This is a genomic window from Geodermatophilus sabuli, from assembly GCF_900215145.1.
Classification (GTDB): Bacteria; Actinomycetota; Actinomycetes; order Mycobacteriales; family Geodermatophilaceae; genus Geodermatophilus; species Geodermatophilus sabuli.
The window spans coordinates 56512-167260 of the sequence record NZ_OBDO01000001.1 but is presented as its reverse complement, the minus strand read 5'-3'; the positions used below and the strand labels follow the sequence as shown (position 1 = coordinate 167260).

The following is a 110749-nucleotide window of genomic DNA, read 5'->3' as shown; positions in this document are numbered from 1 at the left end:
ACGAGCGTCGCCAGCCGCTGGGCGACGGCGAGCAGCCGCGGGTCGTGCGTGCCGACCATCGGGTAGCCGGGGCCGCGCACGAGGACGCCGAGGCAGCGGGCGTAGGCGGCATCGACCTCGTGTCGCCCCTGGTAGGCGACCGACGGCGGCTCGTCGTAGGCGCCCTTGACCAGCCGCACCCGCGACCCGGGCACCGCGAGCGCGGCGGCGTCGTCGAGCGTGCGGTGCAGCGCGGCCTGCAGGACGGCGCCGGTACCGGGGTGGTCGCGGCGCAGCGCGGCCAGGACGGTGAGGGTGGAGTCGATGGTGTGCGACTCCTCCATGTCCAGGGTCACCGTGGTGCCGATCGCGCTCGCCGCCTCGGCCACCGGGCGGACGAGCTCCAGGGCCAGGTCGGTGCCGCCGCCGGGCAGCGCCTGCCCGAACGCCGACAACTTCACCGACACCTCCGCCGCCGGGCCGAGGTCCAGCGGGGCCAGCCCGTCGAGCAGGGCGAGGTAGGCGTCGCGAGAGCGCACGGCCTCGGCGCGGTCGGTGACGCCCTCGCCGAGGTGGTCGAGCGTGACGGCGATGCCCTCGCCGGTCAGCCGGCGGACGACGGCCAGGGCGTCGTCCAGGGTCTCGCCGGCGACGAACCGGTCGACCACCCGGCAGGTCGCGGGCGTCCCCGTGACCAGCCGGCGCAGCTCGGGCCGCCGGGACGCGCCGAGCAGGAGCGCCTTCTGCGAGAGCACGGGCCACCTCTCCCCGTGCACGTCCGCGCACGCTGCCCGGTGCACGTGCGCGGACGGGCACGTCGACCCCGACGCTAGGCAGCCGCGGCCCGCGCCACCAGCGACGGGCGCGCGGGCCGCAGTCGTTGCGTCCTGCACCCGTCGTCCGCGCCGCTCCGCGCGCGTGACCTACCCTCTCTCCCAGTGGCTGCGGGAGGAGAGGCGTTGCCTCGAGAAGCGGGGGGCGCCGACGTCCTCACGGCACTGCGCACGGCCACGGCCGCCGAGCACGAGCAGGTGGAGTCCGTCCTCGCGCTGATGGACCCGCGGCTGCGCCGGGACCGGCTGGTCGCCGTGCTGACCCGGTTGCACGCCTTCTGGACCGCCGCCGAGGCCGGCCTGGACCGCTGGGCCGGCCGGGAACCGGCCGACGCCGCGACCGTCGGCTGGTCCCGTCGCCGGCGCGCGCACCTGTTCGCCGACGACCTGCAGGCACTCGGTGCGGTCCGCGACCACCTGCCCACGCCGCGGCTGTCGCCCGTCGAGGACACCGACCAGGCCCTGGGCCGGCTCTACGTCCTGGAGGGCTCCACGCTCGGCGGCACCTTCATCACCCGCCACCTGGCCACGCTGCCCGGCCTCGGCCCCGGCGCGCGGGTGGGCGCCTTCTCCCCGTACGGCACCGAGACCGGCGCCATGTGGCACGCCTACCGGCGGGTCACCCGCGAGCGGGTGGCGACGGGGGGCGACGCCGCCCGCCTGGTCGACGCCGCACGGGACACCTTCGGCGCGCTGGCGGTCTGGGTCGCCCCCCTCGGGGCCGCCTCGTGACCGACGGCCCGGGCCTGGAACTGCTGCCGCCCGGCGCGCCGGTCGACCTGACCAACTGCGAGCGCGAGCCCATCCACGTGCCGGGCAGCATCCAGCCGCGCGGCGTGCTGCTGGCGGTGAGCGAACCGGACCTCGTCGTCCAGCAGGTGTCGGAGAACCTCGCCGACCTGGTCGGCGTCGAGCCGGGTGACGCGCTCGGCCGCCGGCTGCCCGACGTCCTCGGTGTCGGCGCCGCCGAGGCGGTCGCCCGGTCGGCCAGCGCCTTCGGTGACCTGCGCGAGCGCAACCCCGTCGAGGTCACCCTGGACGTCGGCGGCAGCCCGGTGCCGGTCGACGCCCTCCTGCACCGGGCGGTGGCCGGGACGGGCACGGAGGGGACGCCGCCGGCATCCACGCTGGTCGTGGAGCTGGAGCCGGCCCGCGGGCCCCGGCCGTTCTCGTTCCCGAACACCTACCAGGCGGTGCGCGGGACCGTCGGCGAGCTCAACCGCGCCTCGTCCCTGCAGGAGCTCTACGACATCACCGCCCGCGCGGTCCGCCAGCTCACCGGCTTCGACCGCGTGATGGTCTACCGCTACGACGCCGACCACAACGGCGAGGTCGTCGCCGAGGCCGCAGCACCGGGGCTCAACTCGTTCCTCGGCCTGCACTACCCGGCATCGGACATCCCCGCGCAGGCGCGCGCCCTGTACGAGAAGAACTGGATCCGGCTGATCTCCGACGTGGACTACGTGCCGGCCCGGCTGCAGCCGCTGGCGCTCCCGTCGACCGGGCAGCCCCTGGACCTCACCTACTCCGCGCTGCGCAGCGTCTCCCCGATCCACGTCGAGTACCTGCAGAACATGGGCGTGCGCGCGTCGATGTCCATCTCGCTGCTGCGCGAGGACCGGCTGTGGGGCCTCATCGCCTGCCACCACTACACCGGTCCGCACGCTCCGCCCTACGCCACCCGCGCCGCCGCGGAGTTCCTCGGCTCGACGTTGTCCCTGCGCCTGGTCGACCGTGCGGAGGAGGACGAGGTGCACCGCGCCCTGCGGGTGCGCTCGACCCTCGCCTGGCTGACCGCGGCGGCCCTCGACGAGGACCGCCCGCTGGCCGAGACCCTGCTGGGCTCGCCCAGCCTGCTGGACCTGCTGCCCGCCGACGGGGTCGTGGTCGACCTGCACGGGCACACCGGCAGCCGCGGCGCCACCCTCCCCGCGGGCGCCGCGGACGCGATCGCCGCCTGGGCGGCCGCGCGCGGCGAGGACGTCGTCGCGACCGATTCCCTCCCGCTGACCGCACCGGACCTGCCGGCCGGGCCCGCCTGCGGAGTGCTCGTGCTGCCCCTGCCCGAGGGGCAGTACGTGCTCTGGCACCGGGCCGAGGCAGTGCGCACCGTCGACTGGGGCGGTGACCCGCACAACAAGGCGATCGCCGCCCGCGAGGGCGACGGCGTGCGGCTCAGCCCGCGCAAGAGCTTCGACCGCTGGCGGGAGACGGTGCGCGGCCGCTCCGAGCCGTGGACGGCGCAGCAGCTGGCCGAGGTCGCCGAGCTGCGCACCCACCTGCTGGAGGCCCTCTACGCCCGTTCACGCAGCATCGTGCGCGCCGCGGAGACCCTGCAGCGCAGCCTGCTCACCGAGCCGCCGCGCCGGGCCGACCGGGAGATCGCGGTGCGGTACGTGCCGGCCGCGCGCGAGGCGCAGGTGGGCGGCGACTGGTACGACGTGTTCGACCAGCCCGACGGCTCCACGGTGCTGGTCATCGGCGACGTGGTCGGTCACGACACCGCCGCGGCCGCCGCCATGGCGCAGTTGCGCGGGGTCCTGCGCGGCATCGCCTACGACAACGCCGAGGGGCCGGCCGCCGTCCTGCGCCGGCTCGACGGCGCGATCGACGGGCTGGGGCTGCGGGCGCTGGCGACCGTGCTCGTCGGCCGGTTGGTGCCCGATCCGGTCTCCGCAGGCGCCCGGCTGACCTGGGCCAGCGCCGGGCACCTGCCGCCACTGGTCGCCGGGCCCGACGGCGCGGTCCGGGCGCTGAGCGCCCCGCGGGCCGGGCTGCTGCTGGGCGTGGACCCGTCGGCGGTGCGGGTGGAGTCCGAGACGGTGCTCGAGGCGGGGTCGACCCTGCTGCTCTACACCGACGGGCTGGTCGAGCGGCGCGACCAGGCCTTCGACGACGGCGTCGAGCGGCTGGCCGGGGAGCTGGCCACGCTCGGCGAGCAGCCGGTCGAGGAGGTCTGCGACGCGGTCCTCGCCCGGCTGCTCGCCGACGGCGCGGACGACGACGTCGCGCTGGTCGCCGTCCGGCTCGGCGCTAGCCTTCGTCCGTCGGCGGGGCGGCGAACCGGGCGCTGAGCCCGTCGCCCTGGTCACCGCCCTCGGCCGGCAGCGGCGCCTCGTCCTCGGCCGCGCGCACCTCGGCGGCCGTCTCCTCCGGGGACGCCGACCCGGCGCGGGCGTCCCGTTCCAGGGCGGCCAGGAGGCGCTCCTCGTCCGGCGCCAGGTCGCCGGGACCCAGGTGACCGCCGGGTTCCCCGGCGTCGCTGCCCGACGCCATCGCGCTGTCGGGGGTCGGGTCGTCGGGGTCGGTCACGCTCATGCCGCGCCTCCTCTTGCCGGTCACGGGGATCAACGGGGGAAGTTCGGCTCGAGGCGCGGCACGATCTGCATCTCGGGCACGAAGGCCGCCGGGTGCAGGGTGACCAGGTAGCGCACCATCTCGGCCACGGCCGAGGGCGGCATCATCAGGTGCGACGGGATGCCCCACTGCTCCATCATCGGGGTGTCCATCGCGGCCGGGATCACGGCCTGCACGCGGCAGGGGAACGGCCGCTCGGTGCCGTCGTCGGCCCGCACGGCCTTCTCGCGCAGCTCCCGCTGGATGCACCTGGTGGCGTTGAGGAAGCCGGCCTTGGAGCCGTTGTAGGCGATCGCGCCGCTGCCGGAGGTGATGGCCGACAGGGACACGATGTGCACCACGTCGGCGGTGCGCCCCTCCGGCAGGTGCTGCACCCGCTTCATGAACTCGCTGGTCAGGAAGACCGGCCCCTCGCAGTTGACCGCCTGCACCCGCTGGTAGTCGGCGAGGTCGATGTCGGTGACGTAGCCGGGCCGGTCGATGCCGGCGACGTTGACCAGGACGTCGAAGGCGTCACCGTGGGCGTCGAACAGCTGGGCGACGACCTGGCGGCGGCTGGCGTCGTCGGTGACGTCGAGCGGGACGACCTCGGCCGAGCCGCCGGCGTCGGCCACCAGCTTCGAGGTCACCTCGCTGCCGGCCGCGTCGATGTCGGCGATCGCGACGTGCGCGCCGGCCTCCGCCAGGGCGGTGCACGTGGCCCTCCCGAGCCCACTCGCCCCTCCGGTGACCAGGGCGACCCGCCCCGCCAACGTCCCGCTGTCGACCATCCGTTCCTCCGTCCGCCGGACCTGCCTGTCGGCGACCACCCTCCCCGACAACGGCGGGCGGCGCAGGTCGGCGGCGGGTCAGGCGTGGGCGGCGCGGCCGGAGGTCGCGTCCACGCAGGCCAGGCCGGTGGTCAGCTGTGCGGTACGAGCCCCGCGGCCTCGATCAGCCGGGCCTGCTCGCGGCACCAGGGCGACCACGCCTCGTCGCCCTCGGCCTCCTGCCGGCGGCGGAACGCGGCCCAGTCCAGCAGCTCCCAGTCCCCGACCTCGGTCGGGTCGGGTGCGGGCGTGCCGGTGAACCGGCCCAGGTAGACCGGGCAGACCTCGTTCTCCACGACCCCACGGAACTCGGCCCGGTACCGGTAACCGGGCAGCGCCTCGCGCAGCTCGCCGACCCGCAGGCCGAGCTCGAAGTCGGCGCGGCGGGCGATGGCGGCCGCGTCGCCCTCCCCCGGACCGGGGTGGCCGCAGACGGTGTTGGTCCACATGCCGGGGAACGTCTGCTTGCTCGTCGCGCGGCGGGTGACCAACAGCCGCCCGGCGTCGTCGAAGAGATAGGCGGAGAAGGCGCGGTGCAGCGGCGTCTCCCCGTGGTGCACCAGCGGCTTGGGCATGGTGCCGATCGCCGTCCCGTCGTCGTCGACCAGGACGATGAGCTCCTCCGCGGTGACCGTCACCTCCCCATGGTCGCGGATACCCCGCGCCTGCGCACCCAGCGCCCACGACCGGCGCAGCGGCTCATCGCCCGCACGCTGCGGTACACCGGCGCGAGCCCGCCATGGCGCCGCGGCTCAGAGCTCCTTGACGTGCTCGAACGGCTCGCGGCACGACCGGCACCGGCGCAGCGCCTTGCACGCGGTCGCGCTGAACTCGCTCAGCTCCTCGGTGTCGGGCGAGCCGCACAGCGGGCAGGACGCCGTCCGCGGGGAGGGCCCGAGCCGCAGCGGCACCGGGCCGGGGTCACGGCGCGGCGCCGGCCCGGGCGGGGCGATGCCGGCCTCGGCCAGCTTGCGGCGGCCCTCGGGGGTGATCCAGTCGGTGCTCCACGCCGGCGTCAGCACGGTGCGGACGTCGACGTCGGGGAAACCGGCCTCGTGCAGGGCGCGCAGCAGGTCCGCCCGCATCGTGCCCATCGCCGGGCAGCCGGTGTAGGTGGGGGTGATCTCCACGACGACGATGCCCTCCTCCAGCCGGACGTCGCGCAGCACGCCGAGGTCGGAGAGCGTGAGCATCGGCAGCTCGGGGTCGGTGACGGTGTCGGCCACGGCACGCGGGTCGGTTGTGGTGGTCATCACACCCACCTTGTCGCCGCCGCGTGCCGGAGCGCCAGTCCTTGTCGCTCCGCCCGGTGACGCCGACGGGTGGCGCGGCGTGCACCGGCGGGGGCAGGGTCGCGGGATGGACGGCTTCCGGCGCGACGGCATGGTGTTCGACGTCCGGGACGGCGGCCCGCCCGACGGGGAGCCGGTGGTGCTGCTGCACGGCTTCCCGCAAGACGCCACCGCCTGGGCCGCGTCCGCCGCCGGCCTGCACGCGGCGGGGCTGCGCACGCTCGCCCCCGACCAGCGCGGCTACTCCCCCAGCGCCCGCCCCACCGGCCGGTCGGCCTACCGGGTCCGCGAGCTGACCGCCGACGTGCTGGCCCTGCTCGACGAGGCGGGGCTGGACAGCGCGCACGTGGTCGGCCACGACTGGGGCGGCATCGTCGGGTGGGCGCTGGCCGCCTGGCACCCGGAGCGGGTGCGCACGCTGACCGCGCTGTCGGTGCCGCACCCCGCGGCGATGGTCAGGGCGATGCTCACCAGCGACCAGGCGCTGCGGTCGTACTACGTGGGCCTGTTCCAGCTGCCGTTCCTGCCCGAGCGGCTGCTGCTGGTCGGCGGTGGCGAGCCGCTGCGCCGGATGTTCCTGCGCAGCGACCTGCCGCGCGACGTCTGCGAGCACTACGTGGCCCGCATGCAGGAGCCGGGCGCGCTGTCGGCGGCGTTGGCCTGGTACCGGGCGCTGCCGCTGAGCGCCCACGAGACCATCGGCACGGTGCGGGTGCCGACGCTGCACCTGTGGAGCACCGGGGACGCCTTCCTCGGCCGCGCCGCCACCGAGGCCACCCGCGACTTCGTGGACGCGCCCTACCGGCTGGAGGTGTTGGAGGGCGTGCCCCACTGGATCCCCGAGCTCGCACCCGAGCGGGTCGCCGAGCTGGTGACCGAGCACGTCCGGGCCCACGGCTGACGGAGTGGCTCCGCGGCGGTGACGCCGACGGATCCACTGCGTCGGACGGCGAGGATGGGCGGGTGGACTACGCACCGAGCCCCCGCACCACGCCCACCCGCAACCCCGCCCGGGTGTCCTACGACCGCACCACCGCGCACGCCGTTCTCGACGAGGCCGTCGTCTGCCACGTCGGCTTCGTCGTCGACGGCCGGCCGGTGGTCCTCCCGCAGCTGCACGCGCGCGTCGACGACACCCTCTACCTGCACGGTTCCACGGGGGCCCGGGCGCTGCTGGCGGCCCGGGACGACGGCCTGGACGTCTGTGTCACCGTGACTCTGGTGGACGGGCTCGTGCTGGCGCGCTCGGCGTTCCACCACTCGGTCAACTACCGGTCGGTCGTCGTCCACGGGACCGCGCACGTCGTCACCGACCCCGCCGAGAAGTCCGCCGCGCTCGACGCGCTGGTCGACGCCGTCGTCCCCGGCCGGGCGGCGGGCACCCGCGCGCCGGACCGCAGGGAGCTGGCCGCGACGACGGTGCTGCGGCTGCCGCTGACCGAGGTGTCGGTCAAGGTCCGCAGCGGCCCGCCGAGCGACGACGCCGCCGACCTCGATGGACCGCACTGGGCCGGCGTCCTGCCGCTGACCACGGTGCCCGGCGCGCCGGTCCCGGCCCCGGACCTGGCCCCCGGCATCGGCGTCCCCGACCACGTCACCGGGTGGGGTCGATCGGGCAGCTGAGCACGTTCATGCGCCGCGACGCGGGGTAGGTCACAGAGGTCGGACATCGCACCTGACACACAGGAGGACGACGTCGTGACCACTTCCGAGACCGGCAACGTCACCGGCACCAAGGACAAGGACTACGACCTCATCTGGTTCATCGAGGCAAGCCTGAGCAACGCCCTGCGGCTGGAGACCTACATCCAGGACGCGGAGCGCGCGGGGGACTCGGAGCTCGCCGAGTTCTTCCGGAAGGCGCAGACCGAGAGCCGCAAGGGCGGTGAGCTGGGCAAGGCCCTGTTGAAGTCCCGCCTCGGCTGAGCACGCGGCGGGACCGCCGGGGTGGACGCCCACCCCGGCGGCTCGGCGTCAGCACGTCTCGCCGGCGCCGACGTAGGGGAACGGGCTGGTGAGCAGCGCCCCCTCGGCGAACCGGGAGAGCCGGAAGTCCGACCTCGGGACGTCGGCGTCGGAGTTCGTGCTGTCGACGACGAGGTCCGCCACCAGCCGGCCGACGGCGGGCGAGATCGTGGACCCGTGGCCGCCCGGTCGAGGCAGGCGTCCGACGAGTCCCGGCTCCGCGCGGAGTCACCCCTCCGGGACGACTCGAGGGAGGGACCCGTGGGGCGGTTCGACGGGAAGGTCGCGTTCATCACCGGGGCGGCGCGCGGTCAGGGCCGCAGCCACGCGGTGCGGCTGGCCGGCGAGGGCGCGGACGTGATCGCCGTCGACCGGTGCGCGCCGATCGACACGGTGGCCTACGACCTGGCCTCGGCCGAGGACCTCGCCGAGACGGCGCGGCTGGTCGCCCAGCTGGGCCGGCAGGTGGTGACCGCGCAGGTCGACGTCCGGGACGCCGACGGCCTGCGGACGGCGGTGCGGAACGGGGTGGCCGAGCTCGGGCGACTCGACGTCGTGCTCGCCAACGCCGGCATCGGCCTGATGTCGCCGGACGCCGCCCCCACCGAGGCCTTCCGCGACCAGCTCGACGTCAACCTGGTCGGGGTGTGGAACACCGTGCAGGCGACTGCGCCGGTGCTCGTCGAGCAGGGTCGCGGCGGCGCCGTCGTCCTCACCAGCTCGGCGTTCGGGCTGACCCGGGCGCGGCGGCGACGGCTCCGGCGGCGGGGACGGCTACGTCGCGAGCAAGCACGGCGTCGTCGGGCTGATGCGGACGTGGGCGACCTGGCTGGCCCCCCACGGCATCCGGGTGAACTGCGTCAACCCCTCCGGGGTGGCGACGCCGATGGTGCTCAACCCCGCGGTCGAGGCGCTGTTCGGCGGAGGCGGCGACACCCCGGCCAAGCCGGCCGACGACGTCGCCAACCTGCTCGACGTCACCCTCGTCCAGCCGGAGGACGTCAGCGCCGCGGTCGCCTTCCTCGCCTCCGACGAGGCCCGCTACGTCACCGGGGTGGCGCTCCCGGTGGACGCCGGGATGCTCGTCCGCTGACGCCCCGGAGGGGCAGAAATGGCCATTTCCGCCTCACCTCCTGAGGCAGTTCCCACCTGCGGGCCACGTCGTCGCATGAACCACGGCTCCAGGGGGCACCCAGTGATCCCGACGGAGACAGCCCGGGAGGCCCCCGTGTCCGCAACCACCCGACGCCGCTGGCGCACCGCCGCCGCGGGCATCGCCATCACCGCAGCCTCGTTCACCACCGTCGCCTGCGGCAGCGACGTCGTCGACGACGACGTCCAGCAGAACGTGGAGGAGGGCGTCGACGACGTCGAGCGGGAGGTCGAGGACGCCACCGACGGCGAGGACAGCAACGGCTGAGCACACCGCCTCCCCCGCGTGACCGGGGACGCCGCGGGGTAGGGCGGGCGCGATGAGCACCGACGCGACCACCACCTCGGCGACCCGCGCCCAGCGCCTGGACCGGCTGCCGTTCACGCGCGAGCACGGCCGGCTCGTCGTCGGCTCCGGCCTCGGCTGGGCGCTGGACGCGATGGACGTCGGCCTCATCTCCTTCGTGATGGCCGCGCTCGCCGTCCAGTGGTCGCTGGACCCCACCGAGCTGTCCTGGATCGGCTCGATCGGCTTCGTCGGCATGGCGCTGGGTGCCACCCTCGGCGGGCTGCTCGCCGACCGGATCGGCCGCCGTCAGGTCTTCGCGCTCACCCTGCTGCTGTTCGGGCTGGCCACCGGGGCGGCCGCGCTGTCGTGGTCGGTCGGCGCGCTCCTGGTGTTCCGCTTCCTCATCGGCCTGGGCCTGGGCGCCGAGCTGCCGGTGGCCTCCACGCTGGTCAGCGAGTACGCGCCGGCGCGGGTCCGCGGCCGGGTGGTGGTGGCCCTGGAGGCGTTCTGGGCGGTCGGCTGGCTGCTCGCGGCGCTGATCGGCTACTTCGTCGTCCCCCGCAGCGACGCCGGCTGGCGGTGGGCGCTCGCGCTGGGCGCCGTCCCGGCGGTCTACGCCGTCGTCGTGCGCCGGGGGCTGCCGGAGTCGGTGCGCTTCCTGGAGCTACGGGGGCGGGTGGACGAGGCGGAGGCGGCGGTGCGCCGCTTCGAGTCCGCGGCCGGGGTGGCGCCGGTGCCGTCGACGACGCCCGCCCCGGCGACCCCGCCGGGCCCCGGGGCACTGTGGGCCCGCGGGACCCGCGGCCGGACGGCGGCGCTGTGGACGGTCTGGTTCGGCATCAACTTCGCCTACTACGGCGCCTTCATCTGGCTGCCCACGCTGCTGGTGGCCTCGGGGTTCTCGCTGGTCCGCTCCTTCGGCTTCACCCTGCTGATCACCCTGGCCCAGCTGCCCGGCTACGCCGCGGCCGCGGTGCTGATCGAGCGGTGGGGGCGCCGGCCGACCCTCGTGGTGTTCCTGCTCGGCTCGGCGGTGGGTGCCGGCCTGTTCGCGCTGGCCGACGGCGACACCGCGGTGCTGCTCACCGGCATGGTGCTGTCGTTCTTCAACCTGGGCGCCTGGGGCGCGGTGTACGCGGTGACGCCGGAGGTCTACCCGACCGCGCTGCGCGGCACCGGCGCCGGCGCCGCGGCCGGTTTCGGCCGGATCGCCTCGATCGCCGCGCCCCTGTGCGTGCCCCCGCTGCTCGACGCCGGTGGCAACGGCCTGGTGTTCGGCACGTTCGCGGCCTTCTTCGTGCTCGCCGCGCTGGGGTCGTGGGCGCTGCCGGAGCACCGCGGCCGGGCGCTGGAGGAGGTCGACGCCTCCGGCTGATGCAAAGGACTGTTTGCAAACTTTTCTTTGCAGATTAGCCTCGGGCATCGTGACCGAGGACCTGCCGTCGATCCCCGCCGTCGACGTCCGCGACCCGCGCACCCTCCGCGCGCTCGCCCACCCGCTGCGCGCGACCCTGCTCGGCCTGCTGCGCGCCGAGGGGCCGTCGACCGCCTCCAAGCTGGGCCAGCGCCTCGGGGAGAGCAGCGGCGCCACCAGCTACCACCTGCGCCAGCTGGCCTCGTTCGGCCTCGTCGAGGAGGTCCCCGGTGAGGGCACCGGCCGCGAGCGCTGGTGGCGGGCCCGGCACCGCAGCACCCGGTGGCACACCGAGGAGCTGGTCGACCAGCCCGGCGGCCGGGAGGTCGTCGACGAGCTCACCCACCGCTCGCTGAGCCAGCACCGCCGGCTGCTGGCCGCGCACGCCGAGCAGCGGGAGGAACTGGACGAGGTCGAGCGGGATGCCGCATCGCTCAACGACTGGGCCCTGCGCCTGTCCGCCGCCCGCGTCCGGGCGCTGGCCGACGAGCTGAACGCCGTCCTCGAGCGGTGGCGGGCCGAGGAGGAGGAACCCGACCAGCCGCTGGTGCACGTGCTCGTCGACCTGTTCCGGCTCCGCGAGTACCCGTCGTGAGCCGGGAGCCGTCGGTCCGGGGCGCCACCCGCCGCTACGTCGGCCTCACCGCGCTGCGCTGGTTGCCGATCGGACTGAGCACGCCGGTCACGGTGCTGCTGGCGTCCGCACGCGGCCTCTCCCCTGCCGACATCGGCGTGGTCGTGGCGGTCTACTCGGTGGTCACCCTGACACTGGAGCTGCCCACCGGCGGGCTGGCCGACGCCATCGGCCACCGACCGGTCCTGCTCCTCTCCGGGGTGTTCACCGTGGCCGGCCTGCTGACGACGGTGGTCGCCGACAGCGTGGCGCTGTTCGCCCTGGCCTGGGCGCTCACGGGGATGGGACGCGCACTGGACTCCGGGCCGCTGGAGGCCTGGTACGTCGACGCCGTCCGGACCGCCGACCCGGCGGCCGGCGTGACGCCGGGGCTGTCCCGGGCGGCCGCGGCCGACGGTGCCGGCCTGTGCCTGGGCGCCGTGCTCGGCGGCGCGCTGCCGCTGCTCGCCGAGCCGGGGAGCGGGGCGCTGACCGTGCCGCTGCTGGTCGCGGCGGCGCTGACCGCGTTCTCGCTGGCCGCCGTCGCGGTGCTCGTCGTCCCGGTGGGGGCGCCGCGGGTGGGCGGGACGGCGGCGCTGCGGGCCGCGCTGTGGGAGGTCCCGACGGTCGTCCGCGACACGTCCCGGCTGGTCGTCCGGGACCGGCTGCTCCGGCGACTTCTGGCCATCTCCGCGCTCACCGGCACCGTGCTGACCACCCTCGAACTGCTCGGCCCCCTGCACGTCGCCGACCTCGCCGGGGGCAGCACCGAGGGCTCGGCCGTCTTCGGCGTGGTCATGGCCGTCTCCTACGCCGCGGCCGGCGCGGGGGCGCTGCTGGCGCCGGCGGTCCGCCGGGCAGCCCGTGGCTCGGTGGCCGTGGCGAGCGTCGGGTTGGCCGCCGTCGGCGCCCTGGCCGTCGCCGCGGTGGCGGTGGCCGGGGAGGTCGTCCTGGTCGGGGTGGCGTTCGCGGTCTTCCACCTCGCGAATGCGGCCGGCTGGCCGCTGTGGAAGGACCTTCTGCACGGGCGGGTCGGCGCGGGGCAGCGGTCCACGACGCTGTCGGCCAGCTCGCTGGCGCTGATGATCGGCGGGCTCGGCGGCAGCCTGCTGGTCCCGCGACTGGCCGAGGCCGCCGGCGTGCCCGTCGGGTTCTGGGCGGCGGCGGGGGCGGCGCTGCTCATCGCGGTGGTGTCCGTGGGCCTGTGGACCCCGCGCGATCATGGCGCCGGAACCACCGGGAGGACGTCCCGAGTGGCCACGGCGCCATTGACGGGCGGGCCCGCTGCTCCCGGGTTCACGGGCCGTCCTGCGGGTAGCGGCCCTGCATGGCCAACCTGACCCGGGACCACCTCAAGGGCCTGACGGTCGCCGTCACCGGCGCCAGCGGCAACGTCGGCACGGCCCTGCTGCGGCGGCTCACCGCCCCGGGCAGCGGCGTGGCCGAGGTGCGCGGCCTGGCCCGTCGGCGGCCGCCGGACACCGCTCCCTACGACGGCGTCCGGTGGTTCCCGGCCGACCTCGGCGAGACCCGCAGCGAGCACGTCCTGACCCGGTTCCTCGAGGGCGCCGACGCGGTCGTGCACCTCGCCTGGGCGCTGCAGCCCGGCCGGCAACCGGACCGGCTGCACCGGGTGAACGTGGAGGGCACCCGGCGGGTGGCCCGGGCGGCCGCGGCCGCGGGGGTCGCCCACGTCGTGCACATGTCCTCACTCGGCGCCTACGCCGCCGGGTCCGGCGGGCAGAAGGTCACCGAGGACTGGCCGACCACCGGCATCCCGAGCTCCCAGTACAGCCGGGACAAGTCCGAGGCCGAGCGCGTGGTGCGCGAGGTCCTGGGCCGCCGCGCGGACACGACGCTGTCCGTCGTCCGGCCGACCCTGGTGCTGCAGCCGGAGGCCAGCAGCGAGATCGGGCGCTACTTCCTCGGTCCGCTGCTGTTCGGGGCCGCCCGACTGCTGCCGGGCGCGGTCGCGCGGCTGCTGCCCCTGCCGCTGCCGTCGGTGCACGTGTCCTTCGTCCACGCCGACGACGTCGCCGACGCCCTGGGCCGGGTGCTGGACCGCCGCGCCCCCGGCCCGTTCAACGTGGCCGCCGAGCCGGTCATGGACGCCGACGCCATCGCCCGCGCGCTCGGCTCCGTGCGGGTGCCGGTGCCGGCCGTCGTCCTGCGGACGGCGCTGTCGGCGGCGTTCCACGCCCGCGTGGTGCCCACCGAGCCCGGCTGGCTGGACCTCGGGACGCAGGCGCCCGCGCTGGACACCACCCGCGCCCGCAAGCTGCTGGACTGGGCACCGTTCCACAAGGGCGACGACGTGCTCACCCAGTTCGTGGCCGCGCTCGGCCGCGGCGAGGGGGCCCCGGGTCCGCTGCTGCGCCCGGCCGCGGGCCCGGAGCGGGACCCGGCCGGCGATCCCGCCAACGCCCCGGGCCCGCGCGCCAACTAGTCCCCCGGGGCGGACCGGTCGTCGCGGGCGGTCCAGGCGCCGATGGACCGGCCGGTCGCGGCGAAGACACCGGCCGCCCGCTCGGGGCGCAGGGCGACGAACAGACCCTCCGCCTCGGCCAGCACCGTGCCGGGGTCGTCCTCGGCGACGAGCCGGGCGGTCGCCGGCGTGCGCCTGCCGTCTGCCTCGCCGGCCTCCGCCGACACCCGCAGCGGGACGCCGAGCGGCACGGGGCGGCGGTAGCGCACCGTCAGCGTCGCGGTCAGCCCGCCGCGCCCGGCGGCGCGCACGGCCCGGGCCAGGACGTGGTCGAGCAGCGTGGCGACCACCCCGCCGTGCACCAGGCCCGGCGGACCCTCGTGCGCCTTGCCGACGGTGACCCGGCCGGTGGCCCGGCCGTCCGGGGTGTCGGTCGCCTCCAGCGGCGGCGCGACCGGGCTGCCCGGGCCGTAGACCGGGCTGTACCAGCGCTCCCCCAGCTCGGGGTCGTCGACGGAGGCCACCTCGTGCAGCTCCCGGCTCCGGGACCGCAGCCGGGCGGTGAGCTGCCGCGCGGCGTCGGTGACGGCGGTGAGCTCCTCGGCCGGCACCTCGGTGCGGACGGCGGCGTCGACCAGGTCCCGCAGCGCCCTCCCGAGCTCCCCCACCACCTCCCGCCGGGCCTCCCGGTCGGTCGTCGGCAGCTCAGCCACGGGGCATGCCGGCGGCGCGGAGCAGCCCGCCACCGATGATCACCCGCTGCACCTCGCTGGTGCCCTCGTACAGCCGGTACAGCCGGGCGTCGCGGTAGAAGCGCTCGACCGGGGTGGTGCGCAGGTAGCCCAGGCCGCCGTGCACCTGCACCGCCCGGTCGACGGCACGGCCGACCATCTCGGTGCAGAAGAGCTTGGCCGACGACGGCCCCGTCGAGGTGTCCTCACCGGTGTCGTAGCGGGCGGCGACGTCACGCACCATGGCCCGGCCGGCGAGCAGCTCCGCGTGCATGTCGGCGAGGTGGGCCTGCACCAGCTGGAACCGCCCGATCGGCGCCCCGCCCTGCCTGGCGGTGGCCGCGTAGGCCACCGACTCGTCCAGCACCCGCTGCGCCATACCGACGCAGAGGGCGGCGATGTGCAGCCGGCCGCGGGAGAGCACGGTCAGCGCCTTGGCGTAGCCGCGGCCCTCCTCGCCGACCAGCGCGCCGGCGGGCACCCGGACGTCGTCGAAGAAGACCTCGGCGGTCCACGCGCCGGACTGGCCCATCTTCTTGTCGTGCGGGCCGACGGTGACCCCCGGCGTCCGTGCGTCGACGACGAAGCTGGAGATCCCGCGCCCGCCCTTCTCGGCGGGGTCGGAGCGGGCGAAGACGACGAACAGGTCGGCCAGCGGGGCGTTGGTGATGTACCTCTTGCTCCCGTTGAGGACCCACTGGTCGCCGTCCCGCCGGGCGCTGGTGCGCAGGCCCGCGGGGTCGGAGCCGGCCTCGGCCTCGGTGAGGGCGAAGGAGCCGATCAGGTCCCCGGCGGCCAGCCCGGGCAGGTACGCCCGCTTCTGCTCGTCGCTGCCGAACCGCGCGATCACCTGCCCGGCGATGCCGTTGTTGGTCCCGAACAGCGACCGGAACGCCGGGGTCGTGTAGCCGAACTCGAAGGCCAGCTCCACGTCCTCGGCCATGGTGACGCCCAGGCCGCCGTGCTCCTCGGGCAGCGCGTACCCGAACAGGCCCATCTCGGTGATCCTCGCCCGGAGCTCGTCGGGGATGCGGTCCTCGTCCTCGATCCGCTCCTCGAGCGGCATCACGACGTCCCGCACCAGCTGCCGGACGGCGTCCCTGACCTGGCTGAAGTCCTCGGCGTCCACACCGCCATGCTCCCGCGCGCGGCTGCGGTTCGACTCGGCGGGTCATGCCCGACACGCCAGAGCGCAGCGCACTCGATCCACCACTCGCTGTTGTGGCTGTCGGCGGTCGGAACTACGGTCGACGGCAGCCGTTCGAACCCGTGACGGTCACTGCACCACCCCCACCGGAGTGCCCGTGGCGCACCTGCAAGTCGCCCTCGTCCCCGCCCCCGACCAGGTCGTCGTCCGGATCACCGGCGACGCGGACGCCACCACCGTCGGCCGGCTCACCGACGCCCTGCAGCAGGCCGCCGGTCTCGGCACGGGGAGGGTGGTGGTCGACGTCGCCGGCACCCGGTTCGGGGACTGCTCGGGGCTGCACGCCCTGACCGTGTTCACCGACGCGCTGGCCCCGGCCGGCCGGCAGTGCCGCGTGGTCGGCGCGCCCGCGGTCACCCGGCAGCTCGTGCGGTCGGCGGGCCTGGCCGACCGGCTGGAGCTCGACGGCCCGCTGGGCGGGGAGGACCGGGTGCGCACGGGGGCGCCCGGCCTGCCCGACCCGCTGCCGTCGGCCGAGTCGGCCGAGCCGGCCGCCGGCCGTCGTGCCGTCGTCCGCCGCCAGGTGCGGTCGGGTCGACGGTCGGAGGACCGGCCGGCCCGGCGGCGGGCTCGACAGGGCGCCGTGCGCCGCTGGCGCTGATCCCCCTGCACCGGCACGCCGGGGCCGGGCAGCTGCATGGCCCCGTAGCCGAGCCGGTGGACGGGGAGGTCCCCGCCGAGGGCGGAGGTGTCAGAGGGGGTGACCGTGGTCATGGATCCTCCCGGGGTCGGGAACGCGCGGCCGGGTGCCGTCGGCGCTCTCGCCCGCGCCAGCGAGGACGACCGGGGTTGCTCTCCCGGGATGTGACCGCCGAGACAGGAGGCCCGCATGGGCGAGATCGTGGTGCTCCGGCACGGGCAGACGGAGTGGAGCCTCAGCGGACAGCACACCGGGGTGACCGACCTCCCGCTGCTCCCCGAGGGTGAGGAGCAGGCCCGGCGGCTGGCCGACCAGCTCGGGCACCGGCCGTTCGCCGAGGTGTGGGTCAGCCCGCGGCAGCGGGCGCGGCGGACCGCGGAGCTGGTCGGACTCACCCCCACCGGCACCGACGAGGACCTCGTCGAGCTCGACTACGGCGCGTACGAGGGCCGGACGACGGCGGAGATCAGCGAGGAACTCGGCCGCGAGTGGTCGATCTGGGTGGACGGCGCGATCGCCGGCGACACCCCGGGCGAGACCCTCGACGACGTCGGCGTCCGGGTGGACCGGGTGCTGCAGCGGGCGCGGGCGGTGCTGGACGACGGCGACGTCGCGCTGGTCGCGCACGGCCACGTGCTGCGGGTGCTGGCTGCGCGCTGGCTCGGCCTGGAGCCGGCAGCCGGCCGCCTGTTCGCCCTGCCGGCGGGCTCCTACGGGGTCCTCGGGCACGAGCACCGCCGCCCGGTGCTCACGGGCTGGGGTCTGCACTGACCGTGCCGGGCACCCGGTGCTTCCCGACCCGCGCCGCCGCGTCCGTCATCCCCCCGCCGCGGAGGCGTCGTCCAGGGATGTGAACGCAGGTGCGGCGGCGCGCGGGCGCGCTCCGGGAGCAGGGTCCTTCGGACTGCCCGGAACACGTCGTCGGGCCCGCGCGCACCGATCCGGCCACGGGCACGCTGCGAGAGTGGTCAGCCGACGATCACCGCGGGGACACACCGGCGACCGGCCCGTCCGTGGCGGTCGGCCCGTCCTCTGCCGCGGGCGGCGGGACCGGGCGCCCGAACAGCCAGCCCTGGCCCAGGTCGGCCCCCAGGGCGGCCACCTCCTCGGCGACCTGGTCGGTCTCCACGCCCTCGGCGACGACCTGCGCACCCAGCCGGTGGGCCAGGTCGGCCACCGAGCGCACCATCGTCCGGGCACCGTCGTCGGGCAACGCCTGCACCAGGGCCCTGCCGAGCTTGACGACGTCGGGGCGCACGGTGACCAACAGGGAGCGGCTCGACCAGCCGGCCGCGACGTCGTCCAGGGCGACCCGCCAGCCCAGCGAGCGGTAGTGCTCGAGCACCGAGAGCAGGTGGCCACGGTCGGCGACGGCCGAGACCTCCCCCACCTCGACGACCAGCCGGGCGGGCTCGATCCCCGCCTCGTGCAGCGCGTCCTCGGTGGAGGCCAGGCTGGCCTGCGGGCGGATGACCGAGGCGGGATCGGAGTTGACGAACAGGTCGGCGTGACCCAGCCAGGGAGCCGCTCCGAGGATGGCCGACTCCCGGCCGATCCGGTCCAGCCGCGGCAGCCAGTCGGCGGACTCCGCGACGAAGAACAGGTCCTCACCGCCGACCTCCCGGCCGTCGACCAGGCCACGCAGCAGGGCCTCGTGGGCGACGACCGACCGGTCGGACAGGCGGACGATCGGCTGGTAGACCGACCACAGCTCGGCCTCGGCGAGCACGCCGATCTCGGCGGTCACGCCGCGGCGGGCCAGCTCCACGGCGAGCGTGGGCGCGCTCAGCAGCCGAGCGGCCAACGCGGGCTCCTGCGCCGGGGGGTCGGTCGCCACCCGCACGTGCTCGGCCTCGGCGGTGGTCAGCTCGCGGGCGAGCCGCCGGAACAGGCGGTCGATGCCCCGGCCGCCGTCGTCGTCGGTGAGGTCCAGGAGGTCCGGCCCGCCGGAGACCTCCAGCCCGGCCGCCCGCGCGGCGCGGGCCACCTCCGCCAGCAGGTCCCCGTCCGTGCCGCCGAGCAGCACGCGGCCGGCGTGGCCGGGGACGTGCCAGTACTCCCGGCGCCGGAACCCGCCCCTGGTGCTCGCCACGCCAGCAGGATGACCGAGCCGACGCGTCGGCACGGACAGGCGCGCGGGCACCCGGAACCGCTCCGAGCCCGAACACGTTGCATGCCTGTCGGCCGTCGTCAACTTGAATGTCTAAGGTCAGCACCATGGTCGCAGCTCAGATGACGGATCCGCCACGGTCCACCCGGGGTGGACGCCCTCGTGACCCGAGCCGGGACGAGGTGATCCGGGCGGCGATCCTGCGACTCCTGGCCGAGGTCGGCTACTCCGCGCTCACGATGGACGCCGTCGCCGCCGAGGCGGGCGTCGGCAAGGCGACGATCTACCGGCGCTGGCGGACCAAGCAGGACCTGGTGGTCGACACCATCGCCGACATGAGCCGGGTCATGGCCGTCCCGACCGACACCGGCACCATCGAGGGGGACCTGCGCGAGATCATGCACCTGGTGGCCGCGGCCACCACCAGCCCCGCCGGGGCCGCGATCCGCTCCCTGCTGCCGGCGATGCAACACCAGCCGGAGCTCGTGGCGGCGTTCCGCAACGGCCCGCTGGCGGTGTGGCGGGCCGCCTACGCGGCGATGTGGGCCCGCGCGGAGGCCCGGGGCGAGGTCCGCCCGGGGCTGGCGCAGTCGGTGGCCGCCGAGGCCACCAGCGCGCTGATCGTGCAGCGGTGGCTGCTCACCGGCGAGCCGGTGGACGACGAGTACGTGGAGCGGGTGCTGGACGTCGTCGTCCTGCCGCTGATCGCCAACGCGCGGCCGGAGGCCTGAGCCTCCGCCGCGCGCGGGGGCGGGTCAGTCGTTGCGGTGCCGGACCTTCTGGACGACGACGAGGCTGACCAGCAGGCCGAGCGCCCCGACGGCGGCGATGCCGGCCGGCGTCTGCAGGAAGGTCTGCACGGTGGCCTGCCCCTTGGCCTTCAGGCGCTGCGGGCTGCTCCGGTAGACCAGCTGGTCCAGGGTGGCCGCAAGCGACTCACGGGCGGCGTCGATCTCCAGCTGGATCTGTCGAGGGTCGCGAGGCACGGGCGACAGCCTGCCAGACGCGGCGCGGTCCAGCGCGTTCCCGTCGGTCGGGGCACCCGCACGGGCGATCCGGAGGCGGGGCGGCGCCCCCACCGCCGCCTCTAGACTCACCGTCCGAGCGGGAGTGGTGTAACGGCAGCCACGCCAGACTTAGGATCTGGTGCCTTCGGGCGTGGGGGTTCGACTCCCCCCTCCCGCACGCGCAACGATCGTCGGGCCGTCCCGGTGGCTTCCGCCCGTGATCGGCCTCGACGAGCACGGCCGGCCGGCACCGCCCCTCGCGGCGGACGAGACCGCCACCGGGCGCGGCGCTCAGACGCCGACCCTCGCCCGGTCGAACCAGGCCTCCAGCAGCTCGGCCGGCATCGGCCGGCACAGCAGGTGGCCCTGCGCCACGTCGCAGCCCAGGCGGGCCAGCAGGTCCCAGGTCTCGCGGTCCTCGACGCCCTCGGCCACGGTCGTGAGCCCGAGGTTGCGGGCCAGCTCCACGACCGAGCGCACGATGAGCGCGTTGCTGCGGTGGACGGTCACGTCGGTGACCAGCGAACGGTCCACCTTCAGCTGGTGCACCGGCAGGTCCTTGAGGTGGGCCAGCGAGGTGTACCCGGCCCCGAAGTCGTCGATGGAGAGGGTCACGCCCACCTCGGCGAGCCGGGTGAGGATGGCGCGGGCCCGGGCGGGGTCGGCCATGATCGCGCTCTCCGTCACCTCCAGCTCCAGGAACCAGGCCGGCACGTCGTGGCGGGCGAGCAGCTCCAGCACGTCGTCCACGAAGCGCTCGTCGAGCAGGTTGCGGGCCGAGATGTTGACCGCCACCCGCAACGTCCGCCCGGTCGTCCGCCAGCGGGCGCACTGCGCCAGCGCCGCATCGACGACGTAGCGGGTCAACGGCCGGATCAGCGGCGTCCGCTCGGCCAGCGGGATGAACTCGGCCGGCGCGACGAGACCGCGCTCCGGGTGCTGCCAGCGCACCAGCGCCTCCACCCCGCACACCTCCTCGCCGGACAGGGTGGCCTTGGGCTGGAAGTGCAGGACCAGCTCCCGGCCGTCGATCGCGCGCCGCAGCTCGCCGAGCAGCCCCAGCCGCTCCGGGCTGTGCACGTTGAGCCCGTCGTCGTAGACGCAGACGCCCAGGCCGCGGTCCTTGGCAGAGTACATGGCGATGTCGGCGCTCTGCAGCAGCGTCTGGACGTCGGTCCCGTGCACGCCGGACAGCGCGATGCCGATGCTCGCGTCGACGTCCAGGGAGACGCCGTCGGCGTCGATGGGCGCCTCCATGGCGGCCAGCGCGCGGGCCGCCAGGTCCAGGGCGGCCTCGGGCCCGTCCACGCTGGGCAGCAGGATCGCGAACTCGTCGCCACCGAGCCGGGCCACGGTGTCCGTCGACCGCAGCGTCTCCCGCAGTCGGGTGGCGACGGCCTGCAGCACGAGGTCGCCGTAGGCGTGGCCGAGGGTGTCGTTGATCTCCTTGAACCGGTCCAGGTCGATGAGCATCAGCGCGGCCGGCGCCGTCCCCGGGGCGAGGGCCTCGAGGGCCGCGTCGCCGCGCTGGCGCAGCAGCGTCCGGTTGGGCAGCCCGGTGAGGGCGTCGTGCAGCGCCTGCTGTCGGTTCCGCTCGGCCTGCGCGACGGTCGCGCGACGGCTCCGGGTGAGCACCGCGGTGAACCAGCCGACCAGGCCCAGCCCGAGGCCGAAGACGACCGGCGTCGCGACGACGAGCAGCCGCTGGGAGTCGCCCATCGCGTCCAGCGACCGGCTGGCGTCGGCCCAGTGCTCGCGGGCCTCGCCCTTGACCACGGTCTCCAGCGCGTCGTAGTAGGGGTCGACGAACTCCTCTTCGAACGCCTCGGCGATGGCGGGGTTCTCCGCGGCCGCGGCGATCAGGGCGTCCACCGCCGCGCCGTAGCTGTCGAGGCGCTGCAGCCACCCGGCCACCCGCTGCTCGTGGCCGGTGCCCTCCACCACGCCCAGCTCCTCCAGAGCGTGCCGCGTGGCCGCTCGCGTGGCCTCGTACTCCGCGCGCAGCTCGTCGTCGGGCGCCAGCGCCAGCTCGTCGGCGAGGTCCTCCATCTGCAGGAGACGCTGCTCGGCCTCCTCGGACCACTCCGACACCGCCGCGCTCTGCTCGGCCTTCTGTGCGGCCCGGGCGTTGGCCACCGCGGCGACCACCGAGAAGACGGTGAGCACGAGCAGCACGGCGACCAGGCCCGCGGTTGCAGCGTGCGTGGACAGCCTCCGGCCGCCCGCCCGGCGTCCCGCCCGGACGGATCCCTCGGTGCGGTTGCTCATCTGCTGGTCCCCCACGGTCCGGCGCCCGCGGTCTGCGGGTGCGCGAGGGAGGGATCGGCTCCAGGAGGACCGACCGTGAGCCTGGGAACGGTGACCTCACCCGAGGGAGGGGAACACCTCCGGGCGACGGCCGTCCCCCGATCGGGTCGTCGTCGACCGGAGCGCTCCGCCGCACGGCCCTGCGTGCCGACGTGGTCCCCGTGTCCCTCGTCGCCTCCGCCGCCGGCCCCCGCCACCTCGCTCCCGACGCCGACGACGTCGCCCGCGTCGCCACCACCCCCGGCCGGGAACGGCACGCCACCCTCGACGACGACCGCGGTGAGTACGACCCCCGGGTGGACGGCGACCTCCTCGACTGGCTCGGGTTCGCGCCGGCCGCCGACTGAGTCACCCGTCCGGGTGACGGCCGGGGTGCCCCCGTTCGACCCGGGCGCCCGGACTGCCGACTCCAACGCCGTGACGCTTTTCTCCGCGCAGCCGGCGACCTCCGGCCGGACGGCACCCGGCGCGGTCCTGCCGCCGCCCGAGCGCCGCCTGGGCGACGTGCTCGTCGAGCAGGGCGTGCTCACCGGGACCCAGCTCCACGACGCCCTCCGCCAGCACGAACGGATCGGCGAGCCCCTGGGCGCGGTGCTGCTCGCTCGCGGCCTGGTGACCCGCCGCCAGCTGTACGTGGCCCTCGCCGACGTGTGGGGCGCGGACATGGCGTTCGTCGACCCGGTGGAGGTCGATCCCGACCTGGCCCGGCTGTTCCCCTCCGCGATGCTCGCCCGCGAGGTGTGGGTGCCGCTGCAGGTGGAGCAGGACGGCGAGGGCGAGCTGCAGGTCGTCGTCGCCACGGCCGGCCGCCCGTCGGCGCACATCGCGCAGGAGGTCGTGCAGCGCACCGGCATCCAGCGGGTGCGCCAGGTGGTCACCACCGACTGGGACGTGCAGCGGGCGCTGCGCACCGTGTGGCGCGACGAACTGGTGCACGACGCGGTGCGGTCGCTGGCCGAGCGGCGCCCTGACGAGTCGGCCTCGAAGGTCTTCGTCTGGCCGCAGGTCGCGCTGGGGATCACCGTCGCCGTCGGCACCCTCGTCTGCGCGGCCCTGTGGTTCTCCACGACGATGCTGGTGCTGGTCGCGACGGTGAACGTCGCCGTCGCCCTCGCCGTCGGCACGAAGGCGCTGATCAGCACTGTGGGCACCGCCTACGAGACCGTCGAGCAGGTGACCGACGCCGAGGTCGCGGCCCTCCAGGACACCGAACTGCCCCGGTACACGATCCTCGTGCCGGTCTACAAGGAGGCCGGCATCGTCGGCCTGCTCATGCGCAACCTCGCCGCGCTGGACTACCCGCGGGAGAAGCTGGAGATCCTGCTCCTGCTGGAGGAGGACGACCCCGAGACGCTCAGCGCCGCCCTGGCCGCCGCCCCGCCGGACCTCGTCCGCATCATCGTCGTGCCGCACTCGCTGCCCAAGACCAAGCCACGGGCCTGCAACGTCGGTCTGGCCTTCGCCCGGGGCGAGTTCGTCGTCATCTACGACGCCGAGGACCGCCCCGACCCCGACCAGCTGAAGAAGTCGCTGATCGCCTTCCGCAAGGGCGGCGAGGACCTGGTGTGCGTCCAGGCGGCGCTGAACTACTTCAACGCCCGGGAGAACCTGCTCACCCGCATGTTCACCCTCGAGTACTCCTCGTGGTTCGACTACACCTTGGCCGGCCTGGACAAGCTGCGGCTGCCGATCCCGCTGGGCGGCACGAGCAACCACTTCCGCACCGACCTGCTCCGACAGCTCGGTGGCTGGGACCCGTACAACGTCACCGAGGACGCCGACCTGGGCATCCGGGCCTCGGCCCGCGGGCACCGCGTCGCGGTCGTCAACTCGACGACCTACGAAGAGGCCAACATGGCCGTCGGCAACTGGATCCGGCAGCGCAGCCGCTGGATCAAGGGCTACATGCAGACGGTGCTGGTGCACACCCGGCACCCGGTCGCGCTGATCCGGACCGTCGGGCTGCGCCAGGCGGCGGGCTTCGGGCTGCTCATCGGCGGCACGCCGCTGATGTTCCTGGCCACCCCGTGGCTGTACGCGCTGTTCCTCGCCGACCTGCTGGCGCCCGGCGTGATCGTGCCGGACCTGCCCGAGTGGCTGACCCTGGTCAGCCTGGCGAACCTGCTGTTCGGCAACGGCGTGATCATCTACCTGTCCCTGCTGGCCGGCTTCAAGCGGCGCAGCTACGGCCTGGTGCCCTTCGCGCTGCTGTCGCCCCTGTACTGGCTGCTGCACTCCATCGCGTCCTACAAGGCCGCCTGGCAGCTGCTGACCAAGCCCTTCTACTGGGAGAAGACCCAGCACGGCCTGTCCGCCCACGTCCAGGGGCCGGGCGCACCCGCTGCCGGGGCCGAGCGGTCGGCACGGTCGGAGACGCCGGTGTCCGTGGACGTCGGCCGCCACGCCACCACCGACGTCCACGGCCGCCTGGCCTGGACCGACATCGCACCGGAGGTGCAGTCGTGACCACGATCCAGCTGCCGGTCGCCGGCCGGCCGGCGACCGCCTGGGCGGTGCGCCCGCCGCGCGTCGACCTGCGCCGGGTCTTCCTCGCCTGCGGCGCCGTGCTGGCCGCGGAGATCCCGCTGATGCTCGTCATGGGCAACTCGTGGGACGAGGCCATGCTCCCCGGCTACGCGATCCTCATGGTGACCTTCGGTGCGGTCTTCTGCTTCGCCGCGGTGACCGTGGCCGGCTTCACCGCCGGCGCCGCCGCCGCCGGCCTCCTGGTGCTCGGCGTCGCCGACCTGTTGCCGGTCCTCGGCGGAGCGGCCGTGCTCGCGCTCGTCTGCGGGGTCGCCCCGGGCTGGGCGCGGGTCGAGGCGTGGCAGGCCGCCCGCTCGGTCGCGTTGACCGCCGGGGAAGAGGCCGGGGTGGCCCGCACCGCGCTGCCGCTCACCGGCCGGCACCGGATGAAGGGACCGCGCCAGCGCCTCACCTGGCGGCTGGACCGGGCGTTCGCCGCCTTCCTGGTGCTCGCCTTCCCCCCGTCGATCGCCGCCTTCTCGCTGTGGTTCGTCGGGTGGGTCGCCCTGCGGTGACGCCGGCCGGCCGGTCAGGCCGGTCGCAGCAGCTCGGCGACCAGCGGCACCAGAGCCGAGAAGGCCTGACCGCGGTGACTGCGGGCGTCCTTCTCCGCCGGGGCCAGCTCGGCCGCGGTGACGTCGAGCCCGTCGGGCTGGAACACCGGGTCGTAGCCGAAGCCGTTGCCGCCCCGCTTCTCCCGCACCACGCGGCCGCGCCAGGAGCGCTCGAGCACCCGCTCGGCACCGCCCGGCGTCACGACGGCGGCCGCGCAGACGAACGCCCCGCCGCGCCGGTCGTCGGGGACGTCGGCCAGCTGGCCCAGCAGCAGCGCGGTGTTGGCGTCGTCGTCCCCGTGCCGGCCCGACCAGCGGGCGCTCAGCACGCCGGGCATGCCGTTGAGCGCGTCCACGGTCAACCCGGAGTCGTCGGCCACCGCGGCCAACCCGGTGTACCGCACCGCCTCCCGCGCCTTGAGCAGCGCGTTCTCCGCGAAGGTGGCTCCGGTCTCGGGGGCCTCGGGGTACTTCTCGACGTCCTGCAGGCCGATCACCTCCACCCCGGGGACGGCGGACCGCAGCAGCCGTTGCAGCTCGGCCAGCTTGCCCGGGTTGCGGGTGGCCAGCAGCAGCCGCGAGCTCATCGCGCACCGGCCGGCCGGTCCAGCGCCTCGGTCTGGAGCCGGCTGAGCTCCGCGCAGCCCGCGACCGCGAGGTCCAGCAGGGCGTCCAGCGTCGTCCGGTCGAAGACGCCGTTCTCCGCGGTCCCCTGCACCTCGACGAAGCTGCCGTTCCCGGTGCAGACGACGTTCATGTCGGTGCCGGCGCGCACGTCCTCCTCGTAGGCGAGGTCCAGCCGCGGCTGCCCGTCGATCACACCGACGCTCACCGCGGCCACGGACTGCACGATCGCCCGCGGCCGGGCCAACTTCTTCCGGGCGCCGAGCCAGGAGACGGCGTCGGCGAGCGCCACGTAGGCACCGGTGATCGCCGCAGTGCGGGTCCCGCCGTCGGCCTGGAGGACGTCGCAGTCGATGGCGATGCTGTTCTCCCCCAGCGCGGCGAGGTCGATCGAGGCGCGCAGGGACCGCCCGATCAGCCGGCTGATCTCGTGCGTGCGCCCGCCGATGCGGCCCTTGACCGACTCCCGGTCGCTGCGGGTGTGCGTGGCGCGCGGCAGCATCGAGTACTCCGCAGTCACCCAGCCCAGGCCCGACCCCTTGCGCCAGCGCGGCACGCCCTCGGTCACGCTCGCCGCGCACAGCACGCGGGTGCGGCCGAACTCGACGAGCACCGAGCCCTCGGCGTGGTCGAGCCAGTTGCGGGTGATCGTCACGGGGCGGAGCTGGTCGGCCGCCCGGCCGTCGTCGCGGGTCTTCCCGGGTGTCGCCGTCACGGGGGCCGACAGTAGTGCGCGCCGGGCGACGGCCCATCGGGCCGGGCAGGATCGCGGCCATGCGATCGGAGCTGCGAGCCGTCCGTACCGGCGGGATCCCCACCGTCGTCGACCTCACCGACGAGTGCGCGGAGTTTGTCCGCACCGAGACCGACGGCCTGCTGCACGTGTTCGTGCCGCACGCGACCGCCGGGGTGGCGGTCATCGAGACGGGGTCGGGCAGCGAGGAGGACCTGCTGGCCCAGCTCGACGTCCTCCTCCCCCGGGACGACCGCTGGCGGCACCGGCACGGCAGCCCCGGGCACGGCCGCGACCACGTGCTGCCGGCGTTCGTCCCCCCGCACGCCAGCGTCCCGGTGCTGGACGGCCGCCTGCAGCTGGGCACCTGGCAGCGGATCTGCTTCGTCGACACCAACACCGACAACCCGCAGCGACACGTGCGGTTCTCGTTCCTCCCCGGCTGACCCCGGCCCGCGGGGTGCGCCCCGTAGAGGGCCGTCGGCGGCGCACGGCAGGATGCCGGACATGACCGACACCGACAGCAGCACCGACACGGCCCCCGTCCGCCTGGCCCCCGGCGACCCGGCGCCGGAGTTCACGCTGCCCGACGCGGACGGCGCCCCGGTCTCCCTCACCGACCACCGCGGACGCCGCGTGATCGTCTACTGCTACCCGGCCGCGCTCACGCCGGGGTGCACCACCCAGGCGGTCGACTTCACCGCCGCCGCCGGCGAACTCGCCGAGGCGGGGCTGGACATCATCGGCATCTCCCCCGACCCGCCGGAGAAGCTGCTGCGGTTCCGCGAGGAGGAGGGGCTGGGCATCACCCTCGTCTCCGACGTCGACAAGGAGGTCCTGCGGGCCTACGGCGCGTTCGGGCCGAAGAAGCTCTACGGCAAGGAGGTCATCGGCGTGATCCGCTCGACCTTCATCGTGGACGCCGAGGGCCGCATCGAGAAGGCGTCGTACAACGTCAAGGCCACCGGACACGTGGCCAAGCTCCGCCGGGAGCTCGGCCTGGGCTGACACGGCCTCCCTGCAGGGGTCCACCGCGAGCGTGCGAGTGGGGGCGGGGAGGTCCTTCCTCACGCCCGCCACGTGCCCGGGCGGGCTGGCACGCCGGACCGCACGGGTAGCCCGGCTCCCAGGGGAAGGAGCCGTCCCGGTGTGACCAGGTCAGCTGGGCGTCCTCCTGGTCGAGCCAGGCGATGGTCTGCGGGGCGGTCGTCATGCCCGGCAGACTGACGCCGCGGCCGGGCGTCACGCCGGCGCCGGCGCCGGCTCCTGTGGACGGCGGCGTCCCCTGTGGAGGGTGCGCCGAACCGTCAGTCCCCCTCCTCCTCGCGGCGGGCGCGGGCCCGCCGGCGGCCCTCGTGCATCGCCTGCACCCGCGCCACCGGGATGGTGTGCCCCTCGGCCACCAGGTCGGCCGGGAGCTCCTGCGGATCCGGCAGCAGCGCCGCCCACGGATCGCCGTTCCCCAGGCGCTCCCCCGCCGTCCGGATGGTGACGTCACCCGGACGCATCGCCGGGAGGTCCGCCCATGACACCGGCGCCGACACCGGCAGCCCCGGCCGCACCCGCGGGCTGTAGGCGGCGACGATCGTCGACGAGTAGGACCGCGTGGAGTCCAGGAACACCCGGTCGTGCCGGTCCGCCTTGATGTACGCGGTCGTCGCGAGGTCGGGGTCGAGCCGCTCGGCCCGCACCGCCAGCGCGCGGGTGGCGGCCGCGGCGTCGTCGGCGCGGACACCGCGCACCGGCACCACGACGTGCACCCCCTTGGAACCGCTGGTCTTCACCGCGCCGGCCAGTCCGGCGTCGGCCAGGGCCTGCCGCACCAACTCCGCCGCCCGCACCACCACCTCGAACCCGGCGCCCTCCGGCGGGTCCAGGTCCAGCACGATCCCCGTCGGCTCCTCCGCCCCGGCCGGGACGAACGGGACGTGGAACTCCACCGCGCGCTGGTTGGCCAGCCACAGCAGGGTGCGGCGGTCGTCGCAGAGCACCTGGTGCACCTCGCGGTGCGCGCCCTGGGACCAGACCGGGACGGTGCGCACCCAGTCGGGCGCCCCCTTGGCCACGTTGCGCTGCATGAACGGCTGCTGGCCCGGCCGCACCCGCTTCACCGACAACGGACGGCCGGCCAGCAGCGGCACGAGCCGGTCGGCGAACGCGTCGAGGTGGTCGACGAGGTCGCCCTTGGTCACCTGGAGCCCGTCACCCAGCGGTGCGTCCAGGCTGGTCAGCCGGATGCCGTCCCGTTCGTCGTCCACCACCGGCCCACCGTGCCCGGCCGCGCACGACCCGGCAAGGGGAGGTCCTGGCTCCGCTCCGCGCGTCCTGGCTCCCCGCAGCCCATGAGCCAGGACGCAGCACGATCAGCCCAGCTGATCGTGCTGCGACAGCGGCCCCCTGCAGCGGCCCGCCGTGGGCTCGCGGCGCGGTGGCAGGCCAGGGGATGTCCCCTCAGACCTCGTAGGTGGCGCCGGGCTGGACGAGCTCGCTCGCCGGGAAGACCGCGCGCGCGTCGGCCAGCTGCGCCGCCCGCTCGATCCAGGACGGCACGTGGGTGAGCAGCAGCCGACCGACCCCCGCCGCGGCGGCGTGCTCACCGGCCTCCCGGCCGCTGAGGTGCAGGGCCGGTGGCAGGCCGGGGACGTCGGGGTGCGCGGCCTCGGCCAGCAGGACGTCGGCACTGCGGGCCAGGTCCACGACGGCATCGCTGGCCCCGGTGTCCCCGGTGTAGACCAGCGAGCGGCCGCCGGCCGTGAGCCGGATCGCGTAGCACTCGACAGGGTGTGCGGTCCGGGCGAGCTCGGCGGTGAACGGCCCCAGCTCGAGGGTGCCGGCGCCGACCGGGACGAAGTCGAAGACGTCGGTCAGCCCCTCGCCGTCCGCGTCGTAGGCCAGGGCCAGCCGGCGCTCGGCCCCGACCGGGGCGTACATCGGCACCAACTGCCGGGTGGAGCGCCCGGAGTAGCGGTGCCAGACGACGAAGGGGGCGACGTCGAGGCAGTGGTCGGCGTGCAGGTGTGACAGGAACACCGCGTCGACGGTGGCCGGGTCGGCCAGCCCCTGCAGGGCCCCGAAGGAACCGTTGCCGAGGTCGACGAGCAGCCGGAAGCCGTCGTGCTCGACGAGGTAGCAGGACGCGGGCGACTCCGGGCCCGGGCCGCTGCCCGAGCAGCCGACGATGGTGAGCCTCACGCGGTCCCCCGCGGGCGGTCGGCTGTCCCAAGCACGCAGGTCAGGCTAGCGGGCAGCGGGACGTGCCCGCGCTCACGCCCAGAGCTGCCCCTCCAGCGCGGAGGTCGCCTCCTCCAGGGTGCCGGCGTAGGCGCCGGTCGACAGGTACTTCCAGCCGCCGTCGCACACGATGAAGACGATGTCGGCCCTGCGCCCGGCCGCCACCTCCTTGTCCGCGATGCCCAGCGCCGCGTGCAGGATGGCGCCGGTGGAGATGCCGGCGAAGATGCCCTCCTGCTCGACCAGCTGACGGGTCCGGCGGACGGCGTCCTGCGGCCCGACGCTGAACCGGGAGTCGAGCAGCTCCGGGTCGTAGAGCTCCGGGACGAAGCCCTCGTCGATGTTGCGCAGGCCGTAGACCAGCTCGCCGTAGCGTGGCTCCGCCGCGATGACCCGCACCTCGGGCTTCTTCTCGCGCAGGTAGCGCGAGACCCCCATGAGGGTGCCGGTGGTGCCGAGCCCCGCGACGAAGTGGGTGATCGAGGGCAGGTCGGCCAGGATCTCCGGGCCGGTGCCGGTGTAGTGCGCCTCGGCGTTGGCCGGGTTGCCGTACTGGTACAGCATCACCCAGTCGGCGTGCTCGGCCGCCAGCCCCTTGGCGACGGCGACCGCCTGGTTGGAGCCGCCGGCCGCCGGGGAGCTGATGATCTGCGCGCCGTACATCTCCAGCAGCTGACGCCGCTCGATCGAGGTGTTCTCCGGCATCACGCAGATCAGCCGGTACCCCCGCTGGCGGGCGACCATGGCCAGCGAGATGCCGGTGTTGCCGCTGGTCGGCTCGAGGATGGTGTCGCCCGGCTTGAGCTTCCCCTCCTTCTCGGCCGCCTCGATCATCGAGATGGCCGCGCGGTCCTTGATGGACCCGGTGGGGTTGTGGTCCTCCAGCTTGGCCCACAGCCGGACGTCGGGGGACGGCGACAGGTTCGGCAGCCCCACCAGCGGGGTGTTGCCGAGCGAGTCGACGAGTGAGGCGAAGCGGGCCATCGGGGTGCTCTTCCGGGAGACGGGTGGCGGGCGGCAGCTGAGCGGGTGCTCAGCAGCCGCCGGCGACCGCCGGGAGGATCGTGACCGAGTCGCCGTCCTTGACCTGGGTGTCGAGCGCGCCGGTGAAGCGGACGTCCTCGTCGTTGACGTAGACGTTCACGAAACGGTGCAGCTTGCCCTCCTCGGTGACGAGGCGGTTCTTCAGGCCCGGGTGCTTGGCGTCGAGGTCGTCGACGAGCGCGCCCAGGGTGTCGCCGGAGCCCTCGACGGTCTTGTTGCCGCCGGTGTGGGTGCGCAGGATGGTCGGGATCCGGACCTCGATGGCCATGGCGTGCTGTTCTCCTCGGGGTGTGGGGGGTGTGCGGACCGGCGTGTGCCGCGGGTCGTGCATCTGGAGGGGCCAACGCCCGCTCGCCGCGGGGCATTCCTGGGACGGCCCCGTCGGCCCGGCCCCGTCCAGGGTCCCGCGCCGAGCGTGCGAGGCATGGGGGGACGGGGTGCCTTCTCAGTCGTAGACGACCGTCGTCGGCGAGTGGCCGAACAGGTAGGACTCGACGACCTCGACGTCCTCCTCGCTCACCTCGCCGTCGACGATGCGGAAGCTGCGGAACTCGACCTCGTCGCCGGTCAGGCCGGTCTGCTCGCCGTGGTGCCGCGTGGAGACGAGCACGTAGTGGGCGTTGGGCTCGGACGCGTAGCTGATGTCCGTCCGCGACGGGTAGGCCTCGGTGGCGGTGTGCGAGTGGTAGATGACCACCGGCTCCTCGTCCCGGTCGTCCATCTCCCGGTACAACCGCAGCAGGTCACCGGAGTCGAACTCGTAGAACGTGGGCGACCGCGCGGCGTTCAGCATCGGGATGAAGCGCTCGGGACGGTCGCTGCCCTCGGGGCCGGCGACGACGCCACAGGCCTCGTCCGGGTGGTCCTCCCGGGCGTGGGCCACGATGGCGTCGTAGGTCGCGCGGTCGATGCGCAGCACACCGCCCAGTCTAGGCGGCCGGTGCGAGCGCTCCCGATCGGGCCGGGGAACCGGCCCCCGGGCACCCGTTACGGTGCGCTCTCGTGGTCCTCTCGCTGCTCATCGCCGTCGGCGTCGTCCTGATCGCGCCACCGGCCCTGGCCCTCGGGTTCGGGGGCCTGCGGCGCCGCAGCGGCCACTACAGCAGCGACGTCGGCGCCGACCGGGCCTCGCTGGTCCTGCTGATCGGGATCCGGCTGCTCACCCTGCTGCTGGTCTTCGCGCTCTCCGCCGTCGTGCTGGTCTCCACGATCGGTGCGGCGATCCGCGACGTGGAGCTGCACGGGCTGGTCTACGTCTTCTTCGTGCTCGACGCGCTGCTGGTGGCGCTGGTGCTGCTCACCTTCGGCCGGCGCGACCGGCCACGAGCGCGTCGACGAGTGAACCCTGCAGGCCGGTGAGCCAGTAGTAGACGGCCAGCTGCTGGCCCTCCTCGGAGGCGAGGTCCTCCGGCGGTTCGGTGTCGGCCTCGATCCCGAGCCGGGTGCCCATCGCCAGGCGCAGGTCGTTGGTCGTGCGCAGCCAGGCCTGCGCCTGGTCGGGATCCAGCCGGACGGCGCCACCCTCGGGGGGCAGCGTGGCCCGCACCGTGGCCAGGTCGTCGGCCTTGCCCGACGCGAGACCGTCCCGGGTGAGCTCCCGGTACTCGTCGGCCACTTGCCGGTCGCCCCGGTGCCCCTCGGGGAACAACCGCGTCAGCACGGGGTCGGAACCGGCGTCGGCCGCGTCGGCGTCCAGCAGCTGCTCGAGCTGGTCGAGGAGAAGCCCGACGATGCTGACCTCGGCCTCGTTGAGCTGGGCCACGAGCGCGTCGCCGCGGCGGCGGAAGGGCTTCACGCGCCCTCCTCGCCGGCACTCGTCGATCCCGTGCGCCGGCCTGCCGTGCCCATCGGTGAGCTCGCGGACCCGCTCACGTGTCCCGCTGGAAGCTGGCCCACAACCCGTAGGCGTGCAGCCGGTTCGTGTCGTGCTCCATCCGCTCGCGGGGCCCGGAGCTCACGATGGCCTTCCCCTCGTGGTGCACCTCGAGCATGAGCGCGGTCGCCGTCGCCTCGTCGTAGCCGAACAGTTCCTGGAACACGTAGGTCACGTACGTCATGAGGTTGACCGGGTCGTCCCAGACGATGGTCACCCAGGGCCGGTCGAGGTCGCCGTGCTCCTCGACCGTCGTCTCCGGCGTCCGTGTCGGCGCAAGGGGTCCGCCCACTCCCCCACCTTAGGACGCCCACCCATCCGGCTGCGCCCGCTCCCCCACCTCGGGACACCACCACTCGACGGGTCGCGCCCGGCGCGGCCGCCTACGCTCCGGAGCCATGTCGACGGGTCCCGCCCTCCTCACCGACCGCTACGAGCTCACGATGGTCGCCGCCGCGCTCGCGGACGGGACCGCCGACCGCGACTGCGTCTTCGAGGTCTTCGCCCGTCGCCTGCCGCACGGCCGCCGCTACGGCGTCGTCGCCGGCACGAGCCGGCTGCTGGAGGAGCTCCCCCGGTTCCGCTTCTCCGACGAGGACCTCGCCACCCTGCGGGACCAGGGGCTGACCGATGCGCGGCTGCTCGACTGGCTGGCCGCCTTCTCCTTCAGCGGCGACGTCGACGGCTACGCCGAGGGCGAGTTCTTCTTCCCCGGCTCCCCCGTGCTCACCGTGCGCGCGCCGTTCGCCGAGGGGGTGCTGCTGGAGACGCTGATCCTGTCGGTCCTCAACCACGACAGCGCGATCGCCTCGGCCGCCGCCCGGATGGTCGCCGCCGCCTGCGAGCGGCCCTGCATCGAGATGGGCTCCCGGCGCACCCACGAGCAGGCCGCCGTCGCCGCGGCCCGCGCCGCCCACCTGGTCGGCTTCGGGAGCACCTCCAACCTGGAGGCGGGCCGCCGCTACGGCGTCCCGACCACCGGCACCAGCGCGCACGCCTTCACCCTCCTGCACGACGACGAGGCCTCGGCCTTCCGCGCCCAGCTCGCCGCCCTCGGGGTCGGCACCACCCTGCTGGTGGACACCTACGACGTCGACCAGGGCATCCGGACGGCGATCGAGGTGGCCGGCCCGGAGCTCGGGGCGATCCGGCTGGACTCCGGCGACCTCCCCACACTGGCCACGCACGCTCGGCAGCTGCTCGACGAGCTCGGCGCCACGAACACGAGGATCATCGTGACCAGCGACCTCGACGAATACGCGATCGCCGGCCTCATGGCCGCGCCGGTCGACGGCTACGGGGTGGGCACCTCCCTCGTCACCGGCTCCGGCGCCCCCACGGCCGGGATGGTCTACAAGCTGGTGGAGCGCGACGGTGTCCCGGTGGTGAAGCGGTCCGAGGGCAAGAACTCCGTGGGCGGCCGCAAGCACGCCGTCCGCCGTCACTCCGCCGACGGGACGGCGACCGCGGAGGTCATCTGCAGCGGTCCCGTCACCCCCGAGGACGGCGACCGGCAGCTGGTCGTCGAGCTGGTGCGCGGCGGCCGGGTGTGCGAGCCGGCGTCACCTCGTGAGGCCCTGGTCGCGGCCCGCGCGCACCACGAGCGGGTGCGCGCCACGCTGCCCCAGGAGGCGTGGGCGCTGTCGCGTGGCGACTGTGCCATCGAGACGGTCACGGCCTGAGGAGGGATCGACGATGCCCCGCGCACTGGTGGTGGTCGACGTGCAGAACGACTTCTGCGAGGGCGGCAGCCTCGCTGTCGCCGGCGGGGAGGCGGTGGCGGCCGCGATCAGCGAGCACGTCCGCCGCCACGGCGGCGACTACGCCCACGTGGTCGCCACCCGCGACCACCACGTCGACCCGGGCGGCCACTTCGCGGCCGCACCGGACTTCGTCGAGACCTGGCCCCGCCACTGCGTCGTCGGGACCGGCGGCGTCGAGCTGCACCCCCGGCTGGACCGTGAACCCCTCGAGGCCGTGTTCGACAAGGGCGAGTACGCCGCCGCCTACTCCGGCTTCGAGGGCCGGGCGGGCGGCGTGCCGCTGGCGGACTGGCTGCGCGCGCACGACGTGGACGTCCTGGACGTCGTCGGCATCGCCACCGACCACTGCGTGCGGGCCACCGCGCTGGACGCCGTCCGGGAGGGCTTTGCCACCCGCGTGCTGCTGCCACTGACGGCCGGCGTCAGCGAGGCCACCACCGAGGCCGCCCTCGACCAGCTCCGCACCGCCGGCGTCGAGCTGGAGGGCTCGGTGCACCGCCCGGGGTGAGGCCCGCCGCGATCATGGCGTCGTGACCGACCGGGCACGGGGATCGATGGTCACCGCGCCGTGATGGCCGGCCGGCAGGTCACTCACGGCACCGCGTCGAGGACCTCGTCCCGGGTGAAGCCGAGCACCTGGAGGACCGCGTCCAGGTAGGGCTGGTTGAGAGCGGTGTGCGCCTGCTCCCGGACGTAGGGCTTGGCGTTGAAGGCGATGCCGAGCCCGGCGGCGCTCAGCATGTCCAGGTCGTTGGCGCCGTCCCCCACGGCCACCGTCTGGTCCAGCGGGATGCCGTACTGGTCGGCGAAGCGGGCCAGTGCCCGCGCCTTGCCGGCCCGGTCCACGATCTCGCCCACCAGCCCTCCGGTGAGGCACCCGTCGGCCACCTCGAGGGTGTTGGCCGCCGCGAAGTCCAGCCCGAGCTGGGCGGCGAGCGGGTCGGTGATCTGCGTGAACCCCCCACTGACGATGCCGCAGCGGAACCCGAGCCGCTTCAGCGTCCGGATCAGCGTGCGCGCGCCGGGGGTCAGCACCAGGTGCTCGCGCACCTCGTCCAGCACCGAGACCGGCAGCCCGGCCAGGGCTCCGACCCGGGCCCGCAGCGACTCGGCGAAGTCCAGCTCGCCGTTCATGGCGGCGGCGGTGATGCGGGCGACCTCCGAGGCCCGGCCGGCGCGCGCCGCCAGTTCGTCGATGACCTCGCCGCGGACGAGCGTGGAGTCGACGTCGAGCACGATCAGCCGCTTGCTGCGGCGGGCCAGGCCCACCTGCTCCACGGCGATGTCGGCGCCGGTCGTGGCCGCGACGGAGGCGAGGGCGGTGCGCAGCTCGGTGGACTCCGCCCCGCTGACGGTGAGCTCGAAGCTGGTGACGGGGTAGTCCGACAGCCGGCGGATGGCGTCGATGTTGCCGCCGATGCCGGCGATCGCCGACGCGGCCCCGGCAACGGCTGCGGGCGGCACGGGGCGGCCGAGCACGATGACGTGGTGCGCCCGCCCACCCGGGCCGCGCTGCTCGGTGACGGAGTCGACCTGCACCTGCATGCCCGTCGCTGCGGCGACCTCGGCCGCGAGCCGGGTCAGCCGGTCCAGGAAGGCCGCCTCGTCCACCGGCGCACCGCCGTCGAGCGCGACGGCGGTGACCTCCACGCCCAGCACCAGCTGACCGTGGACGACGACCTGCTCGACGTCGGCCACCTCGATCGCGCGTCGCCCCTCACCGGCGTCGGCCAGGGCGGTGAACAGCCGCGCCGTCACCCCGGGGTGGTCCTCCCCGGTGACGGTCAGCAGCGCCCGGGGGACCGCGGGGCAGGGGTCCGACGTCGTCCGGGGAGTGGGGTCGAGCGGCACCGCGCCATCGTGCCCCACGGGCCCGGGGGGTCCGTGAACCGCCCCGGACACGACGACGCCCCGCCGGCCGGTTGGCCGACGGGGCGTCGCGGGGAGCCCCCCTCCGGGCGAGTCGGGCGCGGAGGGGACGTGCTCAGCTCGGGTCGGGGTCGTTCGGCCCCTGCCGCTGGCCGCCCGTGCCACCCAGCTCGGAGGCGTAGGGCTCGTGTCGATTGCCGGCGTGCGCCTCGCGCTGCAGGCGCTCCAGCAGGTGCGGGTAGTGCGCCTCGAACGCGGGCCGCTCCGAGCGGATCTTCGGGATCTCGGTGAAGTTGTGCCGCGGCGGCGGCGACGACGTCGCCCACTCCAGGGAGTTCCCGTGACCCCAGGGGTCGTCGCGCACGGCGAGGGCCCCGAAGCGCCATGACTTGAAGACGTTGAACAGGAACGGGATCGTCGAGGCGCCGAGCACGAACGAGAAGATCGTCGAGATCGTGTTCAGCGTGGTGAACCCGTCGGTGGGCAGGTAGTTGACGTACCGGCGCGGCATGCCCTCGTTGCCCAGCCAGTGCTGGACGAGGAACGTGCCGTGGAAGCCGATGAAGGTCAGCCAGAAGTGCAGCTTGCCCAGCCGCTCGTCCATCATCCGGCCGCACATCTTCGGGAACCAGAAGTAGATGCCGGCGTAGGCGGCGAACACCACGGTCCCGAAGACGACGTAGTGGAAGTGGGCCACGACGAAGTACGAGTCGGACACGTGCCAGTCCAGCGGCGGGCTGGCCAACAGCACGCCGGTCAGGCCACCGAGCAGGAACGTGACCATGAAGCCGACCGAGAACAGCATCGGCGTCTCGAAGGTCAGCTGCCCCCGCCACATGGTGCCGATCCAGTTGAAGAACTTGATGCCGGTCGGCACGGCGATCAGGTAGGTCAGGAAGGCGAAGAACGGCAGCAGCACCGCACCGGTGGCGTACATGTGGTGCGCCCACACGGTCAGCGACAGGGCGCCGATGGCCAGGGTGGCGAAGACCATGCCCTTGTAGCCGAACAGCGGCTTGCGGCTGAACACCGGGATGACCTCGGTGATGATGCCGAAGAACGGCAGCGCGATGATGTAGACCTCGGGGTGCCCGAAGAACCAGAACAGGTGCTGCCACAGCAGCGCCCCGCCGTTCTCCTCGGAGTAGATCAGCGCACCGAGGTTGCGGTCGGCCAGCAGGGCCAGCAGCGCGGCGGTGAGGATCGGGAAGGCCAGCAGGATCAGGATGCTGGTCACCAGCGCGTTCCAGGTGAAGATCGGCATCCGGAACAGCGTCATCCCGGGTGCGCGCAGACAGACGATCGTCGCGGTGAAGTTGACGCCACCCAGGATCGTGCCCAGACCGCTGACCGCCAGGCCGGTGATCCACAGGTTGCCGCCGGCGCCCGGTGAGTTCGTGACGTCCGACAGCGGGGTGTAGGCCGTCCAGCCGAAGTCCGCGGCGCCGCCGGGGGTCAGGAAGCCCGACAGGGCGACGATCGACCCGAGCAGGAACAGCCAGAAGGAGAAGGCGTTCAGCCGCGGGAACGCGACGTCCGGGGCGCCGATCTGCAGCGGCATGATCAGGTTGCCGAAGGCGAAGAACAGCGGCGTCGCGAACATCAGCAGCATCACCGTGCCGTGCATGGTGAACAGCTGGTTGTACTGCTCCGGGGAGAGGAACTGCAGGCCCGGCTGGGCCAGCTCCCCACGGATGAGCATGGCCATCAGCCCGCCCAGCAGGAACCATGCGAACGAGGTGGCCAGGTACATGAGGCCGATGGTCTTGTGGTCGGTGGTCCGCAGCAGGTTCGAGAGCCGCGAGCCCTTCTCGACCTCGTGAGCCGGGCTCGGCCGGCTCACGATCGGCGCCGGTGCGATCGTCACGGCCGCAGCTTAGACGGTGCCTCGGCGTCACCTCCTGCCGACGGTGGGGGGCGCGCCGCCCCCGCTGGCCGGTGCCGCGTGACCCCGGCTCCGACCGTTGCCGGATCGTGACCGGGGACGCACGGTCAGCCGTCCCGGACCCAGCTGGTGACGTCGACCGACACCGTCACCGCCGTGCGGTCCGGGAGGGCGGCGACGGCCGTCGCGAGGTCGCCGGGTGTGAGGTGGCGGGCGTGCGGGCCCATGCCGACGAGGGTGGCGACCGCGACCCCGTCCAGCTCCAGCCGCGTCCGGTGCCCGACGGCGGCGACCGGCCGCAGGTGCGGCTCCAGGGTGGTGGTGAGCCGGCGGGCCTTGTCCGGGTCGACCCGGAGCAGCCCGAGCGGCTCGACCAGCTCGGCGAGGTGGTCGGCGGCGGGCGTCACGACCACCAGCCGGCCGCCCGGGCGCAGCACGCGGGCGGTCTCCGGCCCGTTGCGGGGAGCGAACACGACGAGCACCCGGTCGACGACGGCGTCCCGCACCGGGAGCCGCGCCCAGGAGTCGGCGACGACGGCGACCGCCCGTGGGTGGACACCGGCGGCCCGCCGCGCCGCGTACCGGGAGGAGTCGAGGACGACGCCGACCGCGTCGGGCAGGCGGTCGAGGACGCCGGCCAGGTGCTGCCCGGTCCCACCGCCGAGGTCCAGCAGGGCCCTCGGCGGGGCGCCGTCCCCGGCGGCGACGGCGTCGGCCAGGGCGGCGGTGATGCCGGCGTAGTGCCCCGCCGCCAGGAAGGCGACCCGGTCGGCGACCATCGCCGCGGAGTCGCCGGACGGCGGGACGTGCCCCGGGGGCAGCAGGGTGACGTGGCCCTGCCGGGCGCGGTCGAACGCGTGACCCGCGGGGCAGCGCAGGCCGGCGTCGTCGGGCAGGGACGACAGCGGCGCGCCGCAGACGGGGCAGGCCAGCAGGTCGACCGCGCGCGGCGGCCAGGGCCGGCGGGCGCTCACCGGGCCGCTACCGCGCCGGGCCGGGCGGCAGGGGTCCCGAGGCGCTCCGCCGCCCGTCCGGGCACGACGCCGACGGCCACGGCAGCGGCGGCGGCACCCGCGGCGAAGGCGGCGGGGTAGCCGGGGCCGTCCTCGACGAGCAGCGCGACCAGTGGCACGGTCGCCGCGGCCGACAGGTTCTGCGCGGTGTTGTGCGCGCCCAGGGCCCGGCCGGCCCAGCCGGCCCCGGCCTGCTCGGCCACCGAGGTGAACGCCACTCCGTTGGGACTCACGGTCACCACCGTCGCCAGGACCACGGCGGCCGCGGCCGCGGCGGGCCCGAGGACCGCCGGGGTCAGGGCGGCGACACCCGCCAGGAGGGTGCCGACGACCGCTCCGGCAAGGGCGAGCAGCCGGAGGGGGTGGAGCCGGCTGCCCACCCGGTCCGACCACGCGCCGGCTCCCAGCCGGGCGGCGGCACCGCCGAGCTGGGTGACCGCGAGCAGCGTCCCGGCGGCCGTCGCCGCCCACCCTCCCTCCCGGACGAGGTAGTCGAAGGCGAAGGCGGCCACGACGAACTGGGGGACGACGAGGAGCGTGCTCGCCGCGTGCACCCGCCACAGCACCGGCGACCGGTAGGGCGAGACCGCGCGGGAACCGCCGGCCGCCGGCTCCGGTCGCGCCGGGTCGCGGACCAGCATGCCGATCAGGACCGCGGCCAGCCCGCACCCGGCGGCGAGGAAGGCGAACGCCCCGCCCGTACCGCCGCCCGCCAGCCGCGGGAGGACCAGCGCCGCCACGCCGACACCGATCGGCTGCCCCATCTGCCGGATCCCCATCGCCAGACCGCGCTGGCGGGCGGGGAACCAGCCCAGCACCAGCCGCCCGCTCGCCGCGTGCACCGAGGCGCTGCCGGCCCCGGCCAGCAGCAGCCACAGCCCCAGGGGAAGGGGCGCACCCGACGACGCCGCGCCGGCGAGCGCGACCGCGGCGATCGCGAGCCCCGAGGTCAGGACGAGCCGCTCGCCGTACCGGTCGGCGAGCGCGCCCCACAGCAGCAACGTCAGCACGAGCCCCGCGACGGGCGCGCTGACCAGCAGGCTGATCGTGGCGAGGCTCAGCCCCTCCGCCCGCAGCGCCACGGTGAGGAACGGCAGCCCGTTCTGGGCCGCGCAGGCGGCGACGAGCCCGACCAGGCCCACCCCGAGGTGGCGCCAGCGGGAGGGGGCGGCGTCCTCTCCCGTCACCTCGGGACCGGGTGGAAGGTCACGTCGTGGAGCCGGCCCCCGGCCGCCAGCGCGGTGACGAACGTGCCGTGCGGCTGCCGACGGCGGTCGGTCGGCGACCCGGGGTTGAGCAGCCGCAGCCCCGTGCCGGCGGTGGTGTCCCAGGGGATGTGGCTGTGCCCGAAGACCAGCAGGTCGGTGTCGGGGAACCGGGCGGCGCAGCGCGCCTCGCGCCCCGTGCGGTCCCCCGTCTCGTGGACGACGGCCAGCCGGATGCCCTCGATCTCCGCGCGGGCCACCTCCGGCAGCCGCTCGCGCAGCGCCCCGTGGTCGTTGTTGCCGTGGACCGCGAGCAGCCGCCGGGAGCGCTCCTCCATCCGGTCCAGGAGCGCGACGTCCACCCAGTCCCCGGCGTGCACGACGACGTCGGCGGCCTCGATCGCGGCCCACAGGACATGAGGTAGGTCACGCGCACGCTTGGGGACGTGCGTGTCCGAGGTGAACACCAGGGAAATCGGCACGCCGACATGGTCGCAGGCAGCTAGGTTCCGCAGTCGCCGCACAGCGGCCGCCGTCGCCGCCCCCTCCCGCACGACCTCTCGAGGACCACCCATGACTGACCCCATGTCCACGCGCGCCTCCGGCGCCGGCCACGTCGGCGAGGAGCCGTACCCGAGGCGGTGGCTGGCCCTGGCGGTCATCGCCGTCACCGTCCTCCTGGTCATCCTCGACGCCACCATCGTCAACATCGCGCTGCCGGCCGTGTCCGCCGACCTGCAGATCAGCGCCGCCAGCCAGCAGTGGATCGTCACCGCCTACACGCTCACCTTCGGCGGCTTCCTGCTGCTGGGCGGGCGGATCGCCGACTTCTGGGGCCGCAAGCGCACCTACCTCGTCGGCGCCGGTGGTTTCGCCGTCGCCTCCGCCCTCGGCGGCATCGCGCAGAACGAGGCGATGCTCTTCGGTGCCCGCGCCCTGCAGGGAGCCTTCGGCGCGCTGCTGGCGCCGGCCTCGCTGGCCCTGCTGACCGTGCTCTTCACCGACGCCAGGGAGCGGGCGAAGGCGTTCGCCGTCTACGGCGCGATCGCCGGGGGCGGTTCGGCGGTCGGCCTGCTGCTCGGCGGCGTGCTCACCGAGTACGCCGACTGGCGGTGGTGCTTCTGGGTGAACCTGCCGGTGGCGATCGTCGCCATCGTCGCGGCCATCCCGATCGTGCCCGAGAGCCGCGCGCCGGGTGACACGAGCTACGACATCCCCGGCGCCGTCCTGGTCACCGCGGGCATCGCGTCGTTCGTCTACGGCTTCACCCAGGTCGCGGAGAAGTCGCAGGAGAACGCGGCCGCCGGCAGCACCGACAGCGGCTGGACCGACCCGGCCGCGCTGGCGTTCATCGTGGTCGGCGTGGTGCTGGTCGCGGCGTTCGTCGTCCTGGAGCTGCGGATCCGCAACCCGCTGCTGCCGATGCGGATCATCCTGGACCGCAACCGGGGCGGGGCCTACCTGACCTCGACGCTGGTCGGCGCCGGTCTGATCGGCGCCTTCTTCTTCCTGAGCCTGTACTTCCAGCAGGTGCTGGAGTACAAGCCGGTGCACGCCGGCATCGCCTCACTGCCGGTGACCCTGGGCGTGCTCGTCTCCGCCGGTGCGGCGAGCGCGCTCGTGGTCAAGGTCGGCCCGAAGCCGCTGATGGTGCTCGGTGGCCTGCTGGCCGCCTCGGGCCTGTTCGTCCTGTCGTTCCTCGCCGTCGACAGCGGCTTCTGGTCGCTGGCGTTCCCCGGCCAGGTGCTGCTCGGCCTGGGCCTCGGCTTCACCTTCGTGCCGCTGTCCAACCTCGCCCTGGTGGGGGCTGGTGCGCACGACGCCGGCGCGGCCAGCGCCGTGCTCAACGCCACCCAGCAGGTCGGCGCCTCGATCGGCACGGCGCTCCTGGCGACGCTGTCCGTGGGTGCCATCACCGACTACATGACCGACGTCGCCACCTCGGGGGGCGACCCGCAGGACCCGGCCGTGGCGCTGCAGGCGCAGGTCGAGGGCTACACCACGGCCTTCACCTGGGCGGCGGCGCTGCTGGTCCTGGGTGCGCTGGTCTCCGCGGTGCTGATCAAGGCCACCAAGGAGGACCTCCCGGCCGACAGCGACGCCGTCGTCCACGTCGGCTGAGCAGCCGGCCACGACCAGGTGACCTGCTCGGGGTGCGTCCTCCCTCACCGCGGGCCGTGAGGGAGGACGCGCTGCGCTGCGGGAGGACGCCGTGCGTCAGTTGCCGGCGCCGCCCCTCGCCGCCATGGCGCGCAGGCGCTGGTTGTAGGCCTCCAGCTCGGCGTCCTCGGTGCGGACGGCGGTGCGGTCGATCCGCTGGGCCCGGCGCTCCTCGGACCCCATCCAGGAGAACAGCACCACGATCATGACGAAGACCGTCGGCAGCTCACCGAAGGACCATGCGATGCTGCCGGCGGTGCTCTGGTCCCCGAGCGGGTCCACGCCCCAGCCGGACGGCGGGTTGGCGAAGGTCCCCACGACCAGCGAGGTGGACATCATCACGGCGACGCCGAAGAAGGCGTGCAGCGGCATCGGGATGAGCAGCTCCAGCAAGCGGCCGCCGTGGCCGGTGGTCCGGGGCCAGGGGTCCTGACCGAGGATCGGGCCGAAGAACAGCAGCCCGGTCACCGTGAAGTGGGCGAGCATGAACTGGTGCCCGACCGGGTCGTCCATGAGCGCGTCGAAGACGGGCGTGAAGTAGACGCCGTAGAGGCTGGCCAGGAACAGCGGCAGCGTGAACGCCGGGTGGGCGAGGAACCGCGCGACCCGGCTGTGCAGTGCGTCCAGCAGCAGGGCCCGCGGCACGCCCGCCACTCCCCTGCCGCGCGGCAGCGTGCGCAGCGCGAGGGTGACCGGGGCGCCCACGAGCAGCAGCAACGGCGACACCATCGACAGCACCATGTGCTGGGCCATGTGCACGCTGAACAGCACCATGCTGTAGCCGTTGAGCCAGGTCCCGGTCACGGCGAACAGGGAGAGGCAGCCGGCGATCCAGGCTGCCGTCCGCCACCACGGCCAGGCCACGCCGGAACGGCGCAGGAGGGCCACCGCCACCAGGTAGCCCACGATCCCGAGCAGGCTGAGCACCGCCAGCACCGACCAGCCGTCCAGGTGCGGCAGGAACATCCGCCCCCAGGTCGGCGGCTCGCTGGGCACCCACATGCCCGAGTGATGACCGTGCTCCACCGCTGCGCCTCCCCAGGTCCCGACTGCGCTCCCACTGTCCCACCTGGTGACGCACTGGAACGGCCACCCGTCAGGGCCCCGCGCCGGGCCTGCGAGTCGTGGGGGGAAGGGTGGTCCTCCTTCAGTCGTGGACCGGGGCCTCGTGCCCGGCGTGGGCCGCTGCCTCGAGCTGGAAGGTGCAGTGCGCGACGTCGAAGTGGTCGCCCAGGCAGACGCAGAGCGCGTCGAGCACCCGCCCCCCGTGACCGGCGTCGAGGGCCTCGTCGGTGACGACGACGTGGGCGGAGAGCACCGGGAGGCCGGAGGTGATCGTCCAGGCGTGCAGGTCGTGGACGCCGAGCACGCCGTCCACCGCGAGGATGTGCGCCCGCACCGAGTCCATGTCCACGCCCCGCGGAGCGGCCTCGAGCAGCACGTCCACAGCCTCGCGCAGCAGCGACCAGGCCCGGGGCAGGACGAGCAGGCTGATCCCGATCGAGGCGACGGTGTCGGCCGGTGTCCAGCCGGTGGTGGCGATGACGACGGCGGCGACGATGACCGCCACCGAACCGAGGGCGTCGGCCAGCACCTCGAGGTAGGCCCCGCGCACGGTGAGCGAGTCGCCACGACCCCGGTGCAGCAGGGCCAGCCCACCGAGGTTGACGACGAGGCCGGCACCGGCGACGGCGAGCATCACGCCCGAGCCGATCTCCGGGGGGTCCCCGATCCGGCGCACCGCCTCGACCAGCACGTAGACGGCGACGGCGAGGAGCAGCAGCCCGTTGGCGACGGCGGCGAGGATCTCCACCCGCTGCCAGCCGAAGGTCCGGCGGCCGCGCGGCGGGTGCTGGGCCAGCGTGACCGCACCCAGCGCCAGGCCGATCCCGAGGGCGTCGGTGGCCATGTGCCCGGCGTCGGCCAGCAGGGCCAGCGAGCCCGAGACCAGTGCGCCGACGACCTCGGCGGCCATGACGGCGACGGTGAGGACGAGGACGACGGCCAGCCGGCGCCGGTAGGCCGCCGAGGCGGTGACCGGGCCGTGCGCGGAACCGTGGTCGTGCCCCATCAGCCGCCCGCCTCCGTACCGCGCCGCACACCGCGAGTGTGCCGCAACGCGCGACGCCCTCCGCCGGACCGGCCGGCGGAGGGCGTCGCGCGGCCCCGCTGCGGGGGTCCAGCCCCGGGCCTGCGAGGGCAGCGGGGTCCTTGCCTCAGATCTGGACGCCGCGCTCCCGCAGCCACGGGAGGGGGTCGATCTTCTGGCCGTCGGGGCCGCCGATGCGCACCTCGAAGTGCAGGTGCGGACCGGTGGACCGGCCCCGGTTGCCGAGCAGCGCGATGGTGTCGCCGGCGCGGACCACCTGACCGGGCGAGACGAGGATCTCCTCCATGTGCCCGTAGACGGTGACGTCGCCGTTCTCGTGCTGGATGTAGACGGCGTTGCCGTAGCCGCTGGCCGGGCCCGCCTCGAGGACGATGCCGTCCATCGCGGCGTACTCGGGGGTGCGCATCGGGGCGGCGAAGTCGATGCCGGCGTGCTGGGTGCCCCAGCGGGCCCCGAAGGTGCTGCTCAGCCGGGCGCCGTCGACGGGCAGGACGGCCTTCGGGCGGGCCGCCTCCGCCGCGGCCTCCGCGGCCAGCCGGTCGGCGTCGGCCTGCACCTGGGCCGCGGCGGCCTGCTCGGCCTCCCGGGCGGTGCGGCTGGCGGTCATCTCCTCCAGCCGGGTGGCGGCGTCGACCTCGACGGCGGCACCGGACTGCTGGGTCAGCCCCAGCTCCTCGGCCACGCTGACGGAGGCGGCGGCCTCGGCCGGGTCCGTCTGGGCCGCCGGTCCACCGGCGGAGAACAGCCCGAGGCCCGCGGCGCCCACGAGGGCGGCCGCCAGGTAGAACGCGCGGCGGCGGGACAGCACCGGCGGGAGGGGACGGCGGTGCCGGCCACGCTGCCCACCGGTGACCACCGGGACGGCGGTCTCGGCGCGCTCCGGCACGGGGTCGGCGGCGGACCGGTCGGTGAGGGCGTCGATGCCGGCCCGGGCCGTGGCCTCGGCGAGCCCGCTGAGGCCGGCGAGGTCGGTGACCTCGCCGAGCGCCCGCTGGTCGGTGTCCGACGGCTGCGCGTCCCCGGAGCGCGGCGTCGGGATGGTGTGGGTGGCCGGCTCCCCCGCCGGCGTCTGCTGCTGTCGCGGGGACGGGACCGCGGCCCGGTCGAGGAGGGTCTGCTCACCCGGGACGGGTGCGGACCCCTCGGCGAGGAGGCGGTCGTCGTGGAGCTGAGTCATGCACCTGGCTTCCGGAGGGGACAGGACGTCGTGCGGTGCCCGGGGGAGCGGACGGGGTCCATGTAAACATGCCGTTATCTGATCGTGATCCTTGAACCAGGCTCTTGACCTGCGCTTTTGTGATCCGGAACACAGGAACACCCCATTGCTCTTGACCTCTGCGTATACCGCGCAGTGCGCTGAGTGATCGGCACGCCGACGGCGGCCAGATGTACGGGCGATGCACCTCACGGGAGGGCAGGAGGGCTCTGTCGGGCCCCTCCGACGCGGATCTCGAGGAGCACACCCCCATGCGCGCAGTGACCTGGCACGGGCGGGCGGACGTCCGGGTGGACACCGTCCCCGACCCCACGATCCAGGACCCGACCGACGTCGTCATCGAGGTGACCTCGAGCGGTGTCTGCGGTTCCGACCTCCACCTCATCGAGGTGATGGCGCCCTTCATGACGGTGGGCGACGTGATGGGCCACGAGCCGATGGGCATCGTGCGCGAGGTGGGCTCGGAGGTCACCGCCGTCAAGGCCGGGGACCGGGTCGTCGTCCCCTTCAACATCTCCTGCGGCACCTGCTGGATGTGCTCGCAGGGCCTGCAGTCGCAGTGCGAGACGACGCAGAACCGCGACAAGGGCTTCGGCGCCTCCCTGTTCGGCTACACGAAGCTGTACGGCCAGGTGCCCGGAGGACAGGCGGAGTACCTGCGGGTGCCCTTCGGGAACACGCTGCCTATCAAGGTGCCCGCCGGCCTGCCCGACGACCGGTTCGTCTACCTCTCCGACGTACTGCCCACCGCCTGGCAGGCCGTCCAGTACGCCGCGGTCCCGCCCGGCGGCACGCTGCTGGTCCTCGGGCTCGGCCCGATCGGCGACATGTGCACCCGCATCGCCCACCACCTGGGCATCGAGAACGTCCACGCCTCCGACGTCGTCCCCGAGCGGATCCAGCGCGCGACGGCTCGCGGCACGCACGTCATCCGCTCGACGCGCAAGGACGACGTCGTGCAGGCCATCCAGGACGCGACCGACGGCCGGGGCGCCGACGCGGTCATCGACGCCGTCGGCATGGAGGCGCACGGCTCCCCGCTGGCCTCGATCGCGCAGAAGGCGACCGCGATCGTCCCCGACGCGGTCATGGAGCGGGTCATGCAGGTGGTCGGCGTGGACCGGCTCGCCGCGCTCAACACCGCGATCGACGCCGTCCGCCGCGGCGGCACGATCTCGCTGTCGGGCGTCTACGGCGGCGCCACCGACCCGCTGCCGCTGATGCGGATGTTCGACAAGCAGATCCAGCTGCGCATGGGGCAGGCCAACGTGTGGCGCTGGGTGCCCGACATCCTGCCGATCCTCACCGAGGGCGACCCGCTCGGCGTCGACGACTTCGCCACCCACCACGTGCCGCTGGAGCAGGCGCCGGAGGCCTACGCGAACTTCCGGGAGAAGAAGGACGGCGCCGTCAAGGTGCTCCTCAAGCCCTGACCCCCGGGCGCGGAGCCGCGGACGTGCCCGGGCACGTCCGCGGCTCCGCGCCGCCCTGTGAGCAGGCCCACCCGGGATCCGGGGCATGCCGACGCCGCGCATCGCCTTGGCCTGGGAGAGGGTCGTCGCTGACCCCCGGCAGGACGACGCAGTCCGAGCCATCGCCGTACTCGTCGTCCTCCTGGAGTCCCCCTCGTGCCCCGCGGACTGCTCGCCCTCGCCATCGGTGCCTTCGGCATCGGCACCACCGAGTTCGTCGTCATGGGGATGCTGCCCCAGATCGCCGACGGCCTCGGGGTGTCGGTGTCCGCGGTCGGCATGCTCATCTCGGCCTACGCCATCGGCGTCGTCATCGGCGCCCCCACGCTGACCGCATTCGGCGTGCGCTTCTCCCCCCGCCAGACCCTCGTCGGTCTCATGGTGGTGTTCGTCGTCGGCAACGCGCTGTCGGCGCTCGCGCCGACCTACGAGACGCTCGTCGCCGCCCGGGTGCTCACCGCGCTCGCGCACGGGTCGTTCTTCGGCGTCGGCGCCGTCGCCGCCCGCCGGCTGGTCTCCCCCGACCGCGCCACCCAGGCGATCTCGCTGATGATGGTCGGCCTCACCCTGGCCAACGTGATCGGCGTGCCGGTGGGGACGTTCGTGGCGCAGCAGACCAGCTGGCGGCTGGTGTTGGGCGGGATCGCCGTCATCGGCCTGGTCACGATCGGCTGCCTGCTCGCATGGCTGCCGAAGCACGCCGGCGAGCCCGGCGACCTGCGGGCCGAGCTGCGCGCCTTCCGCCGCGGTGAGGTCTGGCTCGTCCTCGGCCTGACCATGGTCGGCTTCGCCGCGCTGTTCTCCGTGTACAGCTACGTGAGCCCCATCCTCACCGAGCTCGGCGGCATCCCGGAGGCGTGGGTGACCCCGGTGCTCGCGCTGTTCGGCGTCGGCATGACCCTGGGCACCCTGCTCGGTGGCCGCTACGGCGACCGGTACGGCTTCTCCTTCGTCGCCGTCGGGCTGCTCGGCACGGCCGTCGTCCTGGCGGCGTTCGCGTTCCTCGCCCGCACCCCCGTCGCCGCCGTCGCCCTGCTGGTGCTGTTCGGCGTGATCGCCTTCTCCCTCGGGCCGGTCGTCCAGAACGGCGTCATCGAGGCGGCCCGGGTCCGCGGCGGCAGCCTCGTCTCGGCGGCCAACCAGGGCGCGTTCAACGTGGCCAACGCCCTCGGCGCCGCCCTGGGCGCGCTGGTCCTGTCGGCGGGGTTCGACTACACCGCCCCGATGTGGGTGGGCGTCGTGCTCGCCGTCCTCGGCGCCGGGATCGCCGTGTTCGCCCGATCGGTCGGGCGGCGGGCCGCCGTCCCCGTCACCGCCGCGCAGCCCACCCCCGAGGTGGTCGGCAGCACCGCCTGACCGGCGGGCCGGCGGGGTAGGGGCCGGTCATGACGACGTTCACCGCGGAGCGGTCCGGACAGTTCGACCTCGGCGACCGGTCGGTGCACCGGCTCGGCTACGGCGCGATGCAGCTCGCCGGACCGCACGTGATGGGCCCCCCGGCCGACCGGGACGCCGCCGTCGCCGTCCTCCGCCGCGCCGTCGAGCTCGGCGTCGACCACATCGACACCAGCGACTACTACGGGCCGCACGTCGCCAACGAGATCATCCGCGAGGCGCTGCACCCCTACCCCGACGAGCTCGTCATCGTCACCAAGGTCGGCGCTCGCCGGACGCCGGACGGCGCGTGGCCCGAGGCGCTCTCCCCCGCCGAGCTGCGCTCGGCCGTCGAGGACAACCTGCGCCACCTCGGCGTGGACGCGATCGACGTGGTCAACCTGCGCCTGCCCGGTTTCGCCGAGCCGGTGGAACGGTCACTGGCCGAGCCCTTCGAGGCGCTGGCGGCGATGCAGCAGGAGGGGCTGGTCAAGCACCTCGGCGTGAGCAACGTGACCACCCAGCAGCTGGCCGAGGCCCAGGCGATCGCGCCCGTGGTGTGCGTGCAGAACCACTACAACCTGGTCCACCGGGACGACGACCCGATGGTCGACGCCCTCGCCCGCGAGGGGATCGCCTACGTGCCGTTCTTCCCGCTCGGCGGGTTCAGCCCGCTGCAGTCGGCGGCGCTGGAGACGGTGGCCCGCCGGCTGGAGGCCTCCCCCATGCAGGTCGCGCTGGCCTGGCTGCTGGCCCGCAGCCCCAACCTGTTGCTGATCCCCGGCACGTCGTCGGTCGGGCACCTGGAGGAGAACCTCACCGCGGCCGCGCGCGTGCTGGGCCCGCGGGAACTCGCGGAGCTCGACGAGATCGGCGGCACGCCGACGCCCTGACCCCGTCCCGGGCGCGCCGGACGTCGCGGCGGCGGCACCTCCCGTCGCGCGTCAGCGGCCGGGCGCCCGGCCGAGGACCCGGTCGAGGTGGGCGTTGGCCAGCACCCCGCGGGGGTCCAGCCGGTCGCGGACGGCGAGGAACTCGTCGAACCGCGGGTAGCGCTGTCGCAGCGTCGCGGCGTCCAGGCCGTGCAGCTTGCCCCAGTGCGGCCGGCCACCCACCTCGCCGGCGACCGTCTCCACCGCGGCGAACCACGGCCCGGGATCGGTGCCGGCCGGTACGTGCGCGGCGACGTAGGCGGTGTCGCGGCCGGACGCCGTCGACAGCGGGACGTCGTCGGCGGCGGCCAGCCGCACCTCGACCGGGAAGGCGCTGCGCCAGTCGCCGTCCTCGTGCACGCGGCGCAGCTCGGCGAGCACCGCCGGCGCGTGCTGGCGCGGGACGGCGTACTCCATCTCGAGGAACCGCACCCTCCGGCGGCTCACGAACACCCGGTGCGAGTGGTCGGTCCAGCTGCGGGCCCCCAGCGCCCGGGCCGAGACGCGGGCCAGCGGCGGCACGAGGGCCGGCACCCGGCGCCCGGCCGCGACCACGCCGGCGAACGCGGCGTTGGCGAGGACCTCGTCGTCCCAGACCGCCCGCCAGCGGGGCAGCGGGTCCAGCCCGTCGGCCAGCGGGACCCGGGTGTTGCACTTCACCAGCGTCGCGTCGGTGTGGGGGAACCAGTAGAACTCGACGTGGTCGGTGCAGGTCATCAGCGCCTCGAAGTCCGCCAGCGCGGCGCTGAGCCGGCCGGGGCCCTCGACGGCGTGCAGCGCGAACGCGGGCTCCGCCTGCAGCGTCACGGCGGTGACGACACCGAGCGCCCCCAGGCCCACGCGCGCCGCGCTGAAGACCTCGGGGTGGGTGGCCGCGTCGCAGCGGAGCACCTCGCCGTCCGGCGTCACCAGCTCGATGCCGCGCACCTGGGTGGCCAGCCCGCCGAAGCGGGCGCCGGTGCCGTGCGTGCCGGTGGCCAGGGCCCCGCCGACGGTCTGCCGGTCGATGTCCCCCAGGTTGGTCAGCGCCCAGCCGGTGCGGGCCAGCTCGGCGTTGAGGCGGTACAGCGGCGTCCCGGCGCCGACGGTGACCAGGCCGCCCGCACCGACCGTGACACCGCACAGCTCGTCGAGGACGACCTGCACCTGCTCGGGCCGGGCGATCGCGGAGAAGGAGTGGCCGCTGCCGACCGGCCGGACCCGCCGGCCGGCACCTGCCGCCGCGGTCAGGACCGCGGCGACCTCGTCCACCGACGTGGGGTGCACCACCGCCACCTCGGCGCGCTGGTTGCCCGACCAGTTGCGCCAGCGCGTGGTGCTCCCGGGCAACGTCGTCCGTGCCGCCACCCGGCCCTCCTCCCACTCGGTGCCAGGGACTCTGCACGGCCGTGAGTGCGCAGGTCAACGGCCTGACCAGGGGTTGACGCTCCGCTGTCGGACGGCCACCCTCGCCGGGTGACCGCCGCGCGCCCGTCGTCCACCGAGACGGCCCGGGCTCGCCTGGACCGCGCCACCGCCGAGCTCGACCCGCCGCTGGCCGTCGTCGACCTCGACGCCCTGGACGCCAACGCCGCCGACCTGGTGACCCGCGCCGGCGGGCGGCCCATCCGGGTCGCGAGCAAGTCGGTGCGCAGCCGGCCGGTGCTGCGCCGCGTGCTGGCCCGGCCCGGCTTCGCGGGGGTGCTCGCCTACTCCCTGGCCGAGGCGCTGTGGCTCACCGGCGGGGAGGACCCGGTCACCGCGGACGCCGTCGTCGGCTACCCGTCGGTCGACCGGGGCGCCCTGCGGCGGCTGCTGGCCGACGACGAGGCCGCCGCCCGCGTGACGCTCATGGTCGACTCCCCCGACCACCTCGACACCGTCGACGCCGTCGCCCCGCCCGGCCGCCGACCCCCCGTGCGGATCTGCCTGGACGTCGACGCGTCGCTGCGGGCCGCCGGGGGCCGCGTGCACGTGGGGGTGCGCCGCTCCCCCGTGCACGACCCGGCCGACGCCGCCGCGCTGGCCCGGCTCGTGGCCGCCCGCCCGGGGTTCCGGCTGGTCGGCCTCATGTCCTACGAGGCACAGATCGCCGGCGTGCCCGACGCGCCACCCGGCCGGCGGGCCCGCGGCCTGGCCGTGCGGGGGGTGCAGGCCGTGTCGGCCCGCGAGCTGGCCCGGCGGCGGGCCACGGTGGTGGCCGCGGTCGGTGCCGTGGCGCCGCTGGAGTTCGTCAACGGCGGGGGCACCGGCAGCCTGGAGCGCACCGCGGGCGACCCGTCGGTGACCGAGCTCGCGGCCGGCTCCGGGCTGTACTGCCCGACGCTGTTCGACGGCTACCGGGCGTTCGCCGCGCGACCGGCCGCGCTCTTCGCCCTGCCGGTGACCCGCGTGCCCGCACCGGGCACGGTGACCGTCGCCGGGGGCGGCTGGATCGCCTCGGGTCCGCCCGGCGCGGACCGGCTGCCACGGCCGACGTACCCGGCCCGGCTGCGGCTGCTCGGCACCGAGAGCGCCGGGGAGGTGCAGACCCCGCTGCGCGGACCGGACGCCGCGCGGCTGCGGGTCGGCGACCGGGTGTGGTTCCGGCACGCGAAGGCCGGCGAGCTGGCGGAGCACGTCGACGTCCTGCACACCCTCGCCGGCGACGTCCGCACCGGCGCCGTCCCGACCTACCGCGGCGAGGGCCGGGCGTTCGGCTGACCCCGCCCACCGCGGCCCCACCCCGCGATCCACCCCTCGCCCGCGCCCGGTCGCGCCGATCATGGGGTCGTTGCCGGCGACACGGTCGGACACGCCGCGACAGGCAGCAACCGGCCCATGATCAACCGCCGGTCAGGACGGGGACTCCCCGGCGAGGGCACGGGCCGCGGCGGCGTCGGCCTCGTCGAACCCGATCTCGCCCACGGTGCCGTGCTGCGCGGCCTGGCCGTCGATCCAGCGGCGGTGCGCCTCCCACGCCGACTGGCGGGTGGTGCCCAGCGCCTGCCCGATCTCGGCCCACGAGGCGCCCGCCGTCCGTGCCGTCCGCACGGTGAGCTGCCGCCCCTGACCGGCCCGGCGGGCGATCACCTCGCCCAGCGCCAGCAGCTCGAGTGCCTCGGCACGGTCCAGCGGGCGCGCCCCGTCGGCGTCCTCGGGGTCGGCCAGCGAGTCGCGCGTCCGCAGCTCCTCGTACCGCCGGACGGCGGAGGACAGCGTGTGTTCCCGTTCCAGCACGTCGATGTCGGCCATGCCCCAGCGTCCGTCAGGATCACCTGACAGTCAAGGGAAGGACCCCGTCCTCCTTCCCCCTCGCACGCTCGGAGCGAGCCTCGGGACGGGGCCGCGAGGAACTCCTACCGGGCGCGCTGCACCCGGGCCTCGTCGAACACCGGCTCGGGCGACTCGTACACCCGCCCGTCGGCGCCGAAGACGAGGAACCGGTCGAAGGAGCGGGCGAACCAGCGGTCGTGGGTGACGCCCAGGACCGTCCCCTCGAACGCGGCCAGGGCCTCCTCCAGCGCCTCGGCCGAGAGCACGTCGAGGTTGTCGGTCGGCTCGTCGAGCAGCAGCAGCGTCGCGCCGGAGAACTCCAGCAGCAGCACCTGGAAGCGGGCCTGCTGACCACCGGAGAGCGTCCGGAACAGCTGGTCGCCGGAGTCGGCGAGCCCGTAGCGGCGCAGCGCGGCCATCGCGCGCCCGCGGTCGACCCCCGGCCGCCCCGGCTCCCCGTGCCACAGCAGATCGACGAGGGTGCGCTCGAGCCACTCCGGGTGCGCGTGGGTCTGCGCGAAGAACCCGGGGACGACCCGGGCGCCCAGCCGCCACGCGCCGGAGTGCGGAACGTCCTGACCGGCCAGGAGCCGCAGGAAGTGCGACTTGCCCGCGCCGTTCGCCCCCAGGACGGCGACCCGGTCCCCGTACCAGACCTCCAGGTCGAACGGGCGCATGAGCCCGGTCAGCTCCAGCTGCTCCGCCATCACCGCACGCACCCCGGTGCGCCCGCCCCGCAGCCGCATCGCCACCTGCTGCTCCGGCGGCCGGTCCGGAGGCGGGCCGGCCGCCTCGAACCTCGCCAGCCGGGTCTGCATCGCCCGGTACCGCGAGGCCATGTCCGGTGAGTTGGCGGCCTGTTGCTGCAGCGTGCGCACGAGGTCGACGAGGCGCTCGTGCTCCTCGTCCCAGCGCCGGCGCAGCTCGGCCATCCGCTCGTGCCGCGCGCTGCGCGCGGCGGGATACCCGGCGAAACCGCCGCCGTGCACCCACGCCGTCCCGCCCTCCACGGTGACCACCCGGTCGGCGACCCGGGCCAGCAGCTCCCGGTCGTGGCTGACGAACAGCACCGTCTTACGGGTCTCCAGGAGCCGTTCCTCCAGCCAGCGCTTGCCCGGGACGTCGAGGTAGTTGTCCGGCTCGTCGAGCAACAGCACCTGGTCGGGGCCGCGCAGCAGCGCCTCCAGGGCCAGCCGCTTCTGCTCACCGCCGGAGAGGGTCGTCAGGTCGCGGTACTTGCAGCGTTCGTACGGGATGCCGAGGGCGGCCACCGTCACGGCGTCCCAGGTGACCTCGGCGTCGTAGCCCCCGACGTCGCCCCACTGCCCCAGCGCGTCGGCGTAGGCCAGCTGCGCGGCGTCCTCGTCGGTCTCCATGAGAGTCAGCTCCGCGGCCTCGACCGCCTCCCACGCGGCCCGGACGGCGGGCGGCGCGAGGTCGACGAGGAACCGCTGCACGGTGGTGTCGTCGCGGACCGAGCCGATGAACTGGCGCATCACGCCCAGCCCCCCGCTGCGCGCGATGGAGCCGGCCTCGGGCACCAGGTCACCGGCGACGATCCTCAGCAGCGTGGTCTTGCCGGCGCCGTTCTCGCCGACGAGCGCCGCCCGGGCACCCTCGCCCACCCGGAAGGAGACGTCGTCGAGCAGCACCCGCCCGTCGGGGAGGGTGTGCCGGATGCCGGTCAGGTCGACGTAGCCCACGCGGTCATCCTCCGGCGGGCGGCAACCCGGTTACGCGCCGGGGCGGAGCACCACCTTGCCCATGGCCCGCCGCTGCTCGAGGTCGGCATGGGCCCGCGCGGCCTCGGCCAGCGGGTAGCCGGTGACCAGCGGCGACCACTCCCCCGTGGCGACCCTGTGCAGGGCCCGGCCGGCCAGGCCGGGGATGCCGCCGGGCAGCGCCGCCATGCGGGGACCGAGGCTCCAGCCCACGCTGATCCCCCGGTCGACGACGTCCGCGGTGTCGAAGGCGGTCGGCGCGCCCGCGGAGAAGCCGAACAGGACCTGCCGCCCACCGGGCCGCAGCAGCTCGAGCGCCGCCCGGCCGACCTCGCCGCCGACGCCGTCGTAGACCAGCGTCACGCCCCCGACCGCCGCGCGGACGACGTCGTCCCAGCCGCGCTCGCCGTAGTCGACGAGCAGGTCGGGCCCGAGGTCGACCAGCCGCGCGAGCTTGCGCTCCCCGCACGCCGCGGCGACGACGGTGGCGCCCCGCGCCCGCGCCGCCTGCACGAGCAGCCAGCCCAGTCCACCCGCCGCGGAGGGCACGAGGACGACGTCGTCGGCCGACGGCGGCTCGAGCTCAAGCACCCCCTGGGCGGTACGGCCGGTGCCGACGGCGGCCACCGCCGCGTCGACCCCCACCCCGTCGGGCACGCGGAACAGCGACCCGACGGCGGTGACCGCCTGCTCGGCGTACCCGCCCGGCACCATGCCGAGGTGGGCCACCACGCGGGACCCCAGCCAGCAGTCGTCGACGCCGTCCCCCACCGCGTCGACGGTGCCCGCGACCTCGCGGCCCGGGACGGTCGGGAGCTCAGGGAGCGGGATCGGGCCGGGCTCGCCGCGGCGCAGGGTCGTGTCGAGCAGGTGGACGCCGCTCGCGGCCACCGCGACGCGGACCTGCCCCGCGGCCGGGGTCAGGTCGGGGAGCTCGTCGAGGACCAGGTGGTCGGCGGGGCCGAAGGCGTGGAGTCGGATGGCGCGCATGGCGCCATCGAAGGAGTTCGAGCGCGCTCGAGGTCAAGCCCCGAGCGGCGGGCTCAGTTCTCCGCCTCCAGCCGCGCCCGCGCGAGGCGCTCGACCAGCTCGGGCAGCGCCGTGGCCGGCACCCCGCTGAGGTCCCGGCGGCAGTTGCGGACGACGATGCCGATCACCTGCGGCCGCAGCCGGGCGCGGAACTCGTCGGCGAGACGGGCCACGGCCTGGTCGACGGCGTAGTCGTCGGTCAGCGTCATGCACGGGCCCCTTCGTGCCAGGTGGCGGGCGGGGGCGAAGCACAGCTCCCCCTCGGTCCTCTCCACCCAAGCTGGCGTCTCCGGCCGACACCAGGGACCTAGGTCACGGCGACCTCATCCGGGACCAACGTCCCCTGTCGGCGGCCTGTCCCGGCGCGCAGCATCGGGAGACGGGAGGTGCTCCGTGCCGTTCCTCGATCGTCGGGACGCCGGCCGGCGGCTCGCCCGGCAGCTGGAGCGGCTGCGCGGGTGCGACGTCGTGGTGCTCGGCCTGCCCCGCGGCGGGGTGCCGGTGGCCTTCGAGGTGGCCCGCGCCCTCGGCGCGCCCCTCGACGTCGTCGTGGTCCGCAAGCTGGGGGTGCCGATGCAGCCCGAGCTGGCCATGGGCGCCGTCGGGGAGGGCGGGGTGACCGTGGTCGACCAGCGGGTCGTCGCCCTCGCCGGCGTGGGCCCGGACGACGTGGCCCACGCCGAGGAGCGGGAGCGGGCCGAGCTCGCGCGGCGGGCCCGGCGCTTCCGCGGCGACCGCCCGCGGGTGCCGCTGGACGGACGGACGGTGGTCATCGTGGACGACGGGATCGCCACCGGCTCCACGGCGCGGGCGGCCGGCGCGGTGGTCCGGGCCCAGGGCGCCGGCCGTGTCGTCCTGGCCGCGCCGGTGTGCGCGCCCGAGAGCGCGCGGGCGCTGGCCAGGGAGTTCGACGAGGTGGTCTGCCTGGAGGTCCCACGCCGGTTCGCCGCCGTCGGCCGGTTCTACGACGACTTCCGGCCCACGGACGACGAGGAGGTGGTGGAGTTGCTGGGAGCGCCACCGGTTCCGCCCGACGAGGAGGTCACCGTGCCCGCGGGCGGGGTCGACCTGCCCGGCACGCTCACCGTGCCACCGGGCGCGACCGGCCTGGTGGTGTTCGTCCACGGCAGCGGGAGCAGTAGGTCCAGCCCCCGCAACCGGTACGTGGCCGGCGTCCTCCAGGCGGCGGGCCTGGGCACCCTGCTGTTCGACCTGCTCACGGCCGCCGAGGAGGGCGACCGCGCGGCGGTCTTCGACATCGACCTGCTGGCCGCCCGGCTCGGCGAGGCGACCGCGTGGCTGCGCGCCGCCCCAGGGTGCGGGGAGCTGCCGGTGGGCTGGTTCGGCGCCAGCACGGGTGCGGCGGCCGCGCTCACCGCCGCGGCGGACGACGACGCGGTGCGAGGCGTGGTGTCCCGGGGCGGTCGGCCGGACCTGGCCGGGCCGCGGCTGGGCGACGTCCGCGCGCCGACGCTGCTGGTGGTGGGCGGCGCCGACAGGGACGTGCTCGAGCTGAACCGGCAGGCCCAGGCGCGGCTGCGGTGCGTGAACCGGCTGGCCGTCGTCCCGGGCGCCGGTCACCTCTTCGAGGAGCCGGGCACGCTCCAGGCGGCCGCGGCTCTGGCCCGGGACTGGTTCCTCGAGCACCTCGTGCGGGCCGCCCCCGGTCAGGTCGCGGAGTAGCCGTTCTGCCCGGTGGAGGTCGCGGCGACGGCGTCCCGCAGCAGGGTGGTGAGCTCGGCCTCGTCCACGCGGTCCAGGGTGGTGAAGCGGATGCAGCTCTTCCCGCAGGAGACCTTCCCCAGCCGATCGGCGCGCTGCTCGGCCAGGTACCCGCCGTCGACGACGGCGCTGACGTAGAGCGACAGGTGCCGCTTCTGGGCCGCCAGCGCGATCAGCGGCCACATCGTCGTCTCCTTGGCCGACCGCGGCCGGTAGGGCATGAGGCCGTAGCCGAGCATCTGCTGCGAGCCGACCGGAACCAGTTGCCGGTCGATCTCCGGCGCGGCGGCCGTGACCAGTGCGTCGACCCGGCGCAGCTCCTCCCCGCGGGGGCCCGCCGCGGCGAACCAGGCCTCGATCTCGTCGCTCATCGGGCTCCTCCTCAGCCGAGGGCGATCGACAGCACCGTCGCGCCGGCGACGACGACCATCGCGACCACGATCACCGCCGCGACCAGCCGTCGCCGTCGCTGCGCCCGCGGCCCACCTGCACCACCCATCCCCATCACGGTCGGGACGCTACCGGCGGGCGCCGACGGTCGGGGCCGGGCGCCGGCCCCACAGGAGGGTGTCGAGCGCGGTGCCCGCCGGCGTCGCGCGGCGCACCTGCGCCAGCCGGTCGACGTCGAGCAGTGCGGCCACCGGCCCCAGCCGCGCCACGCTGTGCAGGATCGCCGGGTCCTGCGGGCCGCCGACGCCGTGCCCGACGTTGTCGACGTCGTGACCGAGGACCAGCAGCCGGCCACCCGGACGCAGCCACCCGACGGCACGGGCGAGCAGCGCCGTCGTGTCGTCCTCGGGCAGGTGCAGGTAGGCGACGAGCACCAGGTCGAGGGAGTCCGGCGGCGCGTGCCACGTCAGGACGTCGGCGGCCACCCACGTCACCCGGTCGGCGCCGGGCTGCTGCCGGCCCCGGTCGAGGCCGGTCGTGGAGAAGTCGACCGCGGTCACCCGCCAGCCGCGGGCGGCCAGCCACAACGCGTGCCGGCCCTCGCCCGCCGCGAGGTCGACCGCCGTGCCCGGCGGCAGGCTGCCGAGGAGGTCGGCGACCAGTGCGTTCGGCTCGGCCGACCACTGCCGCTGCTCGCCGTAGCGCTGGTCCCAGTCCTGTGCCCGCACGCCGGGCAGTCTGTCAGTGCAGGGCCATCCCGCCGCCGACGTTGAGCGCGTCCCCGGTCAGGTAGTCCGAGTCGCCGGAGGCGAGGAAGACCGCGGCGCGCGCGACGTCCCGCGGCTCGCCCAGCCGGCCCAGGGGTGACTGCGCCGACCACGCCGCGACCTCGGCGCGGCTGCGGGCGGCGGCCTCCGCCGGCGGGAGCACGTGGCCCGGGCACAGGCAGTTGACCGTGATCCCGTGCGGGCCGAGCTCCTGCGCCGCGGCGCGGGTGAGCGCCACGACCGAGGCCCGCGCCGCGGCGTGGTGCGCCGGCCCGCTGCTGCCCGGCCCGCCGGCGCCGGCCACCGTGATGATCTTGCCGACGCAGTCGTCGCCGGGCGTGCGGAACCCCACCATGGCGCAGGCCGCGGCCTGGACGGCGACGAGCATCGACTGGACCGGGAGGGGGAAGGTGCCCCCGAGGTCGACCGGGTCCATCTCCAGCAGCGGCGCGTAGCGCTGGTCGGCGGCGCAGGTGACCAGCACGTCGAGGCCGCCGAGCCCGGCCACCGCCTTCTCCATCTGCTCCCGGGTGTCGACCGGGTCGGTGAGGTCCACCCGGAGCGCCCGCCCGCCGACCTCCCCGGCCAACCGGGCGGCGGCCTCCCCGCGCGGGTCGAGCACCACGACCCTGGCCGCGTCGTCGGCGAAGGCGCGCACGATCGCCGCGCCGAGGCCGTCGGCGCCGCCGGTCACGACCACCCGCCGCCCCGAGAGCCGACGTCCTCGGGGACGGAAGGGGGCGGGTGCGGCCAGGGGACGGACTCGGTCTGTCTGGGGCTGGGGCATGAGGAGTCTCTCGTCGGGTGCAGTCCGCGGCCGCCCGTACCCACGGATCCCGCGTCCAGACGTGATCGGGGTTCCGGACCCCACCGTGCCGCAACAGGGTGCCCGGCGGCGTCCGCCGGCGTGCACGCCGGCGGACGCGACGGCAGGGTGACGCCGTGAGCGTGCGCCCCGCGGTCCGGCTCGTCCCCTTCGAGCCGGAGCACCTGCCCGTCGTCCTCCCGTGGTTCGACGCCCCGGAGGTGCAGCGCCGGCTGGGCGGCCGGGAGTGGCCCGAGCGCGAACTGGCCCTGCGCGCGGCCGCGCGTGAGGAGGAGTTCCGCGGCCGCCGCGTGCTGCGGGCGCACTCCTTCGTGGTGCTGGACGACGAGGGGCGGGCGGTCGGGCAGATCGGCGGCGACGTCTACGACCGGTGGACGGCGTGGGACCCGGAGCGGGAGCGGGTGCTGGCCGAGGACCGGCGCCGCACGATGGGAGCGGCCTACGTCGTCGACCCGGGGCGCACCGGCCGTGGCTACGGACGGGCCGCCCTGGCCGCGCTGGTCGCGGCACCGGAGACCGCCGACGTCGAGCAGTTCGTGCTGGGCATCGAGCCGGACAACGCCGCCAGCCTGGGCGCCGCGGCCGCGGCCGGGTTCCGGCCGCTGACCACCGAGCCCGACGCCGAGGACATGGTCTACCTGCACCTGGTGCGCTGAGCCGGACCGTCGGACCCCCCTGCGAGGCTGGCGCCGTGGAACCGGACCTCGCCCTGCTCCGGCTGGTCGCCCAGCGGCTGGCCGGCCCGCCGCTGCCCACGCCCGGGGCGGCGGTCCGCCGGCTGACCTGCGTGCAGGCCCAGGAGCTGCCCGGGGCGCTCACCTCGCTGGCCCTGCGGACGGCGGAGCGGTCGCGGGCCGCGGTGGAGGCGGCGCTCGACGCCGGCGAGGTCGTCCGCTCGTGGCCCATGCGGGGCACGCTGCACCTGGTCGCCGCCGAGGACCTGCACTGGTTGCTGACGCTGCTCGGTTCGCGCGTGCTGGCCGGCGCGGCACAGCGACGGGCCGCCCTCGGCCTGACGGAGGCCGAGGTCGAGCACGCGCGGGGAGTGGTCACCGGGACGCTGACCGGCGGCGGGCGCGCCGGGCGCAGGGAGCTGCTGGCCGCGGTCGCCGACGGCGGGGTCGCCACGACGGGGCAGCGCGGCTACCACCTGCTCTGGTACCTGGCGCAGACCGGCACGCTGTGCCTCGGGCCGACCCGCGACGGCGAGCAGCTGTTCGTGCTCCTCGACGAGTGGGTGCCCCGCCCCCGGCGCCTCGACCGCGGGGCGGCGCTCGCCGAGCTCGCCCTGCGGTTCTTCACCGGCCACGGCCCCGCGACCGTCGCCGACCTCGCGCGCTGGTCCGGGCTGCCGGTGCGCGACGTCCGCGCCGGGCTGGCCGCGGTCCGGGACCGGCTCGCCTCCCTGACCGTCGACGGCCGCGAGCACCTCATGGCCCCGGAGACCCCGCACCTCCTGGCCGCGCACGGGGCCGACGCGCGGCGGCTGCGCCTGCTGCCCGGCTTCGACGAGTTCGTCCTCGGCTACGCCGACCGCAGCTGCGCGGTGCCGCCGGAGCACGCCGAACGCATCGTGCCCGGCCGCAACGGGGTGTTCCGGCCGACCGTCGTCGCCGGCGGCCGGGTGGTCGGCACCTGGCGCTGGACCGGCACCGGGGCGCGCCGGCGGCTGGACGCCGAGCCGTTCACCGCCTTCGACGACGACGTGGCCGCCACCCTCCCCGAGGTCGCCGCCACCCTGCCGTGAGGCGGGAGCCCGGTGGCCGCCGCCGGGCGACCGGGGAAGGCTGCTGGCCATGGAGTACACGCGTCTGGGCAGCACCGGCCTGCAGGTCTCGCGGATCTGCCTGGGGATGATGAGCTTCGGCGACCCGGCCCGCGGCAACCACCCGTGGAGCCTCCCGGAGGAGGACAGCCGCCGGGTGATCGAGAAGGCGGTCGCCGCGGGGATCACGTTCTTCGACACCGCGAACGTCTACTCCGACGGGTCGAGCGAGGAGATCACCGGGCGGGCGATCCGCGACGTCACCGACCGCGACGACGTCGTCCTGGCCACCAAGGTGCACGGCCGGATGCGGCCCGGCCCCAACGGCGCCGGGCTCTCCCGCAAGGCGATCATCCGCGAGCTCGAGGACAGCCTGCGCCGGCTGGGCACCGACTACGTCGACCTCTACCAGGTCCACCGCTGGGACCCGCACACGCCGATCGAGGAGACCCTCGAGGCGCTGGACTCCGTCGTCCGCTCCGGGAAGGTGCGCTACCTCGGCGCGTCGTCCATGTGGGCGTGGCAGTTCAGCAAGGCGCTGTACCTGGCCGGGGAGCACGGCTGGCACCGCTTCGTGTCCATGCAGGACCACTACAACCTGCTCAACCGCGAGGAGGAGCGGGAGATGCACCCGCTCTGCGCCGACCAGGGCATCGGCGTCCTCCCGTGGAGCCCGCTGGCCCGCGGCAAGCTGACCCGCGACTGGGACGAGTCCACCGAGCGCTCCGGCACCGACGAGTTCGGCAAGCGGCTCTACGACGAGGCCAGCGACCGGGCCGTCGTGGAGCGAGTAACCGAGGTGGCGGCCGAGCGCGGCGCCTCCCGGGCGCAGGTGGCCCTGGCCTGGGTGCTGTCCAAGCCGGTGGTGACCGCGCCGATCGTCGGCGTCACGAAGGACGCCCACCTCGACGACGCCGTCGCCGCGGTCGACCTGCGGCTGACCGACGAGGAGGTCGCCCGGCTGGAGGAGCCCTACACCCCGCACGCCGTCGCCGGGTTCTAGCGGGAGAAGGGGCGGGCGAGGAGTCCGCACCGCTCCGGCTGACCCGCCCGCGCACCTCCGCGGACGGGCGCGCTGCACCTCCGCGGCCGGGCCCGGGACGGCTCAGCCGACCGAGCGGCCCGCGATCTCCTCGAGGTCGTCGAGGACGAGCGAGGCGCCGAGCGGGCCGATGGCCAGGAACCACCGGTCGTCGCTGACCTCGAACGCGCGGCCGTTCTGCACCGCGGACAGGCCCGTCCACAGCCCGCCGGCGGTGACCTGCCCGGCGGCGGCCTGCCCCTCTTCCCCGTAGGAGGCGTGGAAGAGCAGGTCGCCGTCGGCCTCCCCGATGTTCTCGGGCGCGACCTCCACGAAGGTCTCACCGGTGCGCTGCAGCTCCGGCCGGGCGAAGCCGACGTCGGCCAGCACCGCGCCGATGAAGGAGCCCTCCCCGTACAGCCGGACCGCGCTGCCGTCGAGGAAGCGCACCATGCTCACCTCGGTGTCCGCCGGGTCGCCGAACAGCGCCCCGACCTCCGCGGCACGCTCCGCGTGGGCGGCGAGCAGCTCCTCGGCCGCCTCGGACCGGTCCAGGGCCTCCCCGGCCAGGCGGAGGTTCTCCTGCCACGTCTCGCCGATGGCCTCGGCGAACACGGTGGGGGCGATCGCCGACAGCTGGTCGTAGATGTCGGTGTGCCGGACGGCGTTGGACAGGATGAGGTCCGGGGTGAGGGCGGCGATCGCCTCGAGGTCCGGCTCGGCGATGGTCCCGACGTTGGCGATGTCGGCGGGGTCGGCACCGGCGTCCTCGATGTAGGCCGGCAGCTCGTCGCTGACCGACGTGCGCACCGCGCCCACGGGGGTGACGCCGAGGGCGAGGACGGCGTCGAGCTCACCGGTGTCCAGGACGACGACCCGCTCCGGGGTGCCCTCGACCTCCGTCGTCCCGGCCGCGTGCTCGACGGTGCGGGTCCCCGCGGCCGCGCTCGACCCCGCTCCGCTCGACGTCGCCTCGCCCCCGTCGGCGCCGCAGCCGGCGAGCACCAGCCCCACCGCCACCGCCAGCACGCCGCCGCGGTACCGCCCGATCCCCTGCACAGTGGTCCTCTCCGGCCGCCGGGCCGCCCGGCACCCCCGGAGAACTTAGGCCACCCTCACCTCACATCCGGCGGCAGGGATCACCGTCGCTCGACGACGAACACCGGGATCTCCCGGTCCGTCCGCCGCTGGTACACCGCGTACTCGGGATAGGCGGCCACGGCCCGTTCCCACCACTGCGCCCTCTCCTCGCCGTGCACCTCGCGAGCGACGCCGTCCCACGGGTCCGGCCCGTCCTGGACGGTGACCTGGTCCGGGTACGCCCGCACGTTCGCCACCCACGCCGGGTCCTTGGGCGCGCCGCCGACCGAGCCGACCATCGCGTACGCGCCGTCGTGCTCCACCCGCATGAGCGGCTGCTTGCGCACCTTCCCGCTCTTCGCGCCGCGGGTGCTGAAGACGACGACCGGCAGGCCGGTGTCCCGGAGCGTGTTGGCCTCGCGGCCACCGGTGGCCTCGTAGCGCTCCACCTGGTCGCGGACCCACTGCTGCGTGCTGGGCTCGTACTCACCGGAGAGGGGCATGGCCTCCAACCTAGGTCGACGCCCAGCGCCGGGCAGCCCGGGCGGCCGCCGTCGACGGGCCGGGATCGGCGGAGGCCAGTAGCGTCCCAACCCCACCGCCCGCTGCCGCGTGGAGGCGCGATGCCCGACCGCCAACCGCCCGAGATGGCCCAGGTGGCCAGCGAGACCGGCGCGAAGAAGGTGCACCGCACCTGGGACCGCGTCCTGGTCAGCTCCTTCCTCGGGGGCGCCTACATCGCCTTCGGCGCCCTGGTCGCGATCACCGTCTCCTCGGGGCTGGACCCGGACACGTGGGGCACGCTGCCCACCCTGTTCATGGGCGCGGCCTTCACCCTCGGGCTGGTGCTGGTGCTCATCGCGGGGTCGGACCTCGCGACCGGCAACATGCTGCTCGTCCCGCTCGGCGCCATGCAGGGCCGGCTCGGCGCGGGCGACGTCGCCAAGAACCTCACGCTCGTGCTGCTGGGCAACCTGCTCGGTGCGCTGTTCGTGGCCTACTTCCTCGCCGTCCAGACCGGGGTCATCGGCGCGCCCGGCGCCTCCGGCGGCGCCGGACTGACCCACGAGCGCCTGGCCCAGATCGCCGAGGCCAAGGGCCTGCACGAGTCGCCCTGGCAGGTCTTCCTGCGCGGCGTCGGCTGCAACTGGCTGGTCTGCCTGGCGGTGTGGATGTCGCTGGCCGCCACGTCGGTGTCGGGCAAGGTGCTGGCCATCTTCTTCCCGATCATGGCGTTCGTCGCGATGGGTTTCGACCACGTCGTGGCCAACATGTTCTTCCTGCCCGCGGCCATCTTCGCCGGCGTCCCGGACCTCGGGTGGGGCGACGTCGGGGTGAACTGGCTGATGGCCGGGCTGGGCAACCTGGTCGGTGCGGTGGTCTTCGTCGCGACGTCCTACTGGTACCTGTTCCTGCGCGACGAGCCCGCCGAGCAGCCGAGCCGGACGCCGACCGGCGGGGAGGCGGCCGAACGCGCATGACCGGGCCCCCGCCGGGGCACCGCCGCTGCGGACGGCACCGACCCAGCGTGCCGGGGACCAGGAGAGCTGCCGGCCCATGAGGTACAGCGAAGGCGCGGATCTCGACACGTCGGGCGTCCAGGACCGCCGCGGCGGTGGCGGTCTCGGCGGCGGCCGCGGGCTGGCCGTCGGTGGCGGCGGCCTCGGGCTGGTCGGCGTCGTCGTGCTCGTGCTGTTCCAGCTGCTCGGCGGCGGTGGGGACGGCGGCGGGGCCGCGCTCGGCCAGCTCGGCAGCCTCGGCCAGGGTCAGACCGCCGACAACGGCCAGCTCGAGCAGCAGTGCCGGACCGGCGCGGACGCCAACGAGAGCGTCGACTGCGCCGTGGTCGCGGACATCGAGTCGATCCAGGACTACTGGACCGGCGTGCTCGGGGACCGCTACCAGCCGACCGACACCGTGTTCTTCAACGGCTCGGTGCAGACCAGCTGCGGCGGCGCGACCAGTGGCTCGGGGCCCTTCTACTGCCCGGCCGACCAGCTCGTCTACATCGACCTGTCGTTCTTCGACCAGCTGCAGTCGCAGTTCGGCGCCGAGGGCGGGCTGTTCGTCAACGCCTACGTGATCGCCCACGAGTACGGCCACCACGTGCAGAACCTGCTGGGCACCAACCAGCAGGTCACCCCGGGTGAGACCGGCCCGGCCAGCGGCACCGTGCGGCTGGAGCTGCAGGCCGACTGCTACGCCGGGGCCTGGGCCAACCACGCCGAGACGGTCCCCGACGAGTCCGGCCGGCCACTGATCGCCGAGATCACCCATGACGACATCGACGCGGCCCTGGACGCTGCCGCCCGCATCGGCGACGACTTCATCCAGCAGAACCTCGGCGGCGGCACCGTCGACCAGGACGCGTTCACGCACGGCTCGTCGGAGCAGCGGCAGCGCTGGTTCACCACCGGCTACGAGACCGGCGACCCGGCGCAGTGCGACACCTTCGCCACCGACGACCTGGGCTGATGAGCGACCACCTCCGCGTCACGCGGGACGGCGCGGTCGCCGTCCTGACCGTCGCCCGGCCCGAGAAGCGCAACTCGCTGACCGCCGGGATGTGGGCCGCGCTGCCCGAGGTCCTGGCCGGACCGGCCGGCGACCCCACCGTCCGCGTCCTCGTCGTGACCGGCGAGGGGCCGAGCTTCTGCGCCGGCGCCGACATCACCGACCTGCTCGCCGGCCCGGACCCCGACGACCCGATGGCCGCGCTGCGCCGCGACAACCTGGCCGCGCAGGCCGCCCTGCGGGGCTTCCCCAAGCCGACCGTGGCCATGGTCCGCGGCCACTGCATCGGCGGCGGCGTCGAGCTGGCCACCTGCTGCGACCTGCGGTTCACCGACCCGACGGGCGTGTTCGGCGTGACCCCGGCGAAGGTCGGCGTCGTCTACGCGCCGGAGTCGACCAAGGCCCTGCTGGACCTGGTCGGTCCGGCGCTGACCCGCTACCTGCTGTTCAGCGGCGAGCTCATCGACGCGCCGACGGCGCTGCGCGCCGGTCTGGTCGACCGCCTCGTCGCCGCCGGCGAGCTGGAGCGGGAGGTGTTCGCGTTCGCCGAGGTGCTGGCCTCCCGTTCCGCGCTCTCCCAGCGGGCGACCAAGGAGGTGGTGGCCGCGCTGGGCGCCGGCCGCGACGGGCGTGCCGAGGCCGAGCGGTGGTACCGGGAGACGATCGCCGCCGGCGAGCTGGCCGAGGGGACGGCGGCCTTCACCGAGCGCCGCCCACCCCGGTTCCCCTGGGCCGGCTGACCGGAACTCCCGGCGCCCTCCTCCGGTTCGCCGTCCTCAGGCGACGGGCAGGCGCTGCTCGTCGGCCTCCACCGCGGCGACCCACTCCGCCTTCTCCGCACGCCAGCCCTCGTCGGTGCGACCGAGCCGCCAGTAGCCCGAGGCAGACAGCCGCTCGCGCGGTACCAGCCGCTCCACCCGCAGGAAGCGGCGCAGGTCGCGGACGAAGCCGGCCTCCCCGTGCACGAAGGCGTGCACGCTGCCCTCCGGGAACTCCGCGGTCAGGACTGCGGCGACGAGCGCGGAGCCCGGCGCGCCGGCGCGGTGCACCCACTGGAGCTCCACCCCCGCGGGCACCGCCAGGTCCTGCTCCTCGGCCGGGCCGTCGACCTCGACGAACACCAGCGCCGGCACGCCGGCGGGCAGCCGCTCGAGCGAGACGGCGATCGCCGGCAGCGCGGACTCGTCCCCGACGAGCAGGTGCCAGTCGGCGTCGTCGGCGGGCACGTAGTCGCCGCCCGGACCCAGCAGCTGCACCGCGTCGCCGGGACGGGCGGCGACCGCCCACGGGCCGGCGACCCCCTCGTCACCGTGGACGACGACGTCGAGGGTCAGCTCGCCCCGATCGGCGTCCCACGCGCGGACGGTGTACGTGCGCAGGCAGGGCCACAGCTCGGCCGGCTGCTGGCTGCGCACCTCCTCCATGTCGAAGGGCGCCGCGTAGGGCGCGCCGGCCGGCGGCAGCACCAGTTTGACGTAGGAGTCGGTGTGCTGCGGCGCGAAGCCGGTCAGACCCTCACCGCCCAGGACCAGGCGCACCAGGTGCGGGGTGGGGCGGGAGGTCCGGAGCACCGTGGCCAGCCGGGGGGTGCGCGGACGGCGCTGGGCCTGCTCGGCCATGGGAGGACTCCTCGGGTCTGAAGGAAGGTGTGCCTCACCTTAGTCCGCAGTGGGGAACCGTGGGTCCCGCCGACCAGCCGGTTCCGTTTCGCCGCCCGGCGCGACGGGTACCCGTGGTCTCGCGACACGGCGCCACCCCGACGTGGTGGGGTCACTGCCCGCTGTCCCGCGGCGGGCGGCCGACTCCCCCTCACACCCACTCCGCCGAGCACGCGACGACGCGTCCGGCGAGCGACACGGCACGACCCGGCCTGCCCCTCGCGGCAGCCGGGGCCGAACCCATACCCGCACGTCAGCGCGGGACGACCGTCCTGCGGCGATGTGTGGGTGATCGCGATCGCGGGTAGCGCCTGCTCTGACCACGACGCATGCCGAGGAGGAACGATGACGCACTCCATCGACACCCCGTTCCCGCCGCCGCCGAGCACGCCCAGCAGCGGCGCCACGGGTACCAGCACCACGGCCACCGGCAGCACGACCACCGGTACCACCGGCTCGCCGTCCACCACCGACGTCGCCAAGGGCGAGGCCCGCAACGTCGGCCAGACCGCGGCCCAGGCCGGCAGCCAGGTCGCCTCGACCGCCGCCGACCAGGCCAAGGAGATCGCATACGAGACCAAGCAGCAGGCGCGCGACCTCGCCCAGCAGGGCCGCACCCAGCTGCGCCAGCAGGCCGTCGCCTCCCAGCAGAAGGCGGCCCAGGGGCTCCAGGGCATCGCCGCCCAGCTGCGCGGGATGGTCGAGGGCAACGGCGCACAGGCCGGGCCCGCCCGCGACCTCGTGGAGCAGGCCACCGGCAAGGTCGAGGAGTTCGCCGGCTGGCTGCAGAACCGAGAGCCCGCCGACCTGCTCGAGGAGGTCCGCTCCTTCGCCCGCCGCAAGCCGGGCACGTTCCTGCTGAGCGCCGCGCTCGCCGGGGTCGTCGCGGGCCGGCTCACCAGCGGGGTCAAGGCCGCGCACAGCGACACCGGCACCGTCGCCGGCCAGCACCGCGCCACCCCGGTGGGCTACACGCAGACCAACTACGTCGACCCGACGCCGGCCTACTCCGGCTACTCCGAGACGACGGGCTACGAGACGACGACCGGCTACGGCGAGACCGCCGGCTACAGCGGCACCGGCACCACCGGCACCGCCCCGGTACCGCCGCCGCCGTACGGCACCGTGCCGCCGGCCGACGCCGCCGTCCCGCCGACCACGCCGGCCGGCTGGGACGACCCCGCGCGCAACCCGGGTCGGGGGGTCTGAGGCGATGACGTCCCCCTACTCCGGCGCCACGCCGGTGGGGACGCCGCAGGGCTACCAGGACCCGGCGGCCACCCCCGGACAGGCCAACTACGCGGTCTCCCCTGAGGAGTCCTACGGTGCGCACGCCGGTGCCATGGGCACCCCCACCACCGACGCCGGCCGCCCCGACGTCGAGGGCACCTCCGTCGGCCAGTTGATGGGTGAGGTCGCCAAGGACCTCTCCACCCTCATGCGCCAGGAGCTCGAGCTGGCCAAGGTCGAGGTCAAGGCCGAGGCGAGCAAGGCCGGCAAGGGCGTGGGCCTCATGGGCGCGGCCGGCTTCGCCGGCTACATGCTGCTGCTGTTCCTCTCGATCGCCCTCTGGTGGGCTCTGCACCACCTCGTGGGTCACAGCTGGTCGGCACTGATCGTCGCCGTCATCTGGGGCGTCATCGCCGCGGTCGCGTTCGTCATGGGCCGCAAGCAGCTCAAGGCCGTGAACCCCAAGCCCGAGCGCACCGTCGACACCCTCCAGCAGGTGCCCGACGCCCTCAAGCCCAACTGACCCGCCGTCCACCGGCCCTCCCAGACATCGGAGTACGTGACATGACCACGAGCAACGACCCGGAAGTGATCCGCCGGCAGATCGAGGAGACTCAGCGCGAGCTGAGCTACGACGTCGACGCGCTCAACGAGAAGGTCAACCCCGCCCGGGTGATGGACCGGCGGGTCACCGCGGCCAAGGGCCGCATCACCCAGGCGAAGGAGAAGGTGATGGGAACCGCGCAGAACGCCCGGTCATCGGTGATGGGCACCGCCCACAGCACCACCTCGTCGACCCACGGCATGGCGTCCAACGCGGCCGGCTCGGTACAGGGTGCCGCGTCCAGCGCCGCTGAGTCCGTGCAGGGCGCCGCGCAGTCGGCGGCCTCGGCCGTCCAGCAGGCGCCGGACACGGTCGTCCGCCAGACCCAGGGCAACCCGCTCGCCGCCGGCCTCATCGCCTTCGGTGTCGGCTGGCTGGTCTCCAGCCTCATGCCGGCGTCGGAGAAGGAGCGGCAACTCGCCCAGCAGGCCGAGACGGCGGTCCGCGAGAACAAGGACGCGCTGCTCGCGCCGGCCAAGCAGGCCGCGCAGGAGATCGGCGATCAGCTCAAGCCGGCCGCCCAGCAGGCCGTCGATGAGGTCAGGTCCACCGCGCAGGACGCCGCCCAGACGGTCAAGCAGGAGGGCCAGTCGGCCGCGCAGGACGTGCAGGGCCAGGCCCAGCAGTCCCGGCAGACGGTGCAGAGCCAGTCCGGCAGCTGAGGGAGGGCCTCCCCAGGAGGCCGCGACACCTGACACCGCGCCCCGCCGGGTCCACCCGGCGGGGCGCAGTGCTGTCCGGGGGCGGTCGGGCCGGTCCCCTGTTCGAGTGAGGCCGCACCGGCCGGGCTGCAGCCGGGCGCCGCGGGCGCCGAGGTCGGGGAGGACGACACCACCGGCGCGGGCCCGCGGGCACCGGCCGCCCGACCGAGGGAGCCCGCCCCCGTGCCGACCGGTCCAGCTCGCGTGCTGGTCGCCGACGACGAGGACGACATCCGCGCGCTGGTCTGCCTCGCCGTGCGCCGAGCCGGGTGCACCGTCGTCGCGGAGGCCGCCGACGGCCCGCGAGCCCTCACCGCCGCCCGCACCGACCCGCCGGACCTCGCCGTCCTCGACGTCTCCATGCCCGGCGCCACCGGGCTGGAGGTGTGCGCGGCGCTGCGCGCCGCCCCGGCCACCGCCGCCGTCCGTGTCCTGCTGCTGTCGGCCGGCGCCTCGCCCGACGACGTCGCCGGCGGACTGGCCGCCGGCGCCGACGACTACCTCGCCAAGCCCTTCTCGGTCGCGGGGCTGGTCGCCCGCGTCCGGGAGCTGACCTCCGGAGCGACCGCATGACCACCACCGACGACGTCCGGACGGCCACCCCCGAGGTCGAGCTGGAGCGGCTCCGCGCGGAGAACGCCGCGCTGCTCGCCCAGATGCAGCACCGCGACGGGGAGCTGGAGGTCGCCACCCGCATGCTGCAGGCGCGGGCGCAGACGATGACCAGCGTCATCGACGCGGTGACCGAGCAGTCGATCATCGGCACCGACGTCGACGGGGTCATCCGGGTGTGGAACCCCGGGGCCGAGAAGCTGCTGGGCCTGCCGCGCGCCGACGTCGTCCGTCGCCGGTCGATCACCGACTTCCACCTGCCCGAGGAGCTCGAGGCGGCCGGCGGCGGGCTGGCCGCGCTGGTGCGCGCCGCGCAGGAACACGGCAGCGACGTCCGCGACTGGACCTACCTCGCCGCCGGTGGCGAGGAGCTGACGGTGTCGGTCGCGGTGACCCCGCGCACCGACGACACCGGCGCGCACGCGGGCTGGAACTTCGTCGGCACCGACATGACCGAGGTCCGCGCCACCGAGCGGATGAAGGACCAGTTCGTGAGCCTGATCAGCCACGAGCTGCGCACGCCGTTGAGCTCGATCCTCGGCTACCTGGAGCTGGTCCTGGACGACCCCGACCAGCCCCTGACCGACGAGCAGCGGCAGTACCTCGGCACCGTGGAGCGCAACGCCCAGCGGTTGCTGCGCCTGGTCGGCGACCTGCTGTTCACCGCGCAGGTGGACGCCGGCCGGTTCAGCCTCCAGCCGGAGGACGTCGACCTGGCCGCGGTGGTCCGTGCCGCGGAGGAGACCGCCCGGGTCACCGCCGCCACCGCGGGCGTCGAGCTGGTGGTGGACGTGCCCGACGGCGGCCTGCCGGTCCGCGGGGACGCCGTCCGGCTCGGCCAGGCCTCCGACAACCTGGTGGCCAACGCCGTCAAGTTCACCCCCCGCGGCGGCCGGGTCACCCTGACCCTGCGCGCGGCCTGGCGGACGGCGGACGGCACCGTCGTCCCCGAGGAGCAGCCGGACGCCGTCCCGGTGGCCCGGCTGGCGGTCACCGACACCGGCATCGGCATCCCCGCCGGGGAGCAGGCGCAACTGTTCGCCCGCTTCTTCCGGGCCTCGACCGCCCGCCGGAACGCGGTGCCGGGGGTGGGCCTGGGCCTGGCGATCACCAAGGCCATCACCACCGCCCACGGCGGCACCCTGGAGCTGGACAGCGCCGAGGGACGGGGCACGACCTTCACGCTGACGCTGCCCCGCTGAACCACCTGCCGGCGCCCGCCGGCGCTCCGCGAGCCTCCCCGGGAGGGGACCGCGTCGCCCACTCCCCACGGGTTCGGGGCGGCCCGGAACGGGGCCGCCACTGCTTGCGGCTTTCTTGCGGGAGGCGGGCGGGTGCCCTGCGGTTGGGGCCCCATCGTCGTCCGTGTCGCCGGAACACCCCGTTCCGGCCCCCACACAGGAGATCCGCAGATGAGCACCAAGGCCCGCACCGCCACCACCGCCCGCAAGGTCGTCGGCTCCCTCGGCGTGATCGGCGCCGCCGCCGCCGTCGCGGGCCTGGGCACCTTCGGCGCCTTCACCGACTCCACCACGCCGATCACCACCCAGGTCACCGCCGGAAGCGTCGACATCAACCTCGCCGAGGCTGGTGCCTCCATCCCGGTCACCACCACCGACTTCCTGCCCGGCGACTCGATGAGCCGCGCGGTCACCCTGTCCAACGACGGCGACTCCGCGCTGTCCTCGGTGAACCTGGCCGTCACCACCTCCACCAAGCCTGCCAGCGTGCTGACCACCGACACGACCAACGGCCTGCAGCTGGCGCTGAAGTCCTGCTCGGTGGCCTGGACCCAGGGCGGCACCGCCGCCGCGCCGACCTACACCTGCTCGGGCACCCAGCGCACCATCGGCGAGGGCCCGGTGGTCAACAACTTCCCGCTGAGCGACCCCGCCAGCATCAACCCCCGCGGCAAGGACCACCTGGTCTTCACCATCTCGCTGCCGCACGGCGCCGGCAACGAGTTCCAGAAGCAGTCGGCCGCGCTGAGCCTCACCTTCTCCGCGACGCAGCGCACCGCCACCGCCCGCTGACCGCCGCCCCGCCGAGCTGACCGGAGAACCCCGCCATGACCGCCGCCCTCCCCCTGACCACCCCCCGGGCAGCCCGCCCGCTGCCCACCGGCACCACCGCCACCCGCGTCCTGCGGCCGGTGGCCGCGGCCACCGGCCGCTGGCTGGTCCGGGCCCTGGTCGCCACCGCGGTCCTGGCCTTCGCCGTCCTCGCCCTCGGCCCGCACGTCTTCGGCTACCGCACCATGACCATGCTCACCGGCTCCATGGCCCCGGCCATCGACCCCGGCGACGTCGTCCTCACCACACCACTGGCCGTCGAGGACGTCGCCGCCGGCATGATCATCAGCTACCACATCCCCATCGACGACCACCGCGTCGTCACCCACCGCGTCCTGGCCGTCGACCACGCCCCCGACGGCACCGTCACCGTGCAGACCCAGGGCGACGCCAACGACCACCCCGACCCCTGGACCGCCGTCCTGCAGGGCGACACCGCCTACCAGGTCCAGGCCGTCATCCCCGAGCTCGGTCACCTCATCACCGCCCTGCGCACCCCCGCCGTCAGCCAGCTGCTCGTCTACGGCGCCCCCACCCTCCTCGCCGGCTGGCTCCTGCTCACCATCTGGCGTCCCACCACCGACGAGCACGACGAGAGGGGAGACCAGGCGACCTCCCACGGCCGGACCGGGCAGTCCCCGCAGCCAGGACCCGTCACGTGCTGACCGCCCTCGTCGTCGACCGCGACCCCGCGGACCGCAGCCGGATCGCCGGCCTGCTGGAGCTCACCGGCTGGGCCGTGCAGGAGGCCGCCGACAGCCGCGGGGCGCTCGCCCTCGCCCGCCGGCAACCGCTGGACCTGGTCGTCACCGACCTCCCCGGTTCCGCCGGTGAGGGACCGGCCCTGCTCCGCCGCCTCCGGCTGGTCGGCTGCCGGGCCCGCCTCCTCGTCGTGACCGGCGAGGCCACCGCGGAGGACCGGGGCGCCGCGCTCGCCGCCGGCGCCCTGGCCTGCCTGCCCAAGCCGGTCGACGCGGACCTGCTGCTGGACCACCTGCGCCGGCGCGCGGCCGCGCACCCCGCAGCCGCGCCCGCCGGCCCGAACCCCGCGCCATGGCTCCCCGAGTCCCCGGAGGACGACGTGGACGCCGAGCTGAGGGACCGGCTGAAGGAGATCTACGTCAGTGCCCTGCCCGACCGGCTGACCGCGATCAGCGCCGGGGCCCGGACCGGGGACACCGCGGCCGTGGCGTGGGCCTCGACCACCCTCGCCGGGACCAGCGCCCAGCTGGGGTACCCCGAGGTCGCAGCCGTCTGCCGGGCCATCGCCTCCGACGCCCGGCGCGGCCTCCTCGCCCACGACCTCGTCGTCGAGCTGCGCGCGGTGGCCGGCGCCTGACCGGACCGGCCCGCCCAGCGCCGGTCCCGCCGCGGGGCCGCCACAGGGGCTGTCCCGGGGACCGCTACGGGGCCGCCGCATCTTGCGGGTTCCTTGCGGTTGACGGGCGGGTGCCCTGCGGTTGGGGCCCGATCGTCGTCTGTGTCGCCGGTACACCCCGTTCCGGCCCCCACACAGGAGATCCGCAGATGAGCACCAAGGCCCGCACCGCCACCACCGCCCGCAAGGTCGTCGGCTCCCTCGGCGTGATCGGCGCCGCCGCCGCCGTCGCGGGCCTGGGCACGTTCGGCGCCTTCACCGACTCGACCACCCCGATCACCACCCAGGTGCAGTCGGGCAAGGTCGACATCAACCTCAGCGAGTCCACCGCGCTCACCGCCATCGCCGCCGGACTGGTCCCCGGCGACACGGTGACCCGCGCGGTCACCCTGCGCAACGACGGTGACGCCGCGCTGTCCTCAGTGAACCTCAACGTGACGGCCCCGGTCTCCAGCGTGCTGACCACCGACAGGGTCAACGGCCTGCAGCTGGTGCTGCGGTCCTGCTCGGTGCCGTGGACCCAGGGAGGCAGCACCGAGGCCCCCACCTTCACCTGCGGCAACGGCAGCGAGCGGGCGATCACCCCCAGCGGCGCGGCGGTCGGCACCTTCCTGGTGAACGCCCCGAACAGCCTCAACCCCGCTGGCACGGACCACCTCGTCTACACGATCACCCTGCCCAACAGCGCGGACAACACCTTCCAGGGCAAGACCGCGACGCTGAAGCTGGAGTTCTCCGCCGTGCAGCGCACCAGCACCGCCCGCTGACCGGCGCCGGCTGGTCCGGGACCTTGCGCCGCTCTTGCGCTTCCCGAGCGGGGAACCTGCGGCCGGCACGGCACAGTCGACCGCGACGCCCCACCCACTGCACCGCACCCGCCCGGCGAGCCCGGTGCACCACCCTGCGAGAGAGGAGCCGGCCATGGTCATCCGCCGCACCCTGACCGTGATCGCCGCCGCGGCGGTGATGCTCGCCGGCGGGCCGCAGATCGCCGGCGCGGCCTTCGACGACAGGACCGCACCGGTGCAGGCGACGGTCGGCACCGTCACCGTCCAGCCGCCCAGGAACGTCCAGGTGGCCACGCGGTGTGAGACGACGACCACCGTGGTCAAGCGCGTCTACCAGGTCAACTCGACCGGGGGCCGGACGTTCCTGTACGCCATGCCCGCGACCGTGACCAAGGAGGCCAGCCGCGAGAACAAGGAGGGCGAGGGCTCGACCGAGGCCCCCGGTCCGCTGGCCGGACAGGTCACCGTGACCACGACGACCATGGACACCGAGCTCTACGCGACGGCGACCTGGGACCGCAGCCCGTCGGACCGGGTGGCCGGGTACCAGATGAGGGCGCATCTCGGGAACGGCTACGTGTTCACGATGATGCAGTCCGCCGACACGACGTCGATGAGCGCCAATGCGGACGCCAGCTACCTCAGCACGCAGCTCCAGCTGACGATCGACACCGTGACCACGTACCGCTGGACGGCGTCCTCCGCGCTCACCAAGTCACTCCGCTGCTGAGCACACAGCGCAGCGGGCCCGGACCTCGAGGAGGTCCGGGCCCGCTGCGTCGTGCGGGGGCTACGCCACCAGGCGGTAGCCGACGCCCCGCACCGTGCGGATCTCGGGGGAACTGAGCCCCGCGGCCTGCAGCTTGCGGCGGAGGTTGGACATGTGCGCCTCGACCAGGCGGACGCTGCCCTCCCAGTCGGTCTGCCAGACCTCGCGCAGCAGCGTCTCCCGCTGCAGCACCCGGCCCGGACGGGAGGCCAGCGCGGCCAGGAGGTCGAACTCGGTGCGGGTCAGGTCGACCACGGCGCCGTCGACACGGACCTCGCGGCTGTCCTCGTCGACCTCGAGCTCGGCCAGCCTGAGCACCGACTCCTCGACCGGGGCCGGGCGCGGCTCCGGGACGCGGGGGCGGCGCAGCATGGCCTGGACGCGGGCGACCAGTTCGCGGGGCGAGAACGGCTTGGCCATGTACCCGTCGGCGCCGACGGCCAGGCCGATCAGCAGGTCGACCTCCTCGGCGCGCGCGGTCAGCATGAGGACGTAGCACTCGCTCTCGGCGCGGATCTGCCGGCACACCTCGGTGCCGTCGGCGTCGGGGAGGCCCAGGTCCAGGACGACGACGTCGGGCGTCGCGCGCCGGATCTCGACCATGGCCTCGGCGCCGGATCCCACCGCCCGGACGTCCATCCCCGCCTTGCGCAGGACCGTGCAGACCAGTTCCCGGATCTCCTCGGTGTCCTCCACGACGAGCACGGACTGCTCGGCCACGACCTCTCCCTCCGCTCGATCAGCGATCGCGGCGACGGCACTCCCGTCACCTGAGCGGGTGATCGACAACGCCGGGAGGGGCCTTGAGCTGCGCGGCGGCGACTCCCCCCTTGGGATGAGCCGCGGTCAGGAGCCGCCCGGCACCGCCGGCCCCGACCGGTCGGGCGCGCGCCGGAGCTCCACGGCGGCGGACTCCATCGGCGCCGTCCGGCCGCGGTGGACCGCGCGCACGACCAGGCCGCGGTCGGCCGCGGTCCGGGTCACCGCGTCGACCACCGCACGCTCCGTGCCGGGGGTCATCAGCGAGAAGGCCACGACGACCCGGCCGCCGGGGGCGAGCACCCGGTCGACGACGCCCCACGTCGTTGGCGCGCCGGCGTCCCAGAAGGCGCGCACGTCGAACGAGACGACGACGTCGAACGGCCCGCCGCCGAGGTCGGCCTCGAGGAGCGTCGACGCCTGCAGCCGCACCCGGCCGGCCTCGACCGCCGCCCGGTTGCGGCGGTCCGCGGCGGCGATCATCGTCGGCGAGCGGTCCAGCGCGAGCACCTGTGCTCCCCGCTCGGCGAGCAGCGCGGCGAGCACGCCGTGCCCGCAGCCGACCTCGAGCACCCGCTCCCCCGCCGTCGTCCCGACGACGGACGCGGCCCATGCCAGCCGCTGCGACGGGGTGGCCACGGGCGTCAGCTCAGCCGGCGGGTCCCCGGCGGCAGCACGCCCCCGCTCAGCAGGTCCGCGACGCAGTCCTGCAGCGCGGTGAGGGCCACCCGCTGCGGGTACGGGCCGGTGGACACCCGCGCCACGCCGAGGTCCTGCAGCTCGCGCACCGACGGGGACGACCGTGGCACGGCCAGCACCGACAGCCGGCCACGGCCCAGGCCGTCGACCAGCGCGGCGATCTCGTCGCGGTCCACGACACCCGGGACGAAGACGACCGGCGCGCCGGCGTCGAGGTAGGCGCGGCCGCGGCTGACGGCCTCCTGCACCAGTGCGCTGCGGTCGGCGTCCGGCGCGGCGTGCAGGAGCACGTCGGTGCGGGCGTTGAGGACGAAGTCGATGCCGGCGGAGCGGCCGGCGGCGAGGACGGCCTCGACGGCGGCGACCGACTGGTCCAGTGGCCGCGACGCGTCCTCCAGGTTTCCGCCGACGATGCCCAGCGCGATGGCGCGGCGGGTGGTCTCGCCCGGGTCGCCGTACCCGGCCTCCATGTCCATGCTCACCGGGAGGTCGACCGCCGCGGCGATGCGCCCGGCCATGTCCAGGTGCAGGTCGAGCGGGATGCGCTCGCCGTCCTCGTAGCCGAAGGTCGCGGCGATCGCGTGGCTGGCCGTCGCCAGGGCCCGCACCCCGGGGGACTGCGCGACGACCGTCGCCGATGCGACGTCCCAGACGTTCACGAGCACCAGGACCTCCGGCGCCGAGTGGAGGTCGAGCAGGGTGCGGGCGCGGGCAGCGAGGTCGGACACGACGCCGAACCTAGGTGACCACGCCGTTTCCCGGCGTGGCGTCCCCGCCGGCAGACCTCACCCCTTGGGGGCCGGGCCGGGGCCGCGGTGTCAAGGGTGGGCGGCGGCGCGACGACGTGGAGGACACCCGAACCCCCGGGCGCCGCCGGGGTCCGACGCCCCGCCCAGGAGGAGGACCGCCATGATCGGTCTCACCCGCCGCACCGGTGATCTCTGCCGACTCGACCCCGACCACATCGAGCGGGTCGAGGCCCACCCGGACACCGTCGTCCACCTGACCGACGGCGCCCGGTACTGCGTCCTCGAGACGGTCGACCAGATCGTCGCGCGGATCCGCGAGGACCGCGCCGCCGTGATCGCCGCCTGCTACGTGCTCGACCGCGGGGAGGACGCCGACCCCATGGGCCTCGGGCGCATCCCCGTCGCGCCCGAGGCCCACGGGCCCGCACCGGCGATCCCCCTCCGGCGGTCCTGACCCTCCGACCGGTGGGTCAGGACCGCGCCGGGGCGTCGGTCCGGCAAGCCACCGAGAGGATGTGGTCGAACCAGCGCCGCCCACCGCTCTCGGGCAGCGGAACGGGACCGACGAAACACCGTCGTCGCCCAGTCGGGCGCGCCGCCCCCGGTGCGCGAGGACTCGTGGGCGATCTCGGCCCCCCGGCGGAACCGGTCAGGGCTCCACGCCAGGGAACCGCTCACCCGGCTCCGGGAGCCTCGCGCAGGGGCCCGCGGCTTGACAGGCAAGTGAACGCTTGCCTACAACTGTCCCGTGGCCGAGGACCCCGATCTGTTCAAGGCCCTCGGTGACGCGACGCGCCGCACCATCCTGGACGAGCTGACCGACAGGGACGGGCAGACGCTGTTCGAGATCTGTGGCCGACTGGCCATGAAGCACGGCCTGGCCTCCTCGCGGCAGGCCATCTCGCAGCACCTCGCGGTGCTCGAACAGGCCGGCCTGGTGCACACCCGGCGACAGGGCCGGTACAAGTTCCACCACATCGACACCAGCCCGCTGCGGTCGATCGTCGAGCGGTGGCCCATCGATCGAGAGGAACCGGACCCGTGATCCGCATCAACGTCACCAGCGTGCTCGTCGACGACCAGGCCAAGGCGCTGGCCTTCTACACCGAGAAGCTGGGCTTCATCAAGAAGACCGACGAGCCCGCCGGCGAGGCCCGCTGGCTCACCGTGGTCTCCCCCGCCTCCCCGGACGGCGTCGAGCTGCTGCTGGAGCCCGACGGCCACCCGGCGGCGCGGCCGTTCAAGGAAGCCCTGGTCGCCGACGGCATCCCGTTCACCCAGTTCGCCGTCGACGACGTGTACGCCGAGGTCGAGCGGCTGAAGGGGCTGGGCGTGGAGTTCACCCAGGACGCGACCGACTACGGGCCGGTGGTCACGGCGGTCTTCGACGACACCTGCGGCAACCTGATCCAGATCGCCGCCATGAAGTAGTCGCCCGGCACCAGCACGCGACCACGGACGACTCGGGCCGCCCTCCCGGTGGGAGGGCGGCCGTCGGTCAGATGACCGCCGGACAGGGTCACAGCTTGTACAGCGGCGGATTGGGCAGGACCGTGCGTCCGAAGGTGGACGCACTGACCCCCGCAAGGCAGGCGTACCAGGCGACGGCAGCGGTCACGAGGCCCAGATAGCCGCCAAGCGTGACCAGGGCCTCGTTCGGCGCCACATCCCCGATTCCCAGCAGGAAGAACGTCGCAGCGAGGAGCGTGAAGAGCAGGGCCAGCACCGCGGTGGTACGCAACGAGGCGACCCACATGATCACCGTGAAGATGCCCCAGCCGATGAGGTACCAGCCGACCACGGTCGCCCGGTCACCGGCATCCGGGATGTCGGCCGCGTAGAACGTGACAAACGCCCAGAACGACAGCCAGAAGGCGCCGTAGGACGTGAAAGCGGTCGCGCCGAAGACATTGCCCTTCCGGAACTCCCACATACCGGCGAGCACCTGGATCGCGCCGCCGTAGGCGAGTGCGACGCCGAAGACGATCGGCTCGCCGGCTGCCGGCAACAGACCTGCGTTGAACAGGCTCAACAGGAACGTCGTCAGCGCGAAGCAGCCGAGACCGAGCGGCGCAGGGTCGGCGATCATCCGCACGTTCTCCGAGGCGAGCTCTCTCGCCATGGCCACCCTGCCGGCGGTCGGGTCGCTCAGGTCGGCGAGGAACTCGCCGCCCCCTCGTGCGTTCTCCGTACCTGCGTGGGGCGTTGCGTTGACTGCCACTGCAGACCCTCCCTGATCGACGCTGGGAGCGGCGTAACCGGCACGTGCGCCGTGAGCGCTCCGGCACTGCGGGCCGAGACTCTGTGGTCGCGAACCCATGACCTCCGCGGAGATCCTCGATGTCCAGGCTGCTGCCTCGCCCCCACCGATGAGGTGTGGTGGTTCTCCTGCCGTCCAGCGGCAGGCCGGTCCCGGTCGTCTGGCTGCGTCGATCGGTCCCCGGCTCTGGTGGCCGCTCACGACGGCTCCACCCTCCCGACAAGACAGTGAGGCGGGCCACATCGGCCCGTCAAGACGGCTCCGGCGTGTCTCCGCCGCGCCGGCCGGATGCCGGGCTCAGCGAGAACGTCCACCCGCCAGTGGTCATGGAGGTGCTCTGTCACAGCCAGATGCGCACGACGATGGACGTCTACAGCCACGTCATGCCGGCGCTGGCCCGCGAGGCAGCCGACCGCACGGGCACGGTGCTGCTCGCAGGTGAGGGTCGGCAAGCTGCAACCAGAGACGACTCAGGCCGTCCTCCCGAAGGAGAACGGCTTGGTCACTTGGAGTGGAGCTGAGGGGACTCGAACCCCTGACCCCCACACTGCCAGGGCGGCCGGTGGGGGTCCGCGAACGTCCGCCGCCGTCCGTTTCCGCACGTCAAGGGCGGATGCCGCCGTCAGCGAACAGTTGCGGACAACCGCGAACGTCGCCAGTTGGCCACCACCGTGGCACCACCGCGGAGCCGCGTGATGGTCCGGGCAGCGCAGCCAGTTCCCCCGATCATCTGCGAGCGACGGGACCGGCGTGGATCTTCTCCACGAGACCGGGGTCGCAGCGGGGCCACCGATGCCAATGGCGGCGCCGCCGAGCTCGAGCACTTCTCGTCGTGACCACCGGCGACAAGCGTCGCGACCACCAACGGGGCGTCCGCGCTCGCGCACGACGCGCGGATCAATTCCTCGAGTGCCGCGCCGACTCTCGCCGCGCGCCAGTGGCTGGGCGCATCGTCAGCCGGGCTTTCGGGCTGGCTCGGCCGTCGGGGTGGCCGGTCGGCTCGTTGGCCCGTAGCCCACGCAGGTGAGCGGCTGTCGTTGCTTCACTCCTCCGGGAGTGGGAAGACCAGGCAAGTGCTGGACGCGGTGGCGATCAACCTCCCGTGCTCGTCACGTACCTCGCCGTCGGCGAAGGCGGCTCGTCGTCCGGGTTTGGTGACCCGCCCGATCGCGGTCAGCTCGCCCTCTCCCTGCCGGACGGGGCGCAGATAGCTGACCTTGATCTCCAGGCTGGTGAAGCCCACGCCCGCGGGCAGTGTGCTGTGGACCGCGCACCCGGCGACGGAGTCCAGGAGAGTGCACACGAGTCCGCCGTGGACCACGCCGATGGGGTTGTACGCCGACTCGTCCGGCCGGCAGCGGAACTCAACCGTCCCCTCGCCCACCGAGACAGCGGTCATGGCGATCAGTCCGCCGATCGGCGCTGGCGGCAACCGGCCGTCGATCATCGCCTGCAGGTACTCCCGGCCGCTGAGGCTGCGCATCGCGCGGGCGCCGATCATCGGATCCCACCAGGAGACGGTCCTCGATCGCGGTTGTCCCCAGGCGTCGGAGAGCGACTCTGCGGGGGATCTCATGCCGCCTCCCGCGGTCGATCGTGCTGGAGCGCCGCGGCGACAGGTGTCGGTGGGACGGGCCGGGCCAGAACCGCGAGGCACACTGCCCCTGCGGCGACGAAGAGCGTGATGATCACGAGGATGCCGTACCGGAATCCGGTCAGCGGATCTGCGGCCGGGGCACCGAGGGCCGCCACCAGCCCCGCCACGCCGAGCACCGTGCCGACCTGACGGGCCATGTTCAGCACGCCGCTACCGGTGCCCAGGCGCGCCGCGGGCATCCCCACGCTGCCCGCCCCCAGGAGCGACGGGATCGCCAGCCCGACCGCGGCGCCGCCGAGCAGTTGAACCGGTAGCAGATGAGTGAGATAGGCGGGCTCAGCCTGCAGCAGCATCAGCCACACCAGCTGTGCCACGGCGCCGACCCCGCAACCAAGTGCGGCGACGCGCCCGACCCCACCCAGGAGCGAGATCAATCGGGGCGCGATCAGCCTCGCGAACGGCAGCACCATCAGCGGCCCCGGGGCGATGGCCAGCCCCGCCTGCAAGGGCGAGTAGTGCCAGACCTCGGTGAGGAACTGCACCGTGTGGAGGAGGAAGGCGCCGAAGCCCGCGTAGTAGAGCACCGACGCCGCCCCGGCGCCCGCGAACGCCCGGGACCGGAACAGGCCGGGCTCCAGCACCGGCGCCGAGTGGCGCGACGAGCGGAGGACCAGCGCTCCCGTACACAGCGCCGCCGCCAGCAGCAGGCCTCCGAAGCCTGCCGACGCCCAGCCCCACTCCGGCGCCATGACCAGGGCGCCGGCGACCGACCCGACAGCGAGCGCCAGGAACAGTGCGCCGAGCAGATCGGGGCGAACCCTCCGTGCATCGTCCCGACTCTCGGGCACCAGGCGCAGGGCGAGCAGGATCGCCACGACCCCCACCGGCAGGTTCACCCAGAACACCCAGCGCCAGCCGACCTCGACCAGTACGCCACCGATGACCGGACCCAGGGCGGCACCCAGCGCGCCGAGTGCCGACCACGATCCCAGCGCCCGAGCCCGCTGCGCCACGGGGACGACGGCCAGCAACAAGGACAACGACGCCGGCACCATCACACCCGCGCCGATCGCCTGCACCATCCGCGCCGCCACCAACCAGCCCACCCCCGGGGCCAGCCCGCACAGGAGCGATCCGCCCGTGAACACGGCAAGGCCCGCGACCAGCGCCCGCCGGCGCCCCACCTGGTCCGCCCATCGTCCGGCCGGGATCAGCACAGCCGCGAACACGATCGTGTACGCGTTGAGGACCCACGACAACTCACCCAGGCCCACCCCGACGAACTCCTCCCCGATCGACGGGAAGGCCAGGTTGACGATGAACAGGTCCAGGCCGGACATGAACACCGCGATCGCCAGTACCGCCACGATCGGCCCGGTGCCTCCGTTCGGCCCGGGCTGGGCCACGGGTGCAGACGAGCGCTTACCGAGCCCCATGACTGCCCCCAGGGTGAGTTTGAATCCTGGATGCACGGTAGCTGGTCCGGATGAGTCCGTCCAGATTCTGGACTGACCGCGGTACGCTGGCGTCATGGCCGCACCGACGGAGCCCCGCGCCTGCTCCATCGCCCGCACCCTCGAGGTGGTCGGCGAGAAGTGGGCCCTGCTGGCCGTCCGCGAGGTCTTCCTGGGCAACCGCCGCTTCGACGAGATGGTTCGGCGCACCGGCGCACCGCGGGACACGCTGACCGCCCGTCTGCGGACCCTGGTCGACTCCGGCGTCCTGCAGCGTCGCCGGTACAGCGACCACCCGCAGCGCTTCGAGTACCACCTCACTGCCGCCGGCCGGGAGCTCTACCCGGTCGTCCTGACCTTGCTGAGGTGGGGCGACGAGCACCTCGCCGGTCCCGACGGGCCGCCACTGATCCTCGAGCACGACTGCGGGCACCGCCTGATCCCCGAAGTCTCGTGCCAGGCCTGCGGAGAGGTCGTCGAGCCTGCGGACGTCACGAGGCGGTTCCCCATGAGCTCATGACCTCTGGGACCTCGACGTCCTCGACTCCCCCGTCACTGACTGGCAGGCATGGAAGGACCTGCTGCACGAGGCGGGTGCACGCGAGGTCCGCCTCCACGACGGGCGGCACACCGCCGCGACGCTGCTGCTGTCCGAAGGCGTGCACCCGCGGGTCGTCATGGAGGTGCTCGGCCACGCACAGATGCGAACGACGACGGACACCTACAGCCACGTGATGCCCGCCCTCGGCCGCGATGCGGCAGACCACATGGGAAGTGCGTTGTGGGACTGAGCTGCCACCGGAATGGCTCCAGTAGCCACCACGCTGGCACGAGAGACGACTCAGGCCGCTCTCCCCGAGGGAGAACGGCCTGGTCGATCGGGTGGAGCTGAGGGGACTCGAACCCCTGACCCCACACTGGCAGGGCGGCTGGATGCGGTTCCGCAGGATCCGCCAAAGTACATACCTACAGGTCAGCCCCGTGTCATGTCTGGAAGGAACCCCCACGAACGGCGGTGAACGCAGTGCTTTGGCCACCACGGTGGCACCAGTACCGGGCGCTTCAGTCCTCAGCTGCGCCTTTGGCATGTTGACCCGGTGAGCCTCATCGCGACGCACCAGAGCTCGGACGTGCACCCCGGCCACAGAGCGCCCTCGGCGGGCTCCCGACCGCCGGCGCTGGCCTCCATCAGGCCATGCGGAGCCCGACGACAACGTCGCTGTCGTTACCCTTGCCGGCCGGATGCGCCTCCATCCCGCTGAGGAGCCGCACCGTCTGCCAGCTCCCAGGCGCCCATGCTCGCGTCAGAACGCCCTCCAGGGAGAGTGCGACCAGCGCGCCGCCCTCGGTGGCCAGCATCCCCGCCTCGATCCGCTCCTCCGTGCCGTCCGCCGCCTGGACCAGCCACACACCGGGCATGCTGTGCTCCCCTCGAGGCGCCGCGTCTCAGCGCCGTCCCCGAACACAACGGGGCTGGATGCGGGGGGGCAACTTGAGCCGGGCGCGGCATAACCCCTGGTTACCGGAACAGTATCGTGCGGCATCGCGCTGCGGCGGAGGTTCATCGTGCGGCTCCGGACGGCGGTGCTGCTCCGGCCCGCCCCGCCTGTACTGATACAAGCGGTCGGCCAGTGGCCGATGCCTGATCGGCGCGGTGCCGCAGCGCAGCCGCGTCGCGCTGCCGACGGCGCACGCTCGGGTGATGTCCCCGCCCGAGGGCGCAACAACCGGGCCTCTGCAAGTAAGAGTGACCTGATGGTGGTCAGACCACCTCGGAAAGCGGTCAGGAGCCGCTCTGAATTCCTCCGGAACGGCCCCTGGCTGTCCTGTCGGGCTAACAGGATGTGAACCTGCGAACCCTTGCCCCCCAGTCACATTCGAGGGGTTTCCTGCGGTTCGCCCACAGTTCTATCAGTGCAGGTCAATGGCCCGGGATGTCCGTCGGCGTCCGGTCTTGTTCGCCGCCGTTCGGAACGCGCTGCTGTACCCGTTGCTGTATCTCTCCCCCGTGCTCGGGCGTGTCACGCCCATGCCAAGTCGTGTGCTGAGAACGCGCCGAACAGAGCGGCAGTCCCCGGGAGATTGACGGGCTCGAGTCGTCACCATCCCGCCAGGCGTGCCCGGCGACTCTCTCGCCCAATGAGGCTGAGCGACTACTGGATGAGGCCTGTAGCGCCGCCGACTTCCTCCAGTTTCCGCCTGCACGACGGGCGGCACACCGCGGTGACCCTGCTGCCGTCCGAGGGGGTGCACCCCCGGGTCGTCATGGAGGTGCTCGGCCACGCGCAGATGCGCACGACGATGGACATCTACAGCCACGTCATGCCGGCGCTGGCGCGGGAAGCCGCCGACCGGATGAGCGCCCTGCTGCTGCCAGGTAAGGGTGGGCAAACTGCAACCACAACTGCAACCAGAGACGACTCAGGCCGCTCCCCAGAAGGAGAACGGCCTGGTCACTTGGGTGGAGCTGAGGGGACTCGAACCCCTGACCCCCACACTGCCAGTGTGGTGCGCTACCAGCTGCGCCACAGCCCCGTACCGACCCGGTCTGGTGCGTCCGAGCCGTCGACAACTGTACAGGGCCGCGGCGGGCGCCCGGCGCAGGGGGTGGGTGACGACGCCTACATCGTCCTCCCGGGATCAGCCCTGCTTCATCTGAGCGATCCGGATGTGGTTGCCGAACGGGTCGCGCAGGCCGAAGTCGATGCCGTACGGCTGGTCGACCGGCTCCTCGGTGATCTCCACGCCCTTCGCCCTCAGCTCGGCGTGGGTCTTGTAGGCGTCGTCGCAGGCGAAGAAGAGGTGCCCCCCGGCCACGCCCTTGCTGATCGCCTCGCGCACCTGCGCGGCGGTCTCGTCGCTCATCGAGGGCGGCCCGGGCTTCTCGAGGAGGACGGCGCGGTCGGGCTGGCCCGGCAGGTTCACGGTCAGCCAGCGCATCGGACCGAAGTCCATGTCGGACTGGACCTCGAAGCCGAGCTTGCCGACGTAGAAGTCGAGCGCCTGGTCCTGGTCGGGGACGTAGATCTGGGTGATGGTGATCGCGGTCAGCATGGGGACGACGCTAGAGACGATCACGTCCCGCGCACTTCTCCGAAACTGCTCGGCCGCGACCACGCCATGGCGAAGCAGGAGGGGGCGAGCGGCATCGGCCCCCGCCGCCGGTACAGCGAGGGCGGCTCCCCCACGACGTCCCGGAACACCCGGCTGAAGGTGCCCAGACTGCTGAACCCGACGTCCATGCAGATGTCGGTCACGCTGCGGTCGGTGGAGCGCAGCAGGAACATCGCCCGCTCCACCCGGCGCCGCTGCAGGTACCGGTTGGGCGTCTCCCCGAAGGCGGCCCGGAAGGTGCAGATGAAGTGCGCCTCGGAGATGTGGGCGATACGGGCCAGCGTCGGGACGTCGAGCGGCTCGGCGTAGGCGCGGTCCATCGCGTCGCGGGCACGGAGCAGGCGCCGGTTGGCGTCCTCGGCGGCGGCTCCCACGACCGGCATCCCACCACGCCGCGCGGAGGACGGGTCAGACGTCGACGCCGCGGTCGGCCAGCCACGGGAGCGGGTCGATGCGCTTGCCGTTGATGCCGCCCTTGTGCACCTCGAAGTGCAGGTGCGGACCGGTGGACTGCCCGCGGTTCCCCAGCAGGGCGATGGTCTCCCCCGCCTCCACGTACTGGCCGGGCTCGACCAGGATCTTGTCCATGTGGCCGTAGACGGTGACGTCGCCGTTGTCGTGGAGGATGTACACGGCGAGGCCGAACCCGCTGGCGGAGCCGGCGCGCAGGACGACGCCGTCGACGGCTGCGTACTCCGGCGTCCGCATCGGTGCGGCGAGGTCGATCCCGTAGTGGAACGTGCCCCAGCGGGCCGCGAACGTGCTGGTCAGCCGGGCTCCGGCCACCGGCAGCACCGCTCGCGGCCGGGCCGCCTCGCGCGCCGCCTCGGCAGCGGCCGCCTCCGCCTCGGCGCGTGCCGCCCGGGAGGCGGCGACCTCGTCCAGCCGGGCCTCGGCCTCGGCCACGGAGATCGAGGCCTGCGGGAGCAGCTCGACGTCCTCCTCGGCGGTGAGCAGGTCGGTCTGGGCCGTCAGCACCGACGTCGCACCGGCCGCGGCGTCGGGCGCACCGGTGACCCCGGTGACCCCGGCGACCAGCCCGCCCGCGACCAGGGCGGCCAGCAACAGCGGCGCGCGGCGCGGACCCGAGAGCGGCCGGCGAACGGCCGCGGCCGGGGCGCCGGGAGCTCGACGGGAGGGGGGAGCGGAGGGCTCCGTCGAGCTCGTCAGGCGTCGCCGTGCGGCCATGTACCTACCCGCCTCGTGGGAGAAGGCCCGTCGCTGGGCCCGATGGGGTCACACCCATCCAAACACTCCGTAACTCGTTCGTGACCCTCCGCACGGCGCGTCGTGCACAACACGCCGCTGTGTCGTCTCCCACACACCAGAGGTGTCGCCCGCGCGGAAGAACGGGAGAGTTTGGAACCGGCGCGTTCCGGCTACTCCGGGTCTCCGGCGTGAAACCGTCCGCGTTCGGATGCCTCGCGATCCCCGTCGCAACCTGAGCAGCCGAGTGGTCATGGAAGCTCCCGCCGTGTAGTCATGATCGACGCTGCACCACCTGTTGCCGCCCGCCGACCGACCGGCGGGACGGAGACGACGGACCAGGACTGCTGCGAGGGGGCGACCGCACCGCACACACGAGAGAGGACCGATGCTGCATGGCGAGTCCGGAGCGCTCCCCCGCACCGCGAGCACTGCCCCGCCCGGACACGCCACCCGTCGCCCTGACGGTCCCGCCGGCCGACCGTCCCGAGATCCGGCCCCTCAGCCAGGAGACCCTGCGCAGCCACGGCGCCCGGCTCACGGTGCCCACCTACGACCGCGCAGCCCTGACGCCGGCCGTGGTGCACCTCAGCGTGGGCGGCTTCTCCCGCGCCCACCAGCTGCTCTACTTCGACGAGGTCGCCGAGCGGCGCATCTCCGACGCGTGGGGCGTCGTCGGCGTCGGCCTGCGCCACCGCGGCATGCAGGCGGCACTCGCCCCGCAGGACCACCTCTACACCGTCGTCGAGCGCGGCCCCGACGGTGAGCGGGCCCGCGTGGTCGGGGTCATGGTCGACTACCTCTTCGCCCCGGACGCGCCCGCAGCCGTGGTCGACCGGCTGGCCGACCCGCGCACCCGGATGGTGACCCTCACGATCACCGGCGCCGGCTACCGGCTGGATCCGCACTCCGGCGAGTTCGACCCCGACGACGCCGACGTGCTCCGCGACCTCGCCCACCCGCACGCCCCGACCACGGTGTTCGGCTACCTCGTCGAGGCGCTGGACCGCCGCCGCCGGGCCGGCCTGGCACCCTTCACCGTCGTCTCCTGCGACAACGTCCACCGCAACGGCGACGCCACCCGACGCGCCGTCGTCGGGCTGGCCCGGCTCCGCGACGAGGTGCTCGCTCGCTGGATCACCGACCGCGTCGCCTTCCCCAGCAGCATGGTCGACCGGATCACCCCGCAGACCTCCCCGGAGGAGCGGGCCGCGGTCGCCCGGCGGTACGGCGTCGACGACCGCTGGCCGGTCATCACCGAGCCGTTCTCGCAGTGGGTCATCGAGGACACGTTCAGCAACGGCCGTCCCCCGCTGGACGAGGTCGGAGTCCGGTTCGTCACGGACGTCGGGGACCACGAGCTGATGAAGACCCGGCTGCTCAACGCCAGCCACTCGGCGCTGGGCTACCTGGGGTCCCTGGCCGGGTACGGCCGCATGGACGAGCTGATGACCGACCCCCTCTTCGTCGCCTACGTCACCCGGCTGATGGACGACGAGGTCACCCCGCTGCTCCCGCCGCCCGACGGCGTGGACCTCGCCGGGTACAAGCGCACCCTGGTACAGCGCTTCGCCAACCCGGCGATCGCCGACGGGCTGCCGAGGCTGTGCCGGCGCGGGTCGACCAAGCTGCCGCACCACCTGCTGCCCTCGCTGCGCCAAGCCCTGGCCGGGGGCCGGCCCCGCCGGCTGCTCACCCTCGCCGTCGCCGGCTGGTGCCGGTACCTGCGCGGCGCCGACCCCGCCGGCCGGCCGCTGCCGATGGAGGACCCGCGCGCCGAGGAGCTCCAGGCGCTCGCCCTCGCCGGCGGCAGCGACCCGCGGCCGCTGCTCGCCGTCCGGCCGGTGTTCGGCGACCTCGGGGACCTCCCGGAGTTCGTCGCCGACCTCGGCGCGGCGCTGGAGCAGCTGGACCGCGACGGCGTCCACCGGACGATCGCCGCCGCCCTCGCCGCCGGCCCGGCCCTCCCCCTGCCCCTCCCCCGATGACCCCTGGAGGAACTCCCCCGATGCCTGCCCTCCCCGAGACGCTCGTCACGCGCCTCGAGGCCCTGCTCTGCGACGCCGACGGCAACCTGTTCCCCTCCGAGGAACCTGCCTTCGACGCCTCCGCGGAGGTGACCAACCGCTTTCTCGCCGAGCTCGGCGTGGACCTGCGCTTCACCGCCGAGGAACTGCGCCTGGCCACCACCGGCATGAACTTCCGGACGACGTCGCGCCGGCTCGCCGCCGAGGCCGGGCAGCCCGACGTCGACGTCGAGCCGTGGGTCGCCGAGGAGAAGCGCGCGGTCACCGCCCACCTGGGCGCCACCCTCACGCCCCACGCCCCCACCACCGACGCGCTCACCGCGCTGTCGACGCACCTGCGGCTGGCCGCGGTCAGCTCCAGCGCGCTCACCCGGCTCGACGCCTGCTTCACCGCGACCGGGCTGGCCGGCCTCATCCCGCCGGAGATCCGCTTCAGCGCGGAGGACTCGCTGCCGGTCCCGACCAGCAAGCCCGACCCCGCCGTCTACCTGCACGCCTGCGAGCGGCTGGGCATCGCCCCCGAGGCGGGGCTGGCCGTCGAGGACTCCGTGCCCGGGGCGCTGTCCGCCGTGCGGGCCGGCTGCCCCACCGTCGGCAACCTGCTCTTCGTCGCCGAGGCCGAGCGCGCGGAGCGGGCGGCCGCGCTCACCAACGCCGGCGTGCTCGTCGTCGTCGACTCCTGGGGGGAGCTGGCCGACCTGCTGCTCCCCGTCCTGACCCGCCGGACCGCCACCGGCCTGATCCCGACCGCAGGTGCCCGGTGAACATCGTCTACGTGGCCTTCCGCGGCCACTTCTCCGACAGCCCGCGCGCCATCTACGAGGCGCTGCTGGACCGCGACGTCGACGCCACCCACACGTGGCTGTCCGCGCCGCACACCCGGGCCAGCTTCCCCGACGACGTCGCGACGACGACCTTCGGCAGCCCGGAGTCGATCGCCGCACTGGAGGATGCCGACCTGGTCGTCTCCAACGACCACATCCCCCTGGACTGGGAGAAGCGGCCGGGGGCGACCTACCTGCAGACCTGGCACGGCACCCCACTCAAGCGGATCCACAACGACGTCCGGTGGGCGCCGGAGGGCCGGCTGGCCTACCTCGAGCACGACATCGCCAAGTGGGACCTGCTGCTGTCGCCCAACGCCGCGAGCACCCCGCGGCTGCGCCGGGCCTTCGGGTACACCGGCGCCGTCCACGAGACGGGGTACCCCCGCAACGACCTGCTCAGCAGCCCGCAGGCCGACGAGGTCCGCGCCACCGTCCGGGCCGACCTCGGGATCTCCGACGACCAGACCGTCGTCCTCTACACCCCCACCTGGCGCGACGACCTGGTGTTCAACAAGACCGGGCCACAGGACTTCGAGTTCCCCGTCGACCTCGAGGACTTCACGGCCCGCCTCGGCGACGACCACGTCCTGCTGCTGCGGCTGCACAACATGGTCATGGACCGGCTGGAGGTCGTCGACGGCTCGCCCGTCCGCGACGTCTGCGGCCACCCCGACATCCGCGAGCTCTACGCGGCCGCGGACGCCATGGTCACCGACTACTCCTCGACCATGTTCGACTTCGCCATCACCGGCCGGCCGATGCTGTTCTTCACCTACGACCTGGCGTACTTCCGCGACGAGCTGCGCGGGTTCTACTTCGACCTGGAGGACGTCGCCCCGGGTCCGCTGCTGTCGACCAGCCGGGAGCTGGTCGACGCGATCGCCGACCTCGACGCGGTGACCGCCCGGCACGCGGAGCGCTACGCCCGGTTCCGCGAGACCTTCTGCCACCTGGAGGACGGGCACGCCACCGAGCGCGTCCTCGACCTGCTCTTCCCGTCGGACCCGTCCGCCGGAGCCACCACCACGACCCGAGGAGGGGACGACAGTGCTCGCTGAACGCGCCGCGACCGCACACCGGGGCCTGACCACCACGCTGCCCCCGGCCCCGGCCCCGGACCGCCTGCCCGCGCCCGTCCAGGTCGTGATCCTGGCCGCCGGCATGGGGACCCGGCTGGGCCGGCCCTGGCCCAAGCCGCTCACCCCGCTGCACGACGGGCGCAGCATCCTGCAGCGCCAGCTCGACGGGCTGCGCACCGTCCTCGGGCCGACGGTCGACGTGACCGTCGTCGTCGGGTTCAAGGCCAAGCGGGTCATGCAGGCGGTGCCGGACGTACGGTTCGCCTACAACCCCGACTACGCCGTCACCAACACCTCCCAGAGCCTGTTGCGCGCGCTCCGGGCCACCCGCGACGGCGGTGTCCTGTGGCTCAACGGGGACGTCGTCTTCGACCCGGCGGTGCTCGAGGCAGCCCTGCCCGCGCTGCGGGCCGACGAGAGCTTCGTCTGCGTCGACACCTCCAGCGTGGCCGACGAGGAGGTCAAGTACACCCTCGACGCCGAGGGCTGCATCGCCGAGCTGTCCAAGACCGTCGTCGGCGGCCTCGGCGAGGCGGTGGGCATCAACCACGTGTCCGCGGCGGACAAGCCGGTGCTCATCGAGCACCTCGCCGCCTGCAGCGCCCAGGACTACTTCGAGCGCGGCATCGAGACGGCGATCCTGGCCGAGGGGCTGCGCGTCAAGCCGCTGGACATCTCCCGCTTCTCCGCCGTCGAGGTCGACTTCGAGGCGGACCTGGAGCGGGCCAACGAGCTGTTCGCCGCCCGGGCCCACCTGCACCCGGTGCCCGCCGACCCGGCCTGAGGGAGGACCCCGTCCGGCCCACCCCTCGCACGCCCGGGGCGGTGCCCCGGGGAAGGGCGAGGAGACTAGCCGACGGGCTGGGGCTCCCCGGCGCGTGACTGCGTGCGTCGGGGGCCCTCCGGCTCCCGGAACCGCCGGACCGCGGCGACTCCGCCGAGCACGCAGCCGGCGCCGAGCGCGACCAGCACCGCGACCGCGGCGCGGGCCGGCAGCGCGGGGCCGGTCGACAGCACGTGCGCGGTCCACAGGACGTCGACGTCGGGCAGCCCCTGCACGAGCAGCAGCCACCCGAGGACGACGGCCAGCAGGCCGGTCATCGCCCCGCGACCCCGGCGGGAGGCCACGAACCCGAGGACGGCCACCCCGACGGCGGTGAGGCCTGGCAGCAGGGCCGAGGCGAGGGCGCCGGCGTGCGACGAGACGCTCGCCGGGGGCTCCGGGGTGGCCAGTGCGTGCCACAGCGCCGCGACGCCGCCCAGGAGCAGCAGGGCGCCCAGCGGTCGCGGGCCGCGGGCGAGCAGCCCGGCGGCGACGGCGGCCAGCGCCAGGACGGCGTACAGCGGCCACACCACCCACGGCGAGGGTGGGGGGCTCCAGGTCAGCTCGCCGCGCACCTGCACCGGGCTGCCGTCGTACGCCATCGGCACGACCCACTCCGACACCAGGTGCTTCCGGGTCGGGTCGGCCGCCACCGCCGGCGGCAGCAGGTCCTCGCTCATCCAGTGCGTGCGGTGGTCGTGCCACACGTACTCCGGCTCGGTGGAGACCTGCACCCACTCCGGCTCGGCGGCGGGGTCGGCGCCCGCCGGCAGTGTGGTGCGCCCGTACCGGTCGAGGTTGATGTAGGTGGCCGGGCTGTGGGCGTTGCGCCAGACGCCGTCCGGGCCGATCCGCAGGTACGGCTCGTCGGAGTAGCCGGGCACCTCGACGTCGACGGCGGTGCCGTTGACCACCTCGAACTCGTCGCCGAAGGACAGCACCCGCACCGAGACGCCGGGCAGCTCCGGTTGCACCGCGAGGACCCGGCCGTCGAAGTCGCTGCCCGCCGCGCCACCGCCGACGTGGGCGACGGCCGGCCCGGCGACCAGCAGGGTCGCCAGCGTCCCGAGGAGGACGACGAGCGCGCGGGCGGACAGCCGCCGGGTCACGCCCCGGCCACCAGGGTGAGGTCGCCGGCGATGTCCCGGCTGGTGTTCCCGCCGTTGAACGCGACGTGCGCGAGGTCGTCGGCGCCGTACAGCAGCAGCAGCGAGGAGTGCAGCCGGCCGGAGTCCTCGGCCAGCGGCACGCCCGCCGCCAGCTGCGCCTGGTCGATCGCGGACTGCTCGCCGGTCAGGCCGGTGAAGCGGTTGGGCAGGTCGGCGTCGAAGCGGCCCAGGTACTCCGCCAGGACCTCCGGGGTGTCGAACGCCGGGTCGGTGGTGACGAAGACCACCTGCACCTGCTCGGCCAGCGCGCGGTCCAGGCCGCGCAGCGCGACGGCGACGTCGGCCATCGTGGTCGGGCAGATGTCCGGGCAGTTGGTGTAGCCGAAGAACAGCAGCGTCGGGGTGCCGGCGGTGGCGGCCGCGAAGTCGTAGGCCGCCCCGCTGGTGTCGGTCAGGGTGAACGACGGCCGCTGGTAGGGATCGGGCAGGTCGACGCCGGCGAAGCGGTCCTCCGGGCCCTCGACGACGGCGGCGCTCCCCGCGTGGTCGTGGCCCTCGCCGTCGTCGGCGGTCCCACCCTCGCCGCAGCCGGCCAGCAGGATCCCGGCCGCGGCGACCAGGGCGGCCAGGCGGCTGCGGCGGTGCGGCGTCACGAGGACACGGTACGACGCCCGGCACGCCACCCGAGGGCGACGCCGACGATGCCGAGCAGCAGGGCGACGATCGACAAGACGAGCGCGACGGTGCCCGTGCCGGAACCCTCGTCCGCGACCGCCTCGCCGGAGGCGGCGGTGTCGGTCGCGACCGCGCCACCCTCGGCCGACGCACCCTCCCCTGCCGGGGAGGCGGCCAGCGAGAGCACCGGCGCGGGCCGCTCGGGCTCGGGCTGGCCGTCGACGGTCGGCTCGATCCAGGCCGCCTCGGTGCCGTCGCTGTAGGTCTGCACGGCCGGGAGGGTCAGCGCGTCCGCCTCGGGGAACGGCCCGCCGGAGAGGGCGAACTCCTGGAACTCCCCCGGCCGGATGCCGCCGCCGTCCTCGGCGCGGAACTCGACGACCGACACGTAGGAGGTGACCTGCTGGCCGTGGTTGTCCAGCGGCGTGGCGAGGTCCGAGCGGGTCAGGGTCACCGTCCAGCCGGGCAGGGGCTGGGTGCGCAGCGAGGCCATCGCCGCCTCCTCCGGGATGGAGATGCGCAGCGCCACGGTGCTGGCCGTGTCGCTCTCGTTGGGCACCCGGAAGACCAGCTTGCCGAACCCACCGGGGGCGCCGTCGGCGGATGACACCGTGACGTGCGCCGAGGCCGTGGTGGGGCCCGCGACGGTGGCGGCCAGCGCCACGAGCACGGCCAGGACGACGACTCCCAGCCGGGCGAGCGGGCGGGGCAGGGTTGTGGACACGGTTCTCCTGTCGGGTCGGGGCGGTGCGCGGGTCAGCGGACGGCGAGGGTGGTGCTGGCCGTGCTGGCGGTGAACTCGTCGAGGCGGATCGTCACCGCGAGGGTCCAGGTACCGGCGCCGGGGATGGCCATCCCGTCACCGACGTAGTGGCCGGGCCCGGCCGGTTCGAGGTCGACGTCGATCGGCCCGATCTCCTGGCTCGGCTCGGTGAGCGTCACCCGGATGTCGACCGGCTGGGCCAGCTGCCCGGTGTCGTCGAAGTAGTAGACGTGCAGGGTGTTGGGCCCGGTCGTGGCCGGGTCGACCGACACCTGCACGCTCCCGTCGGTCCCGGCCGTGGACTCCAGCGGCAGGGTCACGTCGACCGGCCGGCTCACCTCCGCCCGGGCCGGCGGGGTGCCCACGAGCACCGACGACAGCGCGACGACGACCAGGCCGATCCCCAGCTCGGCCAGCACGGAGCGGCGCAGCGACGAGCGCTCCGCCGCCGCGGCACGGGCCTGCACCTCGGCGCGGGCACCGGCGGCCGTCGCCACGGCCGGGTGGGTCGTGGGGTCGCCGCCGCCGGGACCGGCGGCGGCGGCGAAGGCGTGCGCGGTCACCCGGCGCCGACCCGCGGGACGCGGGCGGGACACCCCGAGGTGCTGCTGCACCCACACCCGTGAGATGCCGGAGGCGGCGAGCAGGAGCAGCACCAGGGCCAGCTTGGCCAGCAGCACCCAGCCGTAGGTCGTCGTCACCAGGGCGACGGGTGAACCGACCTCCCGCACCCCCTGCACGACGCCGGTGACGACCAGCGCGGTCACCGAACCCGCGGCCAGCCGGGAGAAGGGGGGCAGGGCGGCGGCGAGGTCGGCCGCCGGGGCGTCCTCGCGGAGGACGCCGGCGAGCAGGCCCACGAGGCCGCCCAGCCACACCGCCATCGCCGCGACGTGCACGGCGGCGGCGGCCACCGCCAGCACCGGCCAGGCTCCCGCCACCGGGTGCCCGACGGCCGCGGTGGCGAGCACCAGCCCGGCGGCCAGGGCGCCGCCCCCGGCCAGCACCGCCGGCGCCGGCGGTGTCCCGCGCCGCCACACCGGCCGCAGCAGCGCCAGCAGGGCGAGGGCGAGCGCCGCCCGCACCAGGAGCGTGACCCCGTTGGCCGAGGACGCGGTGGCGCCCAGCAGCGCCGGGTCGGCCACCGACCGCACGCCGCTCCCGGCGGAGTAGGGCCCCTGCAGCAGGAAGCTGAGGACGGCGCCGCCGGCGACCGCGGCCAGCCCCCTGGTGACCAGTCCGCGCAGCCGGGGCGACGCCCAGCCGGCGGGCCAGCCGGCCAGCAGGAGGACCGGCACGCCGAGGCCGAGGGCGAGACCGGCGTAGCCGAGCCAGCGGGCCAGCGGCAGCAGGACGGCGACCACCGGGTCGGTGCCGGCGGCCTCGTCGCCGGCACCGGCGGCGAGGAGCTCGCCGTCGCCGACGACGAAGGAGAAGGCCCCCGAGATCGGGTGCGAGTCGGCCGAGACCACCCGGTAGGTGACCAGGTAGCCGTCGTCGGTCAGGCCGCTGCGCAGCGGGACGACCACCGTGTCGCCCTCGACGGTGGCGGCGCCGGCGTCGACCCGCTCCCCCGCCGCGTCGAGCACCCGGGCGTATCCGGCACCGAGGGACACGCCCTCGCTGAAGGTGAGCGTCACCTCCGGGGGCGCCTGCTCGAGGCGAGCGCCCTCCCCCGGCGCGGTGGTCACCAGCTCCGCGTGCGCGGCGGCGGGCGGCGCGGCGAGCACCCCCGCCCCCAGCCACGCCCCGAGCAGCGCGAGGAGGAGCAGCGGCGCCGCCGGGGACCGGCGGGCGCCGGCCCGCCCCCGGGAGCTCGCCGGCGCGGTCACGCGGGCACCCGCTCGCGGGCGACGGCCGGCACCGGGCGGCGGCGCCGGCCGCGCCAGGCGACGGTCGCGACCAGGGCCACGCCCACGAGCACCAGCAGGTGGACGACGGCACGGTCGGCGTGCACGTGCCCCGCCCGCAGGTCGGCGACGGTCAGGGCGGTGAGCAGGGCGGCGAAGGTGCCGAGGAACGGCAGGGCGCCGGCGGCCAGGCGCGGGGCGGCGGCGACGGCGAGGAACGCCGCCGCGACGCCGAGGTTCCAGGCGCCGGTCTCGTGCGCCACGTGCACCGGGGCGCTCATGGCCGCGGTGCCGGTGGTCAGCGAGGGCCAGGCGAACGCGGCCTGGGCGACCCCCACGGCCAGCAGCGCCAGCCGCAGCGCGGTGGCGGCCAGCCGCGCGCGGGCGGCCGCCACGGCGCCCGGCAGCTCGCGGGGCAGCGCCGCCAGGACGGCGGCGGTGAGGTCGGGCACCGGCGGGGCGGGCGCCAGGCGGGCGCGGCGGGTGACCAGCTCGGCCTGGCGGGCCCACCCGGCACAGCCGGCGCAGCCGGCGAGGTGCTCGTCGAGCTCCGCGGCGGGCAGGGCGGCCGACTCGCCGTCCAGCCGGGCGGAGAGCGCCTCGCGGTAGGGGGTGCACTGCATGATGGGGTAGTCGTCGCGCAGGTGCGGTTGGTTCCCCCACTTTCGGGATCGGCCCGGACGGCGGCTCCCGGGAGGATGACAGGCGTGGACGATCTGGACCGGCTGGCGGTCGCCGCCGTCGACGGCGACCCCCTCGCTGCGGCGGCGCTGGTGCGCGCCACCCAGTCCGACGTCTGGCGGCTGTGCGCCGCGCTCGGCGACCGGCAGTCCGCCGACGACCTGACCCAGGAGACCTACCTGCGGGCCTTCGGTGCGCTGCACCGGTTCGAGGGCCGGTCCTCGCTGCGCACCTGGCTGCTGTCCATCGCCCGCCGCGTCTGCGCCGACGCGGTGCGCTCGCGCCGGCGCCGGCGGCTCACGCTCGTGCGGGACGACGCCGACCTGGAGGCCCTGGACCCCCGCGAGGCCGCCGACCGGGTGGGCGAGGGCGCCGTCGTCAACGACCTGCTGGCGCGGCTCGCGCCGGACCGGCGGGAGGCGTTCGTGCTCACCCAGCTGCTCGGGCTGCCCTACGCCGAGGCCGCGGAGGTGGCCGGTTGCCCGGTCGGCACCATCCGGTCCCGGGTCGCCCGGGCGCGCGCCGACCTCGTCGACGCGCTCGGGAGTGAGGCAACCGACGCCGTATACGGATGACGTCCGGGTGAAGCCGGTGTGAACGGGCACCTATGCTGCCCGACGGCCGTGCGACCGCTGCCAGGCGGCGGGCGACCGGACACTCTCCACCGACCGGGAGCCACGCGTGCCCTTCAGCCTGACGCCCAAGGACAACAGCTTCTACCCGTTGTTCACCGCCTCGGCGGAGAACCTCGTGGCGGCCACCGACGTCCTGAGCGAGTTCATCCACGACCACGCCCGCCGGGAGGAGCTCGCCGAGCGGCTGCGTGAGCTCGAGCACGCCGGCGACCAGTCCACCCACGCGATCTTCCGGCAGCTGAACTCCAGCTTCGTCACGCCGTTCGACCGCGAGGACATCTACAACCTCGCCAGTGACCTCGACGACGTCATGGACTTCGTCGAGGCCGCCGCCGACCTGGTGGTCCTCACCGGGCTGGGTACGCTGCCGGCCGAGATGAGCCAGCAGACGGCGCTGCTGCAGCGGGCCGCGCAGACCACGGCCGAGGCCATGCCGCGGCTGCGCACGATGAAGGACCTCTCCGAGTACTGGATCGAGGTCAACCGGATCGAGAACGAGGCCGACAAGCTGTACCGGCGGCTGCTGTCCCGGCTCTACAGCGGCGAGTTCGACGCCCTGGAGATCCTCAAGCTCAAGGAGGTGGCCGACCAGCTGGAGGAGGCCGCCGACGCCTTCGAGCACGTGGCGAACGTCGTCGAGACGATCACCGTCAAGGAGTCCTGACCCGGCATGGACGCGACGTTCGTCGCCCTGATCATCATCGTCCTGGTCGCCCTCGCCTTCGACTACACCAACGGCTTCCACGACGCGGCCAACGCGATCGCGGTCGCCGTCTCGACCAAGGCGCTCACGCCGCGGGTGGCGCTCGCCCTCGCGGCGGTGATGAACCTCGTCGGAGCCCTGCTGTCCACCGAGGTGGCCAAGACCGTCGGCGCGGGCATCATCGACCCGCCCGAGGGCTCCGACGGGTTGCAGATCGTCTTCGCTGCCCTGATCGGCGCGATCGTCTGGAACCTCATCACCTGGTGGTTCGGTCTGCCGTCCTCCTCCTCGCACGCGCTGATCGGCGGACTGGTGGGGGCGGCGGTCGCGGCCGCGCACACCGTGCAGTGGATGGGCGTGCTCGACAAGGTCATCATCCCGATGGTGGTCTCGCCGCTGGTCGGGTTCGGCCTGGGCTACCTGTTCATGCTCGCCATCCTGTGGACCTTCCACAGCGCCAACGTCACCCGCGCCAACCGGGGCTTCCGGTACGCCCAGATCGTCAGCTCGGCGACCATGGCCCTCGGCCACGGCCTGCAGGACGCCCAGAAGACGATGGGCATCATCACGCTCGCGCTGGTCACCGCCGGGGAGATCGACTCCTTCGACGTCCCCCTGTGGGTGGTCCTGTCCGCCGCCCTGGCCTTGAGCGCGGGCACCTACGCCGGCGGCTTCCGCATCATGCGGACGCTGGGACGCCGGATCATCCAGCTGACCCCGGCCGGCGGGTTCTCCGCCCAGACGGTGGCCTCCGGGGTCATGGTGACCACCGCGACGGTGTTCGCGGTGCCGGTCTCCACGACGCACATCACCACGACCTCGATCATGGGCGTGGGCGCCACCCGGCGGCTGTCGGCGGTCCGCTGGGGCGTCGCCGGCAGCATCGTGATCGCGTGGGTGGTCACCCTGCCCGCGGCCGGCCTGGTGGCGGCCCTGGCCTACGTCCTCACGCACAGCATCATCGGCTGACCGCGGTGGCCGGCAGCCCGGTGGCGCAGCCGGTCCACCTGGGGTCGGCCCGCGGCCGGTGGCTGCTCCTGGCCACCGTCCTGGCCTCCGGCATGGCGTTCCTCGACGCCACCGCGGTCACCGTCGCCCTCCCGGCGATCGGGCGGGAACTCGGCGCCTCCCTGGCCGAGCTGCAGTGGACCGTGACCGGGTACACGCTGGCGCTGGCCGCGCTCGTCCTGCTCGGCGGGGCGCTCGGGGACCGCTACGGCCGCCGCCGGGTGTTCCTGGTGGGGGTGGGCTGGTTCGCCGCCGCCTCGCTGGTCTGCGGGCTGGCCGCCTCCCCCGGCCAGCTGGTGGCCGCCCGGGTGCTGCAGGGCGTCGGCGGCGCGCTGCTCACCCCGGGCAGCCTGGCCCTCGTCCAGGCCTCCTTCCGCCCCGCGGACCGGGCCCGCGCGATCGGGCTGTGGTCGGCGTTCGCCGGGATCGCCGGCCTGGTCGGCCCCTTCCTGGGCGGGCTGCTGGTCGACGCGGCCAGCTGGCGGCTGGTGTTCCTGCTCAACGTCCCGGTGGCCGCGGCGGTCCTCCTGGTGGCCGGCCGGCACGTCCCGGAGAGCCGTGACGAGAGCCACCGCGGGCGCTTCGACGTCCCGGGTGCCGCGCTCGGCGCCCTGGCGCTGGGCGCGGTCACCCACGCCCTCATCGCCGCCGGCGAGCAGCCGGGCCGGCCCGACGTCGTCGCGGCCGGCGTCCTCGGGGTCGTCGCCGGCGCCGGTTTCGTCGTCCGCGAGCGGCGGGCGCGCCATCCGCTGCTGCCGCCGTCGCTGTTCGCCGAGCGGCAGTTCACCGGCGCCAACCTCGCCACGTTCGCCGTCTACGGGGGGCTGGGCGGCTCGTCGCTGTTCCTGGTCCTGCAGCTGCAGCTCGTGCTCGGCTACGACGCCGCCGCGGCGGGTGCGGCCATGCTGCCCTCCATCGCACTCATCACGCTGCTGTCGCCGGCGGCGGGCTCGCTGGCCATGCGGACCGGTCCGCGACTGCCGATGACGGTCGGGCCCCTGCTGACCGCGGCGGGGACGGCGTGGCTGGCCGGGGTGGACGCCGGATCGGCCTACCTCACCGCGGTGCTGCCCGGGTCGCTGCTGCAGGGGCTGGGCATGGCGACGACGGTGGCGCCGCTGACCGCCACGGTGCTCGCCGCCGCCCCGGACGCGCTGGCCGGCGTCGCCAGCGGGGTGAACAACGCCGTGGCCCGTGCCGCGCAGCTGCTCGCCGTCGCGACGCTGCCCGTGGCCGTCGGGCTCTCCGGCGCGGACTACGCCCGGCCGGAGGTGTTCGCCGCCGGCTACCGGACCGCGATGCTGGCCTGCGCCGGGCTGTTCGTGGTGGGCGCCGCGGTGTCCCTGGCCACGATCCGCGACGACGTCCTGCGAACCTGATCCCGCACCGTGGGACGGCGTTCGCATATCTCGACCGATCTGGTAGACATAGCACTCGTGGCGGCGACGACGGTGCTCCTGGTGGGGCGGATCCACGTCGACCTGCTGCGCGTCTGCACCGCCCGCTGTCCGGGCTGCTGACCCCCGCGCTCACGCGCACCCCTCCACGCTCGTCCCGCGCCGTGCCGCGCCCTGCTGCGCGCCCGCGGACCTCCCCGGATCCGGAGCCCCCCAGTGAAGACCCTCGTCCTGCTCGCCCTCGTGGGCCTCGGTGCGCAGCTCGTGGACGGCAGCCTCGGCATGGCCTACGGCGTCACCTCCACGACCCTGCTGCTCGCGATCGGCACCAACCCGGCGGCCGCATCGGCCACCATCCACCTCGCGGAGATCGGGACGACGCTCGCGTCGGGTCTCTCGCACTGGAAGTTCGGCAACGTCGACTGGAAGGTCGTCGCCAAGATCGGCGTCCCCGGTGCCGTGGGCGCCTTCCTCGGCGCGACGGTGCTCTCCAACCTGTCCACCGAGGTCGCCGCCCCGGTGATGTCGCTGATCCTGCTCAGCCTCGGTGTCTACCTGCTGGTGCGCTTCACCCTCCGCGGGGTCGATCGCCGGCACCTCGGCAAGCCGATGCGCAAGCGCTTCCTCGGCCCGCTGGGCCTGGTGGCCGGCTTCGTCGACGCCACCGGCGGCGGCGGCTGGGGGCCGGTCGGCACCCCGGCGATCCTGGCCAGCGGCCGCATGGAGCCGCGCAAGGTGATCGGGTCGATCGACACCTCCGAGTTCCTCGTCGCGCTGGCCGCCAGCCTCGGCTTCCTCTTCGCCCTCGGCTCGCAGGGCATCGACGCCGGCTGGGTGCTCGCCCTGCTGATCGGCGGCCTGATCGCCGCTCCGATCGCCGCCTGGCTGGTCCGCCACGTGCCGCCGCGGATGCTCGGCTCCCTGGTCGGCGGCGTGATCGTGCTGACCAACACCCGCACCCTGCTCAAGAGCGACTGGATCGACGCCTCGGAGCCGGTCCGCTACGCGGTCTACGCGGTGCTGTACCTGATCTGGGCCGCGGCGGTCGTCCACTCCTTCCGCGAGTACCGCAAGGACCGCGCGCTGGAGTCGGCCGACGCGCTGGCCGCCGACGCGGTGCACGTGCACGACGAGATCGGGCTGCCGGCCGACGCCGCGGACGCGGCGGACCTCACCCGCGACATCGCGGCGGGTCGCCCGAGCGCACCGCGCGACTGAGAGGGATCCCCACCGAGAGGCCCCGCCCGGCACACGCCGGGCGGGGCCTCTCGTGGTGGCCGGGTCAGCGGCCGGCGAGCAGCGCGGCCTCCGAGTCGGCGGGCAGCCCCGGTCGGGGCAGACCGTGCGGGGGTGGCGGGAGCTCGCCGGCGGACTGGAGCCAGGCCCAGGTGTCGGCGACGGTGTCCGCGAGCGGCCGGCTCGGGAGCCCGAGCTGCCGGGCCCGGGTCGTGTCGACGTCCCAGGCGGTGCGGGCGACCTCGGCGGGCAGCCACAGGGGCAGGTGCAGCCACGGCTCGACGCCCGCGGCGACCAGGTCGGCCTCCGGGACGGCCACCCACTCCGCGTCCGCGCCGGTCACCTGGCGGCACAGGTCGAGCAGGCCGCCGAGGGTGGTCATCCCGGTCGGACCGGTGGCGTTGACCGCCCCCGACGTCCCCTGTTCGGCCATGGTCACCAGCCAGCCGGCGAGGTCGCGCGCGTCGACGGCGGCGATCGGCTGGTCGAGCGCGTCGGGGACGACGACCCGTCCGCCGCGCGCGATGCGTCGCAGCCACCAGCCCAGCCGGTCCACGCGGTCGTGGGGGCCCACGATCAGGCCGGCCCGCGCGGTCAGGAACCGGCCGGGGAAGGCCGCGCCCAGCACCCGCTCGGCGCCGGCCTTGACCGGGCCGTACTCGTCGTCGTCCGTCATCCAGGTGGGTTCGCCGTCCTCGGGACCGATCGGACCCGGCGGCCAGTTGGCGTAGGCGTTGAGGCTGCTGACGAACGCGTAGCCCCGGACGGCACGGCCGCCGGCTGCGGACAGGGCCGTGGCGGCGTTGCGGGCCGCGGCCCGGGTCTGGCAGGAGGTGTCGACGACGAGGTCCGGCACCCAGCCGTCGAGCGCGGCGGGCAGGGCCGCGGGATCGTCGCGGTCGCCGTGCAGCACGCGGACGCCGCCCGGGGGCTCGCCGGACACGCCCCGGGTGAAGGTCGCCACCTCGTGACCACGGTCGAGGGCGGCCGTGGCCACGTGCCGGCCGAGGAAGTGGGTGCCGCCGAGGACGAGCAGTCGCATGCCCTCAGCCCAGCCCAGCCGCTCCCCGCCGTCCAGTGGGTTCACGGTCGGCGTAGCCGCACCCGGCCGCGGGCAGAGGGGCTCTTCGTCACACCGCCCGGGTGAAGGGCAGGCCGGGCACCTGCGGCAGCGGCGTGGACCGCGCCGCGGCCAGCACCATCTGCGGCGAACGCGGCAGGCCGCGGCGGGTGCACAGCCGCAGCGCCCGGGCCCCGGTGATGACGTCGGTCTCCGGCGGGACGACGAGCAGGTCGGCCCGCCGGGTGCCGCCGTCCCAGGCCAGGCAGACGACGCCGGGGTCCATGCTGCGGAACCCGCCGGTGCGCACCACCCGGCCACCCACGACGACCTTGCGCGGCGCCGGCGACCAGGCGTCCAGCGGATAGGTGAACCGCTCGACGCGCAGTCCCCGCTTGTCCAGGGCCGCGATCAGCTCCGGCAGCTCGACGGCGAGGTCACGGCTGCGTGGGAACCAGGCGCCGTCGAAGGACTGCTCCCCCGACCCCGCGTCGCTGCGCAGGCTCACCCGGACGTCGATCCCGCCCCGGTGTCCCTCGGCCGCCAGCGTCTGCAGGGTGGTCCTCATCAGCGTTCCGCCCGCCTCTCGTCGTTCGCCCCGGGCCTCCACACACGACCCCGACGACACCGTAGGGAGGGGAACCGGCGCGTCCCGTGGCGCGGGTGCCGGGCGGGTCGGGGTCCTCCGGCTCGCCATCACAACTCGTCACGGACCAGTCACGACAACGGCCTGACGTGCACGTCCGCGGAGATGCACGGCGCATCTCCGCGGACGGTGCACGGGCTCAGGAGGAGAGCTCGAAGACGGTGGTGCTGTCGTACGTCTCGCCCGGGCGCAGCTCCGTCGACGGGAACTCCGGCTGGTTCGGGGAGTCGGGGAAGTGCTGGGTCTCCAGCGCCAGGCCGTCACCCTGGCGGTAGACGGTGCCGCCGGTCCCCACGAGCGTGCCATTCAGGAAGTTGCCCGAGTAGAACTGCAGCCCGGGCTCCGTCGTGGAGATGGTGAGGGTCCGCCCGCTGTCCGGGTCGCGCAGCACGGCGGCCTGCTCCAGGGCGTCCTCGCTGTCGGAGCCCTCCCGGGCGCCGTCGTCCTCCCGGTTCAGCGCCCAGTTGTGGTCGTAGCCCTGCCCGTAGAGCAGCTGCTGGTCGTCCTGGCGGATGCGCTCACCGACGGGGGTGGCCTCGCGGAAGTCGAACGGGGTGCCGTCCACCGGGGCGATCTCACCGGTCGGGATGAGCGTCTCGTCGACGGGGGTGTACCCGTCGGCGTCCATCTGCAGCTCGTGGCCGTAGATCGACCCGGACCCCTCCCCGGCCAGGTTCCAGTAGGTGTGCTGGGTGAGGTTCACGACGGTCGGCGCGTCGGTGGTGGCCTCGTAGTGGACGGTGAGGCGCGACTCCGCGTCGAGGGAGTACGTGACGGTCGTGGTGAGGGTGCCCGGGAAGCCCTGGTCGCCGTCCGGGCTGACCAGCCGCAGCTCCAGGGCCGCGACGTCGTCGTCCCCGACGTCGGCGGCCTCCCAGACCTGGTCGTCGAAGCCCTGCGGGCCGCCGTGCAGGGTGTTCGGGCCGTCGTTGAGCGGGAGCTGGTGGACCGTGCCGTCGAGGGTGAAGCTGCCGCCGGCGATGCGGTTGCCGTAGCGGCCGATCAGCGAGCCGAAGTACGGGTCGTCGTCGCTGACGTAGCCGGCGAGGTCGGCGAAGCCCAGGACGACGTTCTCGACCTCGCCGTCGGCGTCGGGGACCTCCAGCGTCTGGATGACGCCGCCGTAGGTCAGCACCCGGACCGTCATCCCACCGTTGGCGAGGGTCCAGCGCTCCACGGCCGTCCCGTCGGGCGTGGTGCCGAAGGGCTCCACGGTCGTGGTCGCGCCACCCACGGCCGCCCCGGCCGGGCTCGCGAGGCCCGTGACGAGCAGGCCGGCACCGACGGCGGCGAGCACCGGCCAGGCACGTCGGCGTCCTCCGGGGGCCGCCGGTCGCGGCGGGAGGAGCGGGATGGCGGCTGGGCGTCCAGGCATGGGGACTCCGATGTCCGTGGCGGTCCACCGGCGTCGTCGCGCGGTGGCAGGGGCACCGCAGGAACCCGTACCGCAGGAACCTGGAAGGCGGTGAGAGAGGTGCCCCGGAAAGCGGGACTGGAACGACCCGGAACGCTAGGGAGGCATCGGGAGGGGTGTCAACGCCAGGCCGGGAACGCGAACGGCCGAGTGGGCAGTCCTCGCCGCTCCACGCGGCGTGTCGCGCACGTCGCGCGACCAGGACTGCTCACTCGGCCGTCAGAGCCGGGCCTGCCGGGGTGGGGCTCAGGCGGGCTTGGGCTTGCGGTTCTTGGCCTTGCCGCGCTCGGTCTGGTCCAGCACGACCTTGCGGATGCGCACCGCTGCCGGGGTCACCTCGACACACTCGTCCTCGGCGCAGAACTCCAGCGCCTGCTCGAGGTTGAGGATGCGCGGCGGGATGAGCCGCTCCAGCTCCTCGGAGGTGGACTTGCGCATGTTGGTGAGCTTCTTCTCCTTGGTGATGTTCACGTCCATGTCGTCCGGACGGGAGTTCTCACCGACGATCATGCCCTCGTAGACCTCGGTGCCCGGCTGCACCATGAGCTGGCCGCGCTCCTGCAGCGAGAACATCGAGTACGTCGTCGCCACACCCTGGCGGTCGGCGACCAGCGAACCGGTCGGGCGGGCGCGCATGTCGCCCAGCCACGGCTCGTACCCCTCGAGGTTGTGGTTGAGGACGCCCGTGCCGCGGGTCTCGGTGAGGAACTCGGTGCGGAACCCGATCAGGCCGCGGGACGGGACGATGTACTCCATCCGCGCCCAGCCGGTGTCGTGGTGCACCAGGTTCTCCAGCCGACCGCGGCGGATGGCCAGGGCCTGGGTCAGCGTTCCCACGTACTCACCCGGGGTGTCGATGGTGACCCGCTCGACCGGCTCGTGCAGCTTGCCGTCGATGGTCTTGGTGACGACGGTCGGGCGCCCGACGGTGAGCTCGAACTCCTCGCGGCGGAGCTGCTCGACGAGGATGGCCAGCGCCAGCTCGCCACGGCCCTGCATCTCCCAGGTGTCGGGGCGCTCGGTGGGCAGCATGCGCACCGAGACGTTGCCGACCAGCTCCTGGTCGAGCCGGTTCTTGATCAGCCGGGCGGTCAGCTTCTTGCCCGACCTGCCCGAGAGCGGGCTGGTGTTGATGCCGATGGTGATCGAGATCGACGGCTCGTCGACGGTGATCGCCGGCAGCGGGCGCGGGTCGTTCGGGTCGGCGAGGGTGTCGCCGATCATGATGTCTTCGATGCCGGCGATGGCGATGAGGTCGCCCGGGCCGGCGCTCTCGGCCGGGGTGCGGGTGAGACCCTCGGTGACCAGCAGCTCGGTGATCTTCGTCCGGGTGATGGTGCCGTCGGCCTTGCACCAGGCGACCTGCTGGCCGCGCTTCATCTCACCGGAGTGGATGCGCAGCAGCGCCAGCCGGCCGAGGAACGGCGAGGCGTCGAGGTTGGTGACCTGCGCGCGCAGCGGCTCCTCGGCGTCGTACTCCGGCGCCGGCACGGTGTCCAGCAGCGTCTTGACCAGCGGGCCGAGGTCCGGGCTGTCGGGGACGGTGCCGTTCTCGGGCTTGTTCAGCGAGGCCTGGCCGGTGCGGCCGTTGCAGTAGACGATCGGGAACTCCAGCGTCTCCGCGGGCAGGCCGGCGTCCTCGAGCAGCTCCAGGAAGAGCTCGTAGGTCTCGTCGACCACCTCCTCGATGCGGGCGTCGTGCCGGTCGGTCTTGTTGACCGCGAGGATGACCGGCATCCCCTTGCCCAGCGCCTTGCGGAGCACGAAGCGGGTCTGTGGCAGCGGGCCCTCGGAGGCGTCGACCAGCAGGACGACGCCGTCGACCATGGACAGCGCCCGCTCGACCTCGCCACCGAAGTCGGCGTGGCCGGGGGTGTCGACGATGTTGACGACGACCGGGTTGCCATTCTCGTCGGCCAGGTGGATCGCGGTGTTCTTGGCGAGGATGGTGATGCCGCGCTCACGCTCGAGGTCCATCGAGTCCATGACGCGGTCCTGCGTGGAGTCGTTGTCCGTCCCCTCGCCCTTGGCACGCCCGAGGGCGCCCGCCTGGCGGAGGAGGGCGTCGACCAGGGTCGTCTTGCCGTGGTCGACATGGGCGATGATCGCCACGTTGCGCAGGTCGTCGCGGGTGGGCATGCGGAAGGGCACCTCAGGGGGTTCGGGGATCCGCGGCGTCGACGCGCGGCATCTCGTGTAACGGCCGCCGGCCCGGCGACCTTCCCACTCTAGAAGGGACCTCGGTCCTCTCATCCCTCGCAGGCTCGGGACGAGCCTCTGGACCGAGGCCGTTCCCAGCACGTCAGGGGCGGTCGGCCACCGCGAACGTCACCCCGGCGGCGGCGATCGTGACCAGACTCACCGCCAGCCAGGCCGCCATCCCCACCCCGAGGGACAGCACGTGGGCCAGGACGAAGGCCGCGAGGTAGAGGCCGCCGAGCCCCAGCGCGACGGCCCAGCCGCGACGCACCACCCACAGCCGGGCCGCCGCGAGCCCGCCGAGGGCGAACACCGCACCGCCGAGCGCGCGGATCCCGGTGCCCTGCGCGATGCCGAAGCCGGCGGCCAGCCCCACGGCGACGAGGACGGCGGAGGGGAAGCGGGTCTGCACGCGGGCGAGGGTGGAGGTCGACATGTCCCCAGTGTCCCTCGCCCGTTCCCGGGTCCGGTCGGTTCCAGGGGTGATCCCCACGCGACCGCGCCGGGATGGTGCCGCAGCGGCCGGCGCCCGGACCCGGGACACGACGAGGGCCCCGGGCAGATCGCCCGGGGCCCTTCGTGACGGCCCCGCCCAGGGCCCCGCCGCGGGCTCGCGGAGGTGGGGAGGACGGGGTCCTCTCTCAGGCGGTGCGGAGCACGGCCTCGATCTCGAGCTCGACGCTGATCTTGTCGCCGACGACGACGCCGCCGCCGTCCATCGGCATGTCGATGTCCACGCCGTACTCCTTGCGGGAGATCTCGGTCTTGGCGCTGAAGCCGGCGCGCGTGCCGCCGTAGGCGTCGGGGCCGAAGCCGTTGAGCTCGAGCTCCAGGGTGACCGGCTTGGTGATGCCCTTGATGGTCAGGTCGCCGACGATCGTCCAGTCGGCACCGTCGGTCCGCACCTCGGTGGAGCGGAAGGTCATCTCGGTGTGGTTGCCCACGTCGAAGAAGTCGGCGGAGCGGATGTGCGCGTCACGCTGCTCCTGACGGGTGTCGATCGAGTCCATGTCGATGCGCGCGGTGACGCTGGAGCGGGTCGGGTCCTCGGCGGTGACGATCTCGCCGGAGAAGTCGCGGAAGTAGCCGCGGACCTTGCTGACCATCATGTGCCGGACGGAGAAGCCGACGGTCGAGTGCGTGGGGTCGATGTCCCACGTGCCGACGACGTAGCCGGGGATCTGGCGCAGGGTGCTGGTCATGGTTCCTCCAGGTTGTTGAGCGTTTGACCTTCTGCCCGGCGTCAGCGTAGTTGAAGGCTCATCTATTCCGCCAGTACTGTGGTGACATGACCGCGCACGTGTCCCTCCCTCCCGAGGGCCCGGCCTCCGAGGAGCCGGGTCACACCACCGGGGAGCCCCGCTGGCTCGACGCCGAGGAGCAGCGGGCGTGGCGCGCGTACCTGTACAGCGCCCAGCTGCTGCTCGACCGGCTCGACCGCGAGCTCACGCACGAGACCGGCATCTCCCACGCGTACTACGAGGTCCTCGTGGCGCTGTCGGAGACCCCCGGGCGCCGGATGCGCATGAGCGAGCTCGCCGACCGGTGCCTGTCGTCGCGCAGCCGGCTCTCGCACGCGGTGTCCCGGCTGGAGGAACGCGGCTGGGTGCGCCGGGAGGTGTGCGCCGAGGACGGGCGTGGCCTGCTCGCCGTCCTCACCGACGAGGGGTTCGCCGCGCTGGCGGCCGCCGCGCCGGTGCACGTCGAGAGCGTGCGCACGCACCTGTTCGACCAGCTGACCCCGGAGCAGGTCGCGGCGATGCGCGACCTCGGGGAGACACTGCTGCGCCACCTCGGCCCGCGCTGAGCCTCCACCCGCGGTCGGACGCGCGGATCCCCCCGCGGGTGGACGACGCCGCCCGACCGGCTGCCTAGGGTCGACCCGATGGACGGCCGCCCACCCCTCGAGCGCCTGGAGACCTTCCTCCGCGACCACCCGGCCGGCGTGGACGTCGGGATCGCCGCGCTCGTGTGGTTCCTGACCGTCCTCCTCCCGTACCAGTCGTACCGGCCGGCCGAGGCCACGGCGTTCGTCGTCGGCACGCTGCTCGTCGTCCCGCTGGCCTGGCGCCGGCGCCGGCCGGTCCGGGCCGCCGCGGCCGTGATCGCCGCGGGGCTGCTGGAACTGGTCGTCGTCGAGGACTTCCTGGCGGCCAACGTCGCGGCGCTGGTCATGGTCTACGCACTCGCCGCCTACGCCCCGCGGTGGGCGGGCCGGGCCGGGCTCGCCGTCGGGCTGGTCGGCGCCGTGCTCGCGGCACTGCGCTACTTCTCCCTCGGCGCCAGCGACGCCCTCGTCCCCAGCGGCGGCTCGATCGCGGTGACGGTGGTCGCCGCATGGGCGCTCGGTGACCTCCGCCGCGCGCGCCTGCGGCAGCTGGTCGACCTGCGGGAACGGGCGCAGCTGCTGGAGCTGGAGCGGGACCAGGAGATGCGGCTGGCCGCCACCGCCGAGCGGGCCCGCATCGCCCGGGAGATGCACGACGTCGTCGCCCACTCCCTGTCGGTGGTGATCGCGCAGGCCGACGGCGGGCGCTACGCCGGGCGCACCGACCCGGAGGCCGCCACCACGGCGCTCGAGGCGATCGCCGCGACCGGCCGGCAGGCGCTGACGGACATGCGCGGCCTGCTCGGCGTGCTCCGCCAGGACGGCGGCGAGGAACTCGCCCCGCAGCCGGACGTCGCCGCGATCGGCGGCCTGGTCGAGGACGTGCGCAGCAGCGGCCTCGACGTCGACCTGCTCGTCGAGGGCTCGCCGCGGGACCTGCCGGCCGGGCCGCAGCTGGCCGCGTACCGCATCGTCCAGGAGTCGCTGACCAACGTGCTGAAGCACGCCGGCCCGGCCAGCCGCGCCTGGGTGCGGCTGCACTGGCGCCCGGACGCGCTGGAGCTGTCGGTGCTCGACGACGGCCGTGGCGCCTCGGCCGCCATGACCAGCGCCGACGGGCAGGGGCAGGGCGTCCTCGGCATGCGCGAGCGCGCCCGGCTGCACGGCGGCCGGCTGGACGCCGGCCCGCGCCCGGGTGGCGGCTTCGGGGTGCACGCCGTCCTCCCCTACCCTGCGCCGCGATGACGAGCGCGGCGTCGAGCCCGGGAGCGAAGCGGTGAGTGCGCAGATCCGAGTGGTGCTCGTCGACGACCAGCAGATGGTGCGGGCCGGGTTCCGGATGGTCATCGACTCCCA

120 protein-coding genes, 3 tRNA genes and 3 pseudogenes (2 of these 126 running past the window's edge) are annotated in these 110749 nt (G+C 74.5%); 64 read left to right on the top strand and 62 right to left on the bottom strand.

Annotation, left to right across the window (positions count from 1 at the left end; all coding sequences use genetic code 11):
• Positions 1–734: the 5' portion of a proline dehydrogenase family protein gene (locus tag CRP39_RS00895; RefSeq protein WP_097203570.1), read on the bottom strand. Its footprint begins 202 nt before the window's first position; 734 of the gene's 936 nt are visible here — the first part of the coding sequence; its start codon is at positions 732–734; its stop codon lies off the left edge, out of view.
• A 204-nt stretch (positions 735–938) separates the two neighbouring features.
• Between CRP39_RS00895 and CRP39_RS00890 the strand changes: the two genes are divergently transcribed.
• Complete coding sequence (locus tag CRP39_RS00890; RefSeq protein WP_245853458.1) at positions 939–1544, top strand: biliverdin-producing heme oxygenase; 606 nt, start codon at positions 939–941, stop codon at positions 1542–1544.
• On the top strand, positions 1541–3886 hold the full coding sequence (locus tag CRP39_RS00885; RefSeq protein WP_172442212.1) for a SpoIIE family protein phosphatase: 2346 nt from the start codon (positions 1541–1543) through the stop codon (positions 3884–3886). Before CRP39_RS00890 ends, CRP39_RS00885 begins: the two co-directional genes overlap by 4 nt.
• Here the strand turns inward: CRP39_RS00885 and CRP39_RS00880 are convergent.
• From CRP39_RS00880 to paaD, 4 genes are all read right to left on the bottom strand, one after another.
• Positions 3846–4130: a hypothetical protein gene (locus tag CRP39_RS00880; protein ID WP_221200601.1), complete on the bottom strand. Its 285-nt coding sequence runs from the start codon at positions 4128–4130 to the stop codon at positions 3846–3848. The two genes, CRP39_RS00885 and CRP39_RS00880, sit on opposite strands and share 41 nt — an antisense overlap.
• Positions 4131–4159: 29 nt before the next feature.
• Complete coding sequence (locus tag CRP39_RS00875) at positions 4160–4939, bottom strand: SDR family NAD(P)-dependent oxidoreductase (protein ID WP_097205007.1); 780 nt, start codon at positions 4937–4939, stop codon at positions 4160–4162.
• Between the two features lie 131 nt (positions 4940–5070).
• The gene (gene idi / locus CRP39_RS00870; protein WP_097203566.1) at positions 5071–5616 is read right to left on the bottom strand and encodes an isopentenyl-diphosphate Delta-isomerase; all 546 of its coding nucleotides are present in this window, start codon (positions 5614–5616) and stop codon (positions 5071–5073) included.
• A gap of 114 nt (positions 5617–5730) precedes the next feature.
• Positions 5731–6231 (bottom strand): 1,2-phenylacetyl-CoA epoxidase subunit PaaD, encoded by a 501-nt coding sequence (gene paaD / locus CRP39_RS00865; RefSeq protein ID WP_172442209.1) that lies wholly within the window; start codon positions 6229–6231, stop codon positions 5731–5733.
• A gap of 106 nt (positions 6232–6337) precedes the next feature.
• Between paaD and CRP39_RS00860 the strand changes: the two genes are divergently transcribed.
• The 3 genes from CRP39_RS00860 to CRP39_RS00850 all read left to right on the top strand — a co-directional run bounded on the left by CRP39_RS00860 (position 6338) and on the right by CRP39_RS00850 (position 8196).
• Positions 6338–7171, top strand: a complete 834-nt coding sequence (locus tag CRP39_RS00860) for an alpha/beta fold hydrolase (protein ID WP_097203563.1) — start codon at positions 6338–6340, stop codon at positions 7169–7171.
• A 62-nt stretch (positions 7172–7233) separates the two neighbouring features.
• Positions 7234–7893: a pyridoxamine 5'-phosphate oxidase family protein gene (locus CRP39_RS00855; protein ID WP_097203562.1), complete on the top strand. Its 660-nt coding sequence runs from the start codon at positions 7234–7236 to the stop codon at positions 7891–7893.
• A 75-nt stretch (positions 7894–7968) separates the two neighbouring features.
• A complete protein-coding gene (locus CRP39_RS00850; RefSeq protein ID WP_172442206.1) occupies positions 7969–8196 on the top strand; it encodes a hypothetical protein in 228 nt (75 codons plus the stop codon).
• 48 nt (positions 8197–8244) lie between these two features.
• Here CRP39_RS00850 and CRP39_RS27925 read toward each other — a convergent pair whose 3' ends face one another.
• On the bottom strand, positions 8245–8379 hold the full coding sequence (locus CRP39_RS27925) for a hypothetical protein (protein WP_260179363.1): 135 nt from the start codon (positions 8377–8379) through the stop codon (positions 8245–8247).
• Positions 8380–8412: 33 nt separating this feature from the next.
• Here CRP39_RS27925 and CRP39_RS27920 point away from each other — a divergent pair.
• From CRP39_RS27920 to CRP39_RS00815, 7 genes and pseudogenes are all read left to right on the top strand, one after another.
• A pseudogene (locus CRP39_RS27920) lies at positions 8413–8919 on the top strand (SDR family NAD(P)-dependent oxidoreductase); the annotation flags it as partial.
• A 124-nt stretch (positions 8920–9043) separates the two neighbouring features.
• The gene (locus CRP39_RS27915; RefSeq protein WP_260179364.1) at positions 9044–9328 is read left to right on the top strand and encodes an SDR family oxidoreductase; all 285 of its coding nucleotides are present in this window, start codon (positions 9044–9046) and stop codon (positions 9326–9328) included.
• Between the two features lie 135 nt (positions 9329–9463).
• A complete protein-coding gene (locus CRP39_RS00835) occupies positions 9464–9655 on the top strand; it encodes a hypothetical protein (RefSeq protein ID WP_097203559.1) in 192 nt (63 codons plus the stop codon).
• Between the two features lie 52 nt (positions 9656–9707).
• Positions 9708–11051, top strand: coding sequence for an MFS transporter (locus CRP39_RS00830; RefSeq protein WP_097203557.1), 1344 nt, complete (start codon positions 9708–9710; stop codon positions 11049–11051).
• 49 nt (positions 11052–11100) lie between these two features.
• Positions 11101–11685 carry a winged helix-turn-helix domain-containing protein gene (locus tag CRP39_RS00825; RefSeq protein WP_216359561.1) on the top strand — a complete coding sequence of 195 codons (585 nt, stop codon included), beginning with the start codon at positions 11101–11103 and terminating at the stop codon, positions 11683–11685.
• On the top strand, positions 11682–13043 hold the full coding sequence (locus tag CRP39_RS00820) for an MFS transporter (protein ID WP_172442203.1): 1362 nt from the start codon (positions 11682–11684) through the stop codon (positions 13041–13043). The genes CRP39_RS00825 and CRP39_RS00820 overlap by 4 nt, the downstream gene beginning before the upstream one ends.
• Entirely contained in the window at positions 13031–14149 is a 1119-nt protein-coding gene (locus tag CRP39_RS00815; protein ID WP_097203554.1) for an NAD-dependent epimerase/dehydratase family protein, read from the top strand. Before CRP39_RS00820 ends, CRP39_RS00815 begins: the two co-directional genes overlap by 13 nt.
• Here CRP39_RS00815 and CRP39_RS00810 read toward each other — a convergent pair.
• Together CRP39_RS00810 and CRP39_RS00805 are read right to left on the bottom strand one after the other, a co-directional pair.
• Complete coding sequence (locus tag CRP39_RS00810) at positions 14146–14841, bottom strand: PaaI family thioesterase (RefSeq protein ID WP_143426501.1); 696 nt, start codon at positions 14839–14841, stop codon at positions 14146–14148. The two genes, CRP39_RS00815 and CRP39_RS00810, sit on opposite strands and share 4 nt — an antisense overlap.
• Positions 14834–15988: an acyl-CoA dehydrogenase family protein gene (locus CRP39_RS00805; RefSeq protein ID WP_097203551.1), complete on the bottom strand. Its 1155-nt coding sequence runs from the start codon at positions 15986–15988 to the stop codon at positions 14834–14836. The genes CRP39_RS00810 and CRP39_RS00805 overlap by 8 nt, the downstream gene beginning before the upstream one ends.
• Positions 15989–16163: 175 nt before the next feature.
• On the opposite strand from CRP39_RS00805, the gene CRP39_RS26550 reads away from it, so the two are divergent.
• Both CRP39_RS26550 and CRP39_RS00790 read left to right on the top strand, forming a co-directional pair.
• Positions 16164–16667: an STAS domain-containing protein gene (locus CRP39_RS26550; RefSeq protein ID WP_172442200.1), complete on the top strand. Its 504-nt coding sequence runs from the start codon at positions 16164–16166 to the stop codon at positions 16665–16667.
• A 228-nt stretch (positions 16668–16895) separates the two neighbouring features.
• Positions 16896–17477: a histidine phosphatase family protein gene (locus tag CRP39_RS00790; protein ID WP_097203548.1), complete on the top strand. Its 582-nt coding sequence runs from the start codon at positions 16896–16898 to the stop codon at positions 17475–17477.
• A 208-nt stretch (positions 17478–17685) separates the two neighbouring features.
• On the opposite strand, the gene CRP39_RS00785 is transcribed toward CRP39_RS00790, so the two are convergent.
• Positions 17686–18798: an EAL domain-containing protein gene (locus CRP39_RS00785; RefSeq protein ID WP_097203546.1), complete on the bottom strand. Its 1113-nt coding sequence runs from the start codon at positions 18796–18798 to the stop codon at positions 17686–17688.
• A gap of 125 nt (positions 18799–18923) precedes the next feature.
• On the opposite strand from CRP39_RS00785, the gene CRP39_RS00780 reads away from it, so the two are divergent.
• The gene (locus CRP39_RS00780; RefSeq protein WP_097203545.1) at positions 18924–19547 is read left to right on the top strand and encodes a TetR/AcrR family transcriptional regulator; all 624 of its coding nucleotides are present in this window, start codon (positions 18924–18926) and stop codon (positions 19545–19547) included.
• Between the two features lie 24 nt (positions 19548–19571).
• Here CRP39_RS00780 and CRP39_RS00775 read toward each other — a convergent pair whose 3' ends face one another.
• Positions 19572–19802: a DUF3618 domain-containing protein gene (locus CRP39_RS00775; protein WP_097205003.1), complete on the bottom strand. Its 231-nt coding sequence runs from the start codon at positions 19800–19802 to the stop codon at positions 19572–19574.
• 118 nt (positions 19803–19920) lie between these two features.
• Between CRP39_RS00775 and CRP39_RS00770 the strand changes: the two genes are divergently transcribed.
• Positions 19921–20001: transfer RNA gene (locus tag CRP39_RS00770), tRNA-Leu, on the top strand.
• Positions 20002–20114: 113 nt separating this feature from the next.
• On the opposite strand, the gene CRP39_RS00765 is transcribed toward CRP39_RS00770, so the two are convergent.
• On the bottom strand, positions 20115–22091 hold the full coding sequence (locus tag CRP39_RS00765) for a putative bifunctional diguanylate cyclase/phosphodiesterase (protein WP_097203543.1): 1977 nt from the start codon (positions 22089–22091) through the stop codon (positions 20115–20117).
• A 200-nt stretch (positions 22092–22291) separates the two neighbouring features.
• On the opposite strand from CRP39_RS00765, the gene CRP39_RS00760 reads away from it, so the two are divergent.
• From CRP39_RS00760 to CRP39_RS00750, 3 genes are all read left to right on the top strand, one after another.
• Entirely contained in the window at positions 22292–22477 is a 186-nt protein-coding gene (locus tag CRP39_RS00760) for a hypothetical protein (protein WP_143426499.1), read from the top strand.
• A gap of 70 nt (positions 22478–22547) precedes the next feature.
• Positions 22548–24596, top strand: a complete 2049-nt coding sequence (locus tag CRP39_RS00755) for a glycosyltransferase (protein ID WP_216359560.1) — start codon at positions 22548–22550, stop codon at positions 24594–24596.
• Positions 24593–25171 (top strand): hypothetical protein, encoded by a 579-nt coding sequence (locus CRP39_RS00750; protein ID WP_097203537.1) that lies wholly within the window; start codon positions 24593–24595, stop codon positions 25169–25171. Before CRP39_RS00755 ends, CRP39_RS00750 begins: the two co-directional genes overlap by 4 nt.
• Positions 25172–25185: 14 nt before the next feature.
• On the opposite strand, the gene rdgB is transcribed toward CRP39_RS00750, so the two are convergent.
• Both rdgB and rph read right to left on the bottom strand, forming a co-directional pair.
• Positions 25186–25797 carry an RdgB/HAM1 family non-canonical purine NTP pyrophosphatase gene (gene rdgB, locus CRP39_RS00745; RefSeq protein WP_097203536.1) on the bottom strand — a complete coding sequence of 204 codons (612 nt, stop codon included), beginning with the start codon at positions 25795–25797 and terminating at the stop codon, positions 25186–25188.
• A complete protein-coding gene (gene rph, locus CRP39_RS00740) occupies positions 25794–26549 on the bottom strand; it encodes a ribonuclease PH (protein WP_097203534.1) in 756 nt (251 codons plus the stop codon). The genes rdgB and rph overlap by 4 nt, the downstream gene beginning before the upstream one ends.
• 59 nt (positions 26550–26608) lie before the next feature.
• On the opposite strand from rph, the gene CRP39_RS00735 reads away from it, so the two are divergent.
• Together CRP39_RS00735 and bcp are read left to right on the top strand one after the other, a co-directional pair.
• A complete protein-coding gene (locus CRP39_RS00735; RefSeq protein WP_172442197.1) occupies positions 26609–27013 on the top strand; it encodes a YjbQ family protein in 405 nt (134 codons plus the stop codon).
• A 61-nt stretch (positions 27014–27074) separates the two neighbouring features.
• A complete protein-coding gene (gene bcp / locus CRP39_RS00730; protein ID WP_097203533.1) occupies positions 27075–27575 on the top strand; it encodes a thioredoxin-dependent thiol peroxidase in 501 nt (166 codons plus the stop codon).
• A gap of 299 nt (positions 27576–27874) precedes the next feature.
• On the opposite strand, the gene CRP39_RS00725 is transcribed toward bcp, so the two are convergent.
• From CRP39_RS00725 to CRP39_RS00705, 5 genes are all read right to left on the bottom strand, one after another.
• Positions 27875–28828 carry a DNA polymerase domain-containing protein gene (locus tag CRP39_RS00725; protein ID WP_097203531.1) on the bottom strand — a complete coding sequence of 318 codons (954 nt, stop codon included), beginning with the start codon at positions 28826–28828 and terminating at the stop codon, positions 27875–27877.
• 190 nt (positions 28829–29018) lie between these two features.
• Positions 29019–29759 (bottom strand): MBL fold metallo-hydrolase, encoded by a 741-nt coding sequence (locus CRP39_RS00720; RefSeq protein WP_097203530.1) that lies wholly within the window; start codon positions 29757–29759, stop codon positions 29019–29021.
• Positions 29760–29831: 72 nt separating this feature from the next.
• Complete coding sequence (locus CRP39_RS00715) at positions 29832–30782, bottom strand: PLP-dependent cysteine synthase family protein (protein WP_097203528.1); 951 nt, start codon at positions 30780–30782, stop codon at positions 29832–29834.
• Between the two features lie 49 nt (positions 30783–30831).
• Positions 30832–31110, bottom strand: a complete 279-nt coding sequence (locus CRP39_RS00710) for a ubiquitin-like small modifier protein 1 (protein ID WP_097203527.1) — start codon at positions 31108–31110, stop codon at positions 30832–30834.
• A 177-nt stretch (positions 31111–31287) separates the two neighbouring features.
• Positions 31288–31761 (bottom strand): M67 family metallopeptidase, encoded by a 474-nt coding sequence (locus CRP39_RS00705; protein ID WP_097203525.1) that lies wholly within the window; start codon positions 31759–31761, stop codon positions 31288–31290.
• An 83-nt stretch (positions 31762–31844) separates the two neighbouring features.
• Between CRP39_RS00705 and CRP39_RS00700 the strand changes: the two genes are divergently transcribed.
• Positions 31845–32201, top strand: a complete 357-nt coding sequence (locus tag CRP39_RS00700) for a hypothetical protein (protein ID WP_097203524.1) — start codon at positions 31845–31847, stop codon at positions 32199–32201.
• Here CRP39_RS00700 and CRP39_RS00695 read toward each other — a convergent pair.
• A complete protein-coding gene (locus CRP39_RS00695; protein WP_097203522.1) occupies positions 32140–32637 on the bottom strand; it encodes a DUF2017 family protein in 498 nt (165 codons plus the stop codon). The two genes, CRP39_RS00700 and CRP39_RS00695, sit on opposite strands and share 62 nt — an antisense overlap.
• 73 nt (positions 32638–32710) lie before the next feature.
• Positions 32711–33007: an ATP-dependent Clp protease adapter ClpS gene (clpS, locus tag CRP39_RS00690; RefSeq protein ID WP_097203521.1), complete on the bottom strand. Its 297-nt coding sequence runs from the start codon at positions 33005–33007 to the stop codon at positions 32711–32713.
• Positions 33008–33113: 106 nt separating this feature from the next.
• Here clpS and CRP39_RS00685 point away from each other — a divergent pair, with 106 nt between their 5' ends.
• Positions 33114–34397, top strand: coding sequence for a nicotinate phosphoribosyltransferase (locus tag CRP39_RS00685; RefSeq protein ID WP_097203520.1), 1284 nt, complete (start codon positions 33114–33116; stop codon positions 34395–34397).
• Between the two features lie 13 nt (positions 34398–34410).
• On the top strand, positions 34411–34986 hold the full coding sequence (locus CRP39_RS00680; protein WP_097203518.1) for an isochorismatase family protein: 576 nt from the start codon (positions 34411–34413) through the stop codon (positions 34984–34986).
• A gap of 83 nt (positions 34987–35069) precedes the next feature.
• Here the strand turns inward: CRP39_RS00680 and serB are convergent, their stop codons facing one another.
• From serB to CRP39_RS00655, 5 genes are all read right to left on the bottom strand, one after another.
• Entirely contained in the window at positions 35070–36329 is a 1260-nt protein-coding gene (serB, locus tag CRP39_RS00675; RefSeq protein ID WP_097203516.1) for a phosphoserine phosphatase SerB, read from the bottom strand.
• Positions 36330–36462: 133 nt separating this feature from the next.
• On the bottom strand, positions 36463–38214 hold the full coding sequence (gene ctaD / locus CRP39_RS00670; RefSeq protein ID WP_097203515.1) for an aa3-type cytochrome oxidase subunit I: 1752 nt from the start codon (positions 38212–38214) through the stop codon (positions 36463–36465).
• A 125-nt stretch (positions 38215–38339) separates the two neighbouring features.
• Entirely contained in the window at positions 38340–39206 is an 867-nt protein-coding gene (locus CRP39_RS00665) for a putative RNA methyltransferase (protein WP_245853457.1), read from the bottom strand.
• Complete coding sequence (locus CRP39_RS00660; RefSeq protein ID WP_097203513.1) at positions 39203–40432, bottom strand: MFS transporter; 1230 nt, start codon at positions 40430–40432, stop codon at positions 39203–39205. Before CRP39_RS00660 ends, CRP39_RS00665 begins: the two co-directional genes overlap by 4 nt.
• On the bottom strand, positions 40429–40932 hold the full coding sequence (locus CRP39_RS00655; RefSeq protein WP_216359559.1) for a metallophosphoesterase family protein: 504 nt from the start codon (positions 40930–40932) through the stop codon (positions 40429–40431). Before CRP39_RS00655 ends, CRP39_RS00660 begins: the two co-directional genes overlap by 4 nt.
• 91 nt (positions 40933–41023) lie before the next feature.
• Between CRP39_RS00655 and CRP39_RS00650 the strand changes: the two genes are divergently transcribed.
• Entirely contained in the window at positions 41024–42571 is a 1548-nt protein-coding gene (locus tag CRP39_RS00650) for an MFS transporter (protein WP_216359558.1), read from the top strand.
• A 96-nt stretch (positions 42572–42667) separates the two neighbouring features.
• Here the strand turns inward: CRP39_RS00650 and CRP39_RS00645 are convergent, their stop codons facing one another.
• The 3 genes from CRP39_RS00645 to CRP39_RS00635 all read right to left on the bottom strand — a co-directional run bounded on the left by CRP39_RS00645 (position 42668) and on the right by CRP39_RS00635 (position 45897).
• On the bottom strand, positions 42668–43612 hold the full coding sequence (locus CRP39_RS00645; RefSeq protein ID WP_245853455.1) for a cytochrome c oxidase assembly protein: 945 nt from the start codon (positions 43610–43612) through the stop codon (positions 42668–42670).
• A gap of 145 nt (positions 43613–43757) precedes the next feature.
• Entirely contained in the window at positions 43758–44681 is a 924-nt protein-coding gene (locus CRP39_RS00640; protein WP_097203508.1) for a cation diffusion facilitator family transporter, read from the bottom strand.
• Between the two features lie 145 nt (positions 44682–44826).
• Complete coding sequence (locus CRP39_RS00635; protein ID WP_097203506.1) at positions 44827–45897, bottom strand: M23 family metallopeptidase; 1071 nt, start codon at positions 45895–45897, stop codon at positions 44827–44829.
• A 290-nt stretch (positions 45898–46187) separates the two neighbouring features.
• Here CRP39_RS00635 and CRP39_RS00630 point away from each other — a divergent pair, with 290 nt between their 5' ends.
• From CRP39_RS00630 to CRP39_RS00620, 3 genes are all read left to right on the top strand, one after another.
• On the top strand, positions 46188–47369 hold the full coding sequence (locus tag CRP39_RS00630) for an alcohol dehydrogenase catalytic domain-containing protein (protein ID WP_097203505.1): 1182 nt from the start codon (positions 46188–46190) through the stop codon (positions 47367–47369).
• Between the two features lie 195 nt (positions 47370–47564).
• The gene (locus tag CRP39_RS00625) at positions 47565–48764 is read left to right on the top strand and encodes an MFS transporter (RefSeq protein ID WP_097203503.1); all 1200 of its coding nucleotides are present in this window, start codon (positions 47565–47567) and stop codon (positions 48762–48764) included.
• A 29-nt stretch (positions 48765–48793) separates the two neighbouring features.
• Positions 48794–49675: an oxidoreductase gene (locus tag CRP39_RS00620; protein ID WP_097203502.1), complete on the top strand. Its 882-nt coding sequence runs from the start codon at positions 48794–48796 to the stop codon at positions 49673–49675.
• A gap of 51 nt (positions 49676–49726) precedes the next feature.
• Here the strand turns inward: CRP39_RS00620 and CRP39_RS00615 are convergent, their stop codons facing one another.
• On the bottom strand, positions 49727–51061 hold the full coding sequence (locus tag CRP39_RS00615; protein ID WP_245853453.1) for a D-arabinono-1,4-lactone oxidase: 1335 nt from the start codon (positions 51059–51061) through the stop codon (positions 49727–49729).
• Between the two features lie 108 nt (positions 51062–51169).
• Here CRP39_RS00615 and CRP39_RS00610 point away from each other — a divergent pair, with 108 nt between their 5' ends.
• Positions 51170–52396 (top strand): amino acid deaminase/aldolase, encoded by a 1227-nt coding sequence (locus CRP39_RS00610; RefSeq protein ID WP_097203500.1) that lies wholly within the window; start codon positions 51170–51172, stop codon positions 52394–52396.
• 132 nt (positions 52397–52528) lie between these two features.
• On the opposite strand, the gene CRP39_RS00605 is transcribed toward CRP39_RS00610, so the two are convergent.
• The 4 genes from CRP39_RS00605 to CRP39_RS00590 form a co-directional block, all read right to left on the bottom strand.
• Positions 52529–52927, bottom strand: coding sequence for a hypothetical protein (locus CRP39_RS00605; RefSeq protein ID WP_097203499.1), 399 nt, complete (start codon positions 52925–52927; stop codon positions 52529–52531).
• A 104-nt stretch (positions 52928–53031) separates the two neighbouring features.
• Entirely contained in the window at positions 53032–54651 is a 1620-nt protein-coding gene (locus tag CRP39_RS00600) for an ABC-F family ATP-binding cassette domain-containing protein (protein ID WP_097203498.1), read from the bottom strand.
• A 30-nt stretch (positions 54652–54681) separates the two neighbouring features.
• Positions 54682–55659: a zinc-binding dehydrogenase gene (locus tag CRP39_RS00595; protein ID WP_097203496.1), complete on the bottom strand. Its 978-nt coding sequence runs from the start codon at positions 55657–55659 to the stop codon at positions 54682–54684.
• A gap of 53 nt (positions 55660–55712) precedes the next feature.
• Positions 55713–55907, bottom strand: a complete 195-nt coding sequence (locus CRP39_RS00590) for a hypothetical protein (RefSeq protein WP_097203495.1) — start codon at positions 55905–55907, stop codon at positions 55713–55715.
• Positions 55908–56091: 184 nt separating this feature from the next.
• On the opposite strand from CRP39_RS00590, the gene CRP39_RS00585 reads away from it, so the two are divergent.
• Entirely contained in the window at positions 56092–57381 is a 1290-nt protein-coding gene (locus CRP39_RS00585; RefSeq protein WP_097203493.1) for a phosphoribosyltransferase family protein, read from the top strand.
• Here the strand turns inward: CRP39_RS00585 and CRP39_RS00580 are convergent.
• The 3 genes from CRP39_RS00580 to CRP39_RS00570 all read right to left on the bottom strand — a co-directional run bounded on the left by CRP39_RS00580 (position 57366) and on the right by CRP39_RS00570 (position 59271).
• Entirely contained in the window at positions 57366–57791 is a 426-nt protein-coding gene (locus CRP39_RS00580) for a DUF1801 domain-containing protein (RefSeq protein WP_097203491.1), read from the bottom strand. The two genes, CRP39_RS00585 and CRP39_RS00580, sit on opposite strands and share 16 nt — an antisense overlap.
• Before the next feature lie 147 nt (positions 57792–57938).
• The gene (locus CRP39_RS00575; RefSeq protein ID WP_097203490.1) at positions 57939–58538 is read right to left on the bottom strand and encodes a class I SAM-dependent methyltransferase; all 600 of its coding nucleotides are present in this window, start codon (positions 58536–58538) and stop codon (positions 57939–57941) included.
• A gap of 13 nt (positions 58539–58551) precedes the next feature.
• Positions 58552–59271, bottom strand: a complete 720-nt coding sequence (locus CRP39_RS00570) for an SDR family NAD(P)-dependent oxidoreductase (RefSeq protein ID WP_245853451.1) — start codon at positions 59269–59271, stop codon at positions 58552–58554.
• Between the two features lie 248 nt (positions 59272–59519).
• Here CRP39_RS00570 and CRP39_RS00565 point away from each other — a divergent pair, with 248 nt between their 5' ends.
• From CRP39_RS00565 to CRP39_RS00555, 3 genes are read left to right on the top strand one after another with little or no spacing between them, the layout of a single operon-like run.
• Positions 59520–60059, top strand: coding sequence for a GNAT family N-acetyltransferase (locus CRP39_RS00565; RefSeq protein WP_172442194.1), 540 nt, complete (start codon positions 59520–59522; stop codon positions 60057–60059).
• A gap of 35 nt (positions 60060–60094) precedes the next feature.
• Positions 60095–61150 (top strand): winged helix DNA-binding domain-containing protein, encoded by a 1056-nt coding sequence (locus CRP39_RS00560; RefSeq protein WP_097203486.1) that lies wholly within the window; start codon positions 60095–60097, stop codon positions 61148–61150.
• Between the two features lie 49 nt (positions 61151–61199).
• Positions 61200–62171 (top strand): aldo/keto reductase, encoded by a 972-nt coding sequence (locus CRP39_RS00555; RefSeq protein ID WP_097203485.1) that lies wholly within the window; start codon positions 61200–61202, stop codon positions 62169–62171.
• A gap of 102 nt (positions 62172–62273) precedes the next feature.
• On the opposite strand, the gene CRP39_RS00550 is transcribed toward CRP39_RS00555, so the two are convergent.
• Positions 62274–63248, bottom strand: a complete 975-nt coding sequence (locus CRP39_RS00550; protein WP_216359557.1) for an ABC transporter substrate-binding protein — start codon at positions 63246–63248, stop codon at positions 62274–62276.
• An 80-nt stretch (positions 63249–63328) separates the two neighbouring features.
• Complete coding sequence (locus CRP39_RS00545; RefSeq protein ID WP_097203484.1) at positions 63329–63772, bottom strand: nitroreductase family deazaflavin-dependent oxidoreductase; 444 nt, start codon at positions 63770–63772, stop codon at positions 63329–63331.
• A 120-nt stretch (positions 63773–63892) separates the two neighbouring features.
• On the opposite strand from CRP39_RS00545, the gene CRP39_RS00540 reads away from it, so the two are divergent.
• The 3 genes from CRP39_RS00540 to CRP39_RS00530 all read left to right on the top strand — a co-directional run bounded on the left by CRP39_RS00540 (position 63893) and on the right by CRP39_RS00530 (position 66523).
• Positions 63893–64750: a formate/nitrite transporter family protein gene (locus tag CRP39_RS00540; RefSeq protein ID WP_097203482.1), complete on the top strand. Its 858-nt coding sequence runs from the start codon at positions 63893–63895 to the stop codon at positions 64748–64750.
• A gap of 76 nt (positions 64751–64826) precedes the next feature.
• The gene (gene ypfJ / locus CRP39_RS00535) at positions 64827–65744 is read left to right on the top strand and encodes a KPN_02809 family neutral zinc metallopeptidase (protein WP_097203481.1); all 918 of its coding nucleotides are present in this window, start codon (positions 64827–64829) and stop codon (positions 65742–65744) included.
• The gene (locus CRP39_RS00530) at positions 65744–66523 is read left to right on the top strand and encodes an enoyl-CoA hydratase/isomerase family protein (RefSeq protein WP_097203479.1); all 780 of its coding nucleotides are present in this window, start codon (positions 65744–65746) and stop codon (positions 66521–66523) included. The genes ypfJ and CRP39_RS00530 overlap by 1 nt, the downstream gene beginning before the upstream one ends.
• Before the next feature lie 36 nt (positions 66524–66559).
• Here the strand turns inward: CRP39_RS00530 and CRP39_RS00525 are convergent, their stop codons facing one another.
• Entirely contained in the window at positions 66560–67402 is an 843-nt protein-coding gene (locus CRP39_RS00525) for a siderophore-interacting protein (protein ID WP_097203473.1), read from the bottom strand.
• A 384-nt stretch (positions 67403–67786) separates the two neighbouring features.
• Between CRP39_RS00525 and CRP39_RS00520 the strand changes: the two genes are divergently transcribed.
• The 10 genes from CRP39_RS00520 (at position 67787) to CRP39_RS00475 (ending at position 75556) form a co-directional block, all read left to right on the top strand.
• Positions 67787–68650 (top strand): hypothetical protein, encoded by an 864-nt coding sequence (locus CRP39_RS00520; RefSeq protein ID WP_097203471.1) that lies wholly within the window; start codon positions 67787–67789, stop codon positions 68648–68650.
• A gap of 4 nt (positions 68651–68654) precedes the next feature.
• Positions 68655–69194, top strand: coding sequence for a phage holin family protein (locus tag CRP39_RS00515; RefSeq protein ID WP_097203470.1), 540 nt, complete (start codon positions 68655–68657; stop codon positions 69192–69194).
• A gap of 41 nt (positions 69195–69235) precedes the next feature.
• Positions 69236–69937, top strand: a complete 702-nt coding sequence (locus tag CRP39_RS00510; protein ID WP_097203468.1) for a DUF3618 domain-containing protein — start codon at positions 69236–69238, stop codon at positions 69935–69937.
• 222 nt (positions 69938–70159) lie between these two features.
• Positions 70160–70549 (top strand): response regulator transcription factor, encoded by a 390-nt coding sequence (locus CRP39_RS00505; RefSeq protein WP_097203467.1) that lies wholly within the window; start codon positions 70160–70162, stop codon positions 70547–70549.
• On the top strand, positions 70546–71790 hold the full coding sequence (locus CRP39_RS00500; RefSeq protein WP_097203465.1) for a sensor histidine kinase: 1245 nt from the start codon (positions 70546–70548) through the stop codon (positions 71788–71790). The genes CRP39_RS00505 and CRP39_RS00500 overlap by 4 nt, the downstream gene beginning before the upstream one ends.
• Before the next feature lie 210 nt (positions 71791–72000).
• Positions 72001–72621: a TasA family protein gene (locus CRP39_RS00495; RefSeq protein ID WP_097203464.1), complete on the top strand. Its 621-nt coding sequence runs from the start codon at positions 72001–72003 to the stop codon at positions 72619–72621.
• Between the two features lie 35 nt (positions 72622–72656).
• Positions 72657–73325, top strand: a complete 669-nt coding sequence (locus CRP39_RS00490; RefSeq protein ID WP_216359556.1) for a signal peptidase I — start codon at positions 72657–72659, stop codon at positions 73323–73325.
• Positions 73319–73999 (top strand): response regulator, encoded by a 681-nt coding sequence (locus CRP39_RS00485; RefSeq protein ID WP_143426497.1) that lies wholly within the window; start codon positions 73319–73321, stop codon positions 73997–73999. Before CRP39_RS00490 ends, CRP39_RS00485 begins: the two co-directional genes overlap by 7 nt.
• 188 nt (positions 74000–74187) lie before the next feature.
• Positions 74188–74805: a TasA family protein gene (locus CRP39_RS26265; protein ID WP_143426495.1), complete on the top strand. Its 618-nt coding sequence runs from the start codon at positions 74188–74190 to the stop codon at positions 74803–74805.
• Positions 74806–74959: 154 nt separating this feature from the next.
• Entirely contained in the window at positions 74960–75556 is a 597-nt protein-coding gene (locus CRP39_RS00475) for a hypothetical protein (RefSeq protein WP_097203459.1), read from the top strand.
• A gap of 60 nt (positions 75557–75616) precedes the next feature.
• On the opposite strand, the gene CRP39_RS00470 is transcribed toward CRP39_RS00475, so the two are convergent.
• The 3 genes from CRP39_RS00470 to CRP39_RS00460 all read right to left on the bottom strand — a co-directional run bounded on the left by CRP39_RS00470 (position 75617) and on the right by CRP39_RS00460 (position 77781).
• On the bottom strand, positions 75617–76315 hold the full coding sequence (locus CRP39_RS00470) for a response regulator transcription factor (protein ID WP_097203457.1): 699 nt from the start codon (positions 76313–76315) through the stop codon (positions 75617–75619).
• A 126-nt stretch (positions 76316–76441) separates the two neighbouring features.
• Entirely contained in the window at positions 76442–76993 is a 552-nt protein-coding gene (locus tag CRP39_RS00465; RefSeq protein ID WP_216359555.1) for a class I SAM-dependent methyltransferase, read from the bottom strand.
• 5 nt (positions 76994–76998) lie between these two features.
• On the bottom strand, positions 76999–77781 hold the full coding sequence (locus tag CRP39_RS00460) for an isocitrate lyase/PEP mutase family protein (protein ID WP_097203454.1): 783 nt from the start codon (positions 77779–77781) through the stop codon (positions 76999–77001).
• 181 nt (positions 77782–77962) lie between these two features.
• Between CRP39_RS00460 and CRP39_RS00455 the strand changes: the two genes are divergently transcribed.
• The 3 genes from CRP39_RS00455 to CRP39_RS00445 all read left to right on the top strand — a co-directional run bounded on the left by CRP39_RS00455 (position 77963) and on the right by CRP39_RS00445 (position 79233).
• Positions 77963–78256, top strand: a complete 294-nt coding sequence (locus CRP39_RS00455) for a flagellar FlbD family protein (protein ID WP_097203452.1) — start codon at positions 77963–77965, stop codon at positions 78254–78256.
• Positions 78257–78550: 294 nt separating this feature from the next.
• Positions 78551–78847, top strand: a complete 297-nt coding sequence (locus tag CRP39_RS00450) for an ArsR/SmtB family transcription factor (protein ID WP_097203450.1) — start codon at positions 78551–78553, stop codon at positions 78845–78847.
• On the top strand, positions 78844–79233 hold the full coding sequence (locus tag CRP39_RS00445) for a VOC family protein (protein WP_097203449.1): 390 nt from the start codon (positions 78844–78846) through the stop codon (positions 79231–79233). Before CRP39_RS00450 ends, CRP39_RS00445 begins: the two co-directional genes overlap by 4 nt.
• Before the next feature lie 88 nt (positions 79234–79321).
• Here CRP39_RS00445 and CRP39_RS00440 read toward each other — a convergent pair whose 3' ends face one another.
• The 3 genes from CRP39_RS00440 to CRP39_RS00430 all read right to left on the bottom strand — a co-directional run bounded on the left by CRP39_RS00440 (position 79322) and on the right by CRP39_RS00430 (position 83191).
• Positions 79322–80023, bottom strand: a complete 702-nt coding sequence (locus tag CRP39_RS00440; RefSeq protein ID WP_245853449.1) for an acetate uptake transporter — start codon at positions 80021–80023, stop codon at positions 79322–79324.
• Positions 80024–81104: 1081 nt separating this feature from the next.
• Entirely contained in the window at positions 81105–81638 is a 534-nt protein-coding gene (locus CRP39_RS00435) for a PaaI family thioesterase (protein WP_097203447.1), read from the bottom strand.
• Entirely contained in the window at positions 81635–83191 is a 1557-nt protein-coding gene (locus CRP39_RS00430) for an MFS transporter (protein WP_172442191.1), read from the bottom strand. The genes CRP39_RS00435 and CRP39_RS00430 overlap by 4 nt, the downstream gene beginning before the upstream one ends.
• Here CRP39_RS00430 and CRP39_RS00425 point away from each other — a divergent pair.
• Positions 83190–83633: a winged helix-turn-helix transcriptional regulator gene (locus tag CRP39_RS00425; RefSeq protein ID WP_097204992.1), complete on the top strand. Its 444-nt coding sequence runs from the start codon at positions 83190–83192 to the stop codon at positions 83631–83633. The two genes, CRP39_RS00430 and CRP39_RS00425, sit on opposite strands and share 2 nt — an antisense overlap.
• 52 nt (positions 83634–83685) lie before the next feature.
• A pseudogene (locus CRP39_RS28285) lies at positions 83686–83904 on the top strand (tyrosine-type recombinase/integrase); the annotation flags it as partial.
• A gap of 92 nt (positions 83905–83996) precedes the next feature.
• Here the strand turns inward: CRP39_RS28285 and CRP39_RS26545 are convergent.
• Positions 83997–84094: transfer RNA gene (locus CRP39_RS26545), tRNA-OTHER, on the bottom strand.
• A gap of 207 nt (positions 84095–84301) precedes the next feature.
• The gene (locus tag CRP39_RS00415; protein WP_143426492.1) at positions 84302–84523 is read right to left on the bottom strand and encodes a hypothetical protein; all 222 of its coding nucleotides are present in this window, start codon (positions 84521–84523) and stop codon (positions 84302–84304) included.
• 729 nt (positions 84524–85252) lie between these two features.
• Between CRP39_RS00415 and CRP39_RS28280 the strand changes: the two are divergent.
• Positions 85253–85423, top strand: a pseudogene (locus tag CRP39_RS28280) (tyrosine-type recombinase/integrase); the annotation flags it as partial.
• A gap of 152 nt (positions 85424–85575) precedes the next feature.
• Here the strand turns inward: CRP39_RS28280 and CRP39_RS00405 are convergent.
• From CRP39_RS00405 to CRP39_RS00390, 4 genes are all read right to left on the bottom strand, one after another.
• Positions 85576–85648 (bottom strand) — tRNA-Ala (locus tag CRP39_RS00405).
• 105 nt (positions 85649–85753) lie between these two features.
• Positions 85754–86167 (bottom strand): VOC family protein, encoded by a 414-nt coding sequence (locus CRP39_RS00400; protein ID WP_097203440.1) that lies wholly within the window; start codon positions 86165–86167, stop codon positions 85754–85756.
• Between the two features lie 20 nt (positions 86168–86187).
• Positions 86188–86610: a helix-turn-helix domain-containing protein gene (locus CRP39_RS00395; RefSeq protein WP_097203439.1), complete on the bottom strand. Its 423-nt coding sequence runs from the start codon at positions 86608–86610 to the stop codon at positions 86188–86190.
• A 25-nt stretch (positions 86611–86635) separates the two neighbouring features.
• Positions 86636–87292: a M23 family metallopeptidase gene (locus tag CRP39_RS00390; protein WP_245853448.1), complete on the bottom strand. Its 657-nt coding sequence runs from the start codon at positions 87290–87292 to the stop codon at positions 86636–86638.
• A gap of 536 nt (positions 87293–87828) precedes the next feature.
• On the opposite strand from CRP39_RS00390, the gene CRP39_RS00385 reads away from it, so the two are divergent.
• Genes CRP39_RS00385 through CRP39_RS00370 form a run of 4 tightly spaced genes read left to right on the top strand, consistent with a single transcriptional unit; the run spans position 87829 to position 92150 of the window.
• Positions 87829–89421 carry a mannitol dehydrogenase family protein gene (locus tag CRP39_RS00385; protein ID WP_097203435.1) on the top strand — a complete coding sequence of 531 codons (1593 nt, stop codon included), beginning with the start codon at positions 87829–87831 and terminating at the stop codon, positions 89419–89421.
• A 20-nt stretch (positions 89422–89441) separates the two neighbouring features.
• Positions 89442–90224 carry an HAD family hydrolase gene (locus CRP39_RS00380; protein ID WP_245853446.1) on the top strand — a complete coding sequence of 261 codons (783 nt, stop codon included), beginning with the start codon at positions 89442–89444 and terminating at the stop codon, positions 90222–90224.
• A complete protein-coding gene (locus CRP39_RS00375) occupies positions 90221–91345 on the top strand; it encodes a CDP-glycerol glycerophosphotransferase family protein (RefSeq protein ID WP_097203430.1) in 1125 nt (374 codons plus the stop codon). The genes CRP39_RS00380 and CRP39_RS00375 overlap by 4 nt, the downstream gene beginning before the upstream one ends.
• Positions 91335–92150 (top strand): phosphocholine cytidylyltransferase family protein, encoded by an 816-nt coding sequence (locus CRP39_RS00370; RefSeq protein WP_097203429.1) that lies wholly within the window; start codon positions 91335–91337, stop codon positions 92148–92150. The genes CRP39_RS00375 and CRP39_RS00370 overlap by 11 nt, the downstream gene beginning before the upstream one ends.
• A gap of 65 nt (positions 92151–92215) precedes the next feature.
• On the opposite strand, the gene CRP39_RS00365 is transcribed toward CRP39_RS00370, so the two are convergent.
• The 5 genes from CRP39_RS00365 to CRP39_RS00345 are packed head-to-tail and all read right to left on the bottom strand — an operon-like array spanning position 92216 to position 97209.
• Positions 92216–93298, bottom strand: coding sequence for a hypothetical protein (locus CRP39_RS00365; RefSeq protein WP_097203427.1), 1083 nt, complete (start codon positions 93296–93298; stop codon positions 92216–92218).
• Positions 93295–93951, bottom strand: coding sequence for an SCO family protein (locus CRP39_RS00360; protein ID WP_097203426.1), 657 nt, complete (start codon positions 93949–93951; stop codon positions 93295–93297). The genes CRP39_RS00365 and CRP39_RS00360 overlap by 4 nt, the downstream gene beginning before the upstream one ends.
• A complete protein-coding gene (locus CRP39_RS00355) occupies positions 93948–94697 on the bottom strand; it encodes a YcnI family copper-binding membrane protein (protein WP_097203425.1) in 750 nt (249 codons plus the stop codon). Before CRP39_RS00355 ends, CRP39_RS00360 begins: the two co-directional genes overlap by 4 nt.
• 32 nt (positions 94698–94729) lie before the next feature.
• On the bottom strand, positions 94730–96568 hold the full coding sequence (locus tag CRP39_RS00350; RefSeq protein ID WP_097203423.1) for a copper resistance CopC family protein: 1839 nt from the start codon (positions 96566–96568) through the stop codon (positions 94730–94732).
• Positions 96565–97209, bottom strand: a complete 645-nt coding sequence (locus tag CRP39_RS00345; protein WP_097203421.1) for a zf-HC2 domain-containing protein — start codon at positions 97207–97209, stop codon at positions 96565–96567. Before CRP39_RS00345 ends, CRP39_RS00350 begins: the two co-directional genes overlap by 4 nt.
• Positions 97210–97293: 84 nt before the next feature.
• Here CRP39_RS00345 and CRP39_RS00340 point away from each other — a divergent pair, with 84 nt between their 5' ends.
• The 5 genes from CRP39_RS00340 to CRP39_RS00320 all read left to right on the top strand — a co-directional run bounded on the left by CRP39_RS00340 (position 97294) and on the right by CRP39_RS00320 (position 102228).
• A complete protein-coding gene (locus CRP39_RS00340; RefSeq protein WP_097203420.1) occupies positions 97294–97842 on the top strand; it encodes a sigma-70 family RNA polymerase sigma factor in 549 nt (182 codons plus the stop codon).
• 106 nt (positions 97843–97948) lie between these two features.
• Positions 97949–98566 carry a DUF47 domain-containing protein gene (locus tag CRP39_RS00335; RefSeq protein WP_097203418.1) on the top strand — a complete coding sequence of 206 codons (618 nt, stop codon included), beginning with the start codon at positions 97949–97951 and terminating at the stop codon, positions 98564–98566.
• A gap of 6 nt (positions 98567–98572) precedes the next feature.
• Positions 98573–99574 carry an inorganic phosphate transporter gene (locus tag CRP39_RS00330; RefSeq protein WP_097203416.1) on the top strand — a complete coding sequence of 334 codons (1002 nt, stop codon included), beginning with the start codon at positions 98573–98575 and terminating at the stop codon, positions 99572–99574.
• Positions 99575–99579: 5 nt separating this feature from the next.
• Positions 99580–100992 carry an MFS transporter gene (locus CRP39_RS00325; RefSeq protein ID WP_245853445.1) on the top strand — a complete coding sequence of 471 codons (1413 nt, stop codon included), beginning with the start codon at positions 99580–99582 and terminating at the stop codon, positions 100990–100992.
• A gap of 234 nt (positions 100993–101226) precedes the next feature.
• Entirely contained in the window at positions 101227–102228 is a 1002-nt protein-coding gene (locus CRP39_RS00320; protein WP_097203415.1) for a sulfite exporter TauE/SafE family protein, read from the top strand.
• Between the two features lie 64 nt (positions 102229–102292).
• On the opposite strand, the gene CRP39_RS00315 is transcribed toward CRP39_RS00320, so the two are convergent.
• From CRP39_RS00315 to CRP39_RS00290, 6 genes are all read right to left on the bottom strand, one after another.
• Positions 102293–103333 (bottom strand): NAD-dependent epimerase/dehydratase family protein, encoded by a 1041-nt coding sequence (locus tag CRP39_RS00315; RefSeq protein WP_245853444.1) that lies wholly within the window; start codon positions 103331–103333, stop codon positions 102293–102295.
• A 43-nt stretch (positions 103334–103376) separates the two neighbouring features.
• On the bottom strand, positions 103377–103874 hold the full coding sequence (locus CRP39_RS00310; RefSeq protein WP_097203411.1) for a DUF5994 family protein: 498 nt from the start codon (positions 103872–103874) through the stop codon (positions 103377–103379).
• A gap of 217 nt (positions 103875–104091) precedes the next feature.
• Positions 104092–105327, bottom strand: coding sequence for an aldose epimerase family protein (locus CRP39_RS00305; RefSeq protein WP_097203410.1), 1236 nt, complete (start codon positions 105325–105327; stop codon positions 104092–104094).
• Positions 105328–105612: 285 nt separating this feature from the next.
• Complete coding sequence (gene typA / locus CRP39_RS00300) at positions 105613–107505, bottom strand: translational GTPase TypA (protein ID WP_097203408.1); 1893 nt, start codon at positions 107503–107505, stop codon at positions 105613–105615.
• A 163-nt stretch (positions 107506–107668) separates the two neighbouring features.
• Complete coding sequence (locus CRP39_RS00295) at positions 107669–108001, bottom strand: hypothetical protein (RefSeq protein WP_097203407.1); 333 nt, start codon at positions 107999–108001, stop codon at positions 107669–107671.
• A gap of 205 nt (positions 108002–108206) precedes the next feature.
• Positions 108207–108767 (bottom strand): YceI family protein, encoded by a 561-nt coding sequence (locus CRP39_RS00290; RefSeq protein ID WP_097203405.1) that lies wholly within the window; start codon positions 108765–108767, stop codon positions 108207–108209.
• An 86-nt stretch (positions 108768–108853) separates the two neighbouring features.
• Between CRP39_RS00290 and CRP39_RS00285 the strand changes: the two genes are divergently transcribed.
• The 3 genes from CRP39_RS00285 to CRP39_RS00275 form a co-directional block, all read left to right on the top strand.
• Complete coding sequence (locus CRP39_RS00285; RefSeq protein ID WP_097203403.1) at positions 108854–109372, top strand: MarR family winged helix-turn-helix transcriptional regulator; 519 nt, start codon at positions 108854–108856, stop codon at positions 109370–109372.
• A 78-nt stretch (positions 109373–109450) separates the two neighbouring features.
• The gene (locus CRP39_RS00280; protein WP_097203402.1) at positions 109451–110638 is read left to right on the top strand and encodes a sensor histidine kinase; all 1188 of its coding nucleotides are present in this window, start codon (positions 109451–109453) and stop codon (positions 110636–110638) included.
• A 31-nt stretch (positions 110639–110669) separates the two neighbouring features.
• Positions 110670–110749 carry the beginning of a response regulator gene (locus CRP39_RS00275; RefSeq protein WP_097203400.1) on the top strand. Its footprint extends 619 nt past the window's final position, so only the first 80 of its 699 coding nucleotides appear in the window; it begins with the start codon at positions 110670–110672; its stop codon lies off the right edge, out of view.

What these genes read in the sequence shown, in the direction of transcription:
- CRP39_RS00880 (WP_221200601.1), bottom strand. Translation starts at nt 4,130, where the DNA reads ATGAGCGTGACCGACCCCGACGACCCGACCCCCGACAGCGCGATGGCG.
- CRP39_RS00875 (WP_097205007.1), bottom strand. Translation starts at nt 4,939, where the DNA reads ATGGTCGACAGCGGGACGTTGGCGGGGCGGGTCGCCCTGGTCACCGGA.
- paaD (WP_172442209.1), bottom strand. Translation starts at nt 6,231, where the DNA reads ATGACCACCACAACCGACCCGCGTGCCGTGGCCGACACCGTCACCGAC.
- CRP39_RS00860 (WP_097203563.1), top strand. Translation starts at nt 6,338, where the DNA reads ATGGACGGCTTCCGGCGCGACGGCATGGTGTTCGACGTCCGGGACGGC.
- CRP39_RS27915 (WP_260179364.1), top strand. Translation starts at nt 9,044, where the DNA reads ATGCGGACGTGGGCGACCTGGCTGGCCCCCCACGGCATCCGGGTGAAC.
- CRP39_RS00830 (WP_097203557.1), top strand. Translation starts at nt 9,708, where the DNA reads ATGAGCACCGACGCGACCACCACCTCGGCGACCCGCGCCCAGCGCCTG.
- CRP39_RS00815 (WP_097203554.1), top strand. Translation starts at nt 13,031, where the DNA reads ATGGCCAACCTGACCCGGGACCACCTCAAGGGCCTGACGGTCGCCGTC.
- CRP39_RS00790 (WP_097203548.1), top strand. Translation starts at nt 16,896, where the DNA reads ATGGGCGAGATCGTGGTGCTCCGGCACGGGCAGACGGAGTGGAGCCTC.
- CRP39_RS00780 (WP_097203545.1), top strand. Translation starts at nt 18,924, where the DNA reads ATGGTCGCAGCTCAGATGACGGATCCGCCACGGTCCACCCGGGGTGGA.
- CRP39_RS00765 (WP_097203543.1), bottom strand. Translation starts at nt 22,091, where the DNA reads ATGAGCAACCGCACCGAGGGATCCGTCCGGGCGGGACGCCGGGCGGGC.
- rdgB (WP_097203536.1), bottom strand. Translation starts at nt 25,797, where the DNA reads ATGAGCTCGCGGCTGCTGCTGGCCACCCGCAACCCGGGCAAGCTGGCC.
- CRP39_RS00735 (WP_172442197.1), top strand. Translation starts at nt 26,609, where the DNA reads ATGCGATCGGAGCTGCGAGCCGTCCGTACCGGCGGGATCCCCACCGTC.
- bcp (WP_097203533.1), top strand. Translation starts at nt 27,075, where the DNA reads ATGACCGACACCGACAGCAGCACCGACACGGCCCCCGTCCGCCTGGCC.
- CRP39_RS00715 (WP_097203528.1), bottom strand. Translation starts at nt 30,782, where the DNA reads ATGGCCCGCTTCGCCTCACTCGTCGACTCGCTCGGCAACACCCCGCTG.
- CRP39_RS00710 (WP_097203527.1), bottom strand. Translation starts at nt 31,110, where the DNA reads ATGGCCATCGAGGTCCGGATCCCGACCATCCTGCGCACCCACACCGGC.
- CRP39_RS00685 (WP_097203520.1), top strand. Translation starts at nt 33,114, where the DNA reads ATGTCGACGGGTCCCGCCCTCCTCACCGACCGCTACGAGCTCACGATG.
- CRP39_RS00680 (WP_097203518.1), top strand. Translation starts at nt 34,411, where the DNA reads ATGCCCCGCGCACTGGTGGTGGTCGACGTGCAGAACGACTTCTGCGAG.
- CRP39_RS00650 (WP_216359558.1), top strand. Translation starts at nt 41,024, where the DNA reads ATGACTGACCCCATGTCCACGCGCGCCTCCGGCGCCGGCCACGTCGGC.
- CRP39_RS00645 (WP_245853455.1), bottom strand. Translation starts at nt 43,612, where the DNA reads ATGTGGGTGCCCAGCGAGCCGCCGACCTGGGGGCGGATGTTCCTGCCG.
- CRP39_RS00640 (WP_097203508.1), bottom strand. Translation starts at nt 44,681, where the DNA reads ATGGGGCACGACCACGGTTCCGCGCACGGCCCGGTCACCGCCTCGGCG.
- CRP39_RS00635 (WP_097203506.1), bottom strand. Translation starts at nt 45,897, where the DNA reads ATGACTCAGCTCCACGACGACCGCCTCCTCGCCGAGGGGTCCGCACCC.
- CRP39_RS00630 (WP_097203505.1), top strand. Translation starts at nt 46,188, where the DNA reads ATGCGCGCAGTGACCTGGCACGGGCGGGCGGACGTCCGGGTGGACACC.
- CRP39_RS00620 (WP_097203502.1), top strand. Translation starts at nt 48,794, where the DNA reads ATGACGACGTTCACCGCGGAGCGGTCCGGACAGTTCGACCTCGGCGAC.
- CRP39_RS00605 (WP_097203499.1), bottom strand. Translation starts at nt 52,927, where the DNA reads ATGGCCGACATCGACGTGCTGGAACGGGAACACACGCTGTCCTCCGCC.
- CRP39_RS00595 (WP_097203496.1), bottom strand. Translation starts at nt 55,659, where the DNA reads ATGCGCGCCATCCGACTCCACGCCTTCGGCCCCGCCGACCACCTGGTC.
- CRP39_RS00590 (WP_097203495.1), bottom strand. Translation starts at nt 55,907, where the DNA reads ATGACGCTGACCGACGACTACGCCGTCGACCAGGCCGTGGCCCGTCTC.
- CRP39_RS00580 (WP_097203491.1), bottom strand. Translation starts at nt 57,791, where the DNA reads ATGAGCGACGAGATCGAGGCCTGGTTCGCCGCGGCGGGCCCCCGCGGG.
- CRP39_RS00555 (WP_097203485.1), top strand. Translation starts at nt 61,200, where the DNA reads ATGGAGTACACGCGTCTGGGCAGCACCGGCCTGCAGGTCTCGCGGATC.
- CRP39_RS00545 (WP_097203484.1), bottom strand. Translation starts at nt 63,772, where the DNA reads ATGCCCCTCTCCGGTGAGTACGAGCCCAGCACGCAGCAGTGGGTCCGC.
- CRP39_RS00540 (WP_097203482.1), top strand. Translation starts at nt 63,893, where the DNA reads ATGCCCGACCGCCAACCGCCCGAGATGGCCCAGGTGGCCAGCGAGACC.
- ypfJ (WP_097203481.1), top strand. Translation starts at nt 64,827, where the DNA reads ATGAGGTACAGCGAAGGCGCGGATCTCGACACGTCGGGCGTCCAGGAC.
- CRP39_RS00530 (WP_097203479.1), top strand. Translation starts at nt 65,744, where the DNA reads ATGAGCGACCACCTCCGCGTCACGCGGGACGGCGCGGTCGCCGTCCTG.
- CRP39_RS00525 (WP_097203473.1), bottom strand. Translation starts at nt 67,402, where the DNA reads ATGGCCGAGCAGGCCCAGCGCCGTCCGCGCACCCCCCGGCTGGCCACG.
- CRP39_RS00520 (WP_097203471.1), top strand. Translation starts at nt 67,787, where the DNA reads ATGACGCACTCCATCGACACCCCGTTCCCGCCGCCGCCGAGCACGCCC.
- CRP39_RS00515 (WP_097203470.1), top strand. Translation starts at nt 68,655, where the DNA reads ATGACGTCCCCCTACTCCGGCGCCACGCCGGTGGGGACGCCGCAGGGC.
- CRP39_RS00510 (WP_097203468.1), top strand. Translation starts at nt 69,236, where the DNA reads ATGACCACGAGCAACGACCCGGAAGTGATCCGCCGGCAGATCGAGGAG.
- CRP39_RS00500 (WP_097203465.1), top strand. Translation starts at nt 70,546, where the DNA reads ATGACCACCACCGACGACGTCCGGACGGCCACCCCCGAGGTCGAGCTG.
- CRP39_RS00495 (WP_097203464.1), top strand. Translation starts at nt 72,001, where the DNA reads ATGAGCACCAAGGCCCGCACCGCCACCACCGCCCGCAAGGTCGTCGGC.
- CRP39_RS00490 (WP_216359556.1), top strand. Translation starts at nt 72,657, where the DNA reads ATGACCGCCGCCCTCCCCCTGACCACCCCCCGGGCAGCCCGCCCGCTG.
- CRP39_RS26265 (WP_143426495.1), top strand. Translation starts at nt 74,188, where the DNA reads ATGAGCACCAAGGCCCGCACCGCCACCACCGCCCGCAAGGTCGTCGGC.
- CRP39_RS00475 (WP_097203459.1), top strand. Translation starts at nt 74,960, where the DNA reads ATGGTCATCCGCCGCACCCTGACCGTGATCGCCGCCGCGGCGGTGATG.
- CRP39_RS00455 (WP_097203452.1), top strand. Translation starts at nt 77,963, where the DNA reads ATGATCGGTCTCACCCGCCGCACCGGTGATCTCTGCCGACTCGACCCC.
- CRP39_RS00435 (WP_097203447.1), bottom strand. Translation starts at nt 81,638, where the DNA reads ATGAGATCCCCCGCAGAGTCGCTCTCCGACGCCTGGGGACAACCGCGA.
- CRP39_RS00425 (WP_097204992.1), top strand. Translation starts at nt 83,190, where the DNA reads ATGGCCGCACCGACGGAGCCCCGCGCCTGCTCCATCGCCCGCACCCTC.
- CRP39_RS00430 (WP_172442191.1), bottom strand. Translation starts at nt 83,191, where the DNA reads ATGACGCCAGCGTACCGCGGTCAGTCCAGAATCTGGACGGACTCATCC.
- CRP39_RS00400 (WP_097203440.1), bottom strand. Translation starts at nt 86,167, where the DNA reads ATGCTGACCGCGATCACCATCACCCAGATCTACGTCCCCGACCAGGAC.
- CRP39_RS00395 (WP_097203439.1), bottom strand. Translation starts at nt 86,610, where the DNA reads ATGCCGGTCGTGGGAGCCGCCGCCGAGGACGCCAACCGGCGCCTGCTC.
- CRP39_RS00385 (WP_097203435.1), top strand. Translation starts at nt 87,829, where the DNA reads ATGGCGAGTCCGGAGCGCTCCCCCGCACCGCGAGCACTGCCCCGCCCG.
- CRP39_RS00380 (WP_245853446.1), top strand. Translation starts at nt 89,442, where the DNA reads ATGCCTGCCCTCCCCGAGACGCTCGTCACGCGCCTCGAGGCCCTGCTC.
- CRP39_RS00345 (WP_097203421.1), bottom strand. Translation starts at nt 97,209, where the DNA reads ATGCAGTGCACCCCCTACCGCGAGGCGCTCTCCGCCCGGCTGGACGGC.
- CRP39_RS00330 (WP_097203416.1), top strand. Translation starts at nt 98,573, where the DNA reads ATGGACGCGACGTTCGTCGCCCTGATCATCATCGTCCTGGTCGCCCTC.
- CRP39_RS00310 (WP_097203411.1), bottom strand. Translation starts at nt 103,874, where the DNA reads ATGAGGACCACCCTGCAGACGCTGGCGGCCGAGGGACACCGGGGCGGG.
- CRP39_RS00305 (WP_097203410.1), bottom strand. Translation starts at nt 105,327, where the DNA reads ATGCCTGGACGCCCAGCCGCCATCCCGCTCCTCCCGCCGCGACCGGCG.
- typA (WP_097203408.1), bottom strand. Translation starts at nt 107,505, where the DNA reads ATGCCCACCCGCGACGACCTGCGCAACGTGGCGATCATCGCCCATGTC.
- CRP39_RS00295 (WP_097203407.1), bottom strand. Translation starts at nt 108,001, where the DNA reads ATGTCGACCTCCACCCTCGCCCGCGTGCAGACCCGCTTCCCCTCCGCC.
- CRP39_RS00290 (WP_097203405.1), bottom strand. Translation starts at nt 108,767, where the DNA reads ATGACCAGCACCCTGCGCCAGATCCCCGGCTACGTCGTCGGCACGTGG.
- CRP39_RS00285 (WP_097203403.1), top strand. Translation starts at nt 108,854, where the DNA reads ATGACCGCGCACGTGTCCCTCCCTCCCGAGGGCCCGGCCTCCGAGGAG.
- CRP39_RS00280 (WP_097203402.1), top strand. Translation starts at nt 109,451, where the DNA reads ATGGACGGCCGCCCACCCCTCGAGCGCCTGGAGACCTTCCTCCGCGAC.